The following is a 112,070-nucleotide window of genomic DNA, read 5'->3' on the forward strand; positions in this document are numbered from 1 at the left end:
GTAACACATGGAGCTGACTGTTACTAATCGGGTGAGGGCTTGACCAAGAAACGCAGGTTAAGAATTGATTCAAAGAGTTTGATTAACGATCAACAAGCATGTATGTAGTTTTTAAGGTACAAACCTTAAAATGGCCCAGTGGCTCAGTTGGTTAGAGCGCCGCCCTGTCACGGCGGAGGTCGAGAGTTCGAGTCTCTTCTGGGTCGTTACAGCTTAGCTGTAATGAATTAAATATGGGATCTTAGCTCAGCTGGGAGAGCATCTGCCTTACAAGCAGAGGGTCATAGGTTCGAGCCCTATAGGTCCCATAGATTATGGATGGATTCCCGAGTGGCCAAAGGGGGCAGACTGTAAATCTGTTGGCACCGCCTTCGAAGGTTCGAATCCTTCTCCATCCACTTAAATGCCGATGTGGCTCAATTGGCAGAGCAGCTGATTTGTAATCAGCAGGTTATCGGTTCGAGTCCGATCATCGGCTTTTAACATTTAATAACGCGGGGTGGAGCAGTCTGGAAGCTCGTCGGGCTCATAACCCGAAGGTCATAGGTTCAAATCCTGTCCCCGCTACTTATGCCCAGATAGCTCAGTTGGTAGAGCAGAGGACTGAAAATCCTCGTGTCGCTGGTTCGATTCCGGCTCTGGGCATGTTTTAATGTAAAACATACGAACGGCTGGTTAGAAAAAGCCTGAGTATTAATTAATTTAATATGGGGTATTAGCTCAGTCGGTAGAGCACTTGACTTTTAATCAAGTTGTCCGGGGTTCGAATCCCCGATGCCTCACTTTTTAAGTGGATCAGATAAATTCCCATTTATTGCTCAAGGCAATAGGTGGGAATTTTGTTTTATATCTGTGCGAGTATAGTATAAAGGAAGACGGTTACGTTGAATCACAACGTAACCGTCTTTTTTATATCATAGAAAATTACGTACTGATGAACGAATCAGCAGAGCCATCGAGTAGGATTTCAATGGTAGGAGTATGTCAATGCGATAAAAAATTATTATGGACATTTTCGACAAAAAATGTTCACTTTGCGACAAATTTGACAAAGTTCAAGAGATAAAAATGTTATATAATTAGAGTATAGCTGTACAGTATTAAGACTTTATCATAAGAATGAGCAGGAAATCTGTTATGATCAGGATTACCAGGAAGACAATACAGATGGTCATAGAATAGATATTCTGGATCTGGTTTGGATTCTGCGGATCACATTTAATCTGAACATGCTTTCCGGGGGCTTTGCCGAGACGTAAAAACTCGATTCGGTCAGCTGTGTAGTTTTGTTCCTTGTAGGTGTAAGAGTACTTCACATAGTTATGATAATTGGAACTATGAGGCTTGTTAGGATTATTTGAGCGGCTGACAGATGATATAACAGCATCTACAGGTACGTAATCATGATATTTTATGGCGGAACAGATAGTTATTGCCAGAAAAAAAACAGTTCCGATTACGCAGCAGCCCAGAATAACCGGTAAAATTTGGCGTGCTTTTGGATTTACGGTGACACTCATGATTTTTCTCCTTTCTTGGTTGATAGTCTGATAATTTACGGGGGATTAATTATAAATGATTTCGAATGATCTCGAAAATTTATAATTGATGAACATTATAGCATAGTACAGTAGAAGGGAAAAGTGCTTATGAAGAGAAAAAGTGCATCAAAAAATTGCTGCCGCTGATGCTGATCCTGATGTTGATCTTAGGAATCAGCATGCCAGCAAATGCAGCTGCAAATCCCAGACTGAACAGTACAAAAAAGGTTTTGTACGTGGGAAAAACATCACAGTTAAAGGTTGTAAACTGGAAGAAAGCCGTGAAATGGTCTTCTTCCAATAATAAAGTTGTAAAGGTTTCGTCAAAGGGAAAGATAACGGCTGTGAAGACCGGAACCGCAACAGTAAAGGCCAGAATTGCCAAAAAGACATTAACCTGTAAGGTTACAGTAAAAAGCCCGGGAATGTCAGTGAAAAAAGCCGTATTGTATGTAAAGGGAAAAAGTCTGCAGTTAAAAGTAAACGGTGTTTCGGGAAAGACGGTATGGAGTTCTGCCAATAAAAAAATCGTTAAAGTCAGCTCTAAGGGAAAAATAACAGCAGTAAAAACCGGAACAACAGTGGTTAAGGCTAAAATAGGAAAAAAAGTGTATACCTGTAAGGTTACGGTAAAAAATCCTTATCTGTCTGCAAAGAGCTTAAAATTTGTATGGGGAACAGCGAATACGTCCAGGAAGCTTTCGATAAAGGGTGATGTGATCAAAACTGCCTCAAGTTCAAATACAAAGGTTGCCAAGGTAAAAAAAGATGGTACGGTTTCTGTAACAGGAACAGGAACATGTACAGTAACCTTTAAAGATTCCAAGAAGAGAACATATCGATGTAAGATAACAGTTGTGAAACCAACACTGAAAAATCAAAAAGCTACTCTGGAAGAAGGGGAAAGTATCCAGCTTGGTTTTAAGGAAAAGGGTGTTAAAGTAAGCTGGTCATCTGCTGATCAGAAAATTGCAACAGTAACAAAAACAGGTGTTGTCCAGGCAGTCGGAGAGGGAAATACATCGATCGTTGCCAAAGTAAAAGGAATAAAAATCTTTGCAAGGATTTTTGTTACGAAAAAATACGTGCAGGATTCCGGACATGAATACACCAGAGGTGAATGGGTAAAACTTCTTCTGGATAAAGTTGGCTGCAAGTATGAAGAGCAGTTTGATAGCAAAAATTATTATTATGCTGATACCAGAGAAAATGAAAATGGAATCGCAGCAGAAATTGCAAAAACTATGGGAATCATTCCCGATGAAACCGATGAGCAGGATGTTCCATATTTTTATCCTGACGAATATGCAACAAGAGAGTTTGCCGCATATACAGCAGTAATGCTTATGGGATATGAAACTACGGATGAAGAACCGACATGTGCAGATGCGGCTCAGATCAGGTATAAAAATGTTGTAGCTATTGCACTGAAAAAGAATATGCTGTCTCTGAATGGAGATACCTTTGAACCGGAGAAGGCAATTAACGGAAATGATGCAGCTCAGATCTTAAAAGCTATCGACCAGATCACTGAGGACTCAGTAATCGATGAGAATTATGACAGCAAGGTTACCTATGCAACAAATGTAGTTGAAGTCAAAGATACTTCCAAAAATATATACAATGTTGTCCAGAACAGTGACGGAACTTATACGATCACAGTAAAAGATGGAAATGCTTATAAAAATCTGGAAACCGGAAAGGTTGTACTGTTTTCTGCAAAGGAAATGGGAACAGATACAGATATTGCATTAAAAGTCCAGAATATCACAAAGGACGGACAGGGCCGTCTGATCATTAAGGCCGGCAAACCGGATGATATTTCAGAGGTTTACAAATCAATTGATTTTGAAGGTGCAGGAATTGCAGATCCGGAAAATATGCAGGTAACTGCAGAGGGCGTTCAATATGAGTATATTCCGGAAAATTCAAGTGAGGTGCCGGCAGGAGGACTTACTCTCGGCGGAAGTATTCCGGTTCCAGGTAAATTGAAATTTGATCTTAATCATAAATTTAATGATAAGGTGAAGTTGTCCGGTTCTGTTGCTGTTACGATTCCGGATGTAAGCTGTAAGCTGGATGCTGGATTTAGCTGGGGAAAGATAGAGGTAAGGCATTTTATTGCGTCAGTTACAGGAAAAGCTGATTTCGAAGGCGGACTTTATATAAGTGGCGTGAATTCAGAGCAGCAGATCAAACATGCAAGTGGAACTATGGAAACAGTCAGCGATGTACTTGAACTGGGACGAGTTCCTATAAAGCTTGGTACAACTGGTCTTTCTGCAGATCTGGTGGTTTCTCTGTTTTATGATGTGTCCGGGCAGTTTGTTGTGAAATATTCCGTTGAAGCAACTGGCGGATATGAATTCAAAGATGGAAATGGAAGATTTATCCATGATTTCAGTCAGACTTTGACACCGGTCACAATAGAAGGATCTGCGAAATGCGGTCTTCAGTTTGGATTAAATCTGACTGCATTGGAGACATGGGATCTGGCAGGAATTGATATTAAGGTAGGACCTGCGGCAAAGGCAAGCGTATCCTATACAGTTCGTGATGCCGGAAATGTGCTTTGTTCTGATGTAAGAACCTATATTTACGCAGCGGGTGAGTTGAATCCGGATACGGTGGTCGGAAAGTTCCTGAAAACGGTATGGCATTATACGTTGTCCAAGGATTTTCTGTCTGATGATGACGATAATCCACTAAAATTGAAGGTTCATTTTGAAAATGGAACACTGGTGGATAAATGTACAGTCGGAGCCGGAAGCATTGAGGGAAGCGTTTTGGATTCAAACAGCAAAGCTCCTGTAAAAAATGCCAGCGTGGAAGCATATTCCGGAACAGTCAAGGTTGAAAAAACTTTCACGAAAGAAGATGGAACTTATTCATTTAATGATCTTGATGAAGGAACCTACAAAATTGTTGTCACAGCAACCGGTTACCAGAAATATGAGAGCAGTTCCATGGAAGTATCAGCGAACCAGATCACATACGCAGAATCTTTCCTGATGGTATCCAGAGCAGAAGCCGGAGATGGTGAGCTGAGTGGAAGATTTATTCATTCCATGACCGGCGGAAATATAGAAAATGTAACTTATGAATTACGTAAGGGCTGGGATAATGTGATCGGAGAGACTGTGAAAGAAGGCGTATCAGCAGATGGAACCTATACGTTGACCGTGCCAGCCGGAAACTATACGCTGAATGCAAGCAATGAAGATTTTGTTTCTGCCCATATCAATGTTGTAGTTCAGGCAAATGCATGCAGTGAACGTGATGTAACAATGTCACCGACCAATATCAGTGCAGGAGATGAGGGACTTCTTCAGATCGTGCTTACATGGGGAGAAACTCCGCGAGACCTGGATTCTCATCTGCTGGGACCTGCTGATGAAAACGGAGATGACTACTTCCATGTATACTACAGGGATAAAAATGCATATTCAGAGGATGGAGATGTAATAGCAAATCTGGATCTGGATGATACAAGCAGCTATGGACCGGAAACAACAACCATATACAAAGGCTTCACCGGAAGAAAATATAGCTTTTATGTATACGATTATACAAACGGTGAAGATGATGCGAGTACAGAATTATCTGCTTCGTCAGCCAAAGTAACCGTTTACCGGGGTGGAAAACAGATCTACCAGGCAAATGTACCGGTTAACAGGGAAGGATACCTGTGGCATGTATTTGACTATGATGTGCAGTTAAACAAGCTTATGCCAGTCAATACCTTTGTATATGATTATGAAGTGCCGGAAGCAAATGCAATGGAAGATAATTCAGGCATTATTTCAGAAACAGAAGCCCTTGAGATCATCCGAAACAGTGAAAAGAAAGCTGAAGAAGAGAGCAGCGAGGAACTCAATATGAGTTCTGAAGAAGGAAAGACGGACGATAATACTGAGGAAGAGATATTTGATGATTCCAGTGAAGAGCCGGAGATATCAGAAAGTGGTGATACGGCTGAAGTAATTGAGTTTCCGAAGGACTCTGAAACGGAAGAAGAAAATGACGGAACAGAAATAACAGAAGAGGATGGTGAGAGTGCGGAGGAGCTGCCGGTGGAAGATATTTATGAGGGATCAGAGGAGTTAGGTCTGGCAGGATAAAAATGTACTGTGATCGAACAGATCTCGCTGTTTGTGGCAGTACGCATATTCGGGCCCCATATGCCGGCACCGGAGGTAACGATGTTGTGCATAGTCCCCTTTTTCAGGTAACCGCAGGAATTTTCCCAGACCAGGCCGGTGATGATGTTCAGAGGGAACAGCTGGCCGTCATGAGTATGGCCGCAGAGATCAAGGTCTGCGCCTGCGGCTGCCACTTCATCCAGCTGACCGGGCTGATGATCCATAAAAATAATCGGGAGTGTTTTGTCAAGGCAGGCTGTAAGCTGGTCAGGATCCTTACGGGTGTCGGACATTTTTCGGCAGCGTGAAGGATCCTTACGGCCTGTCAGATAAAACCGTTTATCTATGAGGACGGTTTCGTCATCGAGAAGCCGGATGTTGGCAGATTCCAGAAAATTCCGCATTCTGGGATCATCATAATCTTTTTTTGCATTGCGGAAGGTAAAACCGGCCAGAATCGGTTCGCTGAGATCATGGTTGCCCCAACAGGCATAAACGCCGTATCTGGATTTCAGCGAACGGAGAATGGCCGCTGTTTTTTTCGGGTTTTTGATCCCTTCATATTCGTTATCAAAAATATCGCCGGCAATACAGATCAGATCCGGATCTTCGGCGTTGATCTTTTTTACAAGAAGCCCGGCATGTTTTTCTCCGATACTGTAACCGAAATGAATGTCTGCGAGCAGGACGATCTTCAGGGAGTCCATTCCCTTCACCTGCTTGTCTATTTTCACATCATAAGTTTTTGTCTTAATGTTCCACTGATTAAAAATCCCATAGAGACTGACACCAATGATCAGAAGGGTGCAGACAGCGCCTGTGACTACGAAGGCTTTCCGGGAATACATCCAGGCCGGATGAAGCGTATGCTTCAGGATCAGTCTGCAGAGATCTGTAGTTACGATTACGATCAGGATGTAAAGAAATGTTCCCTGAAAATAATTTGCCGTATTTTTCAGGAAGCGGTGGAGCGCAGGGGGCTTCCGGATGAGAAAACAGGTCAGAAGAGAAGTGGACAGAAAAATATAAACACCTGCAAAGCATGCCCGGAACGCAAAGGTCTGGAAAAAATGAGTACAGGCACCCATCCACAAAATCATCCAGCGGACGATATAAATATTAATGAGCATATATAATGGTGCGAGAAAGATGGCAAGCATGGTGTGTGATACCTCCATTCGTGGCAAGCAATAAGCTGTGAGCAGGACTGATCGCTGCAGATACTTTTGGGATTGATATATAGCGATTGATATATAGCATTTCCATAAATTACTGCAGCATGTTCGGAATAACTTTTTTTGATGCATCGATTCATAGAACTGCTATAGTATACAGCAAATAATAATTTTTGGCAAAAGAACATATATTAGGAAAAAGAACGCTTATGGTGCTTTTTATGAAAAAATATGCGCTTCTTCGATATTGTCTGGTGTTTTTAGCAATTGTTCTTCCTTATTTTTCGGCGGCAACCATTAATGGACCGGAGAGGGTCCTGGCAGAGAGGGTGCCGGATATGGAAGAATATCTCCCGGTCATTGTTTTTTCGCAGATTTCCCCGGATATGAAAAAAGAAACCATAAAAGCGCAGACTGTGATCGCACGGTCGAATATTCAAAGGTGGCTGGGCGAGGGGAAAAATCTCGCAGAGATCCTGAGGGAAAACGGAAGTACAGAGGAAGTCTGGAGATATTTTTTTGCAGAAAAAAGGCAGATCTATGAACAGGCAGCAAAAGAGACGGATGGACAGGTACTTACATATGAAGGAAAAGTGAGGCTGACTCCCTGGCATAAGAGAAGTGCAGGGAAAACCCGCAGCGGGGAAGAAGTTTTTCATGATGAGGCGTATACATATCTGAAATCGGCAGATAGCAGTGAGGACAAAAAATCTCCGGATCATATAAAAATCGTGGAAATTCCTGCGGGGCAGCTTTCCGGGGAGCTGAAGATCAAAAAACGGGACAGTGCCGGTTATGTGACAGAGCTTACGATTGGGGAAACACTTCTGGAGGGAGAAAGCTTTGCAGCGGGAATGGGACTGGAATCCGCGAATTTCAGTTTGAAGAAAAAGGATGATATTTATTATCTGCGAGTGCGTGGCAGCGGTCATGGTGTGGGATTTTCCCAGTTTGGTGGAAATGAGATGGCAAAAAACGGAAGCAGTGCGGAGGAGATCCTGAAAAAATATTTTCCGGAGATGGAGCTGAAAGCTGAGGATTAAAGAAAGTCAGGCATCCGAAGCAACGTCTGATAAAAAAATATTCAAAAAATGAATAGACAGCCATATTCTGGACACTCTATAGATATAGAAATGGTGACCGAAACGGCAGCTTTACTGTTTTTTCTGTTACTGAAAATGAACATATCAGACAGAGGTGGAAAGAATATGAAAAGTAAAATTATGAGAGGTATTATCAACGGAGGTGTTCTGGCAGCAGTGGCGGCACTTGGGATTACTGTTTATCAGCTTGGAACAAAGCCCATCGCAGAAAATCCCCAGGAGGAAAATTCTGTACAGGTAGAAGAGACCGGGCTGGAAGAGGAGCTTTCGGACGGGGAAAACGCAGAGGATGCGGCAGCTGCCGGAGATGGCTGGCAGGATGCAGCACAGGATGAGATCTCTGATGGAGAAACCGGAGATGAAGCAGGTCTGTCAGGAGCTTCAGAAGCCGGAGCAGATGGAGTGACAGGAAGCATCCGTGAGACTGCAGGAAGTGGTACAGCCGAAAATGCAGCGGCAGATGCAGATAATGGAAGTGGTACGGATGATAGGAGCGTGTCTGCGGCGGCAGGTGCAGACAGAAGCCGCACAGATGGCACTGGAAATACAGCAGATAATGCATCGGCAGAGGGAGCAGTGAATAACGGAGCTGGAGCTTCCACAGATACCGCAGAGACCTCAGCTGTCGGAATTGCGGCACAGGCTTTGGATTTTACGGAGGATTCCATTATGGAATGGCCGGTCAGAGGAACGGTTCTTGTGGATTACAATATGGATGAAACCGTATATTATCCGACTTTGGATCAGTATCGTGTAAGCTCTGCCATTGCTTTGCAGGCAGTGGAGGATGCGCCGGTGTATGCGGCGGCTGATGGTCAGGTGCTTTCTGTTGTACAGGATGCCTGCACGGGAACGACTGTGACTATGGAGTTGGGAAATGGTTATCAGGCAGTATACGGGCAGCTGAAGGATCTTACTGTGGCAGAAGGTGACACAGTAAAGGAGGGTGAAGTGATCGGAAATATCAGTGCACCTACCAAATATTATTCTGTAGAAGGCCCGAATCTTTATTTTGCAATGAAAAAGGATGGCGTGCCGGTAGATCCGTTTGAATATCTGGAATGACAGGGAAAACCGAAAAACAGATATGCCGGGGAGATTTTTGGAAACAGAGTATGGAGGATACGGGATGGGAGGTATATGCATCCCGTATCCTCTGCCTTGTGAAGCGTATTAGTGAGAACGGAGTGAGCAGTAATAAAAATTTCCATTTACATAGGAAAAGAATCTTTTTTACAGGAAAGAAACCGTGTATAATCTATATTATAAATATGCATACAAGGACAGATATAACAGGACAAAAGAAGAGGTACATAAGTTATGAACATTAATGAAATAGCCAGGCTTGCCGGAGTTTCCAGAGCTACGGTATCCAGATATTTGAATAATGGATATGTCAGCAGTGAAAAAAAGGAAGTCATCCGCAGGGTAATCCAGGAGACAGGATATCAGCCATCCTCCCAGGCACAGACACTGCGGACCAAAAAAACCAGTCTCATCGGTGTCATCCTTCCAAAGATCAATTCAGATACCATAAGCCGTGAGGTGACAGGGATCAGTGATATTCTTACACGGAGAGGATATCAGCTTATTCTGGCCAATACCAATAATGATGTGGAAGAAGAGCTGAAATACCTTTCTCTGTTTAAAGAACGTCAGGTGGACGGAGTGGTTTTTATTGCTACCATGTTTACCAGAAAGCATAAACAGATGCTGAAGGATTATAAGGTACCGATCGTGATCCTGGGACAGCATCTGGACGGATATCCATGTATTTATCAGGATGATCATAAAGCAGCTTTTCAGGTCACGGAGAAGCTGGCGGAGAAGGGGAAAAAGTTTGCCTATATCGGCGTTACAGATAAGGACGAGGCAGTTGGTGCCTGCAGGAAAAAGGGTTTTATGGATGCTATCCATAAAGCTAAGCTGGAGGTCGTGCCGGAGAGGATGAAGATCGGAAGCTTTACCATGGATTCCGGGTATGAGATGGCGAAGGAGCTTTTTGAGGAGGAGCCTTCCATAGATTCTCTTGTGTGTGCTACGGATACTATGGCGGTGGGAGCCATGACTTATTTGAAGGAGATCGGGCTTCGCATTCCCGAGGATGTTCAGATTGCAGGGATCGGGGATGGAGTTCCGGGTAAGATCGTGGAACCGAAGCTGACAACGGTACATTTTTATTATAAGACCAGCGGAATGGAGGCAGCAGCCATGCTGGCTGATCTTATTGAGAACGATACCGGGATCAGCAAGGAAATAAAAATGGGATGTGAGCTTGTGGAACGGGAATCTCACAGGTAACAGAGAATATCCTCGCAGACAGAGGAAGAAATTATAAGTTATTGTGGAACAGGAGCAGATCTTTTGGGAGAAAAAGACCTGCTTCTTTTTGCGTGGTGCTGTGTTATGGCTGAGCAAACACAGAAAAATGCCAGATTTTTTCTGCGATGTCCTGACTGGTTTGTCTGTCTTGCATCTGTTCTTATGGAATATGTACAATTTTGACCGAAGAAATTTGTGAGATGTTGCGGATTTACAAATAATAATGCAGTAGTTATAATACAAGTAAGATATGAGAACGATTCCACATAAGAGCGCAAGCAACAACATAAAACAAACCATTGAAAAGTGCTAAAATCATCAAAAAACTTAAAAAAATGGAAAGATTACCGTTCCTTGTATGAATAGATATATGAAATCAATCTCATAAATAAATGAAAAACAATGGATCAGAGATAATAAATCCCGGGAAGCTGAAGAAAGAACAGACAGATCTGATCCGAAGAAAGGGAAAGCAGAAAGAGATGACTGTCCGGGAACAGTAGCAGAAAAGGAGGAAGGACATGGATTACAGAAAGACAGCACAGGAAATCTATGATCATGTAGGAAAGAAAGAAAACATCATTTCCGCGGCGCACTGTGCAACAAGGCTTCGTCTGGTCATTGCGGATAATGACAAGGCGGATAAGGAATATGTAGAGAACATCGACGGTGTGAAGGGCGTGTTTTTCGCACAGGGACAGATGCAGATCATCCTGGGAACAGGAGTTGTAAACAAGGTTTATGATGAATTTATCCAGATCGCCGGAATATCAGAGAGTAGTAAGGATGAGCTTAAGAAGGTGGCAGCATCCAAGGCTAATCCAATACAGAGACTGATCAAGACACTGGGAGATATTTTTGTCCCGATCATCCCAGCTATCGTAGCCAGCGGATTTTTGATGGGAATCATGGAAGCCCTGAACTTCATGGTAAACAACGGCTTCCTGAATATTAACACCAATGGTTCCATTTATGTATTTGCACAGCTTTTCAGTAACACAGCGTATACATTTCTGCCGATCCTTATCGCTTACAGTGGTGCGAAGGTATTCGGTGCCAACCCTTATCTGGGTGCGGTTATCGGTATGATCATGATCCATCCAAATCTGCAGAATGCCTGGACTGTTGCAACAGAGGGTGTGCAGGCAACGCAGAAGGTATGGTTTGGACTTTACTCTATTGACATGGTGGGATATCAGGGACATGTGATCCCGGTTATCATTGCAGTATGGGTACTGGCACAGATCGAGAAAAGACTTCATAAGATCGTACCTGCAATGTTCGATCTTTTTGTAACACCACTTGTCAGTGTTTTTGTAACCGGTTATCTTACACTTTCCATTATCGGACCGATCTTCGTAGCTGTTGAGAACGGACTTCTGGATGGGATCCAGTGGCTGATCGCACTGCCATTTGGAATCGGAAGCTTTATCATGGGTGCCTTTTATGCACCGACTGTTGTTGCCGGTGTTCATCACATGTACACTATCATTGACCTTGGACAGCTGGCCAAATTCGGCGTTACCTACTGGCTGCCACTTGCATCTGCAGCTAACATTGCACAGGGTGGTGCAGCTCTTGCTGTAGGCCTGAAATCCAGAAATCAGAAGATCAAATCCATGGCTGTTCCTTCTGCCTTAAGCGCATGCATGGGAATCACAGAGCCGGCAATCTTCGGTGTAAACCTCCGCTTCGGAAAGCCGTTTATCATGGGCTGCCTGGGTGGTGCATGCGGAGCACTTTTTGCCTCCATTAGCAGTCTTGGTGCCACAGGAACAGGTGTTACCGGTATCTTCGGAATCCTGCTGTGCCTGAATAATCCGGTTTCTTATATACTCATGTTTGTCATCGCATTTGGTGTGGCTTTTGTGCTTACCTGGATGTTCGGATATAAGGATGAGGTACAGGAAACAGTTGAAAAAAATATTGAAGCAGAGAAAAAATCAGATGCTCCGGCAGAAATTGCCCAGGAGAAAACTTCAGAGACAGGTGCACAGACCCTCTACAGCCCGCTTGAGGGAACTGCAATCCCGCTTTCAGAAGTAAAGGATGCAACCTTTGCATCTGAAGTCCTTGGAAGGGGCATGGCAGTGATTCCGTCCAAAGGTGAGGTAAAAGCACCTTGCGACGCAACAGTTTCTACAATTTTTGACACAAAGCATGCCATCGGGCTTGCGACAGAAAGTGGTCTGGAGCTGCTGATCCATATCGGCGTTGACACCGTTGAACTTGGCGGTAAATTCTACACCGCTCATGTAAAGGACGGTGACGTGGTCAAAAAAGGCCAGACACTGATCACCTTTGATATGGATGCTATTAAGGCAGCCGGCTATGATGTGACCACACCGCTGATCGTAACCAATACCGATGATTATGAAGAAGTAAAAATGCTTGCAGAAGGAACAGTAAATAATGGTTCTGAAGTACTGGAGGTAAAATAAAATGAGTTCTCTGACCAAGGTACTTGCAGAGGAAGTGCGAAAAATCGAGGAAACGGCAGCAGTTGCCAGGACGATGCAGACAGACCGTCTGACCCATCATCTGATGCCGCCTGTGGGATGGCTCAATGACCCGAACGGATTATGCTGGTACAAGGGAAGATATCATGTGTTTTTCCAGTATTCTCCGTTTGAGGCCAACGGTGGACTGAAATTCTGGGGGCATTACTCCAGTGAAGATATGATCAGCTGGAGATATGAAGGGGTTCCGCTTCTGCCGGACAGCATTTATGACTGTCATGGTGTTTACTCAGGCTCTGCCATTGCGGAGAAAGATAAGCTTCATCTTTTCTACACAGGAAACATCAAGATGGATGGAGATTATGATTATATCAATAACGGAAGGCAGTCCAGCACTCTTCATGTGGAGAGTGCGGACGGCCTTCATTTCGGAACAAAGGAGGTTGCAGTTTCCTGCGAGGATTATCCGGAGAATTACACCTGCCACATCCGTGACCCGAAGGTCTGGAAGGAGGGGGAAGAGTACCGGATGATCCTTGGCGGCCGTCAGAAAAGCGACCAGGGCGCCGTACTTTTTTACAGATCCGAAGATCTGAAGAACTGGAAATTTGACAGTGAGCTTACTACAGAAAAGGCATTCGGATACATGTGGGAGTGCCCGGATTTTTTCACTCTTGAGGGACAGGAGGTGCTTTCTGTATCTCCCCAGGGACTGACCAGAGAAGAGTTCCGTTTTCAGAACATCTATCAGTCCGGATACTTTATCCTGAAGGATGGAAAGCCGGAGGAAAAAGCTTTCCGGGAATGGGACCACGGCTTTGATTTCTATGCACCCCAGACATTCCAGGATGGAAAGGGCAGACGGATCCTGATCGGCTGGATGGGAATGCCGGATGCAGATAAGGAGTATGTGAATCCTACAGCAGAGAGCGAAGGCTGGCAGCATTGCCTGACTGTTCCAAGGGAAGTTACGTATAAAAACGGAATGCTTTATCAGTATCCGGTGAAAGAACTGAACGGGCTGAGAAAGACTGGCGTTTCTGTCAGCGGTTCCAGTGCGGAGATTCCGGTGAATGGACCGTTTGATCTGGATGTTCAGGTAAAAGGTGAGCAGGGTAAAGTGAGCCTTGGGGAAAATCTCTTCCTGGAATATCAGGACGGAGATGTGATCTTAACTCTCTCCGAGAAGGCCGGTGCCGGACGTAAAGTACGTAAGGCGCATGTTCCGTCCGGTGTGATCGAAAGCATCAGAGTTCTTGCGGATACTACAGCTGTGGAAATCTATGTGAATGGCGGAGAGGTTGTTTTCTCTTCCAGATATTATCCGGAAACGCAGGAACAGACTGTGAAGGTGGAGGCTGTGGAGTGTGATGGGAAGATTTATGTGCTGAAGAATTATGTGATGGAGTAGGCTGGGCTTATTGATCGGGAAATACAGCAAGATCAGAATACGAATACCTATAGAGCAGCTATGCAGTGAATTCCATATTCACAGAAATAAGAAATGACCGTATAATAAAGCAGGTGGGAAAATCCGCAGCCGGAATCCCGACCTGCTTTTATTTTTTTGATGTAAGTGAAATACATGAATTGTGCCGGCTGCTTGAGGATAGAAGGACGGCTGCTGAAGAAATGCTGGTGGCTGTCTTTACATAGAAAGAATGCGGCCGACTGGATGTTTGTTTTACAGGAGAGGAAATATCACGGAAGACAGATTACACTGTCCAGAAAAGTGTTCAGATATTTGTTTTACAGGAAGGCAAATATCAGGGTTGATGTTACTGAAGATGTACTGGCATTTGGCATTGTATTGCATAAATTTTTTACAGAAGAGGAGACTGCTATGAACTATACATACATCGTGCAGTGTGCAGACGGCACGCTCTACACCGGCTGGACAAACTGCCTTGCCAGGCGGATGAAAGCCCATAATGAAGGCAAAGCAGGCGCCAAATATACCCGGGCCAAAAGGCCGGTGAAGCTGGTGTATTATGAGGGCTTTGCCACAAGGGAAGAGGCCATGAGCCGGGAGTACCGGATTAAGCAGCTGACCAGGGAGAAGAAGCTGGAGTTGATGAGGTTTTGAATTTTGATAAACATTTTGATATTTCAAAAGGCTTCAAATGTGTGGAGCATTATGCAGCGGAACTGAAAGATAAGGATATGTATGTTCTGCTGAATCTTATTGGTATCTCAGCATAACAACTGAATCAAAGGTATCTCCATTGTCGATCCACTGACAGCTACCATCATTTTTTGCACAGATATCTTCAATTATGGACAGACCGAATCCATGGTTGGGGATATCTTTTTTTGATGTTTTGTGGTTGAATGGTTGTGCCGGATCTTTGCTGTTTTTCATGTGGACAGTAAGAAAACCGGCGGACATTTTTGATGTTACAGAGATAAACGGTGCTTCAGAACCGGAAGCGTTGCAGCTTTCTATTCCATTATCCAGCAGGTTGAAAAATATACTGCTCAGTTCCGAAGAGGGAATATTGGATTTCTCCGGAAGAAGAACCTCGTAGGTAACTTTGATATTTTTCTGCATGGCAAGAAATCTTTTGTCCGCAAGGATGGCGTTGATCAGGCTGTCCTGACAGATGGGATGGAAACGTTCTCTCTGAAAATCATCGGTTATGGCAGGCAGGTAGTCCTGGATCTTATCATATTCGTTCGTTTTCAGGTAATTCTGAAGTGTCTCAAGTTTCCGGATGGTAGACTGCTGGAATTCTAGAGTCTCCTGCTTTCTGTAAACAAACAGCTGCTCCTGTTCTTTCTGTAACTGTTCCTGCTTCTGAAGAGCCTGAAATTTTGCCTCTTCCTGAGCATTTTTGAGCGATCGTCTGGCAAGAAGGTAGATCCTGCGGTAAGTGAGGGCCAGAAAAAAGAGAAGCATTATCTGGCAAAACAGAGCATATTCCTGTAGCAGAGCTCCCAGGAAAAGAGATGCCTGAACACAGAAAAGTTCTATAAAAAGAATAGTAAAGCCTCGTTTCATAAAGTCCTCTTTTCCGGCGGAAGTTCTGAAAGAATTGTTTCTAGATATACATCTGCCTCAAGATATTTTTGGGTGCGGATCAGATAATTCAGTGAAAAGAGATGGTTTTCCATATCGTGATTCCATTTTCGCACAGATTGATATTCTTGTTCCATTTCGGTTGTATATTCTAGCTGTTTCTGAAGAAAACTCATCTGCTGAACCAACAGTTCGTGTCTTTTTTCTCTGAGAGAAATGTTGTGAAAAGCCCTGGCTATGATCAGACAGCAGAGAAGATTGAGAAACCAGTACAATACGATCAGCCATTTTAACAAATGTAGCAAGAATTCTCCCACCTCTTCAGGTGGTGAGATGAATTGCACATCTGAGCATATCTGCTCAAAAAAATCTCTATAGTATAAAAGAAACACTTGTTCTCTCTTCCCTGATGTAGTATACTGAAAAGAACAATTAGTTCATAAATACATATCCGTCGATATAAGAAAAAGGATGATAAATATAATGGAGTTAGACCATGAAAGATGCATTCTGGGGTCAGATCTTCGGTCTGCTCAGTGCAGGCGGAGCAACGATTGAAACGATACGGCAGTATATAGAAAGCCAGGGTGAGAAGAATGAACCGCGCCGTAAAAATAAGGATCTATCCAAATAAAGAGCAGAGAGTTCAGATAGAGCAAACAATCGGCTGCAGCCGCTTTATCTATAACCAGATGCTTGCAGATAAGATCAGCTATTACCAGAAAGAAAAAAAGATGCTCCGGAACACACCGGCCGGATATAAAAAGGAATATCCATGGCTGAAGGAGGTGGATTCCCTTGCCCTGGCGAATGCGCAACTGCATCTGGAAAGTGCGTTCCGGAAGTTTTTTCGGGAACCAGCCTGCGGATTTCCGCGTTATAAATCAAAGAAGCATGCAAGAAATTCATATACGACCAATGCACTAAACGGAAATATCCTTTTGCAGGATACCCATCTGAAACTTCCAAAGATGTCCGTCATAAGGATAAAACTTCACCGTCAGATTCCATCAGACTGGAAACTGAAGTCTGTAACTGTGAGCCGTGAGCCATCCGGGAAATATTTTGCCAGCCTTTTGTTCTGCTGTGAGAACCAAACAGTGGAAAAAAGACCGGCAGAGAGATTTCTTGGGATCGATTTTGCCATGCAGGGAATGTGTGTATTTTCTACAGGAGAAAGAGCCGGGTACCCTATGTTTTACAGAAAAGCAGAGAAAAAACTTGCAAGAGAACAGAGAAAGCTCTCCCACTGTGAAAAAGGAAGCCGGAACTATCAGAAACAGAAAAAAAGGGTAGCTTTATGTCATGAAAAGATAAAGAACCAGAGAAAAGATTTCCAGCATAAGCTCAGTAGGGAGCTTGCGGAAAGATATGATGCAGTATGTGTGGAAGATCTGAATATGAAGGGAATGTCCGGAGGGCTGCACCTTGGGAAAGGTGTGCAGGATAACGGGTACGGTCAGTTTCTGTTCATGCTGGGATACAAGCTGGAAGAATGCGGAAAACATCTTATAAAAGTAGACCGTTATTTTGCATCCAGCAAGATCTGCAGTGTATGCGGACATAAGAAAAAGGAACTGGCATTGTCGGATAGAATGTATGTTTGTGAATGTGGAAATAGGATGGACCGGGATGTGAATGCAGCAGTCAACATCCGTGAAGAAGGAAAAAGAATCTATAAAGAATGTGCCTGACGGCACAAGAAAAAAATCCGTAACCGGATAAACATAAAAAACAAAACCGCGGGACACGCGGGGATAGCCTGTTTTAGCTTTGCCCTAAAGGGTAATCGAGCAGGAAGCCCCCACTTCAAAATCGTAAGATTTAAGTGGGGGGAGCATGTCACGGTATCCGAAAGGTGAGATTGTTATCTAGCTGATCACAGAGTAACTCAGTGGATCGCCATACCGGCTACAAAGAAATACATTACAACAAAATGGCACACACTTCCCAGCATCACAAAGACATGAAATACTTCGTGGGAGCCGAAATTCTTATGCTTCGCATTGAAGATCGGAAGCTTCAGCGCATAGATCACACCGCCGATGGTATAGATGATGCCGCCGGCAAGGAGCCATCCGAAGCCTGCACGGGGCAGATTGTGGAAGATCGGAACAAAAGCAAGTACACACAGCCAGCCCATTCCAATGTAGATCACAGAGGAAAGCCATTTTGGGCAGTTGATCCAGCAGCCCTTGAGGATCATTCCGATGATGGCAACGGTCCATACGAGGGCACAGAGGATATAGCCGGTGCGTCCGTGGAGAACGATCAGGCATACAGGAGTGTAGCTGCCGGCGATCATCACGAAGATCATCATGTGATCCATTTTTTTCAGACGGCGGTTCACCTTGGCTGTGGAGCTTACGGAATGGTAAAGTGTGCTTGCCAGGTAAAGAAGGATCATGGTAAGGATAAAAACACTTACTGCAAAAACATGGAGAACATCTGCACTTCTGGCCGCCTTCACGATCAGCGGAGTGGCTCCGGCCACGGCAAGAAGCATGCCGATTCCGTGGGTTATGGCGCTTCCTGGATCTTTTAATTTAAATTTCATATAAAAACACCTCCTGCAAAAAAATCTGCTGTTTATATCATATGGACAACTTCAAGATCGGTTCATCAATGACGGATCATTGCGACAGTTTACGATGTAATAATGTAGAAACTGATAAAATAACATGTAGTATTCAAAACTACATATCAAGTATATGAATACTATACCACTATTATTCAAAAATGCAACCCCTATTTTCGAAAAAAATTTTATCAGGATTTATTTCTGCAGCAGGCATACGACAATGCGGCTCCTGCGACAGATAAATAAGAGATTTTTATGCATATTTCTCCCAGTTTTTCGCATAATAACCATATGAAAAACAAATAGTTAACATAACATTGACGTACAATGAACAGAAAATACAGGAGGAATTCAGGAAGATGAAAGCAACGGGAATTGTTCGCAGGATCGATGATCTGGGCAGGGTTGTGATTCCAAAAGAGATACGAAAGACACTGCGGATCAAGGAAGGAACGCCACTGGAGATTTTTACAGACAGGGAAGGACAGATCATCCTGAAAAAATATTCGCCCATTGGAGAGCTGAATACGTTTGCTGCGGAATATGCAGAAGCGCTGGTACAGACCACCGGACTGACTGCCTGTATTACAGATCGTGATCAGGTCGTGGCGGCATGCGGCAGCGGAAGCCGGGAACTGGAAGGAAAAGAGATCAGTTCTGATCTGGATGCAGTCATTGCCGGCAGGAAAGGCAGAATGGTCAGTCAGGACAGCAGGGAAAATATATCAGTCATTTCCGACGCTATGGATTCATTTTGCCAGAAAATGATACAGCCGATCCTGTGTGCGAGTGACGCTATTGGAGCAGTGATCCTTCTGACTAAAAGTGAAAAAACAGCACTGGGAGACACAGAACGTGCCCTTATCCGCACAGCAGCCGGTTTTCTTGGCAGACAGATGGAGCAGTAAAAGTGCATCAGATGTACAGAAAAATGTGTGCAGATCAAGATATAAACATCAGATGCAGATGCCAGGAGCTGCAGATTAGGGAGGGTGCGGACACCGGGAAGGAAAGCAGTGGTATTCTTCCAGAGTCAGATTTGTGATAGTGAGCCAGGAAGCCAGAGGTTTTGTCACATAGCGGATGTGCCATGGCTCGTAAGGGATGCCGGTGATCTCCTCTTTGCTTTTGGGGTACCGGAGGATAAAACCATAGAGCGGAGCGTTCTTTTTCAGCCAGCGGCCTTCTCCTGTTGCGGAAAACCTTTCGGAGAGCTCCATATGGATGGAAGGGCAGGATACATCCAGAGCAAGTCCGCTCTGGTGCTCACTTGTTCCTGGCTCTGCAACGAAAGGACTTCCTGTAAAAAGCTCCTTCTGTCGCTGGTAGGAACGATATCCGGAAACTGCCCACAGGTTCAGACCGCATCTGTGACAGGCATGGAAAAGCTGGGAAGCGGCTTTTGCAGCCTGATACTCCAGAAGCCGCTTCGGATCTCCCGGTGCTGCTTCAAATGGAAGTCCGATATCGATAAGATGTTCCGGCACAAAAGCTTCCGGCAGAGGATGCTCCCTACTGATCAGCCGGGTATAAAATTCTCTGTGCAATAAAAACCCTCCTTTCCTTATCCATAAGCTTATGATAAGAAAGGAGGGTTTATGAATGCTTATTTCTGTTTATCAGAGCTCTTTTTCACTCATTTCTTCCAGGAGAGCCTTCTTCATGTCATAGAGTGACTGGGAGAGATCTACATAAACCTTCTGCGGATTAACGAAACGTCTGGATTCATCCCACAGTGTGTTCTGCTCCTGTTTGCAGTAGTCGCGGAGTTCCATGACAGATGGAGACTTGTAAACGCTCTTACCATCTTTAATTACCGGAACAAGGAGCTCACGGAGTTCGTAGGTTCCGCCAAGAACCTTGGTCTTTTTCCAAGTGTCAACCGGGTCGAAGATCACCATAGTTTCTTCCGGATCGAATTTCTCATCTGCAAGGCAGATCAGATCGGCCTTGATCTTGCCGGTCTTCTTGCTGTAGATACGGTATACAGTCTTGTTGCCCGGGTTGGTAACCTTTTCTGTGTTTTCGGAAAGCTTGATCTTCGGCTGGAAGGCATCGCTGTCAGCGTCCTTTACAGCGGCAAGTTTATATACGCCGCCGAATGCCGGATTGTTATCGGCTGTGATCAGCTTGGTTCCGACGCCCCAGGAATTGATCTTGGCATCCTGGGCCTTCAGGCTTTCGATAAGATATTCATCAAGATCGCTGGATGCGGAAATGGTAGCATCATCGAAACCGGCAGCAGCCAGCATCTTGTAAGCTTTTTTGGAAAGATATGCAAGATCACCGCTGTCGATACGGATTCCATAGTTCTTCAGCTGGATACCTTCCTCACGCATCTCCTCAAATACACGGATCGCATTGGGAACACCGGATTTCAGGACATCGTAGGTGTCAACCAGAAGAGTACAGGAATTCGGGTAAAGTCTCGCATAGGTCTTAAAGGCTGTGTACTCATCCGGGAAACTCATGATCCAGGAATGAGCATGTGTTCCGAGAACCGGAACGTTAAACATCTGGCCGGTCAGTACGTTGGAAGTACCGGCACATCCGCCGATCACTGCAGCTCTGGCACCGAAGATTCCGGCGTCCGGACCCTGGGCACGGCGAAGACCGAATTCCATGATGGGATCGCCCTTGGCTGCGTGGCATACACGTGCTGCCTTAGTGGCAATAAGACTCTGATGGTTCATAATGTTCAGGATGGCCGTCTCTACAAGCTGAGCTTCCATGATCGGTGCGATAACCTTGACCATTGGCTCTCTCGGGAAGATCACGGTTCCCTCCGGAATTGCGTAGATATCACCGGTGAATCTGAAGTTGCTCAAATACTCAAGGAAATCATCCTCAAAGATGCCAAGACTTCTCAGATAGGTAATGTCTTCTTCTGAGAAACGGAGATTTTCGATGTATTCGATCATCTGCTCCAGTCCTGCACAGATGGCAAAACCGCCATCGCACGGATTGTTGCGGTAGAACATGTCAAAGACAACGGTCTGGTTGGTAGGGTTTTTGAAATATCCCTGCATCATGGTAAGCTCATAGAGGTCCGTGAGCAGAGTAAGGTTATTTGCTCGCATAGCGTTCTCCTTTGGATGCCTCCGGATATTGTGACCGGAGGGAAATACACGGTTGTTTCCGCTCTTTTTATTATACGGCTTATTATAACACAAAGGAGTGGATTGTAAAATTTTTTTTACTGTGTAAACCCGCATATAATAAGGAGTTTTAACAGCAGTTTAAGAAATTTTGAAAAAAATAAAAAAAATTAAAAAAAGGGGTTGCAATTTCAAAAAAGCTGTTATATAATAACATCCGTCGCAAGCGATAAGGCAAGCGAAAAACAAAACACATAGGGCTATCGCCAAACGGTAAGGCAACGGACTCTGACTCCGTCAGTTCAAGGTTCGAATCCTTGTAGCCCTGCTTCTTAAGTACCTCAGTTACGAGGTACTTTTTTTGTACTCAAAAATAAGAAGATATTCGCAATCCGCTGCGCCCCAAAAAAAACAAGTGCGTTTCTTCCTGCCAAGTGTTACAATAAAGTATAGACAGTATGACAGGAGGCATGAATGAGTTACAGTTTTGAGAGTCGAGTAAGATTCAGTGAGATCGGAGAAGATGGATGTCTGACGCTGCCGGGAGTTCTGGATTATTTTCAGGATTGCTGTACCTTTGAATCCGAGCAGACAGGAGTCGGCATGGAAGTATTAAAGGAACAGAAAAGAGCCTGGGTACTTTCTGCATGGCAGGTGATCGTGAAGCGATATCCGAAGCTTGGTGAAAATATAAAAGTAACAACAATTCCTTATGGATTCCGTGGATTTATCGGAATGCGTAATTTTATTCTTGAGACAATGGATGGTGAGAAGCTGGCATGGGCCAATTCCTACTGGTCCTTTATCAATACAGAAACCGGTCTTCCGGAAAAGCTAACACCGGCAGATACAGATCCCTATGATCTGGGCGAAAAAATAGAGATGGATTATGCACCAAGAAAGATCGCGCTTCCGAAGGAACGGGAAGTGCAGAATGCTTTTTCCGTACAGAAGCATCATCTGGACACCAATCATCATGTGAACAACTGTCAGTATATCCGGATGGCAGCGGATCATCTGCCTGAGGATTTTAAAGTTGGTCAGCTTCGTGCTGAATATAAACGTCAGGCAGTACTGGATAATGTTATCATTCCGGAAGTATATATGACAGAAAATAAAGAAGCTGTAGTTCTCAACGCGGAGGATAAAGAACCTTACGCAGTAGTTGAGTTTACAAAATAAATATAGGCGGTAGAGATTAGTACATCGTTTTTGAAACAACTATACCGTAAAAGGAGGGCGCGCTATGCTTGAAAAATTAAAAGAAGAAGTTTACAGAGCAAATATGGATCTGCCAAAATATGGTCTTGTTACCTTTACATGGGGAAATGTCAGCGGGATCGACAGGGAGCAGGGACTTTTTGTGATCAAGCCAAGTGGTGTGGATTATGACAAGCTGACACCGGAAGACATGGTAGTGGTAGATCTTGATGGAAATAAAGTAGAAGGAAGATACAATCCATCCTCTGATACACCGACACATGCAGTTCTTTACAGAGCGTTTCCGAATATCGGCGGTATCGTACATACCCACTCATCCTGGGCAACAAGCTGGGCGCAGGCAGGCAGATCGATCCCGTGTTATGGAACCACACATGCAGATTACATTTACGGAGAAGTACCATGTGTGCGTAATCTGACCAAAAGAGAGATCGAAGAGGCATATGAGAAAAATACAGGAGTCCTCATTGCGGATTATTTCAAGAATAAAGATTATGAAGCAGTACCGGCCGTGCTGTGCAAGAACCACGGACCTTTTACCTGGGGTAAGGATGCTCATGAGGCAGTTCATAACGCAGTTGTTCTTGAGGAGGTTGCCAAGCTGGCATCTCGCTGCGAGCTGATCAATCCGGATGTAAAACCGGCGCCGCAGGAGCTTCAGGATAAACATTACTACAGAAAACATGGTGCAAATGCATATTATGGTCAGGTAGACCAGGAAGACTGATCAGAAGAAAAAACAGTTTGACCCGATGGTGGATCGTCAATATCCGCTTGAGTGGAAATGCCGCGGAACAGTACCGCGGCATTTTTTGTCAAAAAATGCAAAAAATGTCAGATTTGCTGACCTTTAACACAGGTGCCGCCGAAATATGTGCTAATGTCAAGAAAAATGCAGAACATTAACACATTTATTAAAATAGGTGGCAGGATGAAAATATACACTTATCAAGGAAAAAAGAATGTTTCCGGAGAAAAAATACGCCAGATGAGGAATATGAAACGGATGTCGCAATCTGCGTTGGCCGCAAAAATGCAGGTGGAAGGAGTGATGCTGGAGCGTGACAGTATCAGCCGGATCGAAGGAGGAGAACGTTTTGTGGCAGATTATGAACTGCGGGTGTTTGCAAAGGTGCTGGGAGTGGATGTGAAGTGGCTGCTGAATGAGCAGTAAATAAGGCAATATTGGATTACAGTTCGCTGGTAATATTCCGCGAAGCGTGTTACTGAAAACGGAGTGAAAAGTAACAATATTGGTCTGAATGGCAGGAATCTGTGTAAACTACTTGATATTTATGTCGGAAACTGCTACAGTATAAAGAAAAAAAGATGGCCGGGAAGTCCTGCGGAGGGCAAACGGTCACGGATAAGAAGATAGAGGCGCGGATTTTATCAGTATTTATGGATGCAAGGCCCTGGCAGGCTGTTCATAAAGAAAGGAAAATTTGCCGAAGTGCTCTGGAAGGCCAGATGACAGGGTGCTGGGATAACGCAGAATATGCGTTGTACTGTCACGGATGTGGAGCGCTATCGGTAGCACTTCGGGAGATCTGCATTTAATATGCTGAATGGAGATTTTCTGACAGGCTATTAGTTAAATAAGGATTATTTAACCGGAGGTGTTCTTAAGAAGAGACAGCCTCCGTTTTTTTGTCCCCGAAAAGGGAGGAGAAAAATGAGTAAAAAAGCAGGAACAGCATTGTCTGTTATGGCAATGGTATTCATGGGCGCACTGGCAAGTCCCCTGACTGTGCTGGCTGCGGATGCGGAGGAGACTTACCAGCCTGCTCTGTATGCAACGATCTGGGCACTGCTTCCACCTCTTGTTGCGATCGTCCTTGCACTGATCACAAAAGAAGTATACAGTTCTCTGTTTGTGGGAATTGTAGTAGGAGCACTGATCTATTCCGGATTTAAATTTGAAGGAACGGTAACACAGATTTTTGAGGGAGGAATCATCAAGGTTCTTTCTGACAGCTATAACGTAGGTATCCTGATCTTCCTGGTAATCCTGGGATCTGTGGTATGTATGATGAACAAGGCCGGCGGCTCCGCCGCATTCGGACGATGGGCCAGCAAAAAGATCCACACGCGTGTGGGTGCAGAGCTTGCAGCGATCATCCTTGGAATCCTGATCTTCATTGACGATTATTTTAACTGCCTGACAGTAGGAAGCGTTATGCGTCCGGTAACTGACAGACATCACGTATCCAGAGCGAAATTTGCATACCTGATCGATGCGACAGCCGCTCCGGTATGTATCATCGCACCGATCTCATCCTGGGCTGCTGCAGTCAGCGGATTCGTAGAGGGACAGGATGGACTTGCGATTTTTGTAAGAACCATCCCGTATAACTTTTACGCGATCCTTACGATTGTAATGATGGTTGGCATGGTACTGATGAAAACCGAGTTTGGTGCCATGAGAACACATGAGATCAATGCTCTGAACGGAGATCTTTATACAACATCTGCAAGACCGTATGAGAATGCAACGGATGATGAGACACCGAATCCGAGAGGAAAGGTGATCGATCTTGTGATCCCGATCGTTATGCTTGTTATCTGCTGTGTCATCAGTATGATCTATACAGGAGGATTTTTCAGCGGAACAGATTTTGTTACCGCATTTTCACAGAGTGATGCCTCTACAGGCCTTGCAATGGGAAGTGCTTTTGGTCTGGTGTTTGCCATTATTTTCTATATGATCCGCCGTGTGATCAATTTCAGAGACTGTATGGGATGCATCCCGGAAGGCTTCAAGGCTATGGTACCGGCGATCATGATCCTGACCTTTGCATGGACACTGAAGGCTATGACAGACTCACTTGGTGCAGCGGTATTCGTAGAAGAAGCCATGCGTTCTGTTGCCGGTGGTATTGAAGTTATCCTTCCGGCCATTATTTTCCTGGTTGGATGCGGACTTGCATTTGCTACAGGTACTTCCTGGGGAACCTTTGGTATCTTGATCCCGATCGTTGTTGCGGTATTTGAGAAATCCAGTCCTGAGATGATGATCATTTCCATGTCCGCCTGCATGGCAGGTGCGGTTTGCGGAGACCACTGCTCACCGATCTCTGATACAACGATCATGGCTTCCGCAGGAGCACAGTGTGATCATGTGACTCACGTTTCCACACAGCTCCCGTATGCGATCCTGGCTGCGGCAGTATCCTTTGTAACTTATATTGTTGCAGGCTTTGTAAAAACAGCATGGATCGCTCTTCCGGTGGGAATCGTGCTGATGCTGATCGTACTTTTTGTCATTAAAATGATGAACCCGATGCCGGTTGAGAAACCAACAGAATAACAGACTGACCCAATGTGGGGCAGATTCCCCCATGAATGGCAAATAAAAGGCAGTGACGGAAAGAAATTTCCGAAGCTGCCTTTTTTGTGCTTTCTATAATAATTCTCTTATGTTATAATGCAGGACAGACAGCAAATAGTAAATGATCATATATAGTTTTAAGGAACAGGAGTAAGAATGATAGAATTAGGTAAAAAACAGAAATTACTGGTTGTAAAAACCGTGGATTTCGGAATATATCTTGGAGAGGATCGAAACGCACCTCAGAATGAGCGGGTGCTTCTTCCGTCCAAACAGGTACCGGAAGGAACCAAAGCAGGTGATGAGATCGAAGTATTCATCTATAAGGATTCCCAGGACAGACTGATCGCAACTACCCGTGAGCCGATGCTTCAGGTAGGACAGACAGCAGTCCTTAAGGTAAAACAGGTCACCAGGATCGGTGCTTTTCTTGACTGGGGACTGGAGAAGGATCTTCTTCTTCCGTATCATGAGCAGACCAACCGGGTCCGTGAAGGTGAGGAGTGTCTGGTAGCTCTTTATGTAGATAAGAGCAGCAGACTCTGTGCAACCATGAAGGTGTATCATTATCTTTCCACCAGAACTCCTTATGTACCGGGAGATTCGGTAAAGGGGCGTGTCTATGAGATCAGTGGGAATTTCGGCGTTTTTGTTGCGGTAGATGATAAATATTCCGCTCTGATCCCGGCACGGGAGGCAACAGGCAAGTACAGACCGGGAGCTATTCTTGATCTTCGTGTCACAGAGGTGAAAGAGGATGGCAAGATGAACGTCAGTGACCGCCAGAAGGCTTACATCCAGATCAACGAGGATGCAGAGAGCGTATTCAGCGTGATCGAGGAATTTGCAGGGGTGTTGCCATTTGATGATCATGCCTCACCGGAAGTCATCAAGAGAGAGTTTGGCCTCAGTAAGAACGCATTCAAGCGTGCAGTCGGTCATCTGATGAAGGAAGGAAAAGTAGAGATCCGTGACAAGAGGATCTACATTAAAAAATAACAAGGTGTTGACCGGCTCCGGATCAGACACGCTCCGGCACGTTCAGAGAAAAGTGCAGAGCGGGGAGGATCCGGAGCCCTGTTTTTTACGATAAGGAGAATAAATTTGGAGTTTACACATTTACATGTCCATACAGAATACAGCCTTCTGGATGGCTCCAATAAGATCAAAGAATATGTAGCCAGAGTAAAAGAGCTGGGTATGGACAGTGCGGCGATCACCGATCATGGCGTTATGTATGGTGTGATTGATTTTTACAGAGCTGCAAGAGAAGCCGGGATCAATCCGATCCTCGGATGTGAGGTTTATGTGGCTCCGGGCTCCCGTTTTGACAGAGAAGTGGGAAGTGGGGATGACCGTTATTATCATCTGGTCCTGCTGGCTGAGAATAATCAGGGATACAGCAACCTGATGAAAATTGTATCCAAGGCATTCGTGGAAGGGTTTTATTACAAGCCACGTGTGGATCTGGAGCTTCTGGAAAAATATCACGAGGGTATCATTGCCTTAAGTGCCTGCCTGGCGGGAGAGGTCGCCAGATATCTTGCACGTGGAATGTATGAGGATGCCAAGATCGCGGCATTACGTTACCAGGATATTTTCGGAAAAGGAAATTTCTTTCTGGAGCTTCAGGATCATGGGATCCCGGAGCAGCAGACTGTAAACCAGCAGCTTCTCCGTATGCACAGAGAGACGGGGATCGATTTGGTTGCCACCAATGATGTGCATTACACTATGGCAGAGGATGCGGAACCACATGATGTTCTTCTTTGTCTGCAGACTCAGAAAAAGCTCAGCGATGAGAACAGAATGCGCTATGAGGGTGGCCAGTATTATGTGAAATCGCCGGAGGAGATGGCGAGGCTTTTTCCATATGCGCTGGAAGCGCTGGAAAATACGCACAGGATCGCGGAGAGATGTCATGTGGAGATTGAATTTGGTGTGACCAAGCTGCCGAAATATGATGTGCCGGACGGATTTACCTCCTGGGAATATCTGAACAAGCTTTGCCATGAGGGACTTGAGCAGCGTTATCATCCGGTAACAGAGGAGCTGAAAAAGCGCCTGGATTATGAGCTGTCTACGATCAAAAACATGGGGTATGTAGATTACTTTCTCATTGTATGGGATTTTATCAAATATGCTAGGGACAACGATATCATGGTCGGTCCGGGACGAGGTTCTGCCGCAGGAAGCCTGGTTGCCTATACACTTGGGATCACCCAGCTGGACCCGATCCGGTATGATCTGCTCTTTGAACGTTTCCTGAATCCGGAGCGAGTATCCATGCCGGATATCGATGTGGATTTCTGCTTCGAACGGAGACAGGAGGTTATTGATTATGTAAGAAGAAAATATGGTGATGACTGCGTGGTTCAGATCGTTACCTTCGGTACACTGGCAGCCCGCGGTGTCATTCGTGATGTAGGCCGTGTTCTGGATATGCCTTATGCCCAGGTGGACACCATCGCCAAGATGATCCCACAGGAGCTGAATATCACCATTGACAAGGCACTGGGAATGAATCCGGAGTTTCGCAAGGCTTACGAGGAACAGGACGATATCCATCGTCTGATCGATCTGGCAAAACGTCTGGAGGGGCTTCCGAGGCATACCTCCATGCATGCGGCAGGTGTTGTGATCAGCCAGAAGGATGTATCGGAATACGTACCCCTTTCCAGAGCACAGGATGGTTCCATTGTCACGCAGTTTACCATGACAACACTGGAAGAGCTGGGACTTCTGAAAATGGATTTCCTGGGTCTCCGTACCCTGACGGTTATCCAGAATGCTGTGAAAATGGTGGAAAAAAGTACCGGTATGCTTCTGGATATGCAAAAGATCGACTACAACGACAAAAAGGTACTGGATTCTCTCGGAACAGGACGTACTGACGGTGTGTTCCAGCTGGAGAGTGCCGGAATGAAAAGCTTCATGAAGGAGCTGAAGCCTCAGAGCCTTGAGGACGTGATCGCGGGAATTTCGCTTTACCGTCCGGGTCCCATGGATTTCATTCCGCAGTACATCCGCGGAAAAAACCGTCCGGATACCATCCGTTATGACTGTCCGCAGATGGAGCCGATCCTGAAGCCGACCTATGGCTGTATCGTATACCAGGAGCAGGTTATGCAGATCGTCCGTGAGCTTGCAGGCTACACCCTTGGACGAAGTGACCTGGTGCGCCGTGCCATGTCCAAGAAAAAAGCTTCTGTTATGGCAAAAGAACGCCAGAATTTCGTTTACGGAAACGTGGAAGAGGGAGTACCGGGATGTATCGCCAACGGTATTTCCGAGGAGATCGCAAACAAGATCTACGATGAGATGACAGATTTTGCAAAGTATGCCTTCAATAAGTCTCACGCTGCCGCTTATGCAGTGGTTTCCTACCAGACGGCATATCTCAAATATTACTATCCGGTAGAATTTATGGCTGCACTGATGACATCCGTTGTGGAAATGCCGAACAAGGTTGCCGAGTATATTTCTGTATGCCGCCAGATGGGGATCCGGATCCTTCCGCCGGATATCAATCATGGTGTTTATGGCTTTTCTGTTGACAATGGTTCCATTCGTTATGCACTTTCTGCCATCAAGAGTATCGGCCGTCCGGTAATCGAGGGGATTGTGCGGGAGCGTGAGGAGCACGGAGAATATACCTCCCTGAAAACATTTATTGAGCGAAATATCGACCAGATCAACAAGAGAGTTGTGGAAAATCTGATCAAGGCCGGAGCGCTGGACTGCCTGGAGGGAAACCGGAATCAGAAAATGACGGTTTATACGCAGATCATAGACAGTATCAACCAGGATAAGAAGCATACCATGGCGGGACAGCTGAGTCTTTTTGATATTGCGCCTGAAGAAGATAAAAAGGAATTTGAAATCCGTATGCCACAGGCAGCAGAATATCCGAAGGAGACGATACTGACCTTTGAGAAGGAAGTTCTCGGCATCTATCTCAGCGGTCATCCGCTGGAGCGTTACCGGAATATGATGGAAAAAATGATCTCTGCAAAAACTTCTGATTTTCAGCCGGATGATGAAACAGGGATACCGGAGGTTTACGATAACCAGAAAGTGATCGTGGGTGGAATGATCACGGATAAAACCATAAAATATACAAAGAATAATAAGGTAATGGCGTTCCTTACAGTGGAAGATCTGGTAGGCACCGTGGAGGTTGTGGTATTTCCACGTGATTACGAAAAATGCCAGATGTTCCTGAATGAAGATGCCCGGCTCTTTATTCAGGGAAGAGTATCCGCAGAAGACGACAAAGCCAGCAAGCTGATCCTGGAAAAGGTCCGTCTTTTTGATGATATGCCAAGAGAACTGTGGCTCCAGTTTGAAAGCCGGGAAGAGTACGCAAAAGCCGAGACCGGTCTGGTAGACGATCTGATGGAATCCAGAGGAAACAGCACGGTGGTTATTTATCTCAAAGATGTCAAGGCAATGAAGAAGCTTCCCCCTGCTTATCAGGTCCATATCGAGGATTCCTGGCTGGAGCGCATGTGTAAAAAATATGGAAGTTCCAATGTTAAAATTGTGGAGAGAGTATTGAAAAACTTATAAAAATGCTATAAACTATACCCGAATATGTGTATTACAATAGGTTGTTTCATAAGATGGAGGATAACAATATGGCAGAGAACAAAATCAAAACGATCGGCGTTTTGACCAGTGGCGGTGACGCACCTGGAATGAATGCTGCAATCCGTGCTGTTGTCAGAAGAGGATTAAGCAGCGGACTGAACGTAAAGGGAATCTATAAAGGATACAGCGGTCTCTTAAATGAAGAGATCAGAGATATGACAGCAAAGGACGTTTCCGATACGATTGAGCGAGGCGGAACAATTCTTTATACTGCCAGATGTGCAGAGATGAGAACAGAGGAAGGACAGCAGCAGGCTGCAGAGATCTGCAGAAAGCATGGAATCGACGGCCTTGTTGTTATCGGTGGAGACGGATCCTTCGCAGGTGCTCAGAAGCTTGCGAACCTTGGAATCAATACCATTGGCCTGCCGGGAACTATTGACCTTGATATCGCATGTACCGAGTACACCATCGGTTTCGATACTGCTGTAAATACAGCTATGGAAGCTATTGACAAGGTACGTGATACGTCCACATCCCATGAGAGATGCAGTATCATCGAGGTTATGGGACGTAACGCCGGATACCTTGCAGTATGGTGCGGCATCGCAAATGGTGCTGAGGATATCCTGATCCCGGAGAAATATGATTACGACGAGCAGAAGCTTATTGACAATATCGTAGAGAGCCGTAAGAAAGGCAAGAAACACCATATCATCGTAAATGCTGAGGGTATCGGCCATTCAGAGGCTATGGCGAAGCGTATCGAGGCTGCAACAGGTATCGAGACACGTGCAACGATCCTTGGTCACATGCAGCGTGGTGGAAGCCCTACATGTAAGGACCGTGTATATGCGTCCATGATGGGTGCTCTTGCAGTAGATCTTCTTGTTGCCGGAAAACGCAGCCGTGTTGTTGGATACCGTCATGGTGAGTTTGTCGATTTCGACATCAATGAGGCTCTTGCAATGCAGAAGAATGTAGATTCCTACATGTGGGAGGTCTGCAATTCTCTTTCTCATAATTACAGAAAATAAAGATATTTATGAACTTAAAAAAAGTTTCAGACGGATTGCATAAACTGAATACGTCACAAATAATTGCCCTCGGCTTTGCGGGGGTGATTTTTGTAGGTGGACTTATTTTGTGGATGCCGTTCTGCAGTGCACCCGGGCAGGCTGTTACCTTCCCGGATGCTGTTTTTACAGCGGCGACCAGCGTATGTGTAACAGGACTTTCCACAGTTGTTATGGCAGTCCAGTGGAGCCCCATTGGAAAAGCGGTTATCCTGTGCCTGATACAGATCGGCGGGATCGGACTGATCGCACTGGCGAATATGATATTCATCAGCCTCCGGCGGAAAATTTCCCTGAAAAACCGGCGGATCATCAAGGAATCCTACAACCTGGATGAAATGGGTGGAGTCGTGGCTGTAGTCCGCAGTGTGGTGAAATGCGTGTTTCTTGCAGAAGGAATCGGTGCGGTCCTGTATGCGTTTTGCTTTGTACCGGAATTTGGAATAAAAAAAGGTCTGGTGCATGCCATATTTCTGGCGGTATCTGCATTCTGCAACGCAGGGATCGATCTTTTCGGGGAAACAAGCCTTTCGGTATATGTGAGCAATCCGCTGGTCAATATCACTACGATTGGCCTGATCATTGTGTCAGGTCTTGGATTTATCGTCTGGTGGGATCTGTGGGATAAATTCCGCAAGGTTCTGAGAAAAGAGCTCTCCCCATCCAGAGTTTTTCGTGTACTGCGGCTTCAGAGCAAGCTGGTCCTTACGATGACCGGGATCCTGGTATTTTCAGGAGCATTTCTGGTATTTATCTTTGAATCCGGAAACCCTTCCACGCTGAAGGGGGCACCACTGGGAACAAAGCTCATGGCATCCTTTTTCCAGTCAGTGACAACACGTACGGCGGGATTTTATACCATGGATCAGTCGCTTTTGTCCACACCTACCGTGATCATTTCCCTACTGTGGATGTTTATCGGAGGATCACCCATGGGCACTGCCGGTGGTGTGAAGACTACTACCATTGCGGTTCTGATCCTTTCTATTGCAGCATATCTTCAGGGAAAAAAGGATGTAGAGGTATACGGCCGCAGGATCCGTGAGAGCTATCTCCGTTCTGCCATGGTTGTTGCAGGAACCAGTGTGCTGATCCTTTTTACCATGACGGTGCTTTTGTCCGCAGTAATGCCGGGAGTGGATTTGGCAGATGTTTTATATGAGATCACTTCTGCGGGGGCTACAGTAGGACTTTCCAGAGGACTGACACCTCAGCTGAATGTGGCAGGCAAGTGGATCGTGATCCTTACCATGTATCTGGGACGTATCGGACCGCTGACACTTGGAACAGCAGTTGTGATGCGTGTACGCAACAGGCCGGGAAGCACAACGCATCTCGGTGAAGAAGATATCATGATCGGTTAAACAGGAGAATAGAATGAAAAACAAATCTTTTGCCGTGATCGGGCTTGGACAGTTTGGAATGACTCTGGCGGTGACGCTGGCAGAGTCAGACTGTGATGTCCTTGCCATTGATGACAAAGAAGAAAATATCGAAGAGATTTCCGAAAAAGTAACCTATGCGGTAAAAGCAGATGTCCGTGAACCGGGAATCCTGAAGGCTCTGGGAGTTCAGAATGTGGATGTAGCCATTATCGCAGTTGCCGAAAATCTGGAAGCCAGTATTTCCGCGACCATGCAGGCTAAGGATCTGGGAGTGCCCTTTGTAGTTGCAAAAAGTATGAATTCTCTTCATGGACGTATACTTGACAAAATTGGTGCAGATAAGATCATTTATCCGGAACAGTCCATGGGACTGCGAGTTGCCAGAAATCTTATGTCCGGCGGGTATCTGGATGTGTTTGAGCTTTCAGCGGAGTTCAGTATGGCGGAGTTTTCCATGCCGGTATCCTGGAGTGGAAAAAATCTGGCAGATCTGAATGTACGGGAGCGTTTTCACATTAATATCATTGGCATCAAGCAGGGTGAAAATGTCACGGTAGATCTGGATCCTTCCGAACCGCTTCCGGACAACTGTTCCATAATCGCCATCGGAAAAAACAAGGATCTGAATGCAAGTCGTGAGGAATTACGTTAACCGAATACGGATTGCCGGAAGGAGAGAAATAAAAGTATGATAACCAGTGTATCAAATGCAAAAATAAAAAATGTCATGCAGCTGAACCAGAAGGCAAAAGCCAGAAGAGAGCAGGGACTTTTTGTGGCAGAAGGCCGGAAAATGTTTCTGGAAGCACCGGAAAGCTGGGTTTCCCAGGTGTTTGTCTCCGAGACCGTTTCCCAGGATGGAGAGCTGATGTCTCAGGCAGAAAAATATCCCTGTGAGATCGTGAAGGATTCCGTATTCCGTCAGATGTGTGATACCAAGACTCCCCAGGGGATCCTGACAGTTCTGAAGCTGCCTTCCTGGAGCGAGGAGGAGGTACTGGCGGGAAAAAATCCTCTGGTCATGGTTCTGGAGGATCTTCAGGATCCGGGAAATGCGGGAACCATTCTCAGGACCGGTGAGGGCGCCGGCGTAAGCGGAGTTTTCCTCACAAAAACCTGCGTGGATATCACAAATCCCAAGGTGATCCGTTCTACCATGGGCTCTATTTACAGAATGCCTTTTCTATACGTGGAAGATGTGGTATCATTAGAAAAGAAGCTGAAAGAAAAGGGAATCCGCAGTTTTGCAGCTCATCTGAAGGGTGAGAATTCCTATGATCAGGAATCCTATAAGGGTGGTACCGCATTTTTCATCGGAAACGAGGGAAAGGGCCTGACTGATCAGGCGGCGGAGGCAGCAGACTGTCTGATCCGCATTCCCATGTGCGGAAAGGTAGAATCGCTGAATGCTGCCATGGCATCAGGAATCCTGATGTACGAAGCTGCAAGACAGAGAAGAGAATAAGAGAGGAGGGGTTTTATGACACCTTTGGCCTGGCTTGGAATACTGGCAATTTTACTGGTAATTGAAGCAATCACGGTAGGACTTACCACTGTCTGGTTTGCAGGCGGTGCTCTTGTGGCGTGCATTGCCTCGTGGCTTGGTGGGGGAATTGTTGTACAGCTCCTTTTATTTTTCGGAGTTTCCGTGGTGCTTCTGATCTTTACCAGACCTCTGGCGGTCCGCTACATGAACAAGGGCGTGGAAAAGACCAATGCAGAGAGTCTTCTGGGAAAAAGAGCCGTAGTGATACAGCCGGTCAACAACCTGGCCCAGACCGGGCAGGTGAGGATCAATGACATCGAGTGGACTGCACGGACCGCAGATGACGGGGAAGAAATTCCAACAGGTGCAGTGGTTGAGATCGAAGAGATCCGCGGAGTGAAGCTGATCGTAAAAGAAATTAGCAAGGAGGGCTAAATTATGGGTGGAGTTGTTGTTTTGCTTGTAGTCATCGTTCTTGTGCTGTGGGTACTTGCATCCTGTATCCGCATTGTACCGCAGGCCTATGCAGTGGTACTGGAACGTCTTGGCGCTTACAAGGCTACCTGGAGTACAGGAATCCATTTCAAGGTTCCGTTCATTGAGCGTGTTGCAAGAAGAGTAAACCTGAAAGAACAGGTTGTGGATTTTCCACCGCAGCCGGTAATTACCAAAGATAATGTAACCATGCAGATCGATACGGTTGTATTTTTCCAGATCACAGATCCGAAGCTTTACGCATATGGCGTTGAGAATCCGATCATGGCTATCGAGAATCTTTCTGCTACAACACTTCGTAACATCATCGGTGATATGGAGCTGGATGAGACACTGACATCCCGAGAGGTTATCAATACCAAGATGCGTGCTTCCCTTGATGTGGCTACAGATCCATGGGGAATCAAGGTTAACCGTGTGGAGCTTAAGAACATCATTCCTCCGGCAGCCATCCAGGATGCCATGGAGAAACAGATGAAGGCTGAGCGTGAGAGACGAGAAGCCATTCTGAAAGCAGAAGGAGAGAAACGTTCCACCATCCTTGTTGCAGAGGGTAAAAAACAGTCCGCTATCCTGGATGCGGAGGCTGAGAAGCAGGCGGCGATCCTTCATGCGGAGGCTCAGAAGGAGCGTATGATCAAAGAGGCTGAAGGACAGGCACAGGCAGTCCTTAAAGTACAGCAGGCAACTGCAGAAGGACTTCGTATGATCAAGGAAGCAGGAGCAGATGAATCTGTTCTTACTCTGAAGAGCCTGGAGGCTCTTACAAAGGTTGCTGACGGCAAGGCAACGAAGATCATCATTCCGTCCGAGATACAGGGCATCGCAGGGCTGGCAACATCCCTGAAGGAAATCATGACAGATAAACCGGCAGAGCAGAAATAAATCTGCAGCCATGAGGAGGACATATTATGAATCTTAAAGGAAGAAATTTCCTGACACTGAAAGATTTTACACCGGAAGAGATCACTTACATGATCGACCTTGCAGCAGATCTGAAGGCAAAGAAAAAAGCAGGAGAGCTTCATGAGTATTACAGAGGTAAGAATATTGCCCTGATCTTTGAAAAAACAAGCACAAGAACACGCTGTTCCTTCGAAGTGGCAGCTCATGATCTGGGAATGGGTTCTACCTATCTGGATCCCACAGGCTCCCAGATCGGAAAGAAGGAGAGCATTGCAGATACTGCAAGAGTTCTCGGAAGAATGTATGAGGGAATCGAGTACCGTGGCTTCGGTCAGGATATTGTTGAGGAGCTTGCGAAGCATGCAGGTGTACCGGTATGGAATGGCCTGACAAACGAGTATCATCCGACACAGATGCTTGCAGATATGCTGACAGTACGTGAACATTTCGGCAAACTGAAAGGCCTGAAGCTTGTATACATGGGCGATGCCCGTTACAACATGGGTAACTCCCTGATGGTTGTATGCTCCAAGCTTGGTCTTGATTTCGTAGCCTGCACCAATAAGAAATATTTCCCGAATGATGAGCTTGTAGCACAGTGTCAGCAGTGGGCAGAAGAGGCAGGTTCCACCATCACTCTCACAGAGGATGTGGAGGTAGGAACAAAAGATGCGGACATCATCTACACAGATGTATGGGTATCCATGGGCGAGCCTGACGAAGTATGGACAGAGCGTATCCACGACCTGACACCATACAAGGTTACCAGACATGTAATGGAGAACGCCGGTGAAAAGGCGATCTTCCTTCACTGTCTGCCGGCATTCCATGATCTTAAGACAAAGATCGGAAAAGAGATGGGCGAGCGTTTCAACCTTACAGATATGGAGGTTACAGACGAAGTATTCGAGTCTCCGCAGTCCAAGGTATTCGACGAAGCTGAGAACCGTATGCACACCATTAAGGCTGTGATCGTTGCAACATTAGGAGAGCCGGAGAAATAATGTCAGATTTATTTAATGAAGAAATAATTTCACAGGCAACACATACAAAATGGGCGGGCAAAACCGTCCATTTTGCAAGAGAAACAGATTCCACCAACCTCTGGGGAAAACGTGCCTGGAGGGAAGAAGGCGCAGGACACGGAGAGCTGTTTGTGGCAGAATATCAGTCCGCAGGACGCGGACGTTTTACAAGACGATGGAGTGCGCCGCCGGACAGTGCCATTACTATGAGTATCCTTATCTGCCCGGAATTTTCTCCGCAGAAGGCGCCGATGCTGACACTTGTTATGGGACTTTCAGTTGCACAGGCAGTAGCAGAGCTCGGTCTTGAGGTAGGGATCAAATGGCCTAACGATGTAGTTGTTTCCCGCAAAAAGATCTGCGGTATCTTAACCGAAATGACCATGAAGCAGGATAAGATCGGCTGTGCAGTTATCGGAGTCGGGATTAACGTAAACATGGAAAGCTTTCCGGAAGAAACGGCAGATAAGGCTACCTCTCTGTATCTGGAAAGCGGACATCCCTTTGACCGGGCACAGGTAGTCGGACTTGTGATGAAGCATTTTGAGGAAAATTATGAGAGATTTGTACAGACAGAGGATCTCAGCGGCCTGAAACCGGATTATGAGAAAATGCTGGCCAATCTGAACCAGCCGGTACGTGTACTGGATCAGAATGATCCATATGAGGGGATCGCAAGAGGGATCAATGCCGGCGGAGAGCTTCTGGTAGAGCGTGCAGACGGTACAGTCGAGGAAGTAAATTCCGGAGAGGTTTCTGTACGTGGTTTATACAGCTATGTGTAAAACATGCAGCACAGATCGGATAAAATTTCCGGCAGCGATTTTCCGTTGATGTTTTATTGCAGTAGTGGAAAAAACAAGAATCTCCCTGCTTTAGCTGCAGGGAGTGTCAAGTTATAAATAAAGGAGATTTTATGTATCAGGATAACATTGTGCTCTGCGGAGCAAGCTCTTATGAGCAGAAATATTATTTTAACCAGGATTTTGCGTCTCTTCCTGAGACGGTAAAGCAGGAGCTGCAGATCATGTGTGTGCTTTTCACAGAGGATGTAGGCGGGATCCTGACACTGGAATTTGATGAGGACGGCAGTCTGCAGTTTAAGACTGAGGCCCTGGAGGCAGATGCCCGTTTTGACGAGATCGGAAGTGCACTGAAGATCAAGGAGCTCCAGCGGGACAAAAGAGAGCTTCTGGAATCTCTGGAAATGTATTACAAGGTATTTTTCCTGGGAGATATCCCGGATGAGGAACTGCAGAAAAAAGCAGATGCCGTTGAGGAATGATCCATGAAGATGCAGTGGAAGATCGGAAATGTGGAGATACCGAACCCCTTTGTGCTTGCACCGATGGCAGGGGTTACGGATCTGGCATTTCGAAGACTTTGCAAGGAGCAGGGTGCAGGCCTGATCTGTATGGAGATGGTCAGTGCCAAGGCGATCTCTTTTCATAATAAGAATACAGAGGCGCTGATGGAGATCGATCCCGGGGAGCATCCGGTATCCATGCAGCTTTTCGGCAGCGAGCCGGACCTTATGGCAGAGGTGGCAAAAAGCATTGAGGAGCGTCCCTTTGACATTCTCGATATCAATATGGGATGTCCGGTTCCCAAGGTGGTAAATAATGGCGAGGGCTCAGCTCTTCTGAAGGATCCTCAGCTGATCGAAGAGATCGTCCGCAGTGTTTCCGGAGCAGTTTCCAAGCCGGTAACGGTGAAGGTCCGCATTGGCTTTGATGAAAATACGCCGGTGGATGTGGTGGAGATCGCAAAACGGGTGGAGGATGCAGGTGCAGCAGCCATCGCAGTTCATGGAAGGACCAGACAGCAGTATTATTCTGGCCAGGCGGACTGGGATGCTATCCGCAGGGTGAAGGAAGCGGTGACTATTCCGGTGATAGGAAACGGAGATATCGTTTCACCGGAAACTGCAGAAGCCATGTTTAAAGAGACTGGTTGCGATGCGGTGATGATCGGCCGTGCAGTACGTGGGAACCCGTGGATCTTCCGGGAGCTGAACCACTATTTCCACACCGGGGAAAAGCTTCCCAGACCAACCGCAGAGGAAGTCTGCGAGATGATCCTGCGCCATGCCGAAGATCAGATCGCGATCAAGGGTGAGTATATCGGGATCCGCGAAATGCGGAAGCATGTAGCCTGGTATACAGCCGGTATGCGGCACAGTGCGGGAATCCGGAGAGAATCTAATAATATTTCAAGCTATGAAGAATTGAAAAAGCTTACAGACATGGTACTGGAGCGATAAAAAAGAAAAGTATGTCGGAGAAAACGAAACGTTCTATTGACAAGGAACGGGGCGCGTGCTACAGTCAGTTAGCGGGAATCCGCAGAAAGTTTTTTTGTTTTACAGGAGAAAAATAATGGCAGATAAAATAGCAGTTTTAATTCCTTGCTACAACGAAAGCAAGACGGTAGCAAAGGTTATCCGCGATATGAAAAAAGCACTTCCGGAAGCTGTGATCTACGTATATGATAATAACTCTACAGATGGAACAGACGAGATCGCCAGAAAAGAAGGGGCAGTTGTCCGTTATGAGTATCAGCAGGGAAAAGGAAACGTGATCCGCAGTATGTTTCGGGATATTGATGCGCAGTGTTATCTTATGGTAGATGGCGACGATACTTATCCGGCAGAGTTTGCAGCTGAAATGTGCAGCAAGGTTCTGGAGAAAGGCACAGACATGGTAGTTGGTGACCGCCTTTCTTCTACATATTTTACAGAGAACAAGAGACCTTTCCACAACTTTGGAAACAGCATCGTAAGAGGTTCCATTAACCGTCTTTTCAAAAGCAACATCAAGGATATCATGACAGGTTACCGTGCCATGAGTTACCGCTTTGTAAAAACATTCCCGGTACTTTCCAGGAATTTTGAGATCGAGACAGAGATGACGATCCACGCCATCGATAAGAACATGCAGGTTGAGAATGTAGTCATTGAATATCGTGACAGGCCGGAGGGAAGTGAGTCCAAGCTGAATACTTATGCAGATGGATTTAAGGTCCTGAAGACTATTGTGAAAATGTTCAAGAATTACAAGCCGCTGGAGTTCTTCTCCCTTATCGCAGCAGTGCTGTTTGTGGTGGGAATGGTATTCTTTATTCCGGTGCTGGTACATTTTCTGGAGGTTGGGACAGTGGAAAAGATCCCGACACTGATCGTCAGCGGGTTTGTGATCCTGACAGCTATCATCTGCTGGTTTTCCGGGATCATCCTTTCTACACTGGTCAATCAGCATAAACAGGATTTTGAGTATCAGACACAGATGGTGACTAATCGTTATAAAGATCTTTTTCCGGAGAAGAAATAAGGAATCAGACCGGGCAGGATAATATAGAAAAGCCGTGTTGAAATCTGAGATTTCGCGCGGCTTTTTTTGCATATTTCAGGGACCCTTTTTCGACGTGGAATGCTTGACAATACTGGGGCTTTTCGGTATAATACAGGAATTGTGAATATCCTGAGATTTTTACGCCCTTTTTTAGAAAAAAGAGCTCTTGGGAATGGTAGCAACAGAAATATCCGAAGCTGTATTTTTTTCAGAAAAAACAGCACGGTTTTGAAAGGAAGTAAGGCAAAATGGAAGAAGCAAAGAAGAACTTACTCACATACGCAGGACTTAGAAAACTGGAAGACGAGCTGCACGATCTGAAAGTTGTTAAGAGAAAAGAAGTAGCAGGAAAGATCAAAGAGGCCAGAGAGCAGGGAGACCTTTCTGAGAACGCAGAGTACGATGCAGCAAAGGATGAGCAGAGAGATATCGAGGCACGTATCGAGGAGATCGAGAAGATCCTCAAGAACGCTGAGGTTGTAGTAGAGGATGAAGTCGATCTTGACAGAATCAGCGTAGGCTGCAAGGTTAAGGTTCATGATTATGAATTTGAGGAAGATATGGAGCTGAAGATCGTAGGTTCCACAGAGGCTAACAGCCTTGAGGGAAAGATCTCCAATGAGTCTCCGGTAGGTAAAGCACTGATCGGTGCACACACCAACGATATCGTTGAGGTTGAGATGCCGTCCGGAATCATGAAATATAAGGTTCTTGAGATCCAGAGAAACGTATAAAGCAGACAACGGAGCGGATCGCACAGATCCGCTTGAACGACAGATAGATTAAGGAGGCCAACAAGTGGCAGAGCAGAAGAAGCAGGATGTAAACCAGCTGCTTAAGGTACGTCGTGACAAACTGGCAGACCTTCAGGCAAATGGCAGGGACCCGTTTCAGATCACAAAATTTGATCAGACACATCATTCCCTTGAGGTAAAGAATCTCTATGAAGCACATGAGGCAGAGCTTCTCAAAGATCGCAAGGAGCTTGATGTAACAGGTCTTGATGAAGAGCAGGCAAAAGAGGCTCAGAAGAAGGATTATGAAGAAAGAAGAAGCATCATGGACGCAAGCCCGATCCATGTATCAATCGCAGGACGTATGATGTTCAAGCGTGTAATGGGAAAAGCTTCTTTCTGCAATATCCAGGATTTACAGGGTAACATTCAGGTTTATGTGGCAAGAGATGCCATTGGAACCGATTACTATGCAGATTTCAAGAAATCTGATATCGGTGATATTTTTGGTCTGGAGGGATTTGCTTTCAGAACAAGAACAGGTGAGATCTCCATTCATGCAGAGAAGATGACTCTTCTTTCCAAGAGCTTACAGATCCTTCCTGAGAAATTCCACGGACTGACAGATACAGATACCCGTTATCGTCAGAGATATGTGGATCTTATCATGAACCAGGACAGCAAGAATGTATTCATCAAACGCTCCCAGATCCTTAAGGAGATCCGTAACTTTCTTGCAGGGCGTGACTTCATGGAAGTTGAGACACCAATGCTGGTTTCCAACGCAGGCGGTGCAGCTGCAAGACCATTTGAGACACATTATAACGCACTGAACGAAGACGTTAAGCTTCGTATTTCCCTGGAGCTTTATCTTAAGAGACTGATCGTAGGCGGACTTGAGAGAGTTTACGAGATCGGCCGTGTATTCCGTAACGAGGGTGTTGATACCCGTCACAATCCGGAGTTCACTCTGATGGAGCTTTATCAGGCATATACTGATTATGAGGGAATGATGGAGCTGACAGAGTCCATGTTCCGTTACCTTGCAGAGAAGGTCTGCGGTTCCACAAAGATTTCCTACAATGGTATCGAGATCGATCTTGGAAAGCCTTTCGCACGTCTGACCATGAACGATGCCATCAAGAAATATGCAGGAATCGACTTTGACGAAGTAGCAGATGATGAGGCAGCCAAGAAGCTTGCTGACGAGCATCATATCGAGTATGAGGATCGCCATAAGAAGGGTGATATCATCAACCTCTTCTTCGAGGAGTACTGTGAGAAAGAGCTGATCCAGCCGACATTTATCATGGATCATCCGATCGAGATCTCTCCGCTGACCAAGAAGAAACCTTCCGATCCGAACAAGGTAGAGCGTTTCGAGCTCTTTATCAATACATGGGAAATGTGTAACGCATATTCCGAGCTCAACGACCCGATCGATCAGAGAGAGCGTTTCAAAGCACAGGATGCCCTTGCAGACGCAGGTGATGAGGAAGCCAACCACACAGATGAAGACTTCCTGAATGCACTGGAGATCGGTATGCCGCCAACAGGTGGTATCGGATACGGAATCGACCGTCTCGTTATGCTCCTGACAGACAGCCAGGCAATTCGTGACGTACTTCTGTTCCCGACAATGAAGTCACTGGACGCTGATAAGAAAGTTTCCAAGACAACAAACAGCACTTCTGAAGCTGCACCGGAGAAAGAAGAAGTGATCGATTTCTCTAAGGTAAAAGTGGAGCCGTTATTCGAAGAATTTGTAGATTTCGATACTTTTAGCAAGTCTGATTTCAGAGCTGTAAAGGTAAAAGCATGTGAAGCTGTTAAGAAATCCAAGAAGCTTCTGCAGTTCACTCTGGATGACGGAACAGGCACAGATCGTACGATTTTAAGCGGTATTCACGCTTATTACGAGCCAGAAGAACTGGTAGGCAAGACACTGATCGCTATCACAAATCTGCCTCCAAGAGCTATGATGGGAATTGAATCCTGTGGTATGTTGCTTAGTGCAATCCACGAAGAAGAAGGAGAAGAAAAACTTCATCTTCTGATGGTTGATAACCACATTCCGGCTGGTGCAAAGCTGTACTAAAATTAAATATAAAATGTCTAAAACCATGATGTCAGACCGCATTTGACAACAATTTGACAACAAAATTTGGGATAATAATGAATCGTTATGAAGCATGACGAATTTCAGGTGGAAAGACACGGGTTTGGCAATGAAGCAAGAGCACTTCTTAGAGTTGATCTAAGAGGTGCTTTTTTTCGTGGAAAAGTTATATTCCGGCAGTCAACTTCTGTAAAACAGTAAATCTAATTTTGGAGGAAAGCATTATGAATGAAAAGTACAAACCGATTACAAGTATGAAGGAAGTTCCGGAACATTTAAGAAAATTACGCCGACAGTATCTGCGATATCAACAGGCAGAGATTATTTACAGTATCTCTCATAAGAAACTCTTAGAGCTTGCCAGTGATGCAGGAGCTATTTACAGAATTGATGGAACGGTACTGATTCGTCGTGATATTTTTGATGATTACCTGGAACGTTTCCATGAACCGGCAACAGGAAAAGATAAGGAGAAGAAGACAGATGAGCGGTAATGTATGGATGTTTTCAGATGAGATTGACGATGAAGATCTGGAATTTATGAGCCATGACTATGTGACCTACAATATGGCGTGTGAGTATTACCGGTTGGGAATGAAACCTGTTATTCGCATGGCACATGAAGCTGGAGCAGTCTATAAGATTGGAAAGAAAGTTTTGATTCGAAGAAGTATATTTGAAGCATATTTACGTGAGCAAAGGAAAATCTGAGGGAGGCAAGCACATGAGCGAATTAAGAAAAAAGATACATGATGATAATAATGGATTGGATTATGTACTGGTAGGAGATTATTATCTGCCAGTGTTATCCTTACCGGAAGAAACCAGACCGATTGGCTGCTGGGGGATGCTACGGAAGGAATATCTGAAAGAACATAAATCAGGAATGTATAGCTGTCTTCTTCTGACCGCCAGGCTGGACAGTCATCTGGCAGATGTGAATGAACAGGCACAGGAACGCTTTGAGCTGATTGAAGCACAGATGAGAAGTGCTGAGGGCGTAACAGAGGACTTGAAAGCACAGAATCCTATGGAATGGGTTCGCAGGGCAAATAATATCAGGAATCGTGCACAGGAAATTGTATTGAACGAATTGGTGTATGTATAGGAGGGCAAATGAGATACAGGATTGAGAAAGAGCAGGTGGGAATCTATGAAAATGACAAAAGAAATTGAAGAATTTTTAAATCTGGCAATAACAGAACACATGGGAAAGGCATATACGGACTGGAAATTAAAACAGCAAACAGATACAGAACCAGATAAAGTCGAGGAAGAATATGAAAAAGTAATAGTTTCACTTTCGCCGGAGCAGGAAGAAGCGATTACGAAATATTGTGATGCTATATTCAACAGTGGAGCAGATACAGAGGAATTCTTTTATCGACTGGGATTAAAAGATGGGATGAAGTTGAAAAAGTGCATGAAACAGATCCTTAAAGCATTGTCCTGAATAAGAGAGTAGTTTAGAGTGAAAAAGTTCAGAGAAGACATGGGGAGCTGTCTTTCTTTTGGGGAAGACAGCTTTTCACCTATCAGAGACTATGCAGGAGGAAACAAGGATGGGAAATATATTTGGATATATACGTGTCAGTAGTCGGGATCAGAACGAAGATCGGCAATTGATTGCATTGAAGGAGTTGGCTATCCCAGAAAAGAATATTTTTATTGATAAACAGTCTGGAAAAGACTTCAAGCGCCCACAATACAGAAAAATGATTCGACGTGTCCGGAAAGATGATCTTCTTTATATAAAAAGTATTGATCGCTTAGGACGTAACTATGCGGAAATACTGGAACAGTGGAGAATTCTCACAAAAGATAAAGGAATTGATATTGTGGTTCTTGATATGCCTTTACTTGACACTCGCCGGGGAAAAGATTTGATGGGAACGTTTCTGTCAGATATTGTATTGCAGGTACTGTCATTTGTAGCAGAAAACGAAAGAACAAATATTCGGCAAAGGCAGGCAGAAGGTATTGCAGCGGCAAAAGCCAGAGGTGTGCGGTTCGGTAGACCACCAAGCAGATTGCCAGATAATTTTCACGATGTGTATCAGCGGTGGAAAAACGGGAAAATAACTGGAACGTCTGCTGCGAAAGAATGTAATATGCCCTTATCAACTTTTCGGTATCGTGCAGAAATTTACGAAAAAGCCAAATTATTGTAAGGTGGGTGTTTTACATGAAAGTGTACTTTCCTGTAAAATGCTCATTTTTTCTCTACTACTCCATAATATCATAAAACAGCCTATCTTCCAACGATAGAAGTTCGTTGACGATACCTCCAAAGCACTTGTCAAAAAGTACACATTTTTGCAGATGAATGATGATATACAGATACATGATAAGTATCGGTACTTTACCTGTCTGAGTTAATAGATTATGAATATGAGAGCTTACGGATACGCAGGAGGAAAAAAACGATGACCGATGCAGAACAGAGGGAAGCTGCCCGCCAATTTGCAAATAAATGGAAGGGGAGAGGAAGAGAAGATGAGGATGGAAGATCATATTGGATTGATTTTCTGTCAAACGTTCTTGGAATGGAGAATGTGACAGATCGTGTGGAATTTGAGAAAAAAGTTGTGGTAGATGGAAATACAAAAAGAATTGATGTGTATATTCCAGAAACGCATGTATTGATTGAACAAAAGAGTCTTGGTAAAGCACTGGACCATAAGATTATGAATTCTGGTTCAATAGAACTGACGCCGTATGATCAAGCAAAACGATATAATGATAATCTCCCATATGATGAAAAGGCACGTTGGATCATTACCAGCAATTTCTCTGATATATGGATTTATGATATGAATGCCAGAGTACCGGAGGCAGTAAAAATATCATTGGATGAAATACCGAGTAAGTATCCGTTGCTTGATATTTTAATAAAGAAAGATGTGCAGAAAATCTCTCACGAGATGGAAGTATCGATTAAAGCAGGAGATATTGTTGGACTGCTTTATGAAGCATTCCTTACACAGTATAAGATTCCAGAAGTAAAAGCGAAAGAGGAAACCATTGAACAAAAAGAGAAAAGAGAGCATAAACTGAAAAGTCTGAATGCTTTATGTGTTCGAATTGTGTTCTGTCTTTATGCCGAGGATGCTGGGATTTTTGGAAAACGGAATATTTTCCATGATTATCTGAAAGCATATGAAGTGAAAGACTGTAGGCGTGCATTACTGGAACTGTTTAAAGTCTTGGATACACCTGTCTCTGAGAGAGACGAATATTTAGAAGAAGATTTAGCACAGTTTCCGTATGTGAATGGTGGATTGTTTTCAGATGAAACTATTGAGATTCCGCCGTTGACAGAAGAAATCAAAGAATTACTTTTGACCAAAGCTTCTGAAGATTTTGACTGGAGTGATATATCCCCTACAATTTTTGGGGCAGTGTTTGAGTCAACGTTAAATCCAGAAACGAGAAGATCCGGTGGAATGCACTATACAAGTATTTCCAATATACATAAAGTGATTGATCCGTTGTTTCTCGATAAATTGCAGACGGAATTTCATGAGATTTTGAAAATACAGGTGCAGAGGACAAAAGTAAAACGTCTGGATGAATTTCAGAATAAACTGGCTTTACTGACATTTTTAGATCCGGCTTGTGGTTCGGGAAATTTTCTGACGGAAACATATTTATCACTTCGACGGTTAGAAAATGAAGTCATTCGTGAAAAAGTTGGTGGTCAGATGACGTTGGGAGATGTTCATAATCCAATCAGAGTATCCATTCAACAATTTTATGGAATTGAGATCAATGACTTTGCCGTGACAGTAGCAAAGACAGCTTTGTGGATTGCAGAATCACAGATGATGGAGGAAACAAAAAATATTGTATATGGGTTCAATGATGATTTCCTTCCGTTGAAGACGTATGTAAATATTGCAGAAGGTAATGCACTGAAGATAGATTGGAACAGCGTTGTTTTGGCTAAGTCATTATCTTATATAATGGGGAATCCACCTTTCGTTGGTGCAAGGTGGATGGGAGAAAAACAAAAAGAAGATGTTGCTGATATATTTGCTGGATGGAAAAGTGTAGGTAATCTCGATTATGTAAGTTGCTGGTATAAAAAGGCATCTGATTACATGAAGGAAAATATAAATATCAGAGCAGCTCTTGTATCGACTAATTCAATTACTCAGGGAGAGAGCGTTTCCATTTTGTGGAAACCACTGTTTGAAGATGGAATACAAATTGATTATGCATATAGAACATTTATATGGGATAGTGAGGCTTCAATCAAAGCACATGTACATTGTGTCATTATAGGATTTAGTAGAAAAAATGGTGCAGAGTATCAGAAGAAGATATATTCCAAGGACGATATAATAGTAGCAAAAAATATTAATGGTTATCTGCTGGATGCAGATAATATTTCAATTGAAAAAAGAATGAAACCTTTATCAGATGTTCCACCTATTTCATTAGGAGGACAGGCAATAGATGGCGGATATTTGATACTTACGGAAGAAGAAAAAGAAGAATTGATATCTAAAGAGCCACAGGCAATATCTTTCATCAGACATTATATGATGGGAAAAGATTTTATTGATAGAAAACCAAGATATTGTATATGGCTGGTTGGGGCAGATCCATCATTATTGAAACGGTGTCCGCTTGTCAGAGAAAGAATTGATAAAGTTCGTGAATTTAGAATGGCAAGCACGAGAAATAATACAAGAAAAGCTGCAGATACTCCAGGATTATTTGCATCAATACTTGAATATGATTCTCCGTATATAGCGATACCGAAGGTGTCATCACAAAACAGAAGATATATTCCAATGGATTATCTGGATGGTGAAATTATTCCGGGTGATAAACTTTTTACAATGCCATCTGCAACAAGCTATGAGTTTGGTATATTGATGTCGAATGTTCATATGGCATGGACAAGAGTTGTATGTGGCAGATTAAAGAGTGATTATAGTTATTCTAATACGATTGTTTACAATAATTTCCCATGGCCGTCACCTACGGATGAACAAAAAGAAAAGATAAAGAAAACTGCACAGGCAATCTTAAATGCCAGAGCACTTTATCCAAATAGCAGTCTTGCAGATCTTTATGACCCGTTGACTATGCCGCCGGAATTACTTAAAGCACATAACGCAAACAACAGAGCTGTGATGGAGGCTTATGGATTCAGCACTAAAATGTCGGAAGCCGATTGTGTGGCAGAATTGATGAAAATGTATCAGAAGCTGACAGAAGAAAAATAGAAAATAATGATTAACCGAAAAGGCATTACCCGCAAATGGTTAGTGCCTTTTGTTTTGACTACTATAAAAATTGTATCTGTTTTCAGTTAAATTCTTTTAAATAAAAAGTATTCGCATGAGTTTTAATACAAATGTACAAAATGACAAGTGAATAAATAATAAAATAATAGAAGAACAAAAGATGAATAAAAAACAAATAAAAGACGAAAAGAAAACAAGAAAATAAATAGGATTGAACAGAATGGATGAATATGTTATAATCATATAGAAAACAGAAAGGAGGCGAGCAGAGTGATTGATTTATCAAATTTTAAGACGTTTGACTTTAGCGAGGGTGTACCATATATTTCGATTACAAGTAATGGTATTACATTCAACAAATCTGTAATCATGAAGATGAAATACCCAACATATGTAAAGCTTCTGATAAACGAATCTGATAAACAGATTGCGGTTCAAGCATGTGATGAACATGATGATAAGTCAGTACAGTTTTATAAGGAAAAATCAAATGGTGTTTTGTCGGTTCGATGGAATGCAAAAGATTTGATTAACACGATTGCAAGAATTTGTGATTGGGATTTGAGTCAGTTGTCGTATCGAGTAAATGGCGTATTAGTTCCAGAAATGAATTTAATGCTGTTTGATTTGAATGAAGCAGTCACTATGATATAAGGCTTGCAACTTTTCTGATTCCAAAAAAAGAGTTCATTTGAGATTAGGGCCTCAAACGAACTCTGGCGGAAATAGCAGAGACAAAAGATCATCTACTAAAACCATATCTTTCAAATATATTTTAGTATTTGTTTCTGCCAATTTCCATACTTTTTCGGATTCGTCTGAGAAAAATCTTTTGGAAAGGAGGCAGATTGCATGGTAAAATGTGACCAGACTGACATGGTTTTTACAGCATATATTACATTAAGAAATGGAAATCGTTTATATGCTAAGCAGGTTGGCAAAAAGGTATTTTGCTTTCCACGTAAAGAAGCCAAAGAAAAGAACGATAAATAAATTATAAGTAACAATATGTTCGAGAATGTTTGATGATCACATTCTCTCTTAAAAAGAAAGAGAGACAAAACATGAATAAAAAATCAAGTGGACAGAAATTATCAACACAGGCTTCAAAAATTATGAGATCGAATAATAGTTCTCAAATTCAGAAGTCATTAGCTGCAAGTGTATTGTCACAGAGAAACACCGGAAAAATTACTGGTAAAGCTATGGAAACAAAGGCATCTATGGTAATGAACAGTAATAAGTATTCTGGAACAACAAAGAGTTTAGCTGCAAGTGTACTTTCGCAATCAGATAAAAACAGATAAATAATGATTATCCCAAAGGGCATTAACCGTAAATGGTTAGTGCCTATTTTTTTTGCTTTTTTTCAAAATCATCTGACATTATATCCTTTGCCACGTGTGATTAGTGGAAAAATGATTTTTCTAAGAAAATATCTGCCCTCACGTTCTATGTGACAGGTAATTAGTGAAGAAATATTTCATTTATGTATAACAAACTTGCAAAAGAGGGTTGGTAAATACCGTTTTTAAAGCTTTATAGGTAGAGGAACAATTATTTTTCAAAATCATGTCCGTTTTTATACGCCTCAGTACAGAGTATATGAAGGAACTAACGAAAACAAAAGGTAAGGTAATAAAAACGCAAAAAAATATCACGAATTTTTTGCATCGTGCCAGGTCATTTGACTTTAGTAATTAGAGGACGTTTTGAAAATGTTCCTTTGTTGAACCTTGACAACTGATAAGTGCACCCTGGAAGTCTACCAGGAGTCTTGCCATGACCTTTCTTTTCTGAAAGTGAGCGAGATCATAATGACACTCCCGATGATGGGCGGCTGACCGGAGCCTTATGGTCAGTGACCTGTATATGCAGGCAGAGGCAGTCTGAGATGGCTGCAGGTGACAGGGAAACGCACGGAAACCGCTGGCGAAAAAGTAACTGATAATAATATTCACAGGGCGAAATGCCTGGAAAGGATGATAATGACTATGAATAAGGTTATTTTAATGGGAAGATTGACAAAAAATCCGGAAATTAAATATGCCGGGAAAGATAATGATATGGCAGTAGCAAGATACATGCTGGCAGTAAACAGAAGATATAAACGTGATGGGGAACAGGAAGCAGATTTTATTTCCTGTGTAACATTTGGAAAGAGTGCAGAGTTTGCACAGAAATATCTTCATAAAGGAATGCGGATTGTGATCGGTGGTCGTATCAGTACTGGTAATTATAAGGACAAGGATGGAAAGATGATTTATACCACGGATGTAATTGTGGAAGAGCATGAATTTGCTCAGAACAAGGACAACAGCGGTGGTGAAAACTCAACTGGTACACCGAAAACAGATAAGGACGGATTTATGGAAGCAGCAGAAGGTGAGATCCCATTTGACTAATCTGGAATAAGTGGTTGGAGGTGTGGATTATGGGTGTGAGTTATAACAGATTATGGAAAATGCTCATTGATAAAAATATGAAGCGAGTAGAGATGCAATACCTCGCCGGAATCAGCGGAAATATTCTTGCCCGGATGGGAAAAAACAAGTATGTGTCCATGGAGACAGTTGAGAAGATCTGTAAAAAAATGGACTGTACCATTGATGAGATGATGGAATTTACGGATGATGAAAATAGCACGCCGGATACGGCATAATTCTCTTAGCAAGCTAAGAGCGCACTTCTATACAGGCAATTACATCTGCCTGTATCGTGCGACCTGCGGTGCTGTTCCCGGATTTGAGAAATCTTAATCCGGGAATGTAGCGAAATCATAGATTTCGGACAAGGGGATAGCTCCCCTTGCGGCACAGGTGCCTATCTCATTTATATCAGGGAATCAGCATTTATGAGAGAAAGCTGGTTCTTTTTGTTTGTGAAAATAAGGAGAGACAGACAATGACCAGAGAGAAGAACCCCAAATATGAATCCATGTCACTGGAAGAATTGAAAGCCAACATGGAAAAAAGTAAAAAGGAACTTGAACAGGCAATGCACAATAAGAATATTCTGGAACAGAGAAAAAAGCTGATCGAGAGGAAAGAACGATCACACCGATTGGTGGTTAAAGGTGCTGAGTTTGAAAAAGCGTTTCCTATGTCCAAAGATCTTGAGCAGGAGGATTTCCAGAAAGTAATGAATGAAATGAAAGTTCTTAAATACAACAGAGATACAGTCCGGGATAGATATCTGGAGGCAGGAAGAAAGGAACGACAGCAGATTGCTGAAGAAGTAGAGAAAACCACGAAGGGAGATGATAGCTGATGGCACTTTATCATTTTTCTGTAAAGCAGGTATCCAGAGGAAAAGGGCAGACAGTGGTGAATTCGGCTGCGTATATTTCCGGGCAAAAATTGTATAACGATTATTATGGACAAGTCCATGATTACACGAGGAAATCCGGTGTGATGTTTACAGAAATCCTCAAACCGGATTATGTGCCGGAACGATTATCAGACAGGGAAACATTATGGAACGAGGTAGAGAGAGCAGAAAAGGGCAAGCGGGCACAGCTTGCCTATTCTTTTGACATTGCATTGCAGAATGAACTGACGTTAGAGGAGAATATCCAACTGGCGAGAGAATTTTGCCAGGAACAATTTGTGGCACGTGGCATGATTGTGGATCTGGCAGTTCATGAGGGAAAATCAAAAGATGGAGATGAACCGGATAATCCTCATTTTCATGTACTTGCTCCAATTCGTCCTTTTACAGAAGAAGGAATTTGGGGAAATAAACAGAAACGGGAATATGTTTTAGACGAAGAAGGAAACAGGATAAAAGATGCCAAAGGAAAGTATGTCTTCAATGCTGTTTCTACTACCGGTTGGAACGATCCTGAACTTTTAAAGGAATGGAGAAAGGCATGGACCGAGAAAGTGAATGATAAATTCCGGGAGTGTCATATGGCAGCAAGAATCGACCATCGTTCCTATAAAGAACAGGGAATTGATCTGATCCCGACAATTCATGAAGGGTACGAAGTCAGAGCAATGGAGAAGAAGGGAATCAAAACAATCATTGGAGAGTTGAATCGGGCGATCCGGCAATTCAATCAGATGTTCATTTCCTTAAAAGAATCTATCCAGTGGATGAAAACAGCCTATGAAGAAATGAAAATGGAACTGGATCGAAGGCAGCAGAACCCGACGCTTTTGGAGAGTCTGCAAGATTATTATGATAAAAAAACGCAGAATAGCCCGAAACTTTCAAATTTTTATGCGGAGATGGAACGAAGGGGAAAGAAAATTTCAAACTTACAGGAGTTTGCAAAATCCATCAATTATCTTCAGGTACACAACATTGAGACAATGGACGATTTACAAACACGAATTCAGGAACTGAATGGAATTATTTCTGCCAGCAAAGCTGAAATCAGTGAAAAGAGAGAACAACTGAAAAACCTGGAAGATTTGGAAAAGAAGATGCAGGTATTGAAGCAGAATCAGCCGTTGATAGATGAATACAACCACTTCTTTTTCCAGAAAAGACGGGAAAAGTTTTATACGGAGCATAAAAAAGCGATCAATTATTATCGTAAATGTGAGCGTGAACTAAAACCATACCGGGATAAAAAGGGACGGCTGCCAGAATCCAGATGGAAAAAAGAAAAAGAAGATCTCCGTATAATGATTGAAGAATTAAAAGCTGATAATCAGCCCTATCAGGATGAGCTTGCCTTTGTGAAAAAGGTACAGAGATGTGCTGATATTGCCAGGCGAGATCGTGAAATGCCAGAAACAGATACTTCCGGGCTTTCAGAAGAAAAAAGAGAAATGCCGGAGCAGGAATCGAAACAGAAATCTTCTATTCATGGCAGACTGGCGGAGAACCAGAAACTGATTGAGGAAGAAAAAGTGAAAAATCGACAAATGAAGAAAAAACGAAGTAATGAGATAAGTTTATAAAAATCTGTTGCAGGACAGACGGGAAAGGATGATGAAAATGCAGTATACAGAAGAACAGATCGCAAGAGCAAACCAGACAGATCTTGCTTCTTTTCTGAATGCACGGGGAGAACAGTTGGTAAAAAGTGGCAGAGAATACCGTTGGAAAAAGCATGACAGTGTAACGGTATCAGGAAATCGCTGGTATCGTCATAGCCAGAATAAGGGTGGCTATCCGGTGGATTTTGTGATGGAATTTTATCATGCCACATTTCCGGAAGCGGTGAAGATGTTGATCGATGAAGAAGGCGAAGGCAGGCAGAAGTCCTGCCTCGCCCCGTCACCTGACTTCCGGTTACCGGAGAAAAGTGAAACGAATGAGACGGTCATAAAATATCTGACAGAAATCAGGAGGCTTGAGAAAGATCTGGTGGAGGAATGGATTGCCGGTGGGAATATTTACGAAGAAAAGAAACACCATAATGTTGTATTTGTCGGCAGAGATGCAGACGGTATTCCGAGATATGCGCACTGCAGGGGAACTGGCGGGATAAAATATCGGGGAGATGTAGCTGGTTCGGATAAATCTTATGGATTCTGTCACAGAGGAGAGGATAATCAACTGTTTGTATTTGAAGCAGCCATTGATCTGCTGTCATTTATCCAGTTATTTCCAAAAGACTGGAAGAAACGTAGCTACCTGAGCCTGGGCGGAGTCTCCAGTGTGGCACTGATGACTTTTCTTTCTGAACGCCCTCAGATTACTTCGGTTTTCCTGTGCCTGGATAATGATCACGCAGGAAATGAAGCTTGTGAAAAATTGGCAGGAGAAATTCCGGATGGATATCGTGTGATCCGGTTGAAACCTGCCAGAAAAGACTGGAATGAAATTCTCTGTGACGAAAATGCTGACAGAAAGAAAGTGATACAGGAAACCGTTACAATGAAAATGCAGGAGAAAGAAGCACTGGTGCCGATGTTATGTTATAAAGATATTGAACAGACCAGTGTGGAATGGCTGTGGTTCCCTTATATTCCATTTGGAAAACTAACAATCATTCAGGGCAATCCGGGAGAGGGAAAAACCTATTTTGCCATGATGCTGACAGCAGCGTGCACGAACCGTAAGTTGTTTCCAAACATGGAAGATATTGAGCCATTCAATGTGATTTACCAGACAGCAGAGGATGGCATGGGCGATACTATTAAGCCAAGACTGGTGGAAGCAGGAGCAGATCTGAGCCGGGTTATGGTAATTGATGATTCGGAAGAAGTATTGACCTTATCCGATGATCGGATTGAAAAAGCGGTCAGACAGAATCATGTCCGGCTTGTAATCATTGATCCGGTACAGGCATTTATCGGAGCAGATGTGGACATGAACCGGGCAAATGAAGTTCGTCCGGTATTTCGCAAATTGGGTATGATTGCAGAGAAAACCAGTTGTGCTATCGTACTGATTGGTCATTTGAACAAATCTTCTGGGACACAGAGTACTTACCGGGGGCTTGGCTCTATTGATATCATGGCAGCAGTAAGAAGCTTGATTTTTATTGGAAAAGTGAGAAAAGATCCGACAACGAGAGTGTTGATTCATGAAAAAAGTTCTCTTGCACCGCCAGGGGAGACAATGGCTTTTAAACTGGGAGATGAAGAAGGTTTCCGATGGGTGGGAGCTTATGAAATTTCGGCAGATGAATTGTTAGATGGAAAAGAAGGAAAAGCAACCGAAACAAAGCTGGAACGAGGAGCAAAGCTGATTCAGGAACTGCTTGTTGATAAAAACGAAATTTCAATCAGGGAATTAGACGACAAAGCAAAGGAACAGGGAATATCCGGGAGGACAATGCGTGATGTAAGAAGCCGGATGAAGAATGAACTGGAGTATTGGATAAATGAGAAGCAGGAAAACTGTATTCGGTTAAAAGTGTGATTAATATTAAAGAATAATCCAACCAATCAGAACCGTTTAACAATTGTATAGATCGTTGAATTTAATGCTACATTTTAATGCTATAAAAATTGACAAATGTAGCATTAAAATGTATACTTGATTTTAGGAGGTGAGATTCTTTGGACACGTACACAGTAAAAGAAGTTGCCAAAATGATGAATACGTCTGAAGAAACTGTTAGAAGATGGATTCGCTCAGGGAAATTAAAGGCTAATATGGATTCGCGGAAGAAGGGGAGTGTTATCACTGATGCAATGTTGAGAGAATTCACAAGGAATACGCCTAAATATGCTGCTGCATTGGCTAATCCGATAGGAGGAATTGTTGCTGCCTCGACATTGTTGTTAGGAACTTTTGTAGCAAAGAATATTGAAAAAGGTGAAGCAATAAAGAATTCTACTGTTGATTCGGAGGAAATAAAAAAGATATTGAAAGAGAATCTTGTAACGGTTAATGCAAATATAAAAAATAAGAAGAAGGCTATTGCCCAGCTTGAACAGGAAATAGTTGATGAAGAAACAAAGGTAAAAAGCCTGGAATATTTATTGAAAAACATTGAGAATGTAAAGGGGGATGCAAATGAGTGATCTTAGTAAAAAAATAACAGAGTTATTGTCTAATGAATGTAAAGCTGCACCGGATATGACGCATGGTCTGAAAAATATCGGTGATGGGGATATGAAAGAGGGAATGAAAATTATGGTAGATTTTTTTGAAGAAAACGGTATGAGAAAAGGCGCATTGCTTGGTGCAACAGCAACTCTTGCTGGGGTAGGACTAATAGTTGGAGCAAAAAAACTTTATTCAATGAAAAAAGTTCATAAAGAAAAAGGTGAGAAAATTCTTAATGGATTAAAACAGGGAATAGAGAATGAACTGACGGAAAGCATTGAAGATTATGAGTGTACTAAAGAAAGTGAAAAAGCAGAAAACATTCAGGCAGATAATGTGTGATGTAAGAGACCGAATGAAGAATAAACAGGAATATCTGATTAAAAAACGGATGGTGGCAGACAGATTAAGAAGGTACAGCGTTTTATAGATACCTTATCTGCCGTCTGCCACCTGCCGGCGTATGGATATTTTTAAGTGTATAGGAATAAGTAAATTTGGATTGACAGAAAATATAGAAAAGCGTATTATAATAGCAAGAGGTGGGATTTCCCACACAAATGCTTGCGTAGGAGGTGTTGATAATGGAAGCAATGAAAGATTATGTTGCTCATCTGGACAATAAAAAAAGGATTACCCTCAGAGGAGCTGCTTATCAGTATTATAATGTAAAAGAATATGGAAATGGCTGCATTATTCTGGAACCTCGGGAACTGGCAGTGCCAGAGAGCATTTCAGCCAGAACCCTGGCAGATATGGATCGTGCAGTAAGTAACTTTAAAAGAGGAGATGTTTCTCCGGCTATTGACCTGTCAGATTTTTAAAAGGAACAAAGAATGAACTTTAATATACGAATGGGAATCCCTGAAATGCAGGAACTTTGGCTAGATCTGCAGGAGAAATATCGTTCTGGGAATATAAAAAAGAAGGAAGAACAGTTGTATAAAAAATGGGGAAAGGCTTTAAAGCTGTTATCGGCAGATCCAGGGTATCCAAGTCTTCAAACCCATGAGATAGAGCCATTGTCCAGACGTTATGGAATGAAAGTGTGGCAGTCTTATCTGGAAAACAAAACCAGTGGCGCAATGAGAATGTACTGGGTTTATGGACCAGACCAGAAAGACATTACGATTATCGGACTGGAACCACACCCGGAAGATAAGAAAAATGGCGCATATGACCGAATTTCACTGTCGGATTTATAGAATAAAACTGAATATGGAACTTAACACGAGCAGTTAGTCTATGAAAAAAATAGGGTAGCTGCTTTTTTCATGCCCAAAAGGAGGTGTCGTGTATGGGATATGCACGTAAAGATGTAGAAAAGACAAAGAAAATAGCCAAGAAATTTGTCCGTTATCAGGAAGGGGCAGAACTTTACAGCATTGGGCTGACAAAATTCCAAGAGCTGGCAAAAGAGGCGAAAGCAGTGTACAAGATTGATAAAGTTGCGCTTGTAAATTGTGAGATCTTTGAGAAATATCTGGAGACATTTCGGATTGCGTAGAAAACAGAAGAAACTTGCGGAAGGACGAAAAACAGGGATTGACTTTTTGTCATACGAAAATTATAATGTGGATGTGGAGGAATAAGAACAGATATGGCGAGAACAGGGAGACCAAAATCGGAAAATGTAAAAAAGAAAGTATTGAGTATCCGGGTGGAAGATTCTATGTATAAGCGTATCTGTGATTATGCCGGAAAACACAAAATGACTGTGACAGAAGTTGTCTTGCAGGGACTGGAGAAAGTTTTGAACAGACCTGAATAATATGGAGTCCTTCCTTTATTTGAAGGAGGATTTATATGGCACAGACAAGAAAAGATCTGCGGGGCAGAGTCCTGCGGAAAGGTGAATCACAGAGACGTTCCGATGAGAGGTATGTATATACTTATACGGACCCACTTGGAAGACGTAAATATGTTTATGCACAAGACCTTGTAACGCTTCGGGAAAAAGAAGCACAACTCTTGAAAGATCAGATGGACGGTCTGGATATCTATGTTGCCGGAAAGGCTACTGTAAATTTTGTATTTGACCGTTACATGAGTCTCAAAAACAATCTGAAACCGACGACCAAGAGCAATTATCTGTATATGTATGACCGCTTTGTGCGAGATACATTTGGAAAGCGGAATATAGCAGAGATCAAGTATTCAGATGTAGTGCAATTCTATAATTACCTGGTTGAGAAACAAGAATTGCAGATCAATACACTGGAAACAGTTCATACGTTACTGCATCCGACTTTTCAACTGGCAGTGAGGGATGACATTATCAGAAAAAATCCTTCGGATGGTGTCATGGCAGAGTTAAAGAAAAATTTGGGTATGAAAACCGGTGTGAGACATGCACTGACAATTCCACAGCAGAGAGCATTTATTGAATATATTGCCACGCATCCGATTTATTATCACTGGTGGCCAATCTTTACCGTTTTTCTTGGAACTGGCTGTCGTATCGGTGAAGTGTTGGGATTGAGATGGGAAGACATCAATTATAAGAAGCGGATTATCTGCGTTAATCATAATCTGACGTATTATCCGGTAGGTGAGGATCGTGCCTCAGAAAATCACATTTCAACACCGAAAACAGAAGCTGGGATGCGGACGATTCCTATGCTGGATGCGGTAAAAGATGCTTTTGAAATGATCTGGGAAGAACAGAAAGAGAAAGGCTGGACGGATGCAGAGATTGATGGAATGACAGGATTTATTTTCTGTAACCGTTATGGAAATATAATGAATGCACAGTCAGTCAATCGGGCAATCAAGAGGATATCTTCTTCCTACAATGCGACGGAAGAAGTAGAAGCAAGAAAAGAGCATCGAGAGCCAGTGCTGCTCCCCAACTTTTCGGCACACAATCTGAGACACACTTTTTGTACAAGACTTTGTGAAAGAGAAACCAATCTGAAGGTTATCCAGTCGATCATGGGGCATAAGGATATTCAGACTACTATGGATATCTATGCGGAAGCGACCGAGGAGAAAAAACAGGAAACATTTGAACATTTGGCTGCAACAATGGATGTATTTTAAGAAGGGCTTATGAAGACTTCCATCTGACAACAGAAAGAACCAAATGACATCAAATTGACAACAAATATAATTTGACAATGGTTCATCATGAATAATGATGAAGAGAAGACAATTTAATAGAAACAGCCCAGCGAAGCGTTATGAAGAATAACGAAGAAATGCTAAAAAAATTCCCGACAATGAAGTCCCTGGACGCTGATAAGAAAGCTTCCAAGACTTCCGAAGCAGCTCCGGCAGCTGCAGAAGTGAAAGCTGAGCCTGAAAAGATTGATTTTTCTAAGGTAAAGATTGAGCCTTTGTTTGAGGAAGCAGTTGATTTTGACACATTCAGCAAGTCAGATTTCCGTGCAGTAAAGGTTAAAGAGTGTGTTGCAGTACCGAAGTCAAAGAAACTCTTACAGTTCACTCTTGATGACGGAACAGGCACAGACAGAACTATTTTAAGCGGTATTCACGCTTATTATGAGCCTGAAGAACTGGTTGGAAAGACGCTTATCGCTATCACAAATCTTCCACCGAGAGCTATGATGGGCATTGACTCTTGCGGTATGCTCCTCAGTGCTATCCACGAAGAAGAAGGCGAAGAAAAGCTCCATCTTCTGATGGTTGATGACCATATTCCAGCAGGTGCAAAGCTCTATTAAGATGATGTAAAGATGTACCGTTTTACCGAATAGACGGGACGTACTTCATTTGATAAAAAACTAAAAAACAGCGATTTACATCAAACTTACATCATTTGATGCAGAAATCGGTGCAAGCAAGAAAAAATCGCATAATTAGTACAATGAGTGGGCAATTCCAATCGGAGTTGCCCATTTTTAAAACAAATAGAAATACAAATCGGAAGTTTACGGTCTGTAAAAGACCTTTGACACACGGAAAACATAGATGTCAATGCACTTTGATAGCGAAAATAAGACCTTTCGATTAGTATGAGTATGCAAGGAGGTGACGAGATGGAACTTGGAAAGCAAATAAAAATGCATCGTCAGGAAGCACATTTATCCCAAGAGGAGTTAGCCAATCGTGTTTATGTTTCAAGGCAAACAATCTCAAATTGGGAAAATGATAAAAGCTATCCAGATGTGAATAGTTTGGTATTACTGAGTGAAATCTTTCAAATTTCCCTTGACAATCTAATCAAAGGAGATATTGAAGTTATGAAAGATGTAATTCAAAAAGAAGAAATTGAAAAGATGAATCGCTATGGAAAATCCTACACTATAATGCTAATTGCAACTGCTGTTTCTGCAGTTCCGCTATTTATGTGGCTTGGTGTTTGGGCATTCATTCCTTGGGGAATCATTTGGGCAATCTCTATGTACTTTGCCTTTAAGGTTGAAAAGGTAAAAAAAGATAATGATGTTCAAACCTATAAAGAAATTGTCGCATTTTCTGAGGGAAAACTTTTGGATGATATTCATAAGCAACGAGAAATAGGCAAACGTCCTTATCAAAAAATTCTTTTAGTTATAGGTACTGCGTTGACAACATTTGTTGTTTGCGTTTTAATTGGTTTTCTGATGCACATCCTTTTGAACTAATAGTGATGGAACGCCAAATTCCAGTTTGTCAGGTTGCCCTTTGAGAGAGGAGAAATCCTTTTCTCAAAGGGCTTTTTCTATTTATACGGATATTCGCAAACTACAAGATAAAGCCAAAACTTCATATACTCTAAGCACAAGGAGGTTGAGGTTTGGCTATGAATAACAGTTTAGCAAAAGTACACCCGGAGCTTGTTTCGGAGTGGTCGGAAAAGAATTTAACGCTTGCGATGAATGTTAATAATAGAATGTATAATTGAGGTGCTTCGGCATCTCTTTTTTATTATTCTTTAAAAGAGTCGTATTAGGTGTTTGTAAAAAGTGACACCTTGCCGGATAGGAGTTGCGAATAAACCCCTATATCTTGAAAAAATAGATTATTTATAGTATAATGTCAAATGAGTAACTGTAACCAAAAGGAACGGAGAATACGAAGGAGCGTTACAGATGAGAATAAGCTACAATAAACTTCAAAAACTTATGATTGATAATCAAATGAAAAGACAAGATTTAATGCGTGCTGCGGAAATTTCATCGTCTGTTGCAACAAAATTAAATAAGAATGAAACAGTATCCCTTGATGTGCTTATGAGAATTTGCAAAGTATTTCATTGTGATATTGGCGATGTATGTGAAGTCATATTAGACGAATGATATGAGGAGGTCTGAAGATGGCGGCAAGTGGTAAGAAAAATATGTTTAACGAAGCTACCCGTGTCCAAATGCCAGCAATGGTTCATTTGACACGCCTTGGTTATACTTATTTTGGAAAAATAACTGAGGATATGGCAGGGACAGTATATGACCCTGATACCAATATCTTAATAGATGTTTTTAAGGAGCAGTTTGCACGGCTTAATCCTACTCACGTAGGAGAAGCGGAACAGACATTGAAAACTATTAGGCAGGAATTAGATAATGATGATATAGGACGCAGTTTTTACGAGCGTTTATCGTCTGTTTCGCCTGTTAGATTGGTGGATTTTGAAAATCCCCAAAATAATACATATCATTTTACCGCTGAGTTCACTTGTAAGCGTGACCAAGATGAATTTAGACCTGATATTACGTTGTTTGTAAATGGACTTCCACTTGTGTTTGTTGAAGTAAAGAAGCCGAATAATCACGGCGGTATGGTTGCAGAAAGCAAGAGAATGAACCAAAAGAGATTTCCTAATAAAAAATTTAGGAGATTTTTGAATATTACACAGTTGATGATTTTTTCTAATAATATGGAATATGACACTATGGGTGGTATTGTTCCGGTTCAGGGGGCATTCTACTGTACGACGGCAAAACAGTCTGCACCGTTCAACTGTTTCAGAGAAGAAAATCCTACTAATTTGGATATTGCACCTTATAATGCAGATTTCCCATATAAGGATATTGACTCGATTGTTGAAAAGAAGATATTGACTGACTTTAATTGTCAGGTTATTCATACTTCTCCGGAATATCAAACAAATTTAGATACCTATACACCAACCAACCGTGTACTGACATCTATGTGTAGTCCTGAAAGATTGCTATTTATATTAAAATATGGAATTGCCTATGTTCGTTTTCATAAAGAAATAAATGGCAAGATAGAGTTTATTGAGCAGAAACATATAATGCGTTATCAACAGATGTTTGCTGCATTAACAGTAAGAAGTAAGATTGATGAAGGTGTTAATTCAGGTGTTATATGGCATACTCAAGGTAGTGGAAAAACAGCCCTTTCTTATTACCTGACTTATGTTCTTTCTGACTATTTTAGCAAGCAAAATAAAGTTGCAAAGTTTTATTTCATTGTTGACCGCCTTGATTTGCTGAAACAGGCTTCAGAAGAATTTGAAGCTCGTGGATTGGTTGTAAAAACAGCAAGTTCCCGTGCTGAACTTATGGAACAGTTCCGTAACAATCAGGCACAAGAGGGAAATACTGGAAAACCAGAAATTACAGTTGTAAATATACAGCGTTTTGCTGAAGATAGGTCAAAAGTTGACCTTCCTGCGTATGCAACGAATTTGCAGAGAGTGTTTATTATTGATGAAGCACATAGAGGATATAAACCAGAAGGCTCATTCTTGGCTAATCTTCTTGATGCGGATAAAAATGCGATTAAGATTGCGTTGACAGGAACACCACTTTTGAAAGAAGAAAGAGAATCTTGGAGAGTTTTTGGTAATTATATTCATACATACTATTATGACAAATCAATTTTAGATGGATATACGCTGAAAATTATCCGTGAGGATATAGAAACGCAGTATAAGGAGCGACTTTCTGAAATTTATGAAAAACTTGAAACCTTGGTAGAAAAGAAAGACGTAAAGAAAAGTCAGATTGTTGAACACGATAACTATGTCAAAGAGTTGCTTAGATATATTATTTCTGACCTAAAGAGATTTAGACAAATTCAGGGAGATAATACGCTCGGCGGTATGGTCATTTGTGAAACAAGTGAGCAGGCAAGGAAGCTGTTTGCGTATTTTGATGAAATTCAAGCAGAACTTAATAAAGACGCTTCTATGAAAAGTCATTTGCGAGCTGGACTTATACTTCACGATAGTGATGACAAAGATACAAGAGATAAGATTATTGATGACTTCAAAAATAATATGACAGTTGATATTCTTATCGTTTTCAATATGCTTCTTACCGGATTTGATGCACCAAGATTGAAACGCCTGTATTTTGGTCGAAAATTGAAAGACCATAATTTGTTGCAGGCAATTACAAGAGTCAACAGACCGTATAAAGAAAACCATTATGGTTATGTCATTGATTTTGCAAATATAAAAAGGAATTTTGAGGAAACAAATGAAGCATACCTCAAAGAGCTGAACCGTTTTAATGACCCGAATGAAGTTGGTGCGGGAAATGAAACAGATACATTCAAACAGGTTATTGAAGACCCGGCAGAACTCATTAAACAAATGCAGGAAGTGCAGCAGGTTCTTTTTAACTACACCACAGATAATGCAGAAGAATTTAGTTCTGAAATATCCACGATTGAGGATAAGCAGGAATTGCTTAAACTTAAAAAAATTCTTATTGCTGCTCGTGATTGTTGTAATTTGGTAAGAACCTTTGGCGATGATGAGTTAAAGGAAACATTTGCAAAAATGGAATTAACAAAATTGCCATCATTGATTTCAGAGGTGCAACATCATATTGATAACATAAATCAGAAAGAACTTTTTGCAAGTGATGATACCACAAAGTTGCTTGTCAATGAAGCAATGGAGGATATTACTTTTAATTTCAGCAAAATCAGCGAGGAAGAATTGAAAATCGTCGGTGGTAAAGACGCAGTAACAGAAAAGTATAAAAAGACTGTTCGTGCCTTTACTCAGAATATCGACCCTGATGACCCTGAGTTTATTACTTTGCAGGAAGCATTTTTGCTTCGCTTCAAGCAACATGGTTTTGAACCTAAGAGTGTATCTGAGATTGAGGAGCAAGGAAAGGAATTGGAAGATATTCTGAAAAAGCTTGATGAATTGCAGAAGAAAAACACGGTTCTGCTGAGAAAATATAATGGCGATGCGAAATTTGCAAGGGTTCATAAAAGAATCAGGGAAGAAAATCTTGCTCGAAAAGCAGCAAATAAACAGCCGATTGTTTCAGAATATGATATGTCTATTATGAATGTTTTGCTTTCTATTAAGTCTGATATTGACCAGAAAGTGTATGACAGAAATGATATATTGAAGAAAGACGCATATTTTGAGAGAACGGTTATGACACAAATAAAAGCAGGCATTGATAAGTTGGGAATAGCGAGTGCTCGTGAGGATAGAGTATTTATACAGAGCAGGATTACAAAACAGTATCTTGACCAGTATAACCAGACTTATTCAGTGGCATAAAGGAGAACACAATGGAAGAAATAAAGACGATAAAAGAAAAAACCATAGAGTTGATAGATGCCTTAAAAGCAACTTGTCAGACCTATGGTATGGGAAACGATGGTAACGAATATAAAATTATCACTCAGGTTTTCCTTTATAAGTTCCTTAATGATAAATTCGGATATGAAGTAAAAAAAGTCAGTCCTGTTCTTAAAAATGCCGAAAAATGGGAACTTGTTTATGCAGAAATGTCGGAAGATGACCGATTGGATATTTTTGATAGTTTACCGTCAGATATTCCATTGCTTAACCCGGAACATCTCATTGCCAACTTGTGGAATCAGCAAGCAAAAGGCGATTTTGATTTGATTTTTGACAGCACGATGACAGATATAGCAGATAAGAATATTGATATATTTTCAACTCAGACTGCTCAGAATACAAAAATACCGCTTTTTGAAAAGCTGACACAGTATGTAACGGACGATACAGCAAGAGCACCTTTTGCCCGTGCTTTGGTTGATAAGTTGGTAAACTTTTCTTTTGAAGAAGCATTTGAGAAGCACTATGATTTCTTTGCAGATATATTTGAATATCTGATAAAGGACTACAATACCGCAGGCGGTGGTAAGTATGCAGAGTATTATACTCCTCACGCTATTGCAACGATTATGGCAAGATTGCTTGTTGGAAATGCAACTGATTTACATAGCATTGAGTGTTATGACCCATCAGCCGGAACAGGGACACTTTTGATGGCTCTTGCCCATAAAATTGGCGAAGATAAGTGTACGATTTTTGCACAGGATATTTCACAGCGAAGTAATAAAATGTTAAAACTTAATCTTATCCTGAACAGCTTGGTATCTTCTCTTGACCACGCAATTCAAGGAGATACGCTGATTGCTCCATATCATAAGAGTGATAATGGACAGGAATTAAGAACTTTTGATTATGTAGTTTCAAATCCGCCTTTTAAGATGGATTTCTCAGATACAAGAGAACGTATAGCAGCAATGCCCGTTCGTTTTTGGGCGGGAGTTCCGAAAGTACCTGCCAAGAAGAAAGAGAGTATGGCAATTTATACGTTGTTCATTCAGCACGTTCTTAATTCATTGAAATCAACCGGAAAAGGTGCGATTGTAGTTCCTACTGGATTTGTAACCGCAAAATCAGGTGTAGAAAAGAAGATACTACAACATATTGTGGACGAGCATATAGTTTATGGCTGTATTAGTATGCCGTCAAATGTATTTGCTAATACCGGAACTAATGTATCAGTATTGTTTTTCGATAATTCAAGAAAAACAGATAAGGTTGTACTGATAGATGCTTCAAAACTGGGAGAAGAATATAAGGACGGTAATAATCAAAAACGCAGACTTCGTGATTTTGAGATTGATAAGATTGTTGATACATTCCTTAATAAAGAAGCTGTTGATGATTTTTCAGTTGCTGTTACCTATGATGAAATCAAAGAAAAGAAATATTCACTTGCAGCGGGACAATATTTTGATGTAAAAATTGAATATGTTGAATTGTCACAGGACGAGTTTAATGCTCGTATGAGTGCCTATGCAGAGAAGTTGCAGGAATATTTTGCGGAGGGCGACAAACTGAAAACGGAAATTATGGAACAGTTAAAGAAGGTAAAGTATGAATAGAATGAAACTTGGAGAAATACTATCCGTAAAGCATGGTTGGGCTTTTAAGGGAGAGTATTTTGCAGAAGATGGAGAACAAAGTATTTTGACTCCGGGAAACTTTTTTGAAAAAGGTGGATTTAAGCCTAATAATGGGAAAGAACGTTACTATACAGGAACTTATCCAAAGGAATATTTGTGTCATAAAGGCGATTTGATAGTTGCCATGACACAACAGGCAGAGGGACTTTTAGGAAGTACAGCGTTAGTTCCTGAAAATAATAAATACTTGCATAATCAGCGAATAGGACTGATTACTTGTGATGAAAAACGTTTGAACAAATTATTTGCATATTATCTTTTTATGACCAAAAGTGTAAGAGAGCAGTTAGAACGTAGTTCATCAGGTACGAAGGTAAAGCATACATCGCCTGAAAAAATTTATGATGTTGAGGTTGAAATTCCCGATGTGATTTCTCAACAAAAAATTGCAAATTTGTTATGGTCTATTGATGAAAAAATTGCCAATAATAATGCGATAAACGATAATTTAGAGCAGCAAGCTAAGCTACTTTACAATTATTGGTTTATTCAATTTAACTTTCCAGATGAAAATGGAAATCCATATCATTCATCAGGAGGACAATTAGTGTGGAACAAAAATCTCCAACAAGAAATACCTCAAGATTGGCGTTCCGGTAATCTTTATGATATAGCGGATTATATCAATGGAATTGCATGTCAAAAATATCGTCCATCTGACGAAGAACATTCATTGCCAGTTGTAAAAATACGTGAAATGAATGGTGGCATTACTAATGACACTGAGCGTGTATCATCAACAATTCCTGCTAAAAATATTATTTCTTCAGGAGATATTTTATTTTCATGGTCAGCATCTTTAGAGGTAATAATGTGGTATGGGGTTGATGCAGGATTGAATCAACACATCTTTAAAGTCGTTCCTAAAAGCTATTTTTCTTCAGAATATGTATATTTGCAGTTGTCAGAATATCTTATACATTTTATAAAGATAGCTGAAGCAAGAAAAACAACAATGGGGCATATAACTAGTGAACATTTACAGGACAGCCACATTATATTGCCTCCAGCTAATATAATTAAAAATTTTTCTGAATATGTACGACCTATATATCAAATGAAAAAACAAATCGCTAATGAAACTAGTGAGCTAATTAAATTGCGTGATTGGTTGATACCTATGCTGATGAACGGTCAGGCTACCATCAGTGATTGATGTGGTAAATTATCGTTTACAGTAGAAGGGAAAACTATATGATAAGTGTTTCAGATTGGATAAGTATTATTTGTGCGGTGGTTGCCTTAATAGTCACGGTTATTATTGCAGTCCTGCAAATAAGACAAAGCAACCGTATGGAGAGGTTTGAAAAAAGGCAGGACAAGCGAGATGAACAGCGTCATCAAGAAAGCGTAAAAGCACAAGCGGTTTCATTCATCTCTAAATATTATAAGGATAGAGGGCTTATTCCATTATGTGCAATAGCCACGATGTATAATGATTTGTTTTATTACAACAGAGAGATGTATAGAGAATTTTGCTGTTGTACTAAAGAGGTTCAAAATAGAATTTTGGAATATTGCGGTTTGGATTTACGAGTCAGTGAGTACAGTATTTATGAAAAGTGTTTGGTTGCAATAGAAAGTGTGCTAAATAAACGCTTCCCTGATGATAAAAGTGTTTTTTACGATGGAGGGAAGTATTTTACTCGTAGCTTAGAATACTATGCTGCTAAACCAATTCCACATCAAGAGTTTGAGTATCAAAATCATATTACAGATGTTTTGGCTAATGCGTTTAATAGTAATGACAAAAAGGCTACACCAATTCAGCAGTTGTCGGTAGAATATAATTTTGAAAGTTGCGAAGGAATAGAAACATGCCAGTTGGTTACTGTTATTGCAGAGTTTTCAGCAATCTATGGGAATAAAAATAAAAACATTGATAAATCATACGGTTCTCCGGGAGGATACGATGGAGAAGTCATAGAAACAATGGAAGATTTATTCCTATTAGCCTTATTTGAAATATATACAAATTGTGTTTTATAAATTATAAGGTAAGTAAAATGATTTTTCAGAGAGGAAATGATGAATGGCATTCGATTTTAAGAAAGAATATAAAGAATTTTATATGCCGAAGAATAAGCCGCAGATTGTGGCAATTCCAAAGGCAAATTATATAGCAGTACGAGGTAAAGGAAATCCTAATGAAGAAGGCGAGGAATATAAAACTGCTATTGGTGTTTTGTATGCTGTTGCCTATACTCTCAAGATGAGTTATAAGACGGATTACAAAATAGACGGATTTTTTGAATATGTTGTACCACCGCTTGAGGGATTTTGGTGGCAGGACAATGTTGAAAGTGTAGATTATACCAACAAATCAGCTTTCAACTGGATTTCTATTATTCGTATGCCTGATTTTATTGCAAAGAAAGATTTTGATTGGGCGGTGGAAACTGCTTCAAAAAAGAAAAAGATGGATTGCTCTGGTGCAGAGTTCTTGAGTATTGACGAAGGTTTGTGCGTACAAATAATGCATATAGGAGCTTTTGATGATGAACCTGCAACCGTGGCAATGATGGATAAATATCTTGAAGAAAACGGTTATGTAAATGATTTTACTGGTGAGCGACGCCATCACGAAATCTATTTATCAGACCCAAGAAAAGTTGCACCGGAGAAATGCAAAACAGTAATAAGACACCCAATAAAGAAGGCATAAATTGAGTAAAATGAAATTAGGTCAGAGGACAACTAATGGCATCAAGTAAAGAATATTTGGAATTTGTATTAGAGCAGTTGGCAGAATTGGACGAGATTACTTACCGTGCGATGATGGGCGAATATATTATTTATTATCGTGGTAAAATTGTCGGCGGAATTTATGATGACAGATTACTTGTAAAACCGATAAAATCAGCAATTTCATATATGCCGACAGCTACTTATGAATTGCCGTATGATGGGGCAAAGGAAATGCTGCTTGTAGAAGATGTGGATAATAAGAAATTTTTAACAGGACTATTTAATGCAATGTACGATGAATTGTCAGCACCTAAGATTAAAAAGAAAAAGTAGACAGATACTATTGATGGAGCGATAGGTATATAAAAATTATGGAAACAAAGCCAAGGATTTTATATTTACAAAAGATTTTACTGGAAAGAACTGATGAAGAAAATCCTCTTTCCACAACACAGTTAATCAATATATTGAATGATGAGTACGGAATATCTGCACATAGAACTACAGTCACAAAAGACATTGCAGCACTTCAGGAGTTTGGGATGGACATTGTTACTATCCATTCTACTCAGAGCAAATACTTTGTAGCCAGTCGTAAGTTTGAATTGCCGGAACTGAAACTGCTGATAGATGCAGTAGAGTCATCGAAGTTCATTACAAAGAAGAAAAGCGAAACCCTGATTGAGAAGATACATACGATGACCAGTCCGGGACAGGTGGCAAAGCTGAAACGTAATAACTATGTGGTCAATCGAATTAAGCCGGATAATGAGCAGATATATTATATCATCGACGCTATAAATGATGCCATCAATGCAGGTAAGCAGATTTCTTTTCAGTATTATGATTATACCGGATTGAAGAAAAAGGTTCTGAAGAATAAGGGCGAAGTGTATAAGTTCAGTCCGTATAAACTTCTCTGGTGTGGGGACTATTATTATGTTCTCGGATATTCAGAGAAGAAAAGCAAGGTTATCAATTTCAGGGTAGACCGTATTGCTTCTAAGCCGGAGATACTGGCTAAGGACATTATTCCTATGCCTGATGATTTTGATATTGAGAATTACACAAAGGAAGTTTTCTTTATGTTCTCAGGCGAGAAAGTTTTGGTGGATTTACGGTGTGATAACAGCCTGATGAAAACAATGGTTGACCGTTTCGGAGAAGATGTGACAACCCTTGCGTATGATATGACGTCTTTCAGAGTACAGACCGAAGTATCAGCCAGTCCTACTTTTTTCGGTTGGGTGTTTGGCTTCAATGGCAAAGTACAGATACTTGCACCGGAAAGAGTGAAAGAACAGTACAGACAGATGATTGCAAAAGCTGATGAGAATATGCAGGAAAGCGAATAATTTGAAAATGAAATCCAAAGGAGCGGTAGCTATGGAGAATAAATTAGAAAAAATCGGTCAAAATAATTTTATGGATAATTTTGTTAAAACCGATGACATCTTAAAAGATATGTGTGGGATTATCGAATCTTCACAAAAAGCTGCATATCGAGCGGTCAATACAACGCTTATACAGAGAAATTGGCTCCTTGGTTATAGAATTGCAAGTGAAGAATTGCAGGGCGAGGATAGGGCAAAATATGGAGCTGAAATTATAAAAAAGTTAGCAAAAGAATTATCGGCTGAATATGGAAAAGGTTATACAAAGTCGAATCTATATAGCTTTTATTCTTTCTATAAGACCTATCCTGAAATTTTCCAGACATCGTCTGGAAAATCTGTTGGGTTACTGTCTTGGTCGCATTATGCAACATTATTACAGGTTAAAGAGAAGGCAGCTCGCGACTGGTATGAGAAAGAAGCCGCAAAACAGACTTGGAGTGTCCGTACTTTGCAGAGGAATATTTCTTCTCAGTATTATTACCGTATGCTCAAAACTCAGAAAAAAGAGCTTGTAGAAAGTGAAATGAAGGAACTGACTGCACCGTATCAGAATGATAAGTTGGAGTTTATCAAGAATCCGGTAGTTGCGGAGTTTTTAGGCTTTTCGCAGAATACAGATTTTACAGAGAGTGACCTTGAGAAAAGTATTCTTTCCAATTTGCAGAAATTTTTGATGGAGCTTGGAAAGGGATATGCTTTTGTGGCAAGGCAGCAGCATATCCATACGGAGAAACAGGACTATTATATCGACCTTGTGTTTTACAATTACATACTGAAATGCTTTGTCCTCATCGACCTGAAAACAGAAAAGATAACACATCAAGATGTAGGACAGATGGATATGTATATCCGTATGTATGATGAATTGAAACGTAGTGAGGGCGATAACCCAACAATCGGTATTGTTCTTTGTTCCGATACAGATGATGATATTGCCCGTTATTCTGTTATGCATGGCAATGAACAATTATTTGCTTCCAAGTACAAATTATACCTGCCGACAAAAGAAGAACTGAAAGCGGAGATTGAAACTCAAAAGGCAATGTTTTATCTTCAGCAGCAGGATAATGAAGACAGAAACAAAAACTATACTTTTAACATTGAATGAGTTAAAAAGAAATAAAATAAGAGCATTTGATCAGAATGAATTCCTTCATGATGGGAATCGATTCCGAGGGTATGCTGATCTCAGCAGTACCTGAGGAAGATGGTCATGAAGGACTGAACCTTCTGATGGTAGATGACAGAATCCCGGCAGGTGCAAAGCTGTACTAAAATTAGATATAAAACAAGAGCACTTCTCAGAGTTAATAATCAGAAAACCGAGAGGTGCTTTTTTCGTGCTAAAAAATATATCCCGGCAGTCAACTACTGCAAAACAGTATATAACAGTTGACAACAGTATTATACTGTTATATACTGTTTGCAACAGGAGGGAACATATGAAGATTATAATCAATAATACATCGATGGTACCAATTTATGAACAGATCATGGAGCAGATCAAGGCGCAGATCATCTCCGGAGAGTTAAAAGAAAATGATATATTGCCGTCCGTGAGAACAATGGCAAAGGAACTGAAGATCAGTGCACTTACTGTGAAGAAAGCATATGACAATCTGGAAGCAGAGGGCATGACAGTCACAGTTCATGGGAAAGGAACGTATGTAGCGGCTTCGAATACACAGCTGATGGAAGAAGAGCGCAGGAAAGAGGTTGAGGCGGATCTGGAAGCAGCAATTCAGAAGGGAAGGCGCTGCGGAATGAAAGAGGAAGAGATCCGTTCGTTGTTTGAACTCATCATGGAGGATGAATGATTATGTTGGAGATCAAAGGAGTAAAGAAAAGCTACGGTGAATTTCAGTTAGACTGTTCGTTAAATGTAGAAAAAGGAAGAATCACCGGTCTGGTTGGAGAGAACGGAGCCGGTAAGAGTACTTTGTTCAAGGCAGTGCTCGGACTCATTTCTTATGATGCCGGTGAGATAAAGATCCTGGGAAAAATACCGGAAGAGTTAAGTGAAAAAGAGAAAGAAGAGCTGGGAGTTGTCCTGGCAGAAACCGGATTCAGTGGATACTTGAAAGGGAAAGATGTTGAGGCAGTCCTTGCCAAATTATATCCAAAGTTTGAAGCAGAAAAATTTCATCAGATGTGTGAAGAATATCAGATTCCGTTGGATAAATTTATAAAAGAGTACTCAACAGGAATGAAAGCAAAGCTGAATCTGATCGTTGCATTGACACATCAGGCAGAATTCCTGATGCTGGATGAGCCGACAGCAGGGCTTGATGTCGGAGCGAGGGAAAGGATGCTGGATATTTTAAGAGAGTATATGGAAGAAGAGCCGGAGAGAAGTATCCTGATCAGCTCACATATTTCTTCGGACTTAGAACATCTGTGTGATGACATTTATGTGATACATAAAGGAAAGATTGTACTTCATGAAGCGATGGATACGATTCTTGAAAAATATGCAGTGTTGAAGGTCAGTGAGGAACAATATCAGGCAGTGGACAAAAGGTATCTTTTGAAAGAGAAAAAAGAGTTTTTTGGAGTTGCCTGTCTGACGAACGAGAAGCAGTATTATATAGAAAATTATCCGGAAATCGTAGTAGAGAGCGGATCACTCGATCAGGTGATCCTGATGTTGACAGGAGGCGAAAGATGATGAAAGGAATCAGAGGGCTTTTGGAAAAGGATTTTCGATTGTTTTTTCGACAGGGTGGTAATCTTTTTTTGGTGTTAGTGTTTGTAGCATTGTTTTTTATACTTACAGGAAAAAAGGCAGCTGCTTTCATTGCAATGTATATCCCATCTGTTCTGGCGATATATTCAGGTAATACGATCAGTTATGATGAAAATGGCCATGGTTACACATATTTATTTTCTTTACCCGTAAATAAAAAAATATATGTCAGAGAAAAATATATTTTTTCCTTTATCATGACAGCATGTGGATGGTGCATTGGAATGATCTGTGCAGGAATTATGGTACTCATAAATCCTGAAGAGGTGTTTGATCTGGAAATGCTGGCAATGGAGTTGATCACATTTTTTGTGTTTCAGGCAATTGCGGGAATTATGATCGCGATCAGGATAAGGTTCGAAGGAGAGAAAGGGCGAATTGTGCTGCCAATCGCAATTTTAATTATTTTTGCGATTTGTTATACAATTAGATCTTTTGTGAAGACTAACTTGGGATTAAAAGAAAGTATTCTGCATATGATAGGGGGAATAGGGGATCTTGAAATCGGGATTGCCCTCATTGTGCTAAGTCTGCTTATATGGTTTGCTTCGTATAAGTATAGTATGAGCGCCATGAAGAAGAAAGAGTTTTAAGATAGGCGTGGCAAAGATGATCCATTAAAAATAATGATTATAAAGATGTAATAGCTACCAAAAATATGAGAAAAACTTTGTGAAAAAATAGGCTTGTGTTTCGTAAGAGTCCCTTGTAAAATAGCGGTCAAGGATGAAAAGAAAAGGAGATTCTTATGGGAACTAATGAAAAAGATATGACTGCCGGATCTCCCGGAAAACTGATCATAACTTTTGCCATACCAATGATGCTTGGAAATATTTTTCAGCAGTTTTATACAATGGCAGACACCATGATCGTCGGACAAGTGGTAGGAGTTAAAGCACTGGCGGCAGTAGGTGCCGGAGATTGGCTGGTATGGCTGGTGTTGGGGATTATGACAGGTATCACACAGGGTTTTTCTATTCTTGTATCTCAGTATTATGGAGCAAGGGAAAAGGAAAATCTGAAATGTGCAGTAGCGAAAAGCTATATCATGACAGCATTACTGTCTGTGGTCGTACTCGCAGTAAGTGAAGGTACAGTTTATCATGTTCTTTTATTTTTACAGACACCGGATAATGTCATTGATCTGACAATGCTATATTTGCGGCTGATCTTTGCAGGAATCCCGATCATAGCTGCTTATAATATATTTGCAGCGATCCTTCGGGCACTTGGAAACAGCAGATCTCCGTTGATCGCAATGACAGTGGCAGCAGTGATCAATGTGGGACTGGATTTGTTATTTGTGGCGGTTTTTGGCTGGGGTATAGCCGGAGCAGCAGTGGCGACCGTTATCGCGCAGGGATTTTCTGCCTTGTACTGTTTGATCGTATTACGTAAAATCCCGGATATCCGCCTGGAAAAGAAGGACTTTTACAGGCAGCCCTCTATGAGCCTGCGGCTTTTGGAACTGGCGGTTCCTCTTGCGATACAGAATGTGATCATCTCCGTGGGAGGACTTGTGGTACAGTATGTGATCAATGGATTTGGTTTTCTGTTTGTGGCGGGATTTACGGCATCGAACAAGCTGTATGGGGTTTTGGAGATGGCTGCCGTTTCATATGGATATGCTATTACAACCTATGTGGGCCAGAATCTTGGTGCAAAAAAATACCAGAGGATTCGAAAAGGCGTGCGCAGCGGCACTTATATGGCAGTGCTCACTTCGGCTTTCATTTCCGGCATGATGGTACTGTTTGGACGTAATGTACTGTCCCTGTTTGTATCCGGTGAACCGGATCAGACCCGACAGGTATTGGATATAGCATATAAGTATTTGTTTATCATGGCTGTCTTTTTGTGGGTGCTGTATCTGCTGTATGTGTATCGTTCCGCTATCCAGGGCCTGGGTAATACTTTGATTCCGCTTGCCAGCGGCATTGCAGAATTTATAATGCGTGTCAGTGTTGCGCTGCTGCTGCCAAAACTGATCGGTGAAGATGGAATATACTATGCAGAGATCTGTGCATGGAGCAGTGCAGCTGTTTTATTATTCGTAAGTTATATGATCATTATACGGAAATATAAAGAAGTCACCGTTCATACATAATGTTATTTACTTAAGAGATTTATAATAATACAGGCAGAAAATATCCGGGTTTCACTATGAAATGTTCAGATATTTTATATTTGACAAAAAACTATTTATATAAAAAGAAAAGTATGATATTATAATATTTATTCATTGCAACTATGAAAATTGAATAGTCAGAAGGGTGTACAAAGTACTTAATAAGGAATCTGGTGAAATGCCAGAACAGCCACCGCTACTGTGACAGGGACGAAAACCAAAATATCACTGGAGAGATCCGGGAAGATGGTAAGTAGGAAGAACTGGAGTCAGGAGACTTGCCTTTTTGACAGAAGAATTCTGATTCGGATGGGATACAGAAGGAATAAGCTCTGCTTGAGGTAGAGGTTTGTTTTTTGTGCTGATATGATGCTGGATCATATCAGCTTTTTTTATTTTAACCGAATAAACAGATGAAAAATGAGGAGAGATGAAGATGGGAAAAGTAATTGCAAAGCGTTTTATATTTATGATTCCGGTAGTGCTGGCGGTTACATTTATTATTTTTATGCTGAGTTTTATATCGGCAGGTGATGCTGCCAGAGTGCTGGCGGAGAAAAAATATGAGCATCCGTCACCGGAGCAGGTAGAAGAAGTACGGCATGAGGAAGGACTGGATCAGCCGGTGCTGGTACAATACGGGAAATGGCTGGATCAGGCACTTCATGGCGATTTTGGAAAATCATATTCTACCAGAAAACCGGCTTTTGAGGAATTAAAAAGATATTTTCCACAGACATTTAAACTGGCAGTTACTTCGTTTTTATTGTTGATGATCGTATCAGTCCCTCTTGGAATTTTGTCGGCAATTTATGAAAACAGAGTTCTGGATAAAGTCATTCGCATTTTGTCGTCCCTCAGTGTATCTATGCCGTCTTTCTGGATCGGTCTGATGCTGCTCTATATATTTGGAGTAAAGCTAAAAGTGATTTCCGTGATCGGAGGAGATGCCGGAGGCATCCCGATTCTTGCGGCATTTGCCATGGATATCAGTTTCTTTGGAATTATGACGAGATTGATCCGTACCAATATGATACAGGTGCTGAAGCAGGATTACATACGTGCCAGCAGAGCTAAGGGATTGTCATCTGTAAATGTAATTTTGCGTCATGGTCTGAAAAATATCCTGATTCCTGTGCTTACACGTCTGGTATCAATTGTGATCGGTTTTTTCTGTGGCTCAGCTGTGATAGAAAGTATTTTTTCAATTCAGGGAATCGGAAATCTGGCATTGAAATCCGTGATCTCAAAAGACACTCCGGTGCTGCAATGTTTTATCTTTATTCTGGCTGTTGGCATTGTAGTATTAAATTTTCTTGTGGATATCGCCTATTCTGCGATTGACCGGCGAATCCAGTTAAAGTAAAGGAGAGATCATAGAATGGGAAGCAGAAGAAAGCAGAAAACAGAAAAAAGCATGATCCAGAATCTGTACTGGAAACAGGTATTCCGGTCACCGAAAACAAAAATAGGATTGATGGTGGTCATAATTTTTGCATTGGCAGCTATTTTTGCACCTGTACTGGCGCCGCATGATCCACTGCTTGTGGATGTTTCGATAAAATTAAAGAATCCGTCGGCGGCATATCCTTTAGGTACTGATCAGCTGGGACGATGTATTTTATCAAGACTTCTCTGGGGCAGCCGGTATTCACTGAGCTATAGCTTTACGGTGCTTCTGATCACCGTATGTGTCGGGGTGCCGATCGGACTGTTTGCCGGATATGTAGGTGGAAAAATCGATTCCATAATTATGAGGATCATTGATGTATTTATGGCTATGCCGGTCTTTATTGTGGCACTTGCCATTGCAGGAACCGTAGGAGCCAGCGGCGCTCATCTGATCCTGTCCTTATCGGTCGTATCCTGGGCAGAATATGCAAGGCTTGCCCGAGCATTGACACTTCAGGAAAAAAATAAAAATTATATGACCGCACTAAAAGCCGGCGGCTGCGGCCACGCAAGGATCATATTTAGGCATGTATTGAGAAATATCCTGCCATCTGTAATCGCACTGGCAACAATGGAAATCGGTTCGATCATTCTGTCAATTGCCGGTTTTTCCTTTATCGGCCTTGGTGTGCAGGCACCGACACCGGAATGGGGGATCATGCTCAGTGACAGTAGAAGTTATATTCAGACTTATCCAAGACTGATGTTTTATCCGGGCATACTGATCATGATCATTGTTCTGGCATTTAATTATCTGGGGGAGGGAATACAGAATGGAACAGCCCAAAAATGATGTTCTAAAGGTAAAAAGACTACATGTGGAGTTTCAGACTTCTCACGGAATGGTTCATGCAGTAAAAGATGTCAGCCTGGAAGTAAAACGCGGAAGGATCCATGCTCTGGTGGGAGAAAGCGGAAGCGGCAAGTCAGTTACCTCTCTGACGATCATGAATCTGCTTGCAGGAAATGGAAAGGTGATATCCGGAGATGTGACACTGAACGAAAAGAGTCTTCTGAAGTTATCAGGAAAAGAAAAACGACAGTTATACGGAGACAGGATCGGAATGATCTTTCAGGATCCGACCGCTGCTCTCGATCCGCTCTTTACAGTTGAACAACTGCTTCTGGAAGGACTGAGAAAACATCGCAGAATGAGCAAAAAACAGGCAAGGGAAGCAGCGTTGGAAAGTCTGCGGATGATGAATCTGCGTGATCCGGAAGAACTGATGAAGAAAAAACCTTACGAATTGTCTGGTGGTATGTGCCAACGTGTTATGATCGCCATTGCCATGTCCATGAAACCGGATTATCTGATCGCAGATGAGCCGACGACAGCCTTGGATGTAACCGTACAGAAGCAGATCCTGGAAGAAATCTATCAGCTATCCAGGAAAGAAAATCTGGGCGTGTTATTTATTACGCATGATCTGGGTGTGGTGGCAGAGATCGCAGATGATGTTTCGATCATGAAAGACGGCGAAATAGTGGAAAACGGAACGGTTGAAGAGATCTTTTATCATCCGCAGCATTCATATACAAAAAAACTGTTGGATGCAGTTTTATAGGGGAAAAGTATGAGTACGTTACTAAAGACAGAACATTTAAAAAAATATTATGGCAAGAAAAAAATTGTGAAGGCAGTGGATGATGTAAGTCTGGAAATCCATGCAGGATCATCCATGGCCCTGATCGGTGAAAGTGGAAGTGGTAAAACTACATTCGGAAAGCTGATCGCCGGCCTGGAGAAACCTACAGATGGAAAATTCTGGTTTCAGGGACAGGAAATGCAGGATTTGTCTGAAAAGCAGTTTCGTCCATATCGCAAGAATCTTCAGATGGTCTTTCAAAGCAGCAGCGGGGTATTTGATCCCGGTTATACCATTGGAGAAAATATTCTGGAAATTTTGAAATTACATGAAAAACTGCAAGAGGGTGAGTATGAAGAGCGAGTAAAGGAGGCTTTGATCCAGACGGGGCTTGATCCGGATATCCGAAACCGTTATGTTGGACAGATTTCAGGAGGTCAGTGTCAGAGAGCTAATATTGCGAGAGCATTGGTATTAAGACCGGAACTTGTGATCTGTGATGAACCGGTATCCAGTCTGGATTATTCCATACGAAAGCAGATCCTGCATCTGTTAAATGAGCTGCAGGAAAAATATGAGATGACCTATTTACTGATCACTCACGATCTGTCCAACGTTCCATATCTCTGCAAAGAGGTGGCTATTATGTATCAGGGACGCGTGGTCGAGTTTATTGATCATACGGACAGCTTAAAGGAGACTGCCGTACATCCTTATACAAAAGATCTGTTTGATTCTATTCCGGTAAAAGAACCGAAAATGCGAAGAATCGGATCGCAGGAAAAGAAAATATTTTCAGATACCATTCCGGAACAGGGCTGCCCATATCAGAACCGGTGCAGAAGATGTACAAATATATGCAGAGAGCATATACCGGAATTGACAGAAATTGAAACAGGACATTTTGCGGCATGTCATATGCTGTAAAATATAAAACAAACAAAGGAGAGGAAGAAATGAAGAAAAGACGTGTAGCAAAATTGATAGTATTGAGCATGGTGGCGGCAACTTTACTGACAGGTGTCAATGTACAGGCAAAAGAGGAAAAAGTAGTTACGGCAATGACATCCATTGATCTGACTCCTGAACTTTGTGACCCTATAAAAAGTGGTCCGGACTTTCGTCTTTATGAAATGATCTATGATCCACTGGTGCGTTATGGTGAAAATGGAGAAATTAAACCGGCATTGGCAGAATCTTGGGATATCAGTAAAGATGGCACAACCTATACGTTTCATTTAAGAAAAGATGTGAAATTCTCAGACGGTACAGTGTTTAATGCAGACAATGTGATGTGGAATTATAACAGATGGGTGGAACAGGATGTGACCGGTAACTTTTCAGCCAAACTGGAAAATGTTACAAAGGTAGATGATTATACTGTAGAATTTAAGTTCGCAGAACCATGCTATACACTGCTGATCGAATTCAGCTATCCAAGACCATTCCGTTTCACCTGTGAAAGTGCACTGGATGAAGACGGAGAATTTTGTCAGGAAGTGGGTACCGGAATGTGGATGATCGACAGTTATGAAAGCGGTCAGGAGGTTGTCCTGGTACCAAATCCTAATTATTACGGTGAGAAACCAAATATTGATAAAGTAGTTCTGAAACAGGTGGTAGACGGTGATGCCAGAGTGATGGCGCTTCAGAGTGGAGAGGCAGATCTGAATCTTCAGGATATTCCATCCGAAAGCTTCAGTATTATCCAGGCAGATAAAAATTTATCGACAGAACAGCAGGTTTCCACACTTTCTTACTATCTGATTGAAAATTATGATACACCGGCGCTTCAGGATATAAACGTACGTCAGGCACTGAATTATGCAACAAATAAAGAAAGCATTGTAAATGATCTGCTGGATGGTTACGGCAATCCGGCAACCGGACTTATGTCTCCGACAGTTCCTTATGTAACAGAAGAAAACAGCAAGGGCTATCCATATGATCCGGATAAAGCAAAGGAACTGTTAAAGGAAGCAGGATATGAGGATACAGATGGAGATGGTATTGTAGAAAAAGACGGAGAACCACTGAGCCTCAGACTGGTATTCCAGACTGAAGAATATGCTTCATGGAAATCTCTTTGTGAATTCCTGAAATCTGAATATGAGAAGGTCGGTGTAGGTATTGAACTGGTAGAAAAAGAATCCGCAGCTTACTATGATGAGATCTGGAACACCAGAGATTACGATCTGTGCATTTACCGCAGCTATGAAGATTCCTGGATGCCTCATGGATTCCTAAAATCAATGTTCTATGCGGAAGATGGAGCAAAGGCAGTAAACTGGTACGATGAGGAGCTGAACAAAGATCTCGGAGAAGTATTAAAGACACAGGATGAAGAAAAGCGTACGGAATTATACGATAAGATCCTCACACGTATCAATGATCAGGCAGTAACAGTGCCGCTGTATTATCCGAACCGTGATTATATCTATAACAATACCAGACTGACCAATGTAGAGCTTGCACCGACTGCCTATGAAGGCATTAACTGGGCAACACTGGATGTAGTGGAGTAAAAAATGTTTGAAAAGATCGAGAATAAATGGACAGAAGATTCCGGTGATTATGATGATATGATCCAAAAACAATTGAGTAACAAAAGAACGGTATCTTACTGGACAAAAGAATTGAAAAGACTTCTTGGACCTGAGCCCCTTCGTATTTTAGAAGTGGGCTGCGGCCCGGGTTTTATGAGCATCATAGCAGCGCGTCTGGGACATGATGTAAAAGCGATCGATGGTTCATCAGGAATGGTAGAAAAAGCCAGAAGGAATATGCGGCAGTATCATCAGCAGGTGGAAATCTGTGAGGAAGATGGTGTAACTTTGCCATTGGAACAGGAACAAAGCTATGATGTGATACTTTCCAGAGATGCGGTGTGGACATTATATGATCCGGAAAAAGCTTTCAGACGCTGGAAGGCTGTATTAAAACCAGGTGGAAGGATCATTTATTTTGATGGGGACTATCGGACCGTCGAACCCACATTAAAAAATAAGATCCATATGAAAATTGCTGATTTTCTTATTTATGTTACAGAAAGAAAAACATATGGATCTGACGTGAAGGAAAACAGCGGAATTTATGAAAAGCTGCCATTTACATCGCAGAAGCGTCCGGAAGCGGACTTTCAGATATTAAAAAAGGTACGCTTTGCCAGGATCCAGATCAGAGAGAACCGCTGGCTAAACAGACCATGGACGATGGATTTCTGGAAATACGGATATCAGGGAAAAAAATTTATTGTAGTAGCCACAAAGAAGGAGAAGTGACATGCAAAACGATAAGATCAAAGAGTACTGGGAAGGAGAAGCTGGCATTTACAGCGAAGGGATCAAGGCAGAATTGAAAAGTGAAACAGCAGAAAACTGGAAGAATCTGATTCTGGAGTATGCGCCGGAAAAAGAACATCTGGAAGTACTGGACGTAGGCTGCGGGCCGGGATTTTTTGAAATTATGCTGGGAAAAGAAGGACATCATGTGACCGGGATCGATATTACTGAAAATATGATCCATGAAGCAAAGGAAAATGTAAAGGCAGCAGGTTTATCCGCAGATTTGATGACTATGGACTGCCACAATCTGAATTTCCCGGATGAGACATTTGATATGGTTATCTGCAGAAATATCACATGGACGCTGGACGATCCACAGAAGGCTTACAAGGAGTGGCTGCGTGTACTGAAAAAAGGCGGACGTCTTTTGGTATCGGACGCCTGCTGGTATCTGCATCTTTATGATGAAGAAAAGAAAAAGATTTACGAGGCACATGATGCTGCTATGTGGGAAAAATATGGAAGAGGTATCCATGCTCATGAAGATGCGGAAACAGGGAAAGAGCTCAGCAGTAAGCTGTTTATGAGTGATAAAAAGCGTCCGGTATGGGATCTGGATTACATGATGGAGATCGGCTTTTCCAAAGTGTTTGCCCTGAAGGACATCAGTGATATTTCCAGAACTTCCATGGAACGTGAGCTGAATAAGCTGACACCTCAGTTTTTAGTGGGTGGAGAAAAATAAGCGGACCGGCGTTAAATAAAACGCTGGACCCGCTCCATTGTGGTTTTTAGAATAAAGATATCCGTCAGTACATCACCGGTTTCCAGAGAATGGTTGGCGTTTTGGGTGAGAAAGAGAGGTACATCTTTCTGTGCTGCCAGTTCTCGGATGGAATTGGTTTCGGCCCAGGGATCTGCGGTGCCGTGGAAGGCGATGCTTCCGGCAAGAGGGAAGGAAAAGGTCTCTGCAAGAGGCGTGAACAGGATGCTTTTTACAGTCAGATCGTGTCGGGAAGCATAGGCAGAGGAGATGACTGTACCAATGCTTTTGGAAATAAACAGAATGTTGCCATAGGAATTCCAGTCGATGCTGCCTAAGGAGCGTTCTGTTTGTTCCAGGGCAAGGTCAAAGGCCTGTTTCATTTTTTCAGGATCTCCTTTGACATTTTCCGGGAGGTTGTCATAGGATACCGTGCGGATCTGGTAGCCTTGTTTGCTGGCAAGGCGGCTGGTATAGTACAGAAGCGGCTTGTCGGCAGTGTATCCGATGCCCGGAAAAACAACTGCTAATTTCGGGGCATTTTTATCTGCTCCGGCTGTATGAGCGGAAACTTTTGCATAGAGCATCTGCAGCTGAAGCTTTTCCTGAAGTTCCTTTAAGGTAATGGAGATCGTACAGGAATCGGATGGAAGATAATCATAATCGGTAACAATGTCGTCCTCTTCCATGGAATAAACAATGTGTGAGGAACCCATGAGTTCCATGTCTTCTTCAATATCTGAAAGTAATTCTTCGTATGATTTCATTTTAGTTCAAACCTTCTTATTCAAAAAATCTTTTATTTTTACAGATGCTTCTATTATACTGGATTCATTGAATGACAGCAAGAGCCGGCAGAGAGAAGTTAAACCTTGCTTTTATCCTGCCTGCACGATATACTAATATAATACATATCTGACTAATGGAGGGTTTTACAAATGAAAATTGCAGCAACATACGATAATGGAAACATTTTTCAGCACTTTGGAAAAACGGAGTTTTTCAAGGTATATGAGGTGGAAGATAACAAGGTTGTTTCCAGTGAAGTGATCAGCTCCAATGGCACCGGACATGGTGCACTTGCAGGACTTCTTGCAGAGCAGGGAATCAGCGTTCTGATCTGTGGAGGAATCGGCGGCGGAGCACAGAGTGCACTTGCTGAGGCTGGCATTGAGTTATGTTCCGGAGCACAGGGAGATGCAGACACAGCTGTGGATGCTTATCTGAAGGGCGAGCTGGTATCCACAGGTGTGAATTGTGATCATCACCATCATGAGGATGGACATTCCTGCGGAAGCCATGAGAATGGACACTCCTGCGGCGGTCATGAAGACGGACATTCCTGCGGAGGCTGTGGCGGAGGATGTGGTTCCCAGCCATCTATCACAGGCCCTAATGTCGGAAAAACCTGCCGTACACATTACAGAGGAACCTTTAATGACGGAACACAGTTCGATTCTTCCTATGACCGTGGCGAGCCACTGGAATTCATCTGCGGAGCAGGACAGATGATCAAAGGCTTTGATGCGGCAGTTGCAAACATGGAGGTTGGCCAGGTGGTAGATGTTCATCTGATGCCTGAGGAAGCTTACGGTATGCCGAATCCGGATGCGATTTTTACACTTGAGATCGAACAGCTTCCGGGTGCTGAGGATCTTACTGTAGGACAGCAGGTATACCTCTCCAATCAGTATGGTCAGCCGTTCCCGGTTAAAGTTAACGCAAAAGATGAAAAAACCATTACTTTCGATGCTAATCATGAGATGGCAGGTAAAGAGCTGAATTTCAGAATTGAATTAGTAGAAGTGAAATAAGAAGGAACAGTGGGAGGTGCTGTATGGGAGCATATGGCATCTCCTTTTTTGCCTGAAGGGAGGAAGCTTTCCTGATGAGGATCTCTATGATACCATTTGGATTACTGTCCGGTTTTATGGATAGCAAAGAAATCCGGATCACAGAGCTGGGTGAAGATGGATTTCGATTTCGGCTGGCAGAGGAATGCCCGGAACCGGAGCAGTTTCTGATCTGTTTTTATGATATGAAAAAAGCCGGGTACAGGAGAGTGGAGATCCGGAGGTTTGGGATGAGTGCAGCAGAGGAGCAATGCCTGCAGGATCAACAGCCAGTTGAAAAGAAAACCGGAAAATATTTTTACAGGGAATATTCTGTGAGAGTGGAACAGAAGGATTATGTACAGGAGGTTCGGCGTCTGGCCGGAGAGTACAACAGATATATCCGTCTGAAGCTGGATGGAGACGATGGAGAGCTGGCGAAATCACTGACCGGTTATCCTGCGGAGCTGGATGAGATGCATTGCAGGAGTCTGGAGGAACAGAAGAAGCGGTGGTTTTTTAGAGAAAATGAAAAGGCTTCCGGAAATCCACAGGATACAATGGGTGCAGAAGAATTAAGGCTTTTGGATAATGCAGAGTTTGCCCTGGAATTAAACTGCACTTCCCTGTATGAAGAATATCTGTGCCAGCCGCTGCAGGCTTTTCTGGCGTCTTACTGGCAGAAGAATTATCTCACTCACAGTTATTTTGCAGGCCGGATACCGGACAGATTTTATATTGGAAATCAGTTCTGCCATAATTTGTTTCCGATAGAAGAGCAGCTTTTTTCTATCATGGATAAAGTGTATTCGGAGGGATCGGAGATCACACTGGTATTTTCTTATATCCGGGAATTTATGCTTTTGTCTGTGGGAAAGCTTCTGGAAAAGGTGGATAACTGGTGCTGTATTCATGGGGTGAATGTGGAAATCGTAGTCAATGACTGGGCCATGGTGGAAATGCTCTGTGGAAAAACATCCCGCCTGCATCCTGTTCTGGGCACATTGCTTAATAAACGAAAAAAGGATCCGCGAATGAAATATAAATCCGGTGATACCTTATTATTTCAGCAAAACAGCCTGAATGCGGGGTTTTATCGGGATTTTCTGGCTGAAGAATTTCATATCCACAGATACGAGTGGGAGTCCTGTGGATATCCACAGGAGCTTCCCCCGGGAAAAAACAGTCTGCATCTGCCTTTTTATCAGACAAACACTTCGCAGTATTGTCCATTGTATGCTTTGTGCACCACTGGGGATCGTGGTACACAGCAGCTTGCGGAGCACTGTCCGAAATTTTGTGAAAAATACACACTTCTTTATCCGGAACATTTACACATGGCAGGGAGGTATAATTCCCTGTTCGGTGTGGATAAAACATTTCCGGAGATACCTGAAATGTGGAAAAATATAAAAGGCACAAAGCCGGATCGCATTGTTGTTAATATATGACAGGTGATGAGCAGGCTGTGAAGGTGGAGCACGAATATCTGTTTGACAAGAATACATTGCAGAAAAAGGAACAGGACATGGATAACAGTATGAAAATAACAGCCGGGTTAGGCTCCATAGATGAATATGAACGTTTTGTGCAGGCAGGAGCAGATGAATTTTTCTGTGGCTATGTACCATTTTCCTGGGCGGAAAAATATGGCACAGTAATGCCGTTAAATCGCAGGGAGGTTCTCTGTTGTAATGTTCAGCTTGGAGCATACAGTGAGCTGGAAATTCTTTCCCGGATGGTAAAAAAATATAAAAAGCCGGTGCATCTCACCTTCAATTCCCTGTATTATCTTCCGGAACAGTATCCGGAGATCGGAGATATCATAGAAAAGTGCATGGGAATTGGATTTCGAAGCTATATCATTGCAGATCCGGCGCTTCTTGTTTATCTGAAAAACAGGGGGATTTCCTGTGAGATCCATCTCAGCGGAGAGACAGGGGAAGTGAACAGCGAAATGCTGAAGATGTTCCGGCGCTTTCCTCTGAAGAGATTGATCTTTCATCGGAAAAACACGTTCCGGGATATGCAGTCTGTTATTGCATCTCAGAGAGAAGTGGAAAAACAGGCCGGGATCCGACCGGAGGCGGGAATGGAGTTCGAGGCCTTTGTGCTGAATGAAATGTGCCAGTTTACGGGAGCATTCTGTAATTCTCTTCACTGTGATGAGATGGGATATCTTTGCAGGGTGTCCTATTGGCTTGGAACTGTACGGAATGGTGATGCTGTTCCGGAAAAAATAATGGCTCTTCAGGAGCAGGCGTGGGATCAGGAACCGGATCTGAAAGCATATGATGAATCCGGATATCTTTGTGGTGAGACAGGCTGTGGACTGTGTGCACTGTATCAGCTGAAGCAGGCAGGGATCACGCATCTGAAGCTGGTTGGCCGGGGAAACTATGTGGATCACATGGAAAAAGATATCCGGAATTTGCGAAAAGCGTTGGAAATCCTGGACGCTGCAGAAAATGAAACAGCGTTTCAATGTATGATAAAGAGAATATTGTTTCCACATGGGTGCAGTGAAAAGTGTTATTATTGATGGAAGAATATAAATATTCACAAAACCGGGATCTGGGCAGAATATACTTTCAGGAGAAATCCTGGAAATATCAAATTGCTAAGATAGTGTGAGGAGAAAGGATATAAAATGAATTTCGAGCGTGTAAAAAGAGAAGAAGCAGATACAGTTCTGAAGCTGTACCGTTCGCTGCTGGGGACGCCCTATTGTGTGTGGACAGAGGAGTATCCTTCAGAAAAAGAAGTGGAATTTGATCTTTCCAGAGATGCGCTGTTCTGTATGCGGGACGATACGGGAAATATCGCAGGTGTGATCTCCATTGATGATGATCCAAATGTGGAATGTCTCACATGCTGGTCAGAAACCATGGTGCCGTCAGCGGAGGTCTCCCGGGTGGGAGTATGTCAGGAATTTCAGAATCAGGGGATTGCCGGGAAACTTCTTAAGGGTGTGATGGAAGAACTGAAGAATCGGGGCTATAAAGCTGTACATCTTCTTGTTGCGAAGGACAATGTAAAAGCACTCCGTTCTTATGATAAGCTGAATTTTGAGAACGTGGGAGAGTGTGAACTCTGGGGACATATGTACTGGTGTTATGAGAAAGCATTATAAAAAATGAAAAACAGGTATCTTTTTGCCGGGCGGTAGATCGACCACCAATGTCAGATCGATAAGTGGTGGTCAATACACAGTCAGCAGAGAAGATACCTGTTTTTTGTTTGAAAGCAGATCAGATCCTCCGGCAGCTGTCCCTTTCGATCAGTTGGTGAGGTACAATGATCTTTGTGGCCGGAAGGCTCGGATTTTCGATATGACTGATCATCTGCGTGGCTGCTTCCATTCCAAGCTGCCCGGAGTTAATATCAATGGAGGTCAGCTGAGGCGAAGTCAGTCTGGCAAAAAGTGAGTTGTTAAAGGAAAGAATGGACAGATCCTCCGGTATGGAGATATCTGCTTCTATACAGATCCGCTCCAGGGAAAGCGCCAGAATATCATCACTGACAAGCACAGCTGTAGGGCGCTCCTCACTTAAAAGCAGCTTTCGAAGCTCCTGAAACTCATTCTGGGAAGCGGCAGGAACCTCTATACAGTATTCGGGCTGTACGGTTAATCCGTGGCTGATCAGCGCAGTCATGTAGCCGGTTTTGCGGTCTGCGGAAAAGACCAGGGAATTATCTACACCCAGATAAGCGATCTTCCGGTGTCCCAGAGCATAAAGATACTCCGTTGCCTCCTGTCCGGCCAGAAGGTTGTCATTATCGATATAGATCGTATGATTGGTGTATTGTGCCGGTTTTCCGATCAGGATATAGAGAAGTCCTTCACTGAAAAGAAAATCAATAACAGGATCATTCACACGGGAATAAAGAACAATAAATCCGTCAACCTTACCGCTTCTGGACATGGAACGTACTGCGTTAAGGATCTCTTCTTCATTCTGACCGGTAACAATGGTGCTGATATACTGATGTGCGTTACAGTAGTGGCTGATCCCCCGGATCGTCTCAAGGTAAAAGGAATTCTCGTATGTCTCCTTTGGGGACGGAGGCAGGATGATACCGATGGAGCGGGAAATCTGTGCTGCCAGGTTACTGGCCTGAAAATTCGGCTCATAGCCAAGCTCCGCCATGGCTCTGCGTACACGTTCCTTGGTTTCTTCACTGATAGATGGATTATTTTTGCAGGTTCTGGAAACGGTGGACGGGGACACCCCGGCCAGAGCTGCCACATCTTTGATGGTTACTGCCATAAATTTGCCTCCTCACGGATATGCCGGATCAAAGCGGAAGTATGCCTCTGATCCGGCTTTTTTATCTCAGTCTGATAGAGATATTGTAGTTCATAACAAGGATACTGTCAAACATATTGCACGGAAAATTGCATGAAATTGCGTAAAAACAGATGCACAGAAAATCAGGTAGTGAGATGCAGACAGATTCTGTTTGACATAATGAAAAACTGCACAAAATCAGGATGTAAAAATTGTAAGAAAGGTAGAAAAGACAAAAACGCATTGCACTTCATGCAAAATGGACGTATAATTTACGCAAACGGTTGCGTAGATTATATGAATATGCATCCGTGAGAGGATAATAGATAAGATGCTCTGAGATGCAGGGCTCAACATAAGGAGAGAAAAGATATGGATAAAAGAGCAGCCGGCATTCTGATGCCGATCACAAGCCTGCCGTCAGAGTACGGCATCGGATGTTTTTCAAAGAGTGCCTATGATTTTGTGGACTGGCTGAAGGAAGCGGGACAGAGCTACTGGCAGATCCTCCCGCTGGGACCTACCAGTTACGGAGATTCTCCGTACCAGTCCTTCTCCACTTTTGCGGGAAATCCGTATTTTATCAGCCTGAAGGCACTGGTGGAGGAAGGCGTCCTTACAAAGGAGGACTGTGATAAGGTCAGCTGGGGAAGAAGAGCAGACAGCGTAGACTATGAAAAAATCTACAAAGGCCGTTATAAGCTTCTCCGCAAAGCTTACGAAAACAGCAACATCAGCGAGAATCCGGATTATCAGAAATTTGTTGCAGAAAACAGCTGGTGGCTTTCCGACTATGCACTTTTTATGGCAGTAAAGGATCAGTTCGGCGGTGTTGAGTGGACAAAATGGGCAGAGGATATCCGCCTTCGCTGGGCAAATGCCATGGATTACTATCGCAGAGAATTATATTTTGATATTGAATTCCAGCAGTATATGCAGTTCAAATTCTATGAACAGTGGATGAAACTGAAAAAATATGCCAACGAAAAAGGTATCCAGATCATCGGAGATATCCCGATCTATGTAGCTATGGACAGTGCAGATACCTGGGCTCATCCGGAGCTTTTCCAGCTGGATGAGGAGAATGTGCCGGTGGCTGTAGCCGGATGTCCGCCGGACGGATTTTCCGCAACAGGACAGCTCTGGGGAAATCCATTGTACCGCTGGGATTACCACAGAAATACAGGATATCAGTGGTGGATCTCCAGACTGAGCTATGTATTCCGCCTTTATGACGTGGTAAGGATCGATCATTTCCGTGGCTTTGACGAGTATTTTTCCATTCCGTACGGTGCAGAAAATGCCATTGGCGGTCACTGGGAAAAAGGTCCCGGGATCGATCTGTTCCGTAAAGTGGAGCAGGCCCTTGGCTGGAAGCAGGTCATTGCGGAGGATCTTGGCTATGTGACAGATTCTGTGCGTCAGCTTGTCCATGACAGTGGATTCCCGGGAATGAAGGTCCTGGAGTTTGCGTTTGATTCCAGAGATTCCGGCTGTGCCAATGATTATCTTCCACACAACTATCCGGAGAACAGTGTGGCATACACAGGAACCCATGATAATGAGACCATCGCCGGATGGTGGAAGAGCATTATGGCAAAAGAGCGTAAGCTTGCCAGGGATTATCTCTGTGATAACTATACACCGGATAAAGAGCTGCATAAATGCTTTATCAGCCTGGTTATGAGAAGCAGTGCAAAGCTCTGTGTGATCCCTATGCAGGATTATATGGGCCTGGATAACAGCTGCAGAATGAACCAGCCTTCCACAGTAGGAAAGAACTGGAAGTGGAGGATCCGCAAAAGGGAGCTGACTGTGAAGCTTCAGAAAGAGATCCAAGGTATTGCACTTCGCTACGGACGTATGAACTGGTCTGATTAAAAGAGAGATCCAAGAGACATATTCCATTTAAACGGGACGTGAAAGAAAGTAGAAAGATTTTAGATAGAATCGTAATTTTTTATGTGATATAATGCTGTTTCGTGGAGGCAGCTGTCAGTAAAAGGTAAGGCTGACAGCTGCCTTATTGTATTTTTAGATCTGCGGTAAATGATAAAGTGATACATTTATATATGCAGAAGATCAGAAGAGAGTGTCTGATCTGTAGCAGTGGATAATCCTGAATAACGGAAGATTTTTTACAATAAGGGGAGAATTATGACAGGAAAAACACACGCGGCAGTCGGACTCGGAACAGTGCTGGCAGTTACACAGCCCTCTACGGTTTCCGGTCTGGTACTTGCGGCAGGAACAGGAATGCTTGGAGCATTGATCAGCGACATTGATGTAGGAACCTCCAAATCCCATAAGGATGCGGACCGGATCACACTGATCGCGGTACTGCTTGTGGCAGCAGAGATCGCATTGAATTATTTTTATGATTTTTCTATCTGGGAAAAGATCCGCAATAACCAGTCTATGGCGCCGGTTGCCATGGGAGTTATTATTTTTATTGCAGTCTGCGCCTTTGGAAAAAATCAGCCGCACCGGTCATTTATGCATTCGATCATGGCTATGGCCATTTTAAGTGCAGCCATATCCATGGTGTCCGTGAAGCTGGTCCTTTATTTTGTGGTTGGATTCGCATCACATCTGGTGCTGGACTGCTTTAACCGGAAACGGGTACGGATCCTGTATCCGCTGCCGGGCGGCATTGCGCTGGATTTCTGTAAGGCAGGAGGCTTTGTGGATTCCCTGCTTTTTAAGCTTGGATCTGTAGCTGTGATCTTTGAGATCGTATATCTGGCTGTGCAGATGGGAGAGAACTGGAAGCTTTTTCGAATGTAGAGGATGTTTTATTTACCGATTACGGATAATTTTATATGGGGCAGATATTGTTAAGCCAAAAAAGGAGCAGATTTTCCAAATACGGAAGATCTGCTCTTTTTAACCGAATCAAGGGAGTTCCCTGTTTCAATTACGAATATCCGCCTGACGGTTTATAAGTGTGATCATTTATTCTTTCTGATCCTGCAGGCGCATGCTGTGTAAAGTACGTCTGTGGAAGAGTTCAGTGCTGTCTCACAGGAATCCTGGATCACGCCTACGATGAAACCGACACCAACTACCTGCATGGCAACATCATTGGGGATTCCGAAAAGGCTGCAGGCCATCGGGATCAGAAGAAGAGAACCGCCGGCAACTCCGGAAGCACCAGCCGCGCTTGCAGCAGCCAGGATGCAGAGGATCAGAGCGGTCGGGAAGTCTACGCTGATACCGAGTGTATGTGCAGCTGCCAGAGCCATGATGGAAATGGTGATCGCTGCACCACCCATGTTGATGGTCGCACCAAGAGGGATGGAGATGGAGTAGGTATCCTCATCAAGTCCGAGATCCTTGCACAGCTCCATGTTTACCGGAATGTTGGCGGCAGAGCTTCTTGTAAAGAAGGCTGTGATACCACTGTCCTTCAGGCAGCGCAGAACCAGCGGATACGGATTCTGGCGTGTGCAGATGAAAGTAATGATCGGGTTGATCACCAGTGCAACAAAGAGCATGGTTCCCACCAGTATACAGATCAGACGGCCATAGCTTAACAGTACGCCAAGCCCCTGCTCGGAGATGGTTGTGAAGATCAGGCCCATGATACCAAATGGAGCAAGGCTGATGATCCATCTTACGGCTGTGGAGGTTGCATCGGAAATGTTTTCGATGACAGTCTTGGTAGTTTCACTTGCGGCCTTCAGTGCGATACCGAAGATGATGGCCCATGCAAGGATACCGATATAGTTGGCGTTGACAAGTGCGTCAACCGGGTTGGAAACAATGTTCATCAGAAGGTTTTTGAGGACCTCTGCAACACCGCTTGGCGGAGTGACGTCGGAAGTATTTGTACTTTCGGAAAAAGTCAGCATGATCGGGAACAGGCGGCTGGAGATCACAGCTGCCAGTGCTGAGAGTATATTTCCCAGAAGATAAAGTACAACAACGAATTTCATGTTTGTTTTCTGGCCTTTTCCCATGTGGCACAGAGAGCTCATTACCAGGAAGAACACCAGAAGCGGAGCAATTCCACGAAGAGCACCGACGAACAGATCACCGAGAATGGAGATCACAGATGCCTGAGGGATCGCAAGTCCGAGAATGATACCAACGATCAGACCACAGATGATACGCTTGATCAGGTTGATGCTGTTCCATTTTTGAATCAGTTTTTTCATAACTAGTTTCCTCTTTCCTATTGTGTGAGTGTGCTAAAAAATGCTGAGCCGCAAAGCAACGATCCAGTGTAAAGGGCGGATCGTTCTAAGTGGTATTACTGCATCGCGTAAAAGCACAACAGGATAATTATATACAATTATGTCCGCCTTGTAAAGACAAATGTACATAAAACGCGAGAAAGATATAAAAAGCGCCAGATCAATGCTTCGTCTGGCGCTATATATTTGAAGTATCAGGTCCGAATTTTCCGGAAGCTTACAGCAAAGAACAGAACCTCCGCAAAGCCTGTAATTCCCCATGAGAAAATATACAGGAGATAAAGTGAGGAAATGGTCTGGAAGTGTGCAAACACCGTATAGAACCAGATGACACGGAATACACAGGATCCCAGAATGATGATGATGGTCGGTGGGATACTTTTTCCGATGCCACGGGAAGCGGCGATACTGCAATCCATAAAACAGCTGAAGGCATAGCTGAAGCCCATGATCCGGATCCTCTCCATGCCGGCATCGATGACTGCCGGTTCTGTGGCAAACAGTGACAGAAACTGCGGACCGAAAACAAGAAGCAGTCCACCAAGGATCGCACCTGCGATGAAGGCATAGGTAAGGCTGATCCCATAAGTCTTCAGCATACGTTTTTTATTTCCGGCACCCCAGTTCTGACCGATGAAGCTCGCGCATGCAGTATAGAAAGCAAACATGACGTTGTAGATCAGAGAGTCTGCATTTGCGGCAGCGGCATTTCCGGAAACCGTGACTGCATCGAAGGAGTTGACACCGGTCTGTACGAACAGATTTGCGATGGCAAAAATCCCGTTCTGCAGACCTGTGGGAATACCAAGAAGCAGTACTGCTTTACAGGCCTTCGGGTGAAGACGGAGCTTACGCAGGGATACCCTGCATTCGTCTTTTCTCCGAAGGAGGTGGATCATTACCAGCGCTGCGGAGATATACAGTGCGATCGCGCTGGCAGTTGCCACACCTGCGGCGGCCATATGACAGACGATAACGAAAAACAGATTCAGAAGAACGTTGATCACTCCGGCAATGGAAAGATAGATCAGCGGTCGCTTCGTATCGCCGCGGGCACTTAATACGCCATTACCGAAATTGTATACAGCCATGGCCGGCATACCCAGAGCATAAATCTTCATATATAAAACAGCCTGGTCCATCAGCTCCGGTTTCGTATTCATCATGGACAGCATCTGTCCGGAAAACAGAAGACAGACGACACAGACCAGAAGTCCTGCGATGGCACAGAGAAGAAGAGATGTATGGATCGTTTCTTCGGTACCTTTTCTGTTTTCGGCACCAAGTTCGTGTGCTACACGAACATTGACTCCGGCGCCCATGCCGATCAGGATTCCGGTAAATAAAGTGACCAGCAGAGTTGTGGAACCCACAGCTCCAAGTGCCATGTAATCTGCAAATCGCCCCACAACCGCAACATCACTTAAATTAAAAAGAACCTCCAACACCTGGGACCCCATCAGGGGAAGGCTAAAGAGGAGGATATTTTTCCAGAGAGAGCCGGAGGTCATCTCAATGGAAGACGTTTTCTTTTTTTCATTTTCACACATAGTTTACCTCATAAAAATTATAAAAAATTCCTTCATCCAAGGTATACAATACTATGTTGGAATAGGTTTGTAAAGAGGGGAAAATAGCTCTTTTACCAGGCGCAGAGGTTTGTTTTTATTTATAGATTCTACATTGATTTCAGTACGAACAATGATATAATAAATGAGAGCAATAAGAAAGTATTTTCAGAAATATTGGAAATATAAAATACAGCAGACTAAGGAGGAACTCAATACAATGAAAATCGGAAATGATATTTATTATGTAGGAGTAAACGATCATCAGGTAGACCTGTTTGAGGGACAGTATGTAGTGCCAAACGGAATGTCCTACAACTCCTATGTGATCAAAGATGAGAAGATCGCAGTTATGGACACTGTAGATGCCGGCTTCACAGAAGAGTGGCTGGGAAAAGTTGCAGAGGTTCTGGATGGTGCGAAACCGGATTATCTTGTAGTCCAGCATATGGAGCCGGACCATGCAGCAAATATTGAGAATTTCATGAAAGCATACCCGGATACAACTGTTGTTGCCAACACAAAGACCTTTACCATGATGGAGAATTTCTTCCGTGGAATGGATCTGGAAGGAAAGAAACATATTGTAGCCAACGGTGACACCCTGACACTTGGAAAACACGTCCTTACCTTCGTATTTGCACCGATGGTTCACTGGCCGGAGGTTATGGTTACATATGACAGCACAGACAAAGTTCTGTTTTCCGCAGACGGCTTTGGCAAATTCGGAGCTCTTGATGTAGAAGAGGACTGGGACTGCGAAGCACGTCGCTACTATATCGGAATCGTCGGAAAATACGGTCCGCAGGTACAGAAGCTTCTCAAGGTAGCAGCAACTCTTGATATCCAGACCATCTGCCCGCTCCACGGACCGGTCCTTACCGAGAATCTTGGACATTATCTGGAGAAATATGATATCTGGTCTTCTTATAAAGTAGAGAGTGAAGGAGTAATGATCGCCTACACATCTGTATACGGACATACAAAGAAAGCAGCAGAGCTTCTTGCACAGAAGCTGGAGGAAAAGGGCTGCCCGAAGGTTGTTGTCTGCGATCTTGCAAGAGAAGACATGGCAGAGGCAGTGGAGGACGCTTTCCGCTACGGCAAGCTGGTACTGGCCAGCATTACATACAACGGAGAAGCATTCCCGTTTATGCGTACATTCATCGAGAACCTGACAGAGCGTAATTACCAGAACCGCACCATCGGCCTCATTGAGAACGGAAGCTGGGCACCGACTGCAGCTAAAGTCATGAAAGGAATGTTCGAGAAGAGTAAAAATATCACATGGCTTGAGAACAATGTAAAGATCATGTCTTCCCTCAGTGATGAGAATGCGGCAGAGATCGATGCAATGGCAGAGGAGCTCTGCAAGTAATTTCTGAATACCAGAACAGCTTATAAAAAATAAAGATATAACATAATAAAAAGACGTGGATCCGTAAGGCCACGTCTTTTTTATTTACCAAGTAACAGTTACATCCTCTTACACCACATAAATCCATAAGCCGGAAGCTCCACGTCCTTAAGCTCCAGTGTCTGGTCAGTGATCAGATCGCGGAAGGTTCCTTCCTCCTGCATCCAGGCAGTTTTTTCACTGTCACTGAAATTGAAGATTCCGATGAAACGTTCGTTTCCTTTCTGGCGAAGGATGCAGAGAATGCTGTCATCATGAACATCGTATGTATATACATCACAGTCCTTATCAAAAACAGATTCCTGGCTGCGGATCTGCTCCATGCGGCTAAGAGTCTGGAAGATCTGTCCCTCAACGGAGGATTTGGAGTTTCTTTTTTCGGCAAGCTCCCACTGGAAAGCACCACGGTGGATATAGCGGGAATCTGCAGCCTTATCCGGATCCTCTTTATAGGAATAATCATTGAGACGTCCGATTTCATCGGAGCTGTAAAGCATCGGGATTCCGGACTGGGTAAGCATATATGCGTGAAGCATCAGATCCTCGCGGATACCTCTTTTCAGCTTCTCGTCATCTTTTTCAAAAAGAGCAGCCTCGATCCCGCACATGGAAGCAGTAGTTCCACAGAAACGAGCATCCTGAGTTACCGGGTCATCATTATAGAGCTCTCCGCGGCTGTCGCTTCCCGGATGCTTTCCTGTAAAGAAATTATTCAGGTAACGCTTATGGGATGGCTCATCCATGCCCCATTCTTTCAGGGTGGCGAAATCAAGTCCCCAGCCGATATCGTCATGGCAGCGGAGATAATTCAGGAAGGTGTACTGCTTCGGAAGGCTGTTTACAATATCCATCTGTTTTTTCAGAAGGCGGATATCACGAGTGGCAATGCTGTTCCAGGTTGTAGCCATGGTTGTTACATTGTAAAGCATATGGCATTCCGGTTTCTCTACGGTTCCGAAATAGGGAACAACCTTCTCCGGCTCCATAACGACCTCACCCAGAAGTACGACACTTGGGCAGACGATCTCGGCGATCATACGCATCATACGAACGATCGTATGCACCTGCTTCAGGTTACGGCAAGGAGTTCCCAGTTCCTTCCAGATATACGGAACCGCATCGATACGGATCACGTCCATTCCCTGGTTTGCAAGGAAGAGGAAGTTGTACATCATCTCATTGAAAACACGGGGATTGCCGTAGTTCAGATCCCACTGGTACGGATAAAAGGTAGTCATGACATAGTGACCGATATCCGGAAGCCAGGTAAAGTTCCCCGGAGCAGTGGTCGGGAATACCTGAGGTACGGTCTTTTCGTACTCGTCCGGGATCTCACGGTTGTTGTAGAAGAAGTAACGGCTCATATATTCGCCGTCACCCTGGCGTGCTTTTTTTGCCCACTCATGATCCTCGGAAGTGTGGTTCATAACAAAATCCATACACAGGTTCATTCCGTTTTTGTGGCATTTATCTGCAAGGGCAGCCAGGTCCTTCATGGAACCAAGGTCCGGGCGGACTTTGCGGAAGTCGGCTACTGCGTAACCACCGTCGGAACGGCCCTTCGGAGTGTCCAGAAACGGCATCAGATGCAGGCAGTTCACGTTGCATTCCTTAAGATATGGAAGCTTGGCAGAAACTCCCTTGATGTTGCCGGCAAAATTGTCAATATAGAGCATCATGCCAAGCATATCCTTCTGGCGGAACCAGTCCGGATTTTTTTCTCTTTCCAGGTCACGGTTTTTGAGCGCGCGGCGGCGTGCTGTAAAATACTGGTACATCTGGTCGCAGAGCTCTGCAAACATATCGTCATTGTGATAAAGCTCTGTGTACAGCCAGCGAAGCTCGTCGTGATGATGGTTTAAACGTTCCTGAAAAATTTCCTGATCTTTTTTCATGATTTCCTCCCTGAATAGATATTTATAGATGTCGGGAAACCTGTCAAATATTTCCCGGCGGTAATGGTTATCTGACATTTTTCCACAGAATTATAGCATGAAGTTTCCGGTACATGAATATACGGGTTGTTATGGAATATGGAAAAATGTTGTAAGTATTTTCAGTCTCCGGTTGTCTGTCGTCGTATCAGAACCGGAGTGATCTTTTTGTGGATCGGTTTTTGAAGCGGTGCCGGTTTTCTTTTCTTCATTTCGTTCATCTGTTCCACAAGCAGTTCCATGGTAGTCTGTGCGATCACATCAATCTGCTGTCCAATAGTAGTGATCGGAATGATGGACTCCGCAGCAATGGGTGAATTATCGAATCCGATGATCTGATATTCATCCGGCAGACAGTTGTATTTCTGGAAGATCAGATTGAGAAATATATTTGCGTAAGTATCATTGGATAAAAATATGCCTTTTTTCTGACCGGAATATTTACTGTCAATATCCTGAAAGATCACACGCATCTGTTCAAAAAGCTCCTGATAGGAATCACCGGAAACATTAAGGTTCAGTTCATAAGGAACATGATATTCCCGGCATGTTTCCTCAAAGGCACGGATACGGTCATAAGCCGGAATATTCTCAGGTACATGGACATTGATGTGGATCAGTACATCACACTGATTACGTATCAGCAGAGAAGTAGCCTGCATGCCGCCCATGTAATTGTCTGTTGTAACGCTGCATATATGTTCTGCTTCACGTTCAATGGCGATCACAGGAATATTATAGGAAGCCAGTTTTTCAGAGGAAAGAGTATGGCTGAGAACAATAAGTCCTTCAATCTTATAAGCCATCAGCTCGTCCAGATACTGCATTTCTTTCTCCGGGCCGCCATCACTGACAAAAACCAGAAATTTGTAATGATAATCGGAGTAACTTCGAAGAAGCTGTGTCAGCATTTCGGAATAATAATGAAGATAAAGGTTCGGGACAATGATCCCTACAAATTCGCTTTTTCCATTGGCAAGAACCCTGGCAAGCTTGTTTTTTCTGTAGCCGAGCTCATCAAGGGCTTTTGCGATCTTTTCCTGATTTTCCAGGGTCAGAGAATCCGGATGATTGAAATATCTGGAGATCGTAGTCTTGGAAAAACCAGTGTATTCTGCAATATCGGCAAATGTTACCTGTTTTTTAGCCATAAAAAAATAGTCTCCTTTTAACAGCAGAAAGTTATGGTACGGAATGCAGATGTGATCATATAAGAGAAATCTGCAGACCGTACAAGATAATTGGATTGATGTAATTAAGTATAACAATACAGACGTTAAATAGCAATAAAAAAATAACCAGTTAAGTTACCGGTAACTTTTCTTGAATAAATTAACAAAAAAGGTTGACAGAAGCTATGTCATATAGTAGTATCAAATTATAAAGTAACCGGTTACTTTACCGGTTACTAAACAAGAACGAAAGAACAAAAAAGGGAGGAAAAGAGAATGAAAAAAGGTTCTGCGAAAGCTGTTCCGGCAGGAAAAAGAACTGCTGCAGAAAAGCTTCAGTATGTGAAAAAGAACTGGCAGCTGTATGTGTTTTTTCTGCTGCCTGCACTTCTTCTGACGATCATCTTCAAATACGTGCCCATGGGTGGCGTACTGATCGCTTTTGAGGACTACAATGTCATTGATGGTGTATTTGGAAGCAAATGGGTAGGACTGGAATACTTCCGGAGATTTCTGGCATCACCGGATTTTATGAATTATCTTGTGAACACTCTGAAACTGAGTATTTACGGACTACTGTGGGGATTTCCGATTCCGATCATCCTGGCACTTCTTCTGAATCAGATCCGGAGAGCTGGGATCAGGAAAAAAATTCAGCTTCTGATCTATGCGCCGAATTTTATTTCCGTTATCGTACTCTGCGGTATGGTTCGTATGTTTCTTTCACCGGTAGGTCCGCTGAATAAACTGATCGGTTCCGATGCCAACTGGATGACTATGCCGGCAGCATTTCGTACCATTTACATAGCCAGCGGAATCTGGCAGACAGCCGGATGGGCATCCATTATGTATACTGCAGCACTTGCCAATGCAAGTAAGGATCTGGAAGAGGCAGCAGTGGTGGATGGTGCAAATATCCTGCAGCAGATCTGGTATGTACAGCTTCCGGCTATTAAAAACATCATTGTGATCCAGTTTATCCTTCAGGCCGGAAATATTATGAGCATTGGTTTTGAAAAAGCATATGCACTGCAGACAGATATGAACCTTCCTGCATCTGAGATTCTTTCTACTTATGTATACAGAATCGGTCTTCTGAATGGAGACTATGGATATTCTACAGCAGTGGGGCTGTTTAATTCAGTGATCAATGTAATTCTTTTGATCTTTGTAAACTGGGTAGTCAAGAAACTGAATGACGGAGAGGGATTATAGGAGGTGCTGTTATGGCAAAAGCAAAGAAAAAGAAATATTCGGCATCTGACAAAGCCATTTTAGGAATCGGATACGTACTTCTGGGTGCATTTGTACTTTCCATTCTGGTTCCGCTTTTATATGTTGTGATCGCATCCTTTATGGATCCGAATGTGCTGAACAGCCAGGGGATCAGCTTTGATGTGCGGAAGTGGACGATCGATGCGTACCGCAGAGTTCTTGAAAATAATATGATCTGGAGAGGCTTTGCAAACTCATTTTTTTATTCCCTGGTGTTTACTATTATTTCAGTTCTGGTAACTCTGCTGGCAGCATATCCAATGTCCAAGAAAGAATTTGTGGGAAGAAATTTCTTCAATGTTATTTTTCTCATTACCATGTTTTTCGGTGGAGGAATGATCCCGACTTTTATCCTGATCAATCAGCTGCATCTGGTAAATACAATCTGGGCAATCCTGCTTCCGGGCGCGTTTAATGTCTGGAACATGATCCTTGCCAGAACCTATTATCAGTCTATCCCCAAGGAACTCAGAGAGGCATCTGCCATTGACGGTGCCACGGAAATCGAGCATTTTTTCAAGATCATGATGCCGGTATGCAAACCGATCATCGCAGTGCTTGCACTGTGGTCCTTTGTAGGAATGTGGAACAGTTATTTTGACGCTATGATTTATTTGAATGATGCGAAACTGCAGCCATTGCAGCTGGTACTTCGTTCCATCCTTGTACAGAATACACCGCAGCCCGGAATGATCGCAGATATCCAGAGTACTGCACAGATGGCAAAGGTAGCGGAACTTCTGAAATATGCTACGATCATTGTATCAAGTTTACCGCTTCTGATCATGTATCCATTCTTCCAGAAATATTTTGACCAGGGCATTATGGTTGGTTCTGTAAAAGGCTGATGACAGGAGGTTGATAATGATGAAAAAAAGAATGAAGGCATTATTGGCAATCGGGCTTTCTGCAATTATAATGGTATGCAGTGCCGGATGTGGAAACGGAAAAGAACACATGAAAGCAGAAACAGATCCGGATATCCCGGTGGAAGATGTGTCCTTTCCTCTGAAAGAAAAAGCAGAGCTGTCTTTTATTACCAGTGCACCTGCAACATCTACACAGGAACCTAATGAAAGAACGATTTTTAAAAGACTGGAAAAGCAGACCAATGTCCACATTGACTGGACCTGTTTTGTATCGGATCAGTTTGATGACAAAAAAAATCTGGCGCTGGCACAGTTCGGAAATCTTCCGGATGGACTTTTTAACGCAGGGATGAGTGATTATGATCTTCTTCGTTATGCCAAACAGGGAATCATTATTCCGGTAGAAAATCTCATTGATAAATACATGCCGAATCTTAAGGCTGTATTTGAAAAATACCCGGAATACAGAACAATGTGTACAGCACCGGACGGACATATTTATTCTTTCCCATGGATCGAGCAGCTTGGTGCAGGGAAAGAAGCCATTCAGGCAATTGGAGATATTCCCTACATTAATAAAAAATGGCTGGATTATCTGAAGCTGGACGTTCCGACTACAACTGAGGAACTGGAACAGGTTCTGATCGCTTTCCGCGACAATGCAGATAAACTGGAAAAGAAATTCAACATTGAGGGTGGTGTGATCCCGATGTCCTTTATCATCAATAATGGTGATCAGGATCCTGCAATTCTCATCAACGGATTCGGAGAAGGATATGGTGACACCGGTGATCATTTTGCAGTGAAAGATGATGGAACCGTTATTTATACAACTGTACAGGAAGGCTATAAAGAAGGTATTCAGTGGCTCCATCAGCTGGTAGAAGAAAAGCTGGTGGATCCGGAGGCTTTTACCCAGGAATGGTCAACTTATGTTGCAAAAGGTAAGAACCACAGATATGGTCTGTGGTTCACCTGGGATATTGCAAATATTGATAACAATGAAGATTATGTAATGCTCCCGGCGCTGGCCGGTCCGGATGGTCTTGTAAATATCACAAGACAGAATAACAGTGAAACCAGTGGCTTTGACAGAGGACGCTGCGTTCTGACTACAAGCTGTCGAAATACGGCACTGGCAGCAGCATGGATCGATCAGATGTATGCACCGATCCAGTCTCCGCAGAATAACTGGGGTACTTACGGGGAAAAAGATTCATTTAATATCTTTGAGATGTCCGAGAATGCAGAAGGTGGTCAGATGCTGAAACATATGGATCTGGGAGATGCATCTCCGGTAGAGGTTCGTGAAGCACAGTCTGTAAACGGACCGTTGGCAATACTTAACGAGTATTACGATGTATATGTAACAGAGCCGGCAGATGCAAAATGGCGTCTCGACAATATGCACGAAACATATCTTAAGGATATGAACAGTAAATATGTGTATCCGAATGTATTTATGAGTATTGATGATACCAATAAGGTATCTCAGTACGACACGGATATCAAGAAGTATGCGGAACAGAAAAAAGCAGACTGGATCCTGAATGGCGGCATCGATAAAGAATGGGATTCCTATCTGAAAAAGATGGAGCAGTATGGACTGTCTGATTATCTGGCAATCAAACAGAAATATTTTGACCAGTATCAGAAGTCTCTTAGTGAGACAGAGAAATAAAAACAGAAAAAGATACCGGTCAGAAACATAAAAAAGAAAGAGAGAGCAGAGTATGAGTGAAAAACTTGAAAAAGCACGTCTTTATGAAATAGAGGAAGCAAAAAATATCCCGCAGGAAGAGAAACCGGCCTTTCATGTATCTGCACCGGTTGGCTGGATCAATGATCCCAATGGATTTTCTGTTTTTAAAGGAAAGGTACATCTTTTTTACCAGTATCATCCTTACAGCCGTGACTGGGGCCCTATGCACTGGGGCCACAGTGTGACGGAGGATATGATCAGATGGGAGCAGCTTCCTACAGCGCTTGCACCGGATCAGGAATATGATCGAGAGGGATGCTTTTCCGGAAGTGCTATTGAAGCGGATGGAAAACAGGCCTTGATCTACACAGGAGTTACAACAGAAAAGCTGCCTGATGGAAAAGAAGAAGTCCGGCAGAATCAGTGCCTTGCCTGGGGTGACGGAAAAGATTATGTAAAGGCAGAGAAAAATCCGATAGTCACCGGAGATATGCTTCCGGAGAAATGCAGCAGAGTTGATTTCCGTGATCCGAAGGTATGGGAAGATAACGGAACATACCATATGCTCGTAGGATGCCGCAGCGAAGAAATTCCTGGACAGGTAGTTCTGTTTTCCAGTAAAGATCTGAAAGAATGGAAATTTGAAACAATTCTTGCGGAGAACTCCACAGGAGAAATCGGTGTTATGTGGGAATGCCCCGATTTCTTTCCGCTCGGGGATAAACATGTGCTGATCTGTTCTCCGCAGCATATGCGTGCAAAAGGGTATGAGTTTCATAATGGACATAATTCCCTGTATTTTACGGGAGATTATGACAGCGAAAAACATACATTTGAAAAAGACGCACCGGTAAGTCTGGACTACGGACTTGATTTTTATGCGCCGCAGACAACCCTTCTTCCAGATGGAAGAAGAGTGATGATCGCCTGGATGAAATCCTGGGATAGCTGTGTGATCAAGGAAAAGCAGAGATGGCAGGGAATGATGACTCTTCCGAGAGAGCTGGAATATCGTGACGGAAAGATCTGGCAGAAGCCAGTCCGAGAAATTGAGAATTATCGGAAAAACCGTTGCTGTTATGAGAATGTAAAAGTGGGTGAGAGCTTAAGCCTTGAAGGCGTCCGTGGCCGAATGATCGATCTGACTGTGGAACTGCAGAACGCAGATGGCATCATGGATGGAAGCAGGAACTCCGGAAATCCAAATCAGGAAGCATTGGATGTGTACAATGAGTTCCGGATCGAGCTTGCACGCAATGAAGAATATACAACGGTCTTTACCTATGATCGAAAAAGACAGATACTGGAAATCGACAGAACCTGGAGCGGGGTGCAGCGTGATGTTGTATGTACAAGAAAGCTCCAGATCACAGATGACAGACAAAATCTGAAGCTGCGTTTTATCCTGGATCGAAGCTCCATAGAGCTTTTTATCAATGATGGAAGCAAAACTGCGACTACCGTGATCCCAACACCAGTGGAAGCAGATGAGATCCTGTTTCACAGTGACGGAAATGCTGTGATCCAGGTTGAGAAATATGATATTGTGTTGTAGAAGCCTCTCAAATATTGACAATTTCTCTATTTTTGTATAACATAGGGGAAGTTGCTTACGCCGGATCAGGAGTTATTCGTATCTCCTGATCCGGCATATATTTACAGGAGAGGAACACAGGAATGTTTTATCAGTTAAAAATCACAAGAAAAGGAACGAAACCGCCGGTATGGAGACGTTGTACTGTTGCGGCTGACGTTACATTTGCAAATATGGCAGCCATGCTTGAAAAACTGGTTCAGTATCCGGCAGGCAGCCTATATGAGATTGAATTTTTTCAGAAAAAAGTACAGATCCGTGAGAACGGTGACGGAGAAGCGAAGAATAATTTCACATTATTAAATGCAGGCGAGACAGAGACTGCAGAGCTTATGGATTCCGAGAAATGGTTTACCTTCCGTCAGTATGGTGCGGATAAGGAAGCTCCGGAATACAGAGTTGATATTGAGAAGAAAGACGAGGGAACAGCAGAAGCTCCTTCTATTGTAAAAGAAGTAAAGGGTGAGGATGATCCGTACTGGACAGAGGCACCAGAGCTGGGATGCACTGCAACAGTTGAAACTGAGGCGGAAACAGCCAAAGCATCGGAAGACATTGCTGCAACAGTAGCGGCAGTAGAGGCAGCAGCCAGAGCTGCAAAAGCAGATGAGGCAGCCACAGGCAGCAGAAGAAATCCTACAGTAAAAGATTTCCTCATGTCCTATCGTAAAGAAGACCTTCTCAGCATTGCAGGTGAGCTTGGACTTCACTGCAAGGGAATGGATCAGGAAGAGATCGCCGCAAAGGTTGCCGCAGAGGTTCTTAAACCGGAGGTTATGAAAGCAAGCTTCCTCGTAGCAGACGATCAGGAGGTACTGGCTTTTGAGGCGGCTATTCAGAGAAAATGCTTCCATGTTGCAGAGGATGAGTGGAATACATTAGAATGGCTGAACGATATGGGCTACCTTGTTTCCTACAGTGATGATTACGCAGAAGTTCCGGCAGAGGTTGTAGCTGTTTACGATCAGATCAATACACCGGAGTTCCAGACACTTCGCAGCCAAGTAAACTGGCTGAAGGATTGCCTTATTATGGTAAGCTATCTGTATGTATCTGCACCGGCAAAGACCGTATATGAGATGTTTAAGCAGAGAAAAGGCTTTGACATCGGATATGACAGCTTCATCGAGCTGTATCATACCATTCCGGAGAAGGCCTGTATCTGTGAGCTTGCGGAGGATCAGCTGATTCTGAAATCCGCACTGGTCAATAACATCTACAAGGATATCGAGAGACGTCAGGGTGGACGGAAATTCTATATTCCGTCTGTAGATGAGATCCTGGATTATTCCGAAAACGGGTATCCAACAAAATCTGCTTCTTACCAGAGACTGGGCAGATTTCTGCTGGATGAGATGAAGGTTTCCGATGCAGTGAAGGATCAGGTACTGTTCTTTATTTACAAAGAATGCTCCATGGATGGCAGAATGTCAGCGATCATGGAAAACCTGAACCAGAAGGGGATCCAGTTTAACGATGAGCAGCTTGAGAAATTTACAAAGCTGATCATGGAGGCAAACAATAACACAAGAATGCTGGAATTCCGCGGTTACACACCGAATGAGATCTCAGGAGCAGTATGGCCGTTTGCCACAGGCAAGCCGCACACTGCAATGCCGAACAGCTTTGTGCCGACAGCAATGCCGATGCAGCCGGCATCTGCAAGAAAAATCTATCCCAACGATCCGTGTCCGTGCGGAAGCGGTAAGAAATATAAGAAGTGCTGTGGAAGAAGATAATTCTGCAGAAAATTTACTGTAATTCCGGAGTTGAAAGTTCCCATAGATCGTTGCGGAGCGACTGCGCTCATGAGTGAGCAGCGAACGCGGATATCTGGTCCGATTTATCGTTTGATGCAGTATCTCCGGAAATACCATACAAATTAATATAAGACAGTTCGTTTGTACCATCCTGTCTATAAATAAAACCAGGGCTGAAGAAGATGTGAGAATCAGGGCAGACTCGTGGCGGGTCTGCCTTTTTTTATTTAAACCGGATCAAGCAGTTATTCGGTTTAAAGCTGCGTAGCGAATGCGGATCGTGAGTATCCGCCTGACATGCAGATCACAGAAGGATCAAGGCCGGGAACCCGGCTTTTTTTATTTATGGAAATATCCGGATGGTGTGACAGATTCAGAAGGAGGAAAAATTTATGTATCAGTTAAAAACAGAAGCAGATTTCGATTCGGCACACTTTCTGTCCGGTTACACCGGCAAATGTTCCAATATCCATGGTCATCGCTGGCATGTGGAGATTGAGATCGAAAGCCGGAAGCTGGAGAAAAACGGCCAGGAGCGAGGGATGCTGGTAGACTTCGGAGATCTGAAAAAGGATCTTCGGGAGCTGGCAGATTCCATGGATCACACGCTGATCTATGAAGAAAATACATTACGTCCGAAAACGCTGGAAGCACTGGATGAGGAAGGCTTTCATCTGGTGAAGGTTCCCTTTCGCCCTACAGCAGAGAATTTTTCAGAGTATTTTTTCAGAAAAATGGAAGAAAAGGGCTATCCTGTAAAAAGAGCTGTTGTTTACGAAACACCAAATAACTGTGCAGCTTACCGGGAAACGGAAGAAGAAACGGAGGCGGTATGGCTATGAGTACCTATCAGGTTGTAGAGAAATTTGTCAGCATCAACGGAGAGGGCAGACGGGCAGGAGAGCTTGCCGCTTTTATCCGGTTTAAGGGCTGCAATCTTCAGTGCAGCTATTGTGATACCAGCTGGGCAAATGAGCCGGGATGTGAGAGTGAAAGGCTGACAGAAGAAGAGATCCTTTCCTGGATCCGTGAAACAGGCGTAAAAAATGTGACACTTACAGGCGGGGAACCACTTTTACGGAAAGGCATGGAGGAGCTGATCGAGGCAATCCTGGAGGATCCATTCCGGCGGGTGGAGATTGAGACCAATGGAAGCGTAGATCTGAAGCCTTATCATATATTAAAAAAACGTCCGTCCTTTACCATGGATTATAAAGCACCGGACAGCGGCATGGAAAAAGAGATGCTCCTTTCCAATCTGGAGCTTCTGGGCAGTGAGGATACGCTGAAATTCGTGGTCAGCAGCCGCAGAGATATGGAAAAAGCTCTGGAAATCCTGGAAAAGTACAGGCTGGTCGGAAAAACGGCAGTTTATTTCAGCCCTGTTTTCGGCAGGATCCAGCCGGTGGAGATCGTGGATTTCCTTATGGAAAAAAAGCTCAACGATGTAAAGCTTCAGATCCAGCTTCATAAGGTGATCTGGGACCCGCAGAAACGGGGAGTATGACAGGAAAACATATCACAATATAACAAGAAATACCGCAGAAAAGGAGAACGCTATGAAAGCACTTGTACTTGCAAGCGGCGGTGTGGATTCCACCACCTGCCTGGGGCTTGCCGTAAACAAATATGGAAAAGAGAATGTAATTGCATTAACAGTAGCTTACGGACAGAAGCACACAAAAGAAATCGAGGCTGCCAGAAAAACAGCAGAATATTACGGAGTGGAGCATCTTTATCTGAATCTGGAGCCGATCTTCCGGTACAGTGACTGTTCGCTTCTGAAGCATTCAGACAGAGAGATCCCGCACGAAAGCTATGCAGAGCAGCTGAAGGAAACCGATGGCTCACCGGTTTCAACCTATGTGCCGTTCCGGAACGGATTGTTTCTTTCTTCGGCAGCAAGTATTGCGCTGTCAAAAAACTGCAGTGTGATCTATTACGGAGCACATGCGGATGATGCAGCCGGAAATGCATATCCGGACTGTAGCAGTGCGTTTCACAATGCGATCAACGAGGCAATCTATCAGGGAAGCGGCGGCCAGCTGAAGGTTGAGGCGCCTTTTGTCAGCTGCACAAAGGCAGAGGTCGTAAAAACCGGCCTGGAGCTGAATGTTCCTTATGAACTGACCTGGAGCTGTTACGAAGGCGGCGAAAAGCCCTGCGGTGTGTGTGGAACCTGTATTGACAGAGCAGAGGCATTCTGGCTCAATGGAGTGAAGGATCCGGCACTTGACAGATAGATCGGATCATAAATATCCGTTTGACCATAGAAAGGAAAAAAATATGAGCAGAGAAAACCTGGAAAAAGAAGGGATCACCCTTCTCGGAAATCAGAAAGTAAAATATCCGGACAATTATGCTCCGGAGGTACTGGAAACATTTTTGAACAAGCACCCGGACAACGATTACTTTGTAAAATTTAACTGCCCGGAATTTACAAGCCTTTGTCCCATTACCGGACAGCCGGATTTCGCGACGATCACGATATCCTACGTACCCGGTGAAAAAATGGTGGAGAGCAAATCTCTGAAGCTGTATCTTTTCAGCTTCCGCAATCACGGAGATTTTCATGAGGATTGCGTGAACATCATTATGAAGGATCTGATCCGTCTTATGGATCCGAAATACATTGAGGTCTGGGGAAAATTTACGCCGAGAGGTGGCATTTCCATTGATCCCTACTGCAATTACGGAAAAGCCGGAACCAGATGGGAGGAGATTGCCTGGAAACGCCTTGCAGAGCATGACATGTACCCGGAAAAGATCGATAACCGGTAGAAAAACTAAAAGTCCCTGTTTTCACTGCGAAAAGCAATGAAAGCAGGGGCTTTTTGTTTAGGTGCCTGACAGCGCAGGTTTATCTTTATGACAGCCGGATGCACTCCGATTCTGTGCCAAACAGATCAGCGATCACATCGTGCACGGTTTCGATCTTATCTGCCATATAGGCCTTTGCTCCGCAGAACAGCAGGCCGTTTTCCACGTCGCCCTTTACGGCGGCGATCAGCTTGTCTGTAATGCAGTAAGGGATCTCGCCGGGGGAACATTTGGCAAGGCAGCGGTGGCAGGGACTGTGCGGGATCTTTTCTCCGGCCATGACGTGCTGCATGAAGGGATTCATAATGGCACGTCCCGGCATACCTACCGGACTTTTTACAATGGCAATGTCGTCCTTTGCGGCGTGGATCAGGGATTCTTTCAGCCGGATGTCTGCGTCACATTCTTCCGTTGGGATAAAACGGGTGGCGACCTGAACGCCGTCCACACCAAGATCAAGGACATGCTTTACATCCTCGTGCGTGGCGATGCCGCCGGCAGCTACTACAGGGATTTCCGTGCCGAATTTTGCGGCATAGCTTTTTACAGTCTGGACGATCTTTCGGATCTCATTGTCGTAGGCTTCCGGTGTATAGGAATCCAGCTCTTCCTTGTGGAAGCCCAGATGACCGCCTGCCTGGGGACCTTCGATCACCACAAGGTCTGCAGTGCGCTTGTACTTTCTTTCCCAGTATTTCAGGATAACCTTTGCAGATTTGTCCGTTGAGACGATGGGGGCAATCTTTGTTTTGCTTCCGCTGACAAGAGCAGGGAGCTCTGTAGGAAGTCCTGCACCGGAGATGATCAGGTCAGCGCCGGCATGGACAGCGGCTTTTACATGAGATGCGTACTCCTTCAGTGCAACCATGATGTTGTAGCCGATGATACCGTCAGGAGAAATCCTGCGTGCTTTTTTCATCTCGGACAGGATAGCCCGCTGGTTGGCTTCTTCGGTATTCCGGTCGAAATCCTTTTCCCGGTAGCCGATCTGAGCGGTGGAAATGATTCCAATCCCGCCTTCCTTTGCAACGGTGCCTGCCAGACGGCCAAGGCTGATACCAACGCCCATTCCACCCTGGATCAGGGGAAATCTCGTAAGTTTATCACCGATTTTAAAATTCTTCATAATGATCAGATCCTCACATTCATTTGCTTTCGTTAAATAATTTTAGTATAAAATAGTTTTATCATCAAAGTATATCATAACAGGGGAATTTGTCAATGTAAATGTCGGTGAATCAGGGAAGTCCTCTGCTTCAATTGCGAATAGCTGTTTGACCAGATTTTGTTAAAATCCACTTTGTTGACAGAACAGAAAATATCAGGCAAATTCACAGTGATATCAGCTTTACAGAAAACTGTAAAGTGAATTAGAGGAAAAGGGAGGAACAGGTATGCGAAAAAAGACGAGTACCATCATGGCCTGGCTGCTTGCGGCGTCCGTGATAGTCACATCTCTGTCAGCGGGAACCGTGACGGCCTATGCACAGGAGGAAATGCCGCTGGCGGAAGCCGGAACCGTGACAGAGAGTGCGGAAGAGTTTGGCGACAGCAGTGACAGCATTGCAGATATTGCGGAAGAGGGCAATATTGAAGCTAAAGAAAAGGGTGAGCTGACAGCATTATGCTGTGTAGTTTCACCCTTTTTATGTGTGATGAAATTTTTAAACTGTAAAGCAGTAGGCTGTGTCCGGAATCCCTCTGGCAAAATCAGAATTTAAACAGATTCAGACCGATCTCCTGATTGAACTCACGGCCGATCTCTCCGTCGATCACCTGGATTTGGATCTCGGCAGTAGCGCTGATGATGGCACGGTTCAGATGACCGCCGTGTACATGGCCTTCCTCGTCACCGGCTGCGATATGGAGATGAAGATAAACGTCACCGTCTTTTCGGGTAACGGTACCGGTAAGTGATACGATCTCAAACGCTCCCTGGAACTGAATAGAGTGGTATTCCTTTGTCACTGTGTTGTATACGCCTGCAGTGAAATCATTGATGGCGCCAAGGCCTGTGACCTGTGCAAGGCGGATATTCTCTTTTTTTGCAACCTTGCCGATCTCCTCCAGGATCTCTTCCTTCGGATCAAGACGAAGATAGATCGTGTTTCCAAAACGTCTGTATTCCATGATAAAAACCTCCCTTTGTGTGATATTTGCCATAAACAGCGGCGGATGTTTTTATCCGCTTGTCAATAAGTATAATACATTTTAATTTTTTACGGAAGGCCAGGGAAAGAGAATGCCGGAGTCTCATGTCTGTGCGAGAGATTTTTTTGACGTCTGCTCTTAGCATTGGAGGCAGGCGGGGATACGTTTGAGGTTTCGTTAGGTGGATGTGGTTGAGGAACGCCAGAGGAAGGTGGCATCGCTCCGGGAGTGGATGCAGTCGGGGATGTTTTTTGAGGTTTTGAGAGGTGGATGTGGTTGAGGGACGCCAGAGAAAGGTGGCATCGCTCCGGGAGTGGATGCAGTCGGGGATGTTTTTGAGGTTTTGAGAGGTGGATGTGGTTGAGGGACGCCAGAGGAAGGTGGCATCGCTCCGGGCAGGGACTCCGTCGGGGGATACTACTAGGGCTCCGTGAGACGGCTAAAAGCATTGCGGCAGGGCCAGAACTCGCCTGCGGCTCAGACAGCAGACCCTGCCGCAATAACGCCGTCTCTCGCAGCCCAAGTAGTAATCACCCCTCCTCCGCAGCAGCCCGGCCCGATGCCACCTTCCTCTGGCTGACGCTTCCAGCCGACAGGAAAAAACATGCGGGGGATGAAAGCGGACTGGGCGTCCTGTCCTGAAATGTCAGACTGGTACAGAATATTCCTATAAGTATCGAAGAATACAGAAACGGGATCGGCCCAGCGTATCACCATAAATATCGAAGAATACAGGAACTAGATCGGCACAACGTTCCATTCTGAGTACCGCAGCATACAGACAAAAGTCAACAACGCAGCACACACAACAACACAGAACTCCTTCCGTGCCCAACGGGGTGGGAGCGCGAGGGAGGGCGTTCGGGCTGCGGAACTCTGAGATCGCCTTCCCTCGCACTTACCGCATTGAAAATGCGACCGGCGTAGCGCCATCCAGCGAAGAGTCTTATTATAAAAAACAACACATATAAAATAATAAACAGGAAGATAATAGCATAATGGATGAATGATAGCAGAAAAGAAATTGTCCTATAAAAACAAACTTCCAGGAAAATCTAAAAAAATTGAAATTTATGGTTGACAAGCATAACTCCCAGTGGTATTATAACTGAGCTGTCGCAAATAATTGTTTTTGAAAAGCAAACAATTAAAAAGAGTTTCAGAAAAATGAAATTCACAGTTGACAAAAGACAGAAGATATGATAAAGTATCCAAGTCGTCAACGAAACGACAACAAAATCTTAACTCAAAAATGTTTGAAAAAAACTTAAAAAGTGCTTGACAAACAAAAAGAGATGAGATAAAATAAACGAGCTGTCTGAGAGACAGACACAACAAACCTTGATAACTAAACAGTGAAACACATACGATTCTCGAAAATTTCTTTA

The 112,070-nt window shown here is 43.2% G+C and carries 102 protein-coding genes, 8 tRNA genes, 3 pseudogenes and 2 riboswitches; of the genes and pseudogenes, 98 read left to right on the plus strand and 15 right to left on the minus strand.

Annotated features, from left to right (window positions below):
- Positions 1-132: 132 nt before the first annotated feature.
- From DMI82_RS09365 to DMI82_RS09395, 7 genes are all read left to right on the plus strand, one after another.
- Positions 133-206 (plus strand) — tRNA-Asp (locus DMI82_RS09365).
- A 29-nt stretch (positions 207-235) separates the two neighbouring features.
- Positions 236-308, plus strand: a tRNA-Val gene (locus DMI82_RS09370).
- 8 nt (positions 309-316) lie between these two features.
- Positions 317-398: transfer RNA gene (locus tag DMI82_RS09375), tRNA-Tyr, on the plus strand.
- A gap of 7 nt (positions 399-405) precedes the next feature.
- Positions 406-478: transfer RNA gene (locus DMI82_RS09380), tRNA-Thr, on the plus strand.
- Positions 479-493: 15 nt separating this feature from the next.
- Positions 494-567: transfer RNA gene (locus DMI82_RS09385), tRNA-Met, on the plus strand.
- 5 nt (positions 568-572) lie between these two features.
- Positions 573-645, plus strand: a tRNA-Phe gene (locus tag DMI82_RS09390).
- Positions 646-709: 64 nt separating this feature from the next.
- Positions 710-782: transfer RNA gene (locus DMI82_RS09395), tRNA-Lys, on the plus strand.
- 318 nt (positions 783-1,100) lie between these two features.
- On the opposite strand, the gene DMI82_RS09400 is transcribed toward DMI82_RS09395, so the two are convergent.
- A complete protein-coding gene (locus DMI82_RS09400) occupies positions 1,101-1,520 on the minus strand; it encodes a DUF3592 domain-containing protein (protein WP_110103151.1) in 420 nt (139 codons plus the stop codon).
- A 200-nt stretch (positions 1,521-1,720) separates the two neighbouring features.
- Here DMI82_RS09400 and DMI82_RS09405 point away from each other — a divergent pair, with 200 nt between their 5' ends.
- Positions 1,721-5,662 (plus strand): carboxypeptidase regulatory-like domain-containing protein, encoded by a 3,942-nt coding sequence (locus DMI82_RS09405; RefSeq protein ID WP_158526447.1) that lies wholly within the window; start codon positions 1,721-1,723, stop codon positions 5,660-5,662.
- On the opposite strand, the gene DMI82_RS09410 is transcribed toward DMI82_RS09405, so the two are convergent.
- Positions 5,626-6,843 carry a metallophosphoesterase gene (locus DMI82_RS09410; RefSeq protein WP_110103153.1) on the minus strand — a complete coding sequence of 406 codons (1,218 nt, stop codon included), beginning with the start codon at positions 6,841-6,843 and terminating at the stop codon, positions 5,626-5,628. The two genes, DMI82_RS09405 and DMI82_RS09410, sit on opposite strands and share 37 nt — an antisense overlap.
- Positions 6,844-7,031: 188 nt before the next feature.
- Between DMI82_RS09410 and DMI82_RS09415 the strand changes: the two genes are divergently transcribed.
- From DMI82_RS09415 to DMI82_RS09450, 6 genes are all read left to right on the plus strand, one after another.
- Positions 7,032-7,901 carry a SpoIID/LytB domain-containing protein gene (locus DMI82_RS09415; protein WP_146207147.1) on the plus strand — a complete coding sequence of 290 codons (870 nt, stop codon included), beginning with the start codon at positions 7,032-7,034 and terminating at the stop codon, positions 7,899-7,901.
- Positions 7,902-8,066: 165 nt separating this feature from the next.
- Positions 8,067-9,026 carry a M23 family metallopeptidase gene (locus DMI82_RS09420; RefSeq protein WP_186582634.1) on the plus strand — a complete coding sequence of 320 codons (960 nt, stop codon included), beginning with the start codon at positions 8,067-8,069 and terminating at the stop codon, positions 9,024-9,026.
- Between the two features lie 255 nt (positions 9,027-9,281).
- The gene (locus DMI82_RS09430; RefSeq protein WP_021652887.1) at positions 9,282-10,262 is read left to right on the plus strand and encodes a LacI family DNA-binding transcriptional regulator; all 981 of its coding nucleotides are present in this window, start codon (positions 9,282-9,284) and stop codon (positions 10,260-10,262) included.
- A 542-nt stretch (positions 10,263-10,804) separates the two neighbouring features.
- Positions 10,805-12,724, plus strand: a complete 1,920-nt coding sequence (locus DMI82_RS09435) for a PTS beta-glucoside transporter subunit IIBCA (RefSeq protein WP_110103156.1) — start codon at positions 10,805-10,807, stop codon at positions 12,722-12,724.
- A 1-nt stretch (position 12,725) separates the two neighbouring features.
- Complete coding sequence (locus tag DMI82_RS09440; protein ID WP_110103157.1) at positions 12,726-14,153, plus strand: glycoside hydrolase family 32 protein; 1,428 nt, start codon at positions 12,726-12,728, stop codon at positions 14,151-14,153.
- Between the two features lie 432 nt (positions 14,154-14,585).
- Positions 14,586-14,828, plus strand: coding sequence for a GIY-YIG nuclease family protein (locus DMI82_RS09450; protein WP_110103184.1), 243 nt, complete (start codon positions 14,586-14,588; stop codon positions 14,826-14,828).
- Between the two features lie 96 nt (positions 14,829-14,924).
- On the opposite strand, the gene DMI82_RS09455 is transcribed toward DMI82_RS09450, so the two are convergent.
- Both DMI82_RS09455 and DMI82_RS09460 read right to left on the minus strand, forming a co-directional pair.
- The gene (locus DMI82_RS09455) at positions 14,925-15,743 is read right to left on the minus strand and encodes an ATP-binding protein (protein WP_110103158.1); all 819 of its coding nucleotides are present in this window, start codon (positions 15,741-15,743) and stop codon (positions 14,925-14,927) included.
- On the minus strand, positions 15,740-16,066 hold the full coding sequence (locus DMI82_RS09460) for a hypothetical protein (RefSeq protein WP_129976138.1): 327 nt from the start codon (positions 16,064-16,066) through the stop codon (positions 15,740-15,742). The genes DMI82_RS09455 and DMI82_RS09460 overlap by 4 nt, the downstream gene beginning before the upstream one ends.
- Positions 16,067-16,257: 191 nt before the next feature.
- Between DMI82_RS09460 and DMI82_RS09465 the strand changes: the two genes are divergently transcribed.
- Positions 16,258-16,395: a hypothetical protein gene (locus DMI82_RS09465; RefSeq protein ID WP_199579967.1), complete on the plus strand. Its 138-nt coding sequence runs from the start codon at positions 16,258-16,260 to the stop codon at positions 16,393-16,395.
- A complete protein-coding gene (locus DMI82_RS09470) occupies positions 16,358-17,455 on the plus strand; it encodes an RNA-guided endonuclease TnpB family protein (RefSeq protein WP_110103160.1) in 1,098 nt (365 codons plus the stop codon). Before DMI82_RS09465 ends, DMI82_RS09470 begins: the two co-directional genes overlap by 38 nt.
- A gap of 197 nt (positions 17,456-17,652) precedes the next feature.
- Here the strand turns inward: DMI82_RS09470 and trhA are convergent, their stop codons facing one another.
- Complete coding sequence (trhA, locus tag DMI82_RS09475) at positions 17,653-18,318, minus strand: PAQR family membrane homeostasis protein TrhA (RefSeq protein WP_110103161.1); 666 nt, start codon at positions 18,316-18,318, stop codon at positions 17,653-17,655.
- Between the two features lie 383 nt (positions 18,319-18,701).
- On the opposite strand from trhA, the gene DMI82_RS09480 reads away from it, so the two are divergent.
- Positions 18,702-19,250 (plus strand): stage V sporulation T C-terminal domain-containing protein, encoded by a 549-nt coding sequence (locus DMI82_RS09480; RefSeq protein WP_015526740.1) that lies wholly within the window; start codon positions 18,702-18,704, stop codon positions 19,248-19,250.
- A 75-nt stretch (positions 19,251-19,325) separates the two neighbouring features.
- On the opposite strand, the gene DMI82_RS09485 is transcribed toward DMI82_RS09480, so the two are convergent.
- Positions 19,326-19,889 carry a M15 family metallopeptidase gene (locus tag DMI82_RS09485; RefSeq protein ID WP_092071858.1) on the minus strand — a complete coding sequence of 188 codons (564 nt, stop codon included), beginning with the start codon at positions 19,887-19,889 and terminating at the stop codon, positions 19,326-19,328.
- Between the two features lie 72 nt (positions 19,890-19,961).
- Positions 19,962-21,422, minus strand: a complete 1,461-nt coding sequence (locus DMI82_RS09490) for a nicotinate phosphoribosyltransferase (RefSeq protein ID WP_015526739.1) — start codon at positions 21,420-21,422, stop codon at positions 19,962-19,964.
- A 274-nt stretch (positions 21,423-21,696) separates the two neighbouring features.
- Here DMI82_RS09490 and DMI82_RS09495 point away from each other — a divergent pair.
- The 64 genes and pseudogenes from DMI82_RS09495 to DMI82_RS09810 all read left to right on the plus strand — a co-directional run bounded on the left by DMI82_RS09495 (position 21,697) and on the right by DMI82_RS09810 (position 82,079).
- Positions 21,697-21,768, plus strand: a tRNA-Gln gene (locus DMI82_RS09495).
- A 146-nt stretch (positions 21,769-21,914) separates the two neighbouring features.
- Positions 21,915-22,622 carry an acyl-[acyl-carrier-protein] thioesterase gene (locus DMI82_RS09500; protein WP_021652581.1) on the plus strand — a complete coding sequence of 236 codons (708 nt, stop codon included), beginning with the start codon at positions 21,915-21,917 and terminating at the stop codon, positions 22,620-22,622.
- Between the two features lie 64 nt (positions 22,623-22,686).
- Complete coding sequence (locus tag DMI82_RS09505) at positions 22,687-23,388, plus strand: L-ribulose-5-phosphate 4-epimerase (protein WP_110103162.1); 702 nt, start codon at positions 22,687-22,689, stop codon at positions 23,386-23,388.
- Between the two features lie 204 nt (positions 23,389-23,592).
- Positions 23,593-23,835 carry a helix-turn-helix domain-containing protein gene (locus DMI82_RS09510; RefSeq protein WP_015526736.1) on the plus strand — a complete coding sequence of 81 codons (243 nt, stop codon included), beginning with the start codon at positions 23,593-23,595 and terminating at the stop codon, positions 23,833-23,835.
- Positions 23,836-24,028: 193 nt separating this feature from the next.
- Positions 24,029-24,199: riboswitch (Lysine riboswitch) on the plus strand.
- A 185-nt stretch (positions 24,200-24,384) separates the two neighbouring features.
- Entirely contained in the window at positions 24,385-25,971 is a 1,587-nt protein-coding gene (locus DMI82_RS09520) for a Na+/H+ antiporter NhaC family protein (protein WP_412405433.1), read from the plus strand.
- 177 nt (positions 25,972-26,148) lie between these two features.
- On the plus strand, positions 26,149-26,991 hold the full coding sequence (locus DMI82_RS09525) for a CvfB family protein (RefSeq protein ID WP_021652585.1): 843 nt from the start codon (positions 26,149-26,151) through the stop codon (positions 26,989-26,991).
- Positions 26,992-27,096: 105 nt separating this feature from the next.
- Positions 27,097-30,564, plus strand: coding sequence for a DNA polymerase III subunit alpha (locus DMI82_RS09530; RefSeq protein WP_022426228.1), 3,468 nt, complete (start codon positions 27,097-27,099; stop codon positions 30,562-30,564).
- 68 nt (positions 30,565-30,632) lie between these two features.
- Positions 30,633-31,622, plus strand: a complete 990-nt coding sequence (gene pfkA, locus DMI82_RS09535) for a 6-phosphofructokinase (RefSeq protein ID WP_059086454.1) — start codon at positions 30,633-30,635, stop codon at positions 31,620-31,622.
- An 8-nt stretch (positions 31,623-31,630) separates the two neighbouring features.
- Positions 31,631-33,025: a TrkH family potassium uptake protein gene (locus DMI82_RS09540; protein WP_021652589.1), complete on the plus strand. Its 1,395-nt coding sequence runs from the start codon at positions 31,631-31,633 to the stop codon at positions 33,023-33,025.
- Between the two features lie 13 nt (positions 33,026-33,038).
- The gene (locus DMI82_RS09545) at positions 33,039-33,698 is read left to right on the plus strand and encodes a potassium channel family protein (RefSeq protein ID WP_110103164.1); all 660 of its coding nucleotides are present in this window, start codon (positions 33,039-33,041) and stop codon (positions 33,696-33,698) included.
- A 36-nt stretch (positions 33,699-33,734) separates the two neighbouring features.
- Positions 33,735-34,511: a TrmH family RNA methyltransferase gene (locus DMI82_RS09550; RefSeq protein ID WP_110103165.1), complete on the plus strand. Its 777-nt coding sequence runs from the start codon at positions 33,735-33,737 to the stop codon at positions 34,509-34,511.
- Between the two features lie 15 nt (positions 34,512-34,526).
- Complete coding sequence (locus DMI82_RS09555; RefSeq protein WP_021652591.1) at positions 34,527-34,967, plus strand: NfeD family protein; 441 nt, start codon at positions 34,527-34,529, stop codon at positions 34,965-34,967.
- 3 nt (positions 34,968-34,970) lie between these two features.
- Complete coding sequence (locus DMI82_RS09560) at positions 34,971-35,912, plus strand: SPFH domain-containing protein (protein ID WP_015526727.1); 942 nt, start codon at positions 34,971-34,973, stop codon at positions 35,910-35,912.
- A gap of 26 nt (positions 35,913-35,938) precedes the next feature.
- A complete protein-coding gene (gene argF / locus DMI82_RS09565) occupies positions 35,939-36,937 on the plus strand; it encodes an ornithine carbamoyltransferase (RefSeq protein WP_021652592.1) in 999 nt (332 codons plus the stop codon).
- A complete protein-coding gene (locus DMI82_RS09570) occupies positions 36,937-37,743 on the plus strand; it encodes a biotin--[acetyl-CoA-carboxylase] ligase (RefSeq protein WP_021652593.1) in 807 nt (268 codons plus the stop codon). Before argF ends, DMI82_RS09570 begins: the two co-directional genes overlap by 1 nt.
- Before the next feature lie 131 nt (positions 37,744-37,874).
- Entirely contained in the window at positions 37,875-38,243 is a 369-nt protein-coding gene (locus tag DMI82_RS09575) for a DUF6145 family protein (RefSeq protein WP_015526724.1), read from the plus strand.
- A 9-nt stretch (positions 38,244-38,252) separates the two neighbouring features.
- Positions 38,253-39,221, plus strand: coding sequence for a tRNA dihydrouridine synthase DusB (gene dusB / locus DMI82_RS09580; RefSeq protein ID WP_110103185.1), 969 nt, complete (start codon positions 38,253-38,255; stop codon positions 39,219-39,221).
- Between the two features lie 115 nt (positions 39,222-39,336).
- Entirely contained in the window at positions 39,337-40,287 is a 951-nt protein-coding gene (locus DMI82_RS09585) for a glycosyltransferase family 2 protein (RefSeq protein ID WP_015526721.1), read from the plus strand.
- A 269-nt stretch (positions 40,288-40,556) separates the two neighbouring features.
- Positions 40,557-41,042 carry a transcription elongation factor GreA gene (greA, locus tag DMI82_RS09590; protein ID WP_015526720.1) on the plus strand — a complete coding sequence of 162 codons (486 nt, stop codon included), beginning with the start codon at positions 40,557-40,559 and terminating at the stop codon, positions 41,040-41,042.
- Positions 41,043-41,367: 325 nt separating this feature from the next.
- Positions 41,368-43,140, plus strand: coding sequence for a lysine--tRNA ligase (gene lysS / locus DMI82_RS09595; RefSeq protein WP_243148929.1), 1,773 nt, complete (start codon positions 41,368-41,370; stop codon positions 43,138-43,140).
- A gap of 245 nt (positions 43,141-43,385) precedes the next feature.
- Entirely contained in the window at positions 43,386-43,655 is a 270-nt protein-coding gene (locus tag DMI82_RS09600) for a DUF6462 family protein (RefSeq protein ID WP_015526719.1), read from the plus strand.
- On the plus strand, positions 43,645-43,872 hold the full coding sequence (locus tag DMI82_RS09605) for an excisionase (RefSeq protein WP_015526718.1): 228 nt from the start codon (positions 43,645-43,647) through the stop codon (positions 43,870-43,872). The genes DMI82_RS09600 and DMI82_RS09605 overlap by 11 nt, the downstream gene beginning before the upstream one ends.
- A 13-nt stretch (positions 43,873-43,885) precedes the next feature.
- Positions 43,886-44,269 carry a TnpV protein gene (locus DMI82_RS09610; protein WP_015526717.1) on the plus strand — a complete coding sequence of 128 codons (384 nt, stop codon included), beginning with the start codon at positions 43,886-43,888 and terminating at the stop codon, positions 44,267-44,269.
- 45 nt (positions 44,270-44,314) lie between these two features.
- A complete protein-coding gene (locus DMI82_RS09615; RefSeq protein WP_021651153.1) occupies positions 44,315-44,614 on the plus strand; it encodes a hypothetical protein in 300 nt (99 codons plus the stop codon).
- A 109-nt stretch (positions 44,615-44,723) separates the two neighbouring features.
- Complete coding sequence (locus DMI82_RS09620) at positions 44,724-45,332, plus strand: recombinase family protein (protein ID WP_015526714.1); 609 nt, start codon at positions 44,724-44,726, stop codon at positions 45,330-45,332.
- Positions 45,333-45,587: 255 nt separating this feature from the next.
- Complete coding sequence (locus DMI82_RS09625; RefSeq protein WP_015526713.1) at positions 45,588-48,401, plus strand: DNA methyltransferase; 2,814 nt, start codon at positions 45,588-45,590, stop codon at positions 48,399-48,401.
- 291 nt (positions 48,402-48,692) lie between these two features.
- Positions 48,693-49,076: a hypothetical protein gene (locus tag DMI82_RS09630; RefSeq protein WP_180214226.1), complete on the plus strand. Its 384-nt coding sequence runs from the start codon at positions 48,693-48,695 to the stop codon at positions 49,074-49,076.
- Between the two features lie 198 nt (positions 49,077-49,274).
- A complete protein-coding gene (locus DMI82_RS20075; protein WP_015526712.1) occupies positions 49,275-49,415 on the plus strand; it encodes a hypothetical protein in 141 nt (46 codons plus the stop codon).
- Positions 49,416-49,486: 71 nt separating this feature from the next.
- Positions 49,487-49,729: a hypothetical protein gene (locus DMI82_RS09635; protein ID WP_044961316.1), complete on the plus strand. Its 243-nt coding sequence runs from the start codon at positions 49,487-49,489 to the stop codon at positions 49,727-49,729.
- Positions 49,730-50,416: 687 nt separating this feature from the next.
- Positions 50,417-50,827 (plus strand): single-stranded DNA-binding protein, encoded by a 411-nt coding sequence (locus tag DMI82_RS09640; protein ID WP_015526710.1) that lies wholly within the window; start codon positions 50,417-50,419, stop codon positions 50,825-50,827.
- A 29-nt stretch (positions 50,828-50,856) separates the two neighbouring features.
- On the plus strand, positions 50,857-51,084 hold the full coding sequence (locus DMI82_RS09645) for a helix-turn-helix domain-containing protein (RefSeq protein WP_015526709.1): 228 nt from the start codon (positions 50,857-50,859) through the stop codon (positions 51,082-51,084).
- A 242-nt stretch (positions 51,085-51,326) separates the two neighbouring features.
- Positions 51,327-51,692: a DUF3847 domain-containing protein gene (locus tag DMI82_RS09650; RefSeq protein WP_015526708.1), complete on the plus strand. Its 366-nt coding sequence runs from the start codon at positions 51,327-51,329 to the stop codon at positions 51,690-51,692.
- Positions 51,692-53,335 carry a MobQ family relaxase gene (gene mobQ / locus DMI82_RS09655; protein WP_110103167.1) on the plus strand — a complete coding sequence of 548 codons (1,644 nt, stop codon included), beginning with the start codon at positions 51,692-51,694 and terminating at the stop codon, positions 53,333-53,335. Before DMI82_RS09650 ends, mobQ begins: the two co-directional genes overlap by 1 nt.
- A gap of 37 nt (positions 53,336-53,372) precedes the next feature.
- On the plus strand, positions 53,373-55,247 hold the full coding sequence (locus DMI82_RS09660; RefSeq protein ID WP_015526705.1) for an AAA family ATPase: 1,875 nt from the start codon (positions 53,373-53,375) through the stop codon (positions 55,245-55,247).
- 140 nt (positions 55,248-55,387) lie between these two features.
- Positions 55,388-55,855, plus strand: a complete 468-nt coding sequence (locus DMI82_RS09665; RefSeq protein ID WP_044961321.1) for a helix-turn-helix domain-containing protein — start codon at positions 55,388-55,390, stop codon at positions 55,853-55,855.
- Entirely contained in the window at positions 55,848-56,222 is a 375-nt protein-coding gene (locus tag DMI82_RS09670) for a hypothetical protein (protein WP_044961323.1), read from the plus strand. The genes DMI82_RS09665 and DMI82_RS09670 overlap by 8 nt, the downstream gene beginning before the upstream one ends.
- A gap of 242 nt (positions 56,223-56,464) precedes the next feature.
- Positions 56,465-56,704: a hypothetical protein gene (locus DMI82_RS09675; protein WP_005609451.1), complete on the plus strand. Its 240-nt coding sequence runs from the start codon at positions 56,465-56,467 to the stop codon at positions 56,702-56,704.
- A gap of 12 nt (positions 56,705-56,716) precedes the next feature.
- Entirely contained in the window at positions 56,717-57,085 is a 369-nt protein-coding gene (locus DMI82_RS09680; protein WP_015526702.1) for a hypothetical protein, read from the plus strand.
- 92 nt (positions 57,086-57,177) lie between these two features.
- Entirely contained in the window at positions 57,178-57,387 is a 210-nt protein-coding gene (locus tag DMI82_RS09685; RefSeq protein ID WP_005609464.1) for a DUF6462 family protein, read from the plus strand.
- A 93-nt stretch (positions 57,388-57,480) separates the two neighbouring features.
- Entirely contained in the window at positions 57,481-57,651 is a 171-nt protein-coding gene (locus DMI82_RS20080) for a hypothetical protein (protein WP_015526701.1), read from the plus strand.
- Positions 57,652-57,686: 35 nt separating this feature from the next.
- On the plus strand, positions 57,687-58,922 hold the full coding sequence (locus tag DMI82_RS09690) for a tyrosine-type recombinase/integrase (RefSeq protein ID WP_015526700.1): 1,236 nt from the start codon (positions 57,687-57,689) through the stop codon (positions 58,920-58,922).
- Between the two features lie 170 nt (positions 58,923-59,092).
- Positions 59,093-59,566, plus strand: a pseudogene (locus DMI82_RS09695) (lysine--tRNA ligase); the annotation flags it as partial.
- A 315-nt stretch (positions 59,567-59,881) separates the two neighbouring features.
- Positions 59,882-60,469: a helix-turn-helix domain-containing protein gene (locus DMI82_RS09705; RefSeq protein ID WP_110103169.1), complete on the plus strand. Its 588-nt coding sequence runs from the start codon at positions 59,882-59,884 to the stop codon at positions 60,467-60,469.
- Positions 60,470-60,916: 447 nt separating this feature from the next.
- On the plus strand, positions 60,917-61,123 hold the full coding sequence (locus tag DMI82_RS09710) for a helix-turn-helix domain-containing protein (protein WP_008789334.1): 207 nt from the start codon (positions 60,917-60,919) through the stop codon (positions 61,121-61,123).
- 17 nt (positions 61,124-61,140) lie between these two features.
- On the plus strand, positions 61,141-64,326 hold the full coding sequence (locus DMI82_RS09715) for a type I restriction endonuclease subunit R (RefSeq protein WP_173740862.1): 3,186 nt from the start codon (positions 61,141-61,143) through the stop codon (positions 64,324-64,326).
- Positions 64,327-64,337: 11 nt separating this feature from the next.
- Positions 64,338-65,972 carry an HsdM family class I SAM-dependent methyltransferase gene (locus tag DMI82_RS09720; protein WP_180214239.1) on the plus strand — a complete coding sequence of 545 codons (1,635 nt, stop codon included), beginning with the start codon at positions 64,338-64,340 and terminating at the stop codon, positions 65,970-65,972.
- Positions 65,965-67,209 carry a restriction endonuclease subunit S gene (locus tag DMI82_RS09725; protein ID WP_110103170.1) on the plus strand — a complete coding sequence of 415 codons (1,245 nt, stop codon included), beginning with the start codon at positions 65,965-65,967 and terminating at the stop codon, positions 67,207-67,209. The genes DMI82_RS09720 and DMI82_RS09725 overlap by 8 nt, the downstream gene beginning before the upstream one ends.
- 38 nt (positions 67,210-67,247) lie before the next feature.
- On the plus strand, positions 67,248-68,042 hold the full coding sequence (locus tag DMI82_RS09730) for a hypothetical protein (RefSeq protein WP_015526683.1): 795 nt from the start codon (positions 67,248-67,250) through the stop codon (positions 68,040-68,042).
- Between the two features lie 43 nt (positions 68,043-68,085).
- Positions 68,086-68,718, plus strand: a complete 633-nt coding sequence (locus tag DMI82_RS09735; protein ID WP_015526682.1) for a GyrI-like domain-containing protein — start codon at positions 68,086-68,088, stop codon at positions 68,716-68,718.
- A gap of 35 nt (positions 68,719-68,753) precedes the next feature.
- Entirely contained in the window at positions 68,754-69,074 is a 321-nt protein-coding gene (locus DMI82_RS09740) for a TfoX/Sxy family protein (protein WP_110103171.1), read from the plus strand.
- Positions 69,075-69,112: 38 nt separating this feature from the next.
- A complete protein-coding gene (locus DMI82_RS09745; RefSeq protein ID WP_110103172.1) occupies positions 69,113-70,096 on the plus strand; it encodes a helix-turn-helix transcriptional regulator in 984 nt (327 codons plus the stop codon).
- Between the two features lie 31 nt (positions 70,097-70,127).
- Positions 70,128-71,246 (plus strand): PDDEXK nuclease domain-containing protein, encoded by a 1,119-nt coding sequence (locus DMI82_RS09750; protein ID WP_110103191.1) that lies wholly within the window; start codon positions 70,128-70,130, stop codon positions 71,244-71,246.
- Between the two features lie 47 nt (positions 71,247-71,293).
- Positions 71,294-71,413 (plus strand): annotated as a pseudogene (locus DMI82_RS09755) (methionine--tRNA ligase subunit beta); the annotation flags it as partial.
- A gap of 167 nt (positions 71,414-71,580) precedes the next feature.
- On the plus strand, positions 71,581-71,955 hold the full coding sequence (locus DMI82_RS09760; RefSeq protein ID WP_015526677.1) for a GntR family transcriptional regulator: 375 nt from the start codon (positions 71,581-71,583) through the stop codon (positions 71,953-71,955).
- A 2-nt stretch (positions 71,956-71,957) separates the two neighbouring features.
- Positions 71,958-72,806, plus strand: coding sequence for an ABC transporter ATP-binding protein (locus DMI82_RS09765; protein WP_059086424.1), 849 nt, complete (start codon positions 71,958-71,960; stop codon positions 72,804-72,806).
- Positions 72,803-73,477 carry an ABC-2 transporter permease gene (locus tag DMI82_RS09770; protein ID WP_059086423.1) on the plus strand — a complete coding sequence of 225 codons (675 nt, stop codon included), beginning with the start codon at positions 72,803-72,805 and terminating at the stop codon, positions 73,475-73,477. The genes DMI82_RS09765 and DMI82_RS09770 overlap by 4 nt, the downstream gene beginning before the upstream one ends.
- Positions 73,478-73,632: 155 nt before the next feature.
- Positions 73,633-74,991: an MATE family efflux transporter gene (locus tag DMI82_RS09775; RefSeq protein WP_015526673.1), complete on the plus strand. Its 1,359-nt coding sequence runs from the start codon at positions 73,633-73,635 to the stop codon at positions 74,989-74,991.
- A gap of 147 nt (positions 74,992-75,138) precedes the next feature.
- A riboswitch (cobalamin riboswitch) is annotated at positions 75,139-75,312 on the plus strand.
- A 136-nt stretch (positions 75,313-75,448) separates the two neighbouring features.
- Complete coding sequence (locus DMI82_RS09780) at positions 75,449-76,378, plus strand: ABC transporter permease (RefSeq protein ID WP_015526672.1); 930 nt, start codon at positions 75,449-75,451, stop codon at positions 76,376-76,378.
- 15 nt (positions 76,379-76,393) lie between these two features.
- Positions 76,394-77,257, plus strand: coding sequence for a nickel transporter permease (nikC, locus tag DMI82_RS09785; protein ID WP_021650926.1), 864 nt, complete (start codon positions 76,394-76,396; stop codon positions 77,255-77,257).
- Positions 77,238-78,029, plus strand: a complete 792-nt coding sequence (locus tag DMI82_RS09790; RefSeq protein ID WP_021650927.1) for an ABC transporter ATP-binding protein — start codon at positions 77,238-77,240, stop codon at positions 78,027-78,029. Before nikC ends, DMI82_RS09790 begins: the two co-directional genes overlap by 20 nt.
- A 9-nt stretch (positions 78,030-78,038) precedes the next feature.
- A complete protein-coding gene (locus DMI82_RS09795) occupies positions 78,039-78,977 on the plus strand; it encodes an oligopeptide/dipeptide ABC transporter ATP-binding protein (protein WP_059086421.1) in 939 nt (312 codons plus the stop codon).
- A gap of 29 nt (positions 78,978-79,006) precedes the next feature.
- On the plus strand, positions 79,007-80,575 hold the full coding sequence (locus DMI82_RS09800; RefSeq protein ID WP_110103192.1) for a nickel ABC transporter substrate-binding protein: 1,569 nt from the start codon (positions 79,007-79,009) through the stop codon (positions 80,573-80,575).
- 3 nt (positions 80,576-80,578) lie between these two features.
- Positions 80,579-81,331 carry a class I SAM-dependent methyltransferase gene (locus DMI82_RS09805; protein WP_022426108.1) on the plus strand — a complete coding sequence of 251 codons (753 nt, stop codon included), beginning with the start codon at positions 80,579-80,581 and terminating at the stop codon, positions 81,329-81,331.
- Between the two features lies 1 nt (position 81,332).
- Entirely contained in the window at positions 81,333-82,079 is a 747-nt protein-coding gene (locus DMI82_RS09810; protein ID WP_015526666.1) for a class I SAM-dependent methyltransferase, read from the plus strand.
- 11 nt (positions 82,080-82,090) lie between these two features.
- Here the strand turns inward: DMI82_RS09810 and DMI82_RS09815 are convergent, their stop codons facing one another.
- Positions 82,091-82,864, minus strand: coding sequence for an alpha/beta hydrolase (locus DMI82_RS09815; protein WP_015526665.1), 774 nt, complete (start codon positions 82,862-82,864; stop codon positions 82,091-82,093).
- A 171-nt stretch (positions 82,865-83,035) separates the two neighbouring features.
- Here DMI82_RS09815 and DMI82_RS09820 point away from each other — a divergent pair, with 171 nt between their 5' ends.
- From DMI82_RS09820 to DMI82_RS09835, 4 genes are all read left to right on the plus strand, one after another.
- Complete coding sequence (locus DMI82_RS09820) at positions 83,036-83,911, plus strand: FKBP-type peptidyl-prolyl cis-trans isomerase (protein WP_015526664.1); 876 nt, start codon at positions 83,036-83,038, stop codon at positions 83,909-83,911.
- 74 nt (positions 83,912-83,985) lie between these two features.
- On the plus strand, positions 83,986-85,380 hold the full coding sequence (locus DMI82_RS09825) for a hypothetical protein (RefSeq protein WP_015526663.1): 1,395 nt from the start codon (positions 83,986-83,988) through the stop codon (positions 85,378-85,380).
- A gap of 23 nt (positions 85,381-85,403) precedes the next feature.
- Positions 85,404-86,471 (plus strand): U32 family peptidase, encoded by a 1,068-nt coding sequence (locus DMI82_RS09830; protein WP_330409236.1) that lies wholly within the window; start codon positions 85,404-85,406, stop codon positions 86,469-86,471.
- A gap of 108 nt (positions 86,472-86,579) precedes the next feature.
- Entirely contained in the window at positions 86,580-87,062 is a 483-nt protein-coding gene (locus DMI82_RS09835; RefSeq protein WP_110103173.1) for a GNAT family N-acetyltransferase, read from the plus strand.
- 118 nt (positions 87,063-87,180) lie between these two features.
- On the opposite strand, the gene DMI82_RS09840 is transcribed toward DMI82_RS09835, so the two are convergent.
- Positions 87,181-88,200 (minus strand): LacI family DNA-binding transcriptional regulator, encoded by a 1,020-nt coding sequence (locus DMI82_RS09840; RefSeq protein ID WP_110103174.1) that lies wholly within the window; start codon positions 88,198-88,200, stop codon positions 87,181-87,183.
- 393 nt (positions 88,201-88,593) lie between these two features.
- On the opposite strand from DMI82_RS09840, the gene malQ reads away from it, so the two are divergent.
- Together malQ and DMI82_RS09855 are read left to right on the plus strand one after the other, a co-directional pair.
- Positions 88,594-90,102 carry a 4-alpha-glucanotransferase gene (gene malQ / locus DMI82_RS09850; RefSeq protein WP_015526658.1) on the plus strand — a complete coding sequence of 503 codons (1,509 nt, stop codon included), beginning with the start codon at positions 88,594-88,596 and terminating at the stop codon, positions 90,100-90,102.
- A gap of 276 nt (positions 90,103-90,378) precedes the next feature.
- Positions 90,379-91,008: a metal-dependent hydrolase gene (locus tag DMI82_RS09855; protein WP_092071602.1), complete on the plus strand. Its 630-nt coding sequence runs from the start codon at positions 90,379-90,381 to the stop codon at positions 91,006-91,008.
- A 164-nt stretch (positions 91,009-91,172) separates the two neighbouring features.
- Here the strand turns inward: DMI82_RS09855 and sstT are convergent, their stop codons facing one another.
- Together sstT and DMI82_RS09865 are read right to left on the minus strand one after the other, a co-directional pair.
- Complete coding sequence (gene sstT / locus DMI82_RS09860; RefSeq protein WP_110103176.1) at positions 91,173-92,381, minus strand: serine/threonine transporter SstT; 1,209 nt, start codon at positions 92,379-92,381, stop codon at positions 91,173-91,175.
- A 233-nt stretch (positions 92,382-92,614) separates the two neighbouring features.
- Positions 92,615-93,970 (minus strand): MATE family efflux transporter, encoded by a 1,356-nt coding sequence (locus DMI82_RS09865; protein WP_021652900.1) that lies wholly within the window; start codon positions 93,968-93,970, stop codon positions 92,615-92,617.
- Positions 93,971-94,208: 238 nt separating this feature from the next.
- Between DMI82_RS09865 and DMI82_RS09870 the strand changes: the two are divergent.
- Positions 94,209-95,363, plus strand: a pseudogene (locus tag DMI82_RS09870) (FprA family A-type flavoprotein); the annotation flags it as partial.
- A 101-nt stretch (positions 95,364-95,464) separates the two neighbouring features.
- Here DMI82_RS09870 and DMI82_RS09875 read toward each other — a convergent pair.
- Positions 95,465-97,300: an amylosucrase gene (locus DMI82_RS09875; RefSeq protein WP_193599933.1), complete on the minus strand. Its 1,836-nt coding sequence runs from the start codon at positions 97,298-97,300 to the stop codon at positions 95,465-95,467.
- A gap of 161 nt (positions 97,301-97,461) precedes the next feature.
- Entirely contained in the window at positions 97,462-98,490 is a 1,029-nt protein-coding gene (locus DMI82_RS09880) for a LacI family DNA-binding transcriptional regulator (RefSeq protein WP_059086410.1), read from the minus strand.
- Positions 98,491-98,787: 297 nt separating this feature from the next.
- Between DMI82_RS09880 and DMI82_RS09885 the strand changes: the two genes are divergently transcribed.
- The 9 genes from DMI82_RS09885 (at position 98,788) to queF (ending at position 108,492) form a co-directional block, all read left to right on the plus strand.
- Positions 98,788-99,726 (plus strand): ABC transporter permease, encoded by a 939-nt coding sequence (locus tag DMI82_RS09885; protein WP_015526649.1) that lies wholly within the window; start codon positions 98,788-98,790, stop codon positions 99,724-99,726.
- An 11-nt stretch (positions 99,727-99,737) separates the two neighbouring features.
- The gene (locus DMI82_RS09890) at positions 99,738-100,634 is read left to right on the plus strand and encodes a carbohydrate ABC transporter permease (RefSeq protein ID WP_015526648.1); all 897 of its coding nucleotides are present in this window, start codon (positions 99,738-99,740) and stop codon (positions 100,632-100,634) included.
- Positions 100,635-100,704: 70 nt separating this feature from the next.
- Positions 100,705-102,336 carry an ABC transporter substrate-binding protein gene (locus tag DMI82_RS09895; RefSeq protein ID WP_442857649.1) on the plus strand — a complete coding sequence of 544 codons (1,632 nt, stop codon included), beginning with the start codon at positions 100,705-100,707 and terminating at the stop codon, positions 102,334-102,336.
- Positions 102,337-102,388: 52 nt separating this feature from the next.
- Entirely contained in the window at positions 102,389-103,912 is a 1,524-nt protein-coding gene (locus tag DMI82_RS09900; RefSeq protein ID WP_110103178.1) for a glycoside hydrolase family 32 protein, read from the plus strand.
- 122 nt (positions 103,913-104,034) lie between these two features.
- Positions 104,035-105,690: a YecA family protein gene (locus tag DMI82_RS09905; RefSeq protein ID WP_110103179.1), complete on the plus strand. Its 1,656-nt coding sequence runs from the start codon at positions 104,035-104,037 to the stop codon at positions 105,688-105,690.
- 413 nt (positions 105,691-106,103) lie between these two features.
- The gene (gene queD / locus DMI82_RS09910; protein WP_021652906.1) at positions 106,104-106,553 is read left to right on the plus strand and encodes a 6-carboxytetrahydropterin synthase QueD; all 450 of its coding nucleotides are present in this window, start codon (positions 106,104-106,106) and stop codon (positions 106,551-106,553) included.
- Positions 106,550-107,218 (plus strand): putative 7-carboxy-7-deazaguanine synthase QueE, encoded by a 669-nt coding sequence (queE, locus tag DMI82_RS09915; RefSeq protein ID WP_021976185.1) that lies wholly within the window; start codon positions 106,550-106,552, stop codon positions 107,216-107,218. Before queD ends, queE begins: the two co-directional genes overlap by 4 nt.
- 19 nt (positions 107,219-107,237) lie before the next feature.
- Complete coding sequence (gene queC, locus DMI82_RS09920) at positions 107,238-107,954, plus strand: 7-cyano-7-deazaguanine synthase QueC (protein WP_278308644.1); 717 nt, start codon at positions 107,238-107,240, stop codon at positions 107,952-107,954.
- Positions 107,955-107,997: 43 nt separating this feature from the next.
- Positions 107,998-108,492 (plus strand): preQ(1) synthase, encoded by a 495-nt coding sequence (gene queF, locus DMI82_RS09925; protein WP_059086405.1) that lies wholly within the window; start codon positions 107,998-108,000, stop codon positions 108,490-108,492.
- A gap of 85 nt (positions 108,493-108,577) precedes the next feature.
- On the opposite strand, the gene DMI82_RS09930 is transcribed toward queF, so the two are convergent.
- A complete protein-coding gene (locus DMI82_RS09930; protein WP_021652910.1) occupies positions 108,578-109,657 on the minus strand; it encodes an NAD(P)H-dependent flavin oxidoreductase in 1,080 nt (359 codons plus the stop codon).
- A 268-nt stretch (positions 109,658-109,925) separates the two neighbouring features.
- On the opposite strand from DMI82_RS09930, the gene DMI82_RS09935 reads away from it, so the two are divergent.
- Positions 109,926-110,252 carry a hypothetical protein gene (locus DMI82_RS09935; RefSeq protein ID WP_110103181.1) on the plus strand — a complete coding sequence of 109 codons (327 nt, stop codon included), beginning with the start codon at positions 109,926-109,928 and terminating at the stop codon, positions 110,250-110,252.
- Here the strand turns inward: DMI82_RS09935 and DMI82_RS09940 are convergent.
- A complete protein-coding gene (locus DMI82_RS09940; RefSeq protein ID WP_110103182.1) occupies positions 110,242-110,661 on the minus strand; it encodes a PPC domain-containing DNA-binding protein in 420 nt (139 codons plus the stop codon). The two genes, DMI82_RS09935 and DMI82_RS09940, sit on opposite strands and share 11 nt — an antisense overlap.
- Positions 110,662-112,070 lie beyond the last annotated feature (1,409 nt).

The sequence above is a fragment of the Blautia sp. BCRC 81119 genome (genome assembly GCF_003184505.1).
Taxonomy (GTDB): Bacteria; Bacillota; Clostridia; order Lachnospirales; family Lachnospiraceae; genus Blautia_A; species Blautia_A fusiformis.

Excerpts from the sequence above, each read along its gene's own strand:
- nikC (WP_021650926.1), top strand. The coding sequence starts at position 76,394 with ATGGGAAGCAGAAGAAAGCAGAAAACAGAAAAAAGCATGATCCAGAAT.
- DMI82_RS09855 (WP_092071602.1), top strand. The coding sequence starts at position 90,379 with ATGACAGGAAAAACACACGCGGCAGTCGGACTCGGAACAGTGCTGGCA.
- DMI82_RS09560 (WP_015526727.1), top strand. The coding sequence starts at position 34,971 with ATGGGTGGAGTTGTTGTTTTGCTTGTAGTCATCGTTCTTGTGCTGTGG.
- DMI82_RS09525 (WP_021652585.1), top strand. The coding sequence starts at position 26,149 with ATGATAGAATTAGGTAAAAAACAGAAATTACTGGTTGTAAAAACCGTG.
- greA (WP_015526720.1), top strand. The coding sequence starts at position 40,557 with ATGGAAGAAGCAAAGAAGAACTTACTCACATACGCAGGACTTAGAAAA.
- pfkA (WP_059086454.1), top strand. The coding sequence starts at position 30,633 with ATGGCAGAGAACAAAATCAAAACGATCGGCGTTTTGACCAGTGGCGGT.
- DMI82_RS09780 (WP_015526672.1), top strand. The coding sequence starts at position 75,449 with ATGGGAAAAGTAATTGCAAAGCGTTTTATATTTATGATTCCGGTAGTG.
- DMI82_RS09480 (WP_015526740.1), top strand. The coding sequence starts at position 18,702 with ATGAAAGCAACGGGAATTGTTCGCAGGATCGATGATCTGGGCAGGGTT.
- DMI82_RS09505 (WP_110103162.1), top strand. The coding sequence starts at position 22,687 with ATGCTTGAAAAATTAAAAGAAGAAGTTTACAGAGCAAATATGGATCTG.
- DMI82_RS09600 (WP_015526719.1), top strand. The coding sequence starts at position 43,386 with ATGAATGAAAAGTACAAACCGATTACAAGTATGAAGGAAGTTCCGGAA.
- DMI82_RS09805 (WP_022426108.1), top strand. The coding sequence starts at position 80,579 with ATGTTTGAAAAGATCGAGAATAAATGGACAGAAGATTCCGGTGATTAT.
- DMI82_RS09815 (WP_015526665.1), bottom strand. The coding sequence starts at position 82,864 with ATGAAATCATACGAAGAATTACTTTCAGATATTGAAGAAGACATGGAA.
- DMI82_RS09820 (WP_015526664.1), top strand. The coding sequence starts at position 83,036 with ATGAAAATTGCAGCAACATACGATAATGGAAACATTTTTCAGCACTTT.
- DMI82_RS09545 (WP_110103164.1), top strand. The coding sequence starts at position 33,039 with ATGAAAAACAAATCTTTTGCCGTGATCGGGCTTGGACAGTTTGGAATG.
- DMI82_RS20080 (WP_015526701.1), top strand. The coding sequence starts at position 57,481 with ATGGCGAGAACAGGGAGACCAAAATCGGAAAATGTAAAAAAGAAAGTA.
- lysS (WP_243148929.1), top strand. The coding sequence starts at position 41,368 with ATGGACGCAAGCCCGATCCATGTATCAATCGCAGGACGTATGATGTTC.
- DMI82_RS09550 (WP_110103165.1), top strand. The coding sequence starts at position 33,735 with ATGATAACCAGTGTATCAAATGCAAAAATAAAAAATGTCATGCAGCTG.
- DMI82_RS09710 (WP_008789334.1), top strand. The coding sequence starts at position 60,917 with ATGAGAATAAGCTACAATAAACTTCAAAAACTTATGATTGATAATCAA.
- DMI82_RS09880 (WP_059086410.1), bottom strand. The coding sequence starts at position 98,490 with ATGGCTAAAAAACAGGTAACATTTGCCGATATTGCAGAATACACTGGT.
- DMI82_RS09680 (WP_015526702.1), top strand. The coding sequence starts at position 56,717 with ATGAACTTTAATATACGAATGGGAATCCCTGAAATGCAGGAACTTTGG.
- DMI82_RS09705 (WP_110103169.1), top strand. The coding sequence starts at position 59,882 with ATGGAACTTGGAAAGCAAATAAAAATGCATCGTCAGGAAGCACATTTA.
- DMI82_RS09750 (WP_110103191.1), top strand. The coding sequence starts at position 70,128 with ATGGAGAATAAATTAGAAAAAATCGGTCAAAATAATTTTATGGATAAT.
- DMI82_RS09715 (WP_173740862.1), top strand. The coding sequence starts at position 61,141 with ATGGCGGCAAGTGGTAAGAAAAATATGTTTAACGAAGCTACCCGTGTC.
- DMI82_RS09875 (WP_193599933.1), bottom strand. The coding sequence starts at position 97,300 with ATGAAAAAAGATCAGGAAATTTTTCAGGAACGTTTAAACCATCATCAC.
- queD (WP_021652906.1), top strand. The coding sequence starts at position 106,104 with ATGTATCAGTTAAAAACAGAAGCAGATTTCGATTCGGCACACTTTCTG.
- DMI82_RS20075 (WP_015526712.1), top strand. The coding sequence starts at position 49,275 with ATGGTAAAATGTGACCAGACTGACATGGTTTTTACAGCATATATTACA.
- DMI82_RS09420 (WP_186582634.1), top strand. The coding sequence starts at position 8,067 with ATGAAAAGTAAAATTATGAGAGGTATTATCAACGGAGGTGTTCTGGCA.
- DMI82_RS09555 (WP_021652591.1), top strand. The coding sequence starts at position 34,527 with ATGACACCTTTGGCCTGGCTTGGAATACTGGCAATTTTACTGGTAATT.
- DMI82_RS09730 (WP_015526683.1), top strand. The coding sequence starts at position 67,248 with ATGATAAGTGTTTCAGATTGGATAAGTATTATTTGTGCGGTGGTTGCC.
- DMI82_RS09430 (WP_021652887.1), top strand. The coding sequence starts at position 9,282 with ATGAACATTAATGAAATAGCCAGGCTTGCCGGAGTTTCCAGAGCTACG.
- trhA (WP_110103161.1), bottom strand. The coding sequence starts at position 18,318 with ATGAAATTTAAATTAAAAGATCCAGGAAGCGCCATAACCCACGGAATC.
- DMI82_RS09895 (WP_442857649.1), top strand. The coding sequence starts at position 100,705 with ATGGTATGCAGTGCCGGATGTGGAAACGGAAAAGAACACATGAAAGCA.
- DMI82_RS09725 (WP_110103170.1), top strand. The coding sequence starts at position 65,965 with ATGAATAGAATGAAACTTGGAGAAATACTATCCGTAAAGCATGGTTGG.
- DMI82_RS09900 (WP_110103178.1), top strand. The coding sequence starts at position 102,389 with ATGAGTGAAAAACTTGAAAAAGCACGTCTTTATGAAATAGAGGAAGCA.
- DMI82_RS09585 (WP_015526721.1), top strand. The coding sequence starts at position 39,337 with ATGGCAGATAAAATAGCAGTTTTAATTCCTTGCTACAACGAAAGCAAG.
- DMI82_RS09540 (WP_021652589.1), top strand. The coding sequence starts at position 31,631 with ATGAACTTAAAAAAAGTTTCAGACGGATTGCATAAACTGAATACGTCA.
- DMI82_RS09685 (WP_005609464.1), top strand. The coding sequence starts at position 57,178 with ATGGGATATGCACGTAAAGATGTAGAAAAGACAAAGAAAATAGCCAAG.
- DMI82_RS09670 (WP_044961323.1), top strand. The coding sequence starts at position 55,848 with ATGAGTGATCTTAGTAAAAAAATAACAGAGTTATTGTCTAATGAATGT.
- DMI82_RS09635 (WP_044961316.1), top strand. The coding sequence starts at position 49,487 with ATGAATAAAAAATCAAGTGGACAGAAATTATCAACACAGGCTTCAAAA.
- DMI82_RS09570 (WP_021652593.1), top strand. The coding sequence starts at position 36,937 with ATGTCAGATTTATTTAATGAAGAAATAATTTCACAGGCAACACATACA.
- DMI82_RS09490 (WP_015526739.1), bottom strand. The coding sequence starts at position 21,422 with ATGCGAGCAAATAACCTTACTCTGCTCACGGACCTCTATGAGCTTACC.
- DMI82_RS09620 (WP_015526714.1), top strand. The coding sequence starts at position 44,724 with ATGGGAAATATATTTGGATATATACGTGTCAGTAGTCGGGATCAGAAC.
- DMI82_RS09500 (WP_021652581.1), top strand. The coding sequence starts at position 21,915 with ATGAGTTACAGTTTTGAGAGTCGAGTAAGATTCAGTGAGATCGGAGAA.
- argF (WP_021652592.1), top strand. The coding sequence starts at position 35,939 with ATGAATCTTAAAGGAAGAAATTTCCTGACACTGAAAGATTTTACACCG.
- DMI82_RS09775 (WP_015526673.1), top strand. The coding sequence starts at position 73,633 with ATGGGAACTAATGAAAAAGATATGACTGCCGGATCTCCCGGAAAACTG.
- DMI82_RS09770 (WP_059086423.1), top strand. The coding sequence starts at position 72,803 with ATGATGAAAGGAATCAGAGGGCTTTTGGAAAAGGATTTTCGATTGTTT.
- DMI82_RS09640 (WP_015526710.1), top strand. The coding sequence starts at position 50,417 with ATGAATAAGGTTATTTTAATGGGAAGATTGACAAAAAATCCGGAAATT.
- DMI82_RS09440 (WP_110103157.1), top strand. The coding sequence starts at position 12,726 with ATGAGTTCTCTGACCAAGGTACTTGCAGAGGAAGTGCGAAAAATCGAG.
- DMI82_RS09810 (WP_015526666.1), top strand. The coding sequence starts at position 81,333 with ATGCAAAACGATAAGATCAAAGAGTACTGGGAAGGAGAAGCTGGCATT.
- DMI82_RS09735 (WP_015526682.1), top strand. The coding sequence starts at position 68,086 with ATGGCATTCGATTTTAAGAAAGAATATAAAGAATTTTATATGCCGAAG.
- DMI82_RS09660 (WP_015526705.1), top strand. The coding sequence starts at position 53,373 with ATGCAGTATACAGAAGAACAGATCGCAAGAGCAAACCAGACAGATCTT.
- DMI82_RS09935 (WP_110103181.1), top strand. The coding sequence starts at position 109,926 with ATGCGAAAAAAGACGAGTACCATCATGGCCTGGCTGCTTGCGGCGTCC.
- DMI82_RS09885 (WP_015526649.1), top strand. The coding sequence starts at position 98,788 with ATGAAAAAAGGTTCTGCGAAAGCTGTTCCGGCAGGAAAAAGAACTGCT.
- DMI82_RS09940 (WP_110103182.1), bottom strand. The coding sequence starts at position 110,661 with ATGGAATACAGACGTTTTGGAAACACGATCTATCTTCGTCTTGATCCG.
- DMI82_RS09410 (WP_110103153.1), bottom strand. The coding sequence starts at position 6,843 with ATGCTTGCCATCTTTCTCGCACCATTATATATGCTCATTAATATTTAT.
- mobQ (WP_110103167.1), top strand. The coding sequence starts at position 51,692 with ATGGCACTTTATCATTTTTCTGTAAAGCAGGTATCCAGAGGAAAAGGG.
- DMI82_RS09405 (WP_158526447.1), top strand. The coding sequence starts at position 1,721 with ATGCCAGCAAATGCAGCTGCAAATCCCAGACTGAACAGTACAAAAAAG.
- DMI82_RS09720 (WP_180214239.1), top strand. The coding sequence starts at position 64,338 with ATGGAAGAAATAAAGACGATAAAAGAAAAAACCATAGAGTTGATAGAT.
- DMI82_RS09675 (WP_005609451.1), top strand. The coding sequence starts at position 56,465 with ATGGAAGCAATGAAAGATTATGTTGCTCATCTGGACAATAAAAAAAGG.
- DMI82_RS09795 (WP_059086421.1), top strand. The coding sequence starts at position 78,039 with ATGAGTACGTTACTAAAGACAGAACATTTAAAAAAATATTATGGCAAG.
- DMI82_RS09790 (WP_021650927.1), top strand. The coding sequence starts at position 77,238 with ATGGAACAGCCCAAAAATGATGTTCTAAAGGTAAAAAGACTACATGTG.
- DMI82_RS09645 (WP_015526709.1), top strand. The coding sequence starts at position 50,857 with ATGGGTGTGAGTTATAACAGATTATGGAAAATGCTCATTGATAAAAAT.
- DMI82_RS09610 (WP_015526717.1), top strand. The coding sequence starts at position 43,886 with ATGAGCGAATTAAGAAAAAAGATACATGATGATAATAATGGATTGGAT.
- DMI82_RS09905 (WP_110103179.1), top strand. The coding sequence starts at position 104,035 with ATGTTTTATCAGTTAAAAATCACAAGAAAAGGAACGAAACCGCCGGTA.
- queF (WP_059086405.1), top strand. The coding sequence starts at position 107,998 with ATGAGCAGAGAAAACCTGGAAAAAGAAGGGATCACCCTTCTCGGAAAT.
- sstT (WP_110103176.1), bottom strand. The coding sequence starts at position 92,381 with ATGAAAAAACTGATTCAAAAATGGAACAGCATCAACCTGATCAAGCGT.
- DMI82_RS09825 (WP_015526663.1), top strand. The coding sequence starts at position 83,986 with ATGAGGATCTCTATGATACCATTTGGATTACTGTCCGGTTTTATGGAT.
- DMI82_RS09615 (WP_021651153.1), top strand. The coding sequence starts at position 44,315 with ATGAAAATGACAAAAGAAATTGAAGAATTTTTAAATCTGGCAATAACA.
- dusB (WP_110103185.1), top strand. The coding sequence starts at position 38,253 with ATGCAGTGGAAGATCGGAAATGTGGAGATACCGAACCCCTTTGTGCTT.
- DMI82_RS09450 (WP_110103184.1), top strand. The coding sequence starts at position 14,586 with ATGAACTATACATACATCGTGCAGTGTGCAGACGGCACGCTCTACACC.
- DMI82_RS09840 (WP_110103174.1), bottom strand. The coding sequence starts at position 88,200 with ATGGCAGTAACCATCAAAGATGTGGCAGCTCTGGCCGGGGTGTCCCCG.
- DMI82_RS09650 (WP_015526708.1), top strand. The coding sequence starts at position 51,327 with ATGACCAGAGAGAAGAACCCCAAATATGAATCCATGTCACTGGAAGAA.
- DMI82_RS09575 (WP_015526724.1), top strand. The coding sequence starts at position 37,875 with ATGTATCAGGATAACATTGTGCTCTGCGGAGCAAGCTCTTATGAGCAG.
- DMI82_RS09800 (WP_110103192.1), top strand. The coding sequence starts at position 79,007 with ATGAAGAAAAGACGTGTAGCAAAATTGATAGTATTGAGCATGGTGGCG.
- DMI82_RS09765 (WP_059086424.1), top strand. The coding sequence starts at position 71,958 with ATGTTGGAGATCAAAGGAGTAAAGAAAAGCTACGGTGAATTTCAGTTA.
- DMI82_RS09605 (WP_015526718.1), top strand. The coding sequence starts at position 43,645 with ATGAGCGGTAATGTATGGATGTTTTCAGATGAGATTGACGATGAAGAT.
- DMI82_RS09455 (WP_110103158.1), bottom strand. The coding sequence starts at position 15,743 with ATGAAACGAGGCTTTACTATTCTTTTTATAGAACTTTTCTGTGTTCAG.
- DMI82_RS09930 (WP_021652910.1), bottom strand. The coding sequence starts at position 109,657 with ATGAAGAATTTTAAAATCGGTGATAAACTTACGAGATTTCCCCTGATC.
- DMI82_RS09400 (WP_110103151.1), bottom strand. The coding sequence starts at position 1,520 with ATGAGTGTCACCGTAAATCCAAAAGCACGCCAAATTTTACCGGTTATT.
- queE (WP_021976185.1), top strand. The coding sequence starts at position 106,550 with ATGAGTACCTATCAGGTTGTAGAGAAATTTGTCAGCATCAACGGAGAG.
- DMI82_RS09435 (WP_110103156.1), top strand. The coding sequence starts at position 10,805 with ATGGATTACAGAAAGACAGCACAGGAAATCTATGATCATGTAGGAAAG.
- DMI82_RS09465 (WP_199579967.1), top strand. The coding sequence starts at position 16,258 with ATGAAAGATGCATTCTGGGGTCAGATCTTCGGTCTGCTCAGTGCAGGC.
- DMI82_RS09890 (WP_015526648.1), top strand. The coding sequence starts at position 99,738 with ATGGCAAAAGCAAAGAAAAAGAAATATTCGGCATCTGACAAAGCCATT.
- DMI82_RS09740 (WP_110103171.1), top strand. The coding sequence starts at position 68,754 with ATGGCATCAAGTAAAGAATATTTGGAATTTGTATTAGAGCAGTTGGCA.
- DMI82_RS09520 (WP_412405433.1), top strand. The coding sequence starts at position 24,385 with ATGGGCGCACTGGCAAGTCCCCTGACTGTGCTGGCTGCGGATGCGGAG.
- DMI82_RS09690 (WP_015526700.1), top strand. The coding sequence starts at position 57,687 with ATGGCACAGACAAGAAAAGATCTGCGGGGCAGAGTCCTGCGGAAAGGT.
- DMI82_RS09760 (WP_015526677.1), top strand. The coding sequence starts at position 71,581 with ATGAAGATTATAATCAATAATACATCGATGGTACCAATTTATGAACAG.
- DMI82_RS09745 (WP_110103172.1), top strand. The coding sequence starts at position 69,113 with ATGGAAACAAAGCCAAGGATTTTATATTTACAAAAGATTTTACTGGAA.
- malQ (WP_015526658.1), top strand. The coding sequence starts at position 88,594 with ATGGATAAAAGAGCAGCCGGCATTCTGATGCCGATCACAAGCCTGCCG.
- DMI82_RS09865 (WP_021652900.1), bottom strand. The coding sequence starts at position 93,970 with ATGTGTGAAAATGAAAAAAAGAAAACGTCTTCCATTGAGATGACCTCC.
- DMI82_RS09470 (WP_110103160.1), top strand. The coding sequence starts at position 16,358 with ATGAACCGCGCCGTAAAAATAAGGATCTATCCAAATAAAGAGCAGAGA.
- DMI82_RS09510 (WP_015526736.1), top strand. The coding sequence starts at position 23,593 with ATGAAAATATACACTTATCAAGGAAAAAAGAATGTTTCCGGAGAAAAA.
- DMI82_RS09835 (WP_110103173.1), top strand. The coding sequence starts at position 86,580 with ATGAATTTCGAGCGTGTAAAAAGAGAAGAAGCAGATACAGTTCTGAAG.
- DMI82_RS09625 (WP_015526713.1), top strand. The coding sequence starts at position 45,588 with ATGACCGATGCAGAACAGAGGGAAGCTGCCCGCCAATTTGCAAATAAA.